This is a genomic window from Micromonospora sp. NPDC048930 (assembly GCF_043197935.1).
Taxonomy (GTDB): Bacteria; Actinomycetota; Actinomycetes; order Mycobacteriales; family Micromonosporaceae; genus Micromonospora.
Genome location: NZ_JBICUB010000002.1, coordinates 560,652 through 675,100 on the forward strand (window position 1 = coordinate 560,652; position 114,449 = coordinate 675,100).

Sequence of the window (114,449 nt, forward strand, 5' to 3'; positions counted from 1 at the left end):
GGCGGCGGCGCGCAGCAGGGCGGCGGCCGAGGCGGCGGCACGGCGCAGCGTCGCCACGGCCTCGTCCTGCCCGACCAGGTCGGCGAAGACGTCCGCCATCAGGTGGGGCGCTCCATGGTCACCAGCTCCGCGTCGGATAACTCCGGCTGGACCGTGGTGTCCGGGCCCTGGGCCGGGCGGGGGTGCACGATGGCGGCCGGGTCGACCAGGAACTCGTCCACCCGGCGGGCCACCGCCTCGGCGATCTCCTCGACCGGACGGGAGGCGTCGAGCACCAGGTAGCGCTTGGGGTCGGCGGCGGCCAGGTCGAGGAAGGCGTACCGGACCCGCTCGTGGAAGGCGAGCGACTCGGCTTCGAGGCGGTCGGCGCCCTCGTTGCGGGACTCGACCCGGGACAGCCCGGTGCGCGGGTCGACGTCGAGGAGCACCACCAGGTCGGGCTTGAGCCCGCCGGTGGCCCACGAGGAGAGCCAGGAGACCTCCTGCACCGGCAGCGTACGACCGGCCCCCTGGTACGCCAGGGACGAGTCGACGTACCGGTCGCTGACCACCACCGCGCCCCGGACCAGCGCCGGCCGGACCACGGTGGCGACGTGGTGCGCCCGGTCGGCGGCGTAGAGCAGCGCCTCGGCGCGCGCCGAGGGGGCCTCGTCACCGGCGTTCTCCAGCACCAGCGAGCGGATCCGCTCGCCGACCGGCGTGGCGCCCGGCTCCCGGGTGACCACCACGTCCCGGCCCTGCTCGCGCAGCCGCTCGGCGAGCGCGGAGAGCTGGGTCGACTTGCCGGCCCCCTCGCCACCCTCGAAGACCACGAAGAGGCCGCTGGAGACGAAGTGCTCGGTTGGCATCAGCGGGCGACCGCGGATCGAGCCCCAGAGGTCGGCCAGGACCGGCACGCCCTTCTTGTCGTCCATCTGGCCGAAGGCGCTGATCCCGGCGAAGATGCCGGCCGCGCCGGCGGCGAGCAGCAGCAGGCGGGTCGAGGAGACCGAGATGCCGAGGTCGGCGATGGTCAGCTTGCGCGAGCCGCCGACGCCGACCAGGAGGCTGCTCAGCGCGATGGCGAGGATCAGCACCAGCCGGGTGCCGATCTGCACCACCGCGAAGACCCGGCCGCGTACCTCGTCGGCGACCTCGCCGCCGAGCAGGGTGGTGCCGGCCAGGAAGGCCATGCCGGCGCCCGCGCCGACCAGGATCGCGCCGACCATCGCCATGGACAGGTGGATGGCGAAGGCGAGCACCAGCACCGAGGCGCTGGCCAGCACGATGCTCATGCCGAACCAGCGGCGCCGGGACATCTCCCGGACGATCAGCGGGCCGGCCCCGATGCCGACCGCGAGGCCGATGAAGATGGCGCCGAAGAGCAGGTAGAAAGCGGCGTCACCGGCGCCGAGCGAGGCGGCGAAGAACTTGGCCGTACCGATCACGATGCCGCCGCCGGCGAACGCCCCGAAGATGCCGAGCACCAGCCCGCGGACCAGCGGCGTCTGCCGGATGAACCTCCAGCCCTCGGTGAACTGGCGCATCATGCTCTGCTCGGTGCGCTCGCGCTCGTCCGTCCGGCCCTGGCTGATCTCCTTGATGCCGAAGGCCACCACGAGTGCCGTGGCGAGCCGGGAGAACGCGTTGAACCAGAGCGCGAGCTGGGCCGGCTCGGCCCAGTTGGGCACGTCCCCGCCGGTCAGCCCCCGGACGCTGCGGTCCAGCACCGAGAGGCTGATCGCGGCGAGCACCGGGGTGAGGCCGTACGTGGTGATGAGGGTGAGCTGGTTGGCCGTCTCCAGCCGGGCGCGCGGGATCAGGTTGGGGACCGCGGCCTCCTTGGCCGGGATCCAGAGCAGCGTGATCGTCTCGATCAGGAAGGTCGCGACGGCCGCCCAGCTGACCACCACGCCGCCGCTGGCGCCGGTGAGCGCGAGCAGCGGGATGGAGGCGAAGAGCAGGAAGCGCAGGAGGTCGCAGATGACCATCGTCCAGCGCCGGTCGAACCGGTCGGCGAAGACGCCGGCCACCGGACCGAGCACCAGCGCGGGCAGCAGCCGGACCGCGATCAGGCTGCCGAAGGCGGCACCCTTGGCGGTGCTGCCGGAGACCTGGGCGGCGGCGAAGACGGAGGTGGCGAGCAGGCCGAGCCAGTCGCCGAAGGAGGCCGCGCCGAGCACGATCCAGAGCCGGCGGAACGGCCGGATGCGCAGCACCGAGCGGATGGCGGCGGCTCCGGACCGGTCGGCCTGTGCCCCGGACGGCGACACGCCGGGCGACTCGCCGTTCTTCTGGCTTTCGATGGCGGTACCTCCACGTGCCGACCCAGCGCTGGGCCTCTCCGGTGGAACACTCTAGTCCCGGCGAGAAGCGTCCCCCTCCGCGACATTCGCCTGCTCGCTGAGCCTAGGCCGACGGCGCCACCGCCCGCAGCCCGGACAGACGCGAGGGTATTTCGCATTGACGCCCAGACAGTTAGCGTGCAAACGTGGCCACCGACAGTGACAAACTTCGCGATCGCCTCGAACGGGCGACCGCCCACCTCGACCCGCCGTACGCCGTGGTCGATCTCTCCGCCTTCGACGCGAACGCGGACGCGCTGGTCAAGCGGGCCGCCGGCAAGCCGGTCCGGGTCGCCAGCAAGTCGGTCCGGGTACGCGACCTGCTGACCCGGGTGCTGGACCGCCCCGGCTGGCGGGGCGTGATGGCGTTCACCCTGCCCGAGGCGATCTGGCTGGCGCGCGCCGGTCTCAGCGACGACGTGCTGGTGGCATACCCGACCGCCGACCGGAACGCGCTCGCCGAACTGGCCGCCGACCCGGCGCTCGCCGACGCGGTGACGATGATGGTCGACGACAGCGCTCAGCTCGACCTCGTCGACGACGTGTGCCCGCCCGGACGGCGGCCACCCCTGCGGCTCTGCCTCGACCTGGACGCCTCCTGGCGACCGCTGGGCGGCCGGGTGCACGTGGGCGTCCGCCGCTCCCCGGTGCACAGCGCCCGGGCGGCCGGCGCGTTCGCCGCCGCGGTCGCCGGCCGGCCGGGCTTCCGGCTGGTCGGGCTGATGTCGTACGAGGCGCAGATCGCCGGGCTCGGCGACGCCCCGCCCGGGCAGGCGGTGCTCGGCACCGCGATCCGGGTCGCCCAGCGCGGGTCGTACCGGGAACTGCTGGCCCGGCGCGCGGCGGCGGTCGCCGCGGTACGCGAACACGCCGACCTGGAGTTCGTCAACGGCGGCGGCACCGGCAGCGTGGCCGCCACCAGCGCCGACCCCGCGGTCACCGAGGTCACCGCCGGGTCGGGCCTGTACGGGCCGACGCTCTTCGACGCGTACCGTGCCTGGCGCCCGACCCCGGCGGCGTTCTTCGCCTGCGCGGTGGTCCGCCGGCCGGGGCCCGGGCTGGCCACCGTGCTCGGTGGCGGCTGGATCGCCTCGGGCCCGGCCGCCGACAGCCGGCTCCCCCGGCCGTGGCTGCCGCCGGGCCTGAAGCTGCTCGGGGCCGAGGGCGCGGGTGAGGTGCAGACCCCGCTCGCGGGCGCGGCGGCGACGACGCTGCGGGTGGGCGACCGGGTCTGGTTCCGGCACGCCAAGGCCGGCGAGCTGTGCGAGCACGTCAACGAACTGCACCTGGTCGACGGGGACGCGGTGGTCGCGACCGTGCCCACCTACCGCGGTGAGGGCCACGCGTTCCTGTAGGGCCACATGGTGACGGCGGGCCCCGGCGCACCTCGGGAACCCGCCGCTCGTCGTCCTGCCCGGTCGCACCCCGGGCGTCGCACCTTGTTTCTTGTCGCCGCCGGCACCGGGGGCGGCGACGCGCCGCTCAGCTCTGCTGGGCGGTCTCGGTCCGGGCGTCGACCTGCCGGTGCAGGTACTCCCGGATCAGCGCCTTGGCCTCGATCAGCACCCGGTCGTCGCCCTCCGGCTTGCGGCGGAAGGCCAGCTTGATCAGCGCGTCCGCCGCCTCGACCGCGATCTCCAGATGGAATCGCAGGTCCGGGACGGCGGCCAGGCCGAAGCGCTCGGTGAGCACCCGGGCGAGCTGGTCCGCGATCACCCCGTTGTTGTCCCGCTGCTCATCGAGCAGATGCAGGTCGACCACGTCGCCGAAGTGCAAGGTACGGAAGCCCGGGACCGTGCGGTGCATCGAGATGTACTCGTCGATCGCCGCGTCGACACCGTCCCACCAGTGGGTCAGGTCGTCGGAGGCGAACCGCTCGTCGAGCCGCTGGAGGTAGGACTCCATCGTGCGCAGGGTCAACGCCTGCACGATCGCCCGCTTGTCCGGAAAGAACTGGTAGACCGACCCGATCGCCACCTCGGCGCGCTCGGCGAGCAGAGTCGTGGTCAGCCCCTCGTACCCCACCTCGTCGACGAGCTCGGCACAGGCATCCAGCATCCGCTGGACCCGCGCGACACTTCGACCCTGCACCGGTACCCGGCGCAGCGGCCCGGTCGTGGCGGCTGGTGTGGACACTCGCCACCCCCCTTCGACGGATGAACATATCTGCACGTCACGAGTCTGTGACTACCGGTACAACGAGCGGGCCACGATTGCGGTATTTACCAGGCACAACGTTCCTGATATGAAGTCAGTTCATATTCATGTCGAGGAGCGTGCATGTCCGGTACGCCAGCAGTCTGGTCCAACTGGGCCGGCAATCAGCGCAGCACCGCCCTCGTGGTCCGCCCGCAAACGGTCGAGGAGGTGGCCGCGGCGGTCCGCGCCGCCGCCGACGCCGGCCGGACCATCCGGGCGGCGGGCAGCGGGCACTCGTTCACCGGCGCCGCCGTGACCGACGGGCACCGGCTCGACCTGGCCGACCTGGCGACCGGTGTCCACGTCGACACCGCCCGCCGCCTCGTCACCGTACCGGCCGGGATGACCCTGCACGCCCTCAACGAACTGCTCGCCACGCACGGCCTGGCGCTGCCCAACCTCGGCGACATCGACGCGCAGACGGTGGCCGGGGCGCTCTCCACCGGCACCCACGGCACCGGCGGGAAGCTCGGCTGCCTCTCCACCTTCGTGGTGGGGCTGACCCTGGTGACCGGGACCGGCGAGGTGCTGCGCTGCTCCGCCGACGAGCACCGGGACGTCTTCGCCGCCGCCCGGGTCGGGCTCGGCGCCGTCGGGGTGCTGGTGGAGCTGACCCTGCGCTGCGTCGACGCCTTCGTGCTCCGCGCGCACGAACGCCCGGCGGCCCTCTCCTCCGTGCTGGCCGACCTGCCCGCGCTGGTCGAGCAGCACGACCACGTCGAGTTCTACTGGTTCCCGTACACCGCCCGGGTGCAGGTCAAGACCAACGACCGGGTACCCGCCGACGATCGGCCGCTGGCCCGCTGGCGTGGCTGGCTGGACGACGAGTTCCTGGCCAACACCGTCTTCGCGGGCGCCTGCCGGCTCGGCCGGGCCGTACCGGCCCTCGTCCCCGGGATCAGCGCCGTCTCCGCCCGCGCGCTCACCGAACGCACCTACACCGGCCGCTCCGACCGGGTGTTCTGCACCCCGCGCCGGGTGCGGTTCGTGGAGATGGAGTACGGCCTTCCCCGCGCCGCCCTGCCCACCGCCCTGGCGGAGCTGCGCCGGATCGTGGACGGCCTGCCGTTCAAGGTGCAGTTCCCGGTCGAGGTGCGGTTCACCGCCGCCGACGACATCTGGCTCTCCCACGGGTACGGGCGGGACTCCGCGTACCTCGCCATCCACCAGTACGTCGGCGCGCCCTACGAGCCGTACTTCCGGGCCTTCGAGGAGGTGGCAGCGGACCTGGGCGGCCGGCCGCACTGGGGCAAGCTGCACTACCGCGACGCCGCGTCACTCGCCCCCGCGTACCCGAAGTTCGGCGACTTCCTGGCCGTCCGCGACCGCCTGGACCCCGGACGGCTCTTCACCAATCCCTACCTCGACCGCATCCTCGGCCCCTGACCCCTCAAAGATCTTGGTACGAACCGGCCCACCCAGGGGCGGATTCGTACCAAGATCGCCCGTTGTCCACAGGGGTGGCGGCCGGGGATGGGTGGCGGGGAGGGTGGGAGGGTGTGTGGGGAGGTCGGGAGTCAGCGGGTGAGCTGGCGCGGGCGCTGCCAGGAGATGATGCGGACGAGCTGACCTGGCTGCTGTTCCACCAGGAGTACGTCCTCAGCCTCGGGCAGGCGCGGCGCTTCCTCTCCGAGAAGGCGATCCGGCACCGGGCGAGCACCGGGCGCTGGCGCCAGGTGCATCGGGGCATCTACGTCACCCACAACGGACCCGTCAACCACGCGCAGCTCCGCTGGATCGCGGTGCTCGCGGCCGGCTCCGCAGCGGTGCTCGCGGGCCTCAGCGCGGCCCAGGCCTGGGGACTACGCGGGTACGGAACCCGCCTCATCCACCTGCTGCTGCCTGCCCGGCACCAGGCAAGATCGCTGCCGCAGGGAGTACGCGTCCACCGGACGAGCGTGCTGCCGGACAAGGACGTGCTGACCGTCGGCCAGCCGCCGCGGACCATGCCCGCGCGGTCCCTGGTCGACGCGGCCCAGTGGGCCCCGACCGACGAGGAAGCTCGCGCCGTCATCGCTGCCGGCTTCCAACAACGACTCGTCCGCGGCGATGACCTGCACCGGGTGCTCGACCGGTTGCCGCGGGCACGCCGCCGCGACCTGATCCGGGTGACCGCGTCGGATGCCGCGGGCGGTGCGCACTCCCTCGCCGAACTGGACTTCCTCAGCCTGGTCCGTCGGGCGGGGCTGCCCGAGCCGTCTCGGCAGGTGGTCCGTCGTGATGCCACAGGGCGCCGGCGCTACCTGGACGTGTGGTTCGAGCAGTGGCGCGTGCATGTCGAGATCGACGGCGGGCAGCATCTCGATCCCCGAACAGCCTGGGCGGACATGCAGCGGCAGAACGAACTGTGGGCCAACGGCGACCCCGTACTCCGCTTCCCCGCCTGGGCCGTCCGCCACGACGCGGAGCGCGTGCTCGCCCAGCTCCGCGCCACCCTCCGCTCGGCCGGCTGGCCCGGCTGACCGGCCAAACGAATCTTGGTACGTATCCGCCCCCTGGAGGGCCGACACGTACCAAGATCTTCTTGGTTGACCATTACTCCTTGGAAGAAGTCGCCTTTTTGGGGGTGGCCTTCTTCGCCGGGGTGGCCTTGGCGGTGGTGGTCTTCTTCGCGGCCGTCGACTTGGTGGCGGCGGCGGTCTTCTTCGCCGCCGTCTTCTTGGCCGGGGCCGCCTTCTTCGCCGCCGCCTTCTTCTTCGGAGCCGGACCCTTCGCCCGCTTCTCGGCGAGCATCTCGGAGGCCTCCTCCAGGGTCAGCGCCTCCGGGGTCTGCCCGCGCCGCAGCGACGCGTTCGTCTCGCCGTCGGTGACGTACGGACCGAATCGGCCGTCCTTGATCACCAGCGGCTTCTCCGTCAGCGGGTCGGCGCCCATCTCCCGCAGCGGCGGCGCGGCGGCCCGGCGCTGGCGGGTCTTCGGGGCGGCCAGCAGCGCCAGCGCCTCGTCCAGCGTGACGGTGAACATCTTGTCTTCCGAGTCCAGCGAGCGGAACTCGTCACCGCGCTTGACGTACGGGCCGTAGCGGCCGTTGTTGGCGACGACCTCGTTGCCCTCCGGATCGGTGCCGATCACCCGGGGCAGGCTGAGCAGCTTCAGCGCCTCGTCGAAGGTGAGCGTCTCCGGCGACTGCGACCGCAGCAGCGACGACTTCCGCTCGCCGCTGGCCACGTACGGGCCGAACCGGCCGGACTTGAGCAGGATCGGCTCGCCGGTGGCCGGGTCGTCGCCGAGCTTGCGCTCGCCCCCGCCGCCGAGGAACAGCTCGTGGACCTTCTCCGGGGTCAGCTCGTCGGGGGCCAGCCCCTCGGGGATCGGCGCCCGGTCGCCCTGGGCACCGCCCTCCTCGCCCTCGGCCTTCGGGGCGGGCTGCTCGCCGGGGAGCGCCCGCTGCAGGTACGGCCCGAACCGGCCGACCCGGACGACGACCTCACGCCCCTCGTCGTCGGTGAAGAGCGGGATCGAGTTGACGCTCCGGGCGTCGATGTCGCTGAGGTTCTCCGTCACCAGCTTCTTGAGCCCGCCGGCGTGGGCGATGTCGCGGTCGCCGACGCCGTTGGCGCTGCCGAAGTAGAAGGAGGTGAGGAAGTCGACCGCGGCGTGGTCCCCGCCGGCGATCTCGTCCAGCTCGTTCTCCATGCTGGCGGTGAAGTCGTAGTCGATCAGGCGCGGGTAGTGCCGCTCCATCAGCCCGATCACGGCGAACGCCAGGAACGACGGGATCATCGCCTGGCCGCGCTTGAACACGTAGCCGCGGTCCTGGATCGTCTGCATGATCGACGCGTACGTCGACGGGCGGCCGATGCCCAGCTCTTCGAGGGCCTTGACCAGCGACGCCTCGGTGTAGCGGGCGGGCGGCTGGGTGTGGTGGCCCTGCGCGGCCAGCTCGTCGGCGGTCAGCGGCTGGTCCTTGACCAGGGTGGGCAGCCGCCGTTCGGCGTCCTCCGCCTCGGCGTTCTCGTCGTCGCTCGACTCGACGTACGCCCGCAGGAAGCCGGGGTCGGTGATGGTCTTGCCGGTCGCGCCGAAGTCGGCCTCCTCCTGGCTGGCGGAGACCGCCCGGATCCGCACCGAGACGCTGGAGCCGACCGCGTCGGTCATCTGCGAGGCGATGGTGCGCCGCCAGATCAGCTCGTAGAGCTTGAACTCCTCGGCGGAGAGCTCCTTGGCCACCTCGCCCGGGGTGCGGAAGTTGTCCCCCGCCGGGCGGATCGCCTCGTGCGCCTCCTGCGCGTTCTTCACCTTGCCGGTGTAGCGGCGCGGCTCCGGCGGCACGCTGCGCTCGCCGTACAGCTCGACGATCTGCCGGCGGGCCGCCGCGATGGCGGTCTCCGACAGGTTCACCGAGTCGGTACGCATGTAGGTGATGTAGCCGTTCTCGTACAGCCGCTGCGCGGTGCGCATCGTCTGCTGGGACGAGAAGCGCAGCTTGCGGGCCGCCTCCTGCTGGAGGGTGGAGGTGATGAAAGGCGCGTACGGGCGGCGGCGGTAGGGCTTCTCCTCGACCCGGGTGACCGTGAAGGGACGCCCTTCCAGCCGGGCCGCCAGGCCCCGGGCACCTCCCTCGTCGAGGTGCACGACCCCGGCACCGGCCTTCACCCGGCCGGTGGTGGGCTCGAAGTCCTTGCCGGTGGCGATCCGGTCGCCGTTCAGCGCGATCAGGGTGGCGTTGAAGTTGCGTGGCCCCTCGCCCGGGTTCGTCACGGCGAGGGTGGCCAGGATGTCCCAGTACTCGGCGGTGCGGAAGGCCATCCGCTGCCGCTCCCGCTCGACCACGATCCGGGTCGCCACGGACTGCACCCGGCCCGCCGAGAGCTTCGGCATGACCTTCTTCCACAGCACCGGGGAGACCTCGTAGCCGTACAGCCGGTCGAGGATGCGCCGGGCCTCCTGCGCGTCGACCAGGTCCCGGTCGATCTCGCGCGGGTTGGCCACCGCGGCCTGGATGGCCGGCTTGGTGATCTCGTGGAAGACCATCCGCTTGACCGGCACCTTGGGCTTGAGCGTCTCCACCAGGTGCCAGGCGATCGCCTCGCCCTCGCGGTCCTCGTCCGTCGCCAGGAAGATCTCGTCGACCTCCTTGGCCAGCTTGGTCAGCTTGCTGATCTGCTGCTTGCGGTCGGGCGAGACCACGTAGAGGGCGTGGAAGCCGTTGTCGACGTCCACCCCGAGCCGCGCCCACGGCTCACCCTTGTACTTGGCGGGCACGTCGGCCGCGTTACGGGGCAGGTCCCGGACGTGGCCGAAGCTGGCCTCCACGACGTACCCCGGGCCGAGGTAGCCCGAGATCGTCTTGGCCTTCGCCGGTGACTCGACGATGACCAGACGGGTGGTTCCAGCATTGCTCGGCACGTCTCTCTCCGACCTCACTCCTACACCAATGCCCGTTTCGGGCCGCGTTGCACCTACCGGACCCACGGCGGTCCGGATGTCCAACGTAACGCGCCGTCCACGTTCCGGGTTTCGTGGGCGGCAAGACGATCAGTTTTGGCGACCACGGCCCGGAGCGCGCGGCGACACCCGCCGGACGGCGCCACCGTACACCGTGGGTAGGGCGCCGAGCGGGTCACTGTGACGATCACACACCCACGGCCGAGCGGCGCCGGTCCGTTTTCCTGGGCAAACCACCGGCCGGTGGTGTCCGGGATCGGACAGGCGGCTTGCGCCGCGGGGTCATCCCCCGGCGCCCGGCCAGTCGGCGGCCGGTGCGGCGGGTGGGCGGTCGCCCACCAGCTCGGCCAGCCGGGCCAGGCGCCGCCGGCCCCCGATCCGGTACGCCGGTCCGCCCTCGGCCGGCTCCACGAACGCCCCCGGCAGCCCCACCGCGGCCAGCGCCGCCCGCACCGGGGGCCAGCAGTCCTCGTCCGCGACGCCGAGCCGGAGCAGGAAGCCGGCCGGGTCGGCCGCCCCGGCCGCGGCGAGCCAGAGCCGCAGCCGCCGCCCGTTCAGGTGGAACCCGGCCGGCGGCCGCTTCACCATGCCGCGCAGCCAGGCCCGGGCCAGCGGGGCCAGCGTGGTGGCGTACGCGGTGCGGACCAGGTGCCGCCCGTCCTCGGTCGGCTCCCAGCTCGCCGGGACCCCCCGGGCGGCCAGCTCGGCCACCAGCACGTGCACCCGCCAGGCGGCGTCCACCACCATCGAGAGCCGGGCCGTGCCGCCCATCCGCACCACCTCCCCCGGCCCGGCGAGCAGGCCGGCCAGGTCCGCCAATACCGGATCCGCCGCCTCGGTGGAGAACAGCGAGGGCTGGCGGACCGGGTGCGGGGAAGGGGGCGTCAGCGACACTCCGGGACCTCGTCGAAGGCCTCTTTGAGCTCGGGTGAGTTGAGCCGGCTGGTGTCCAGCGCGCTCGCGTCGTACTCCTTGTCGAGGGTGTCCACCGCGGCCCGCACCCCGTCGTAGAAGGGGCCGGCCTGGGCGGTGTCCAGCCCGTCGATGGTGTCCCGGGCCCGACCGTACGCGTCCCGCATCTTGCCCAGCGAGGCACGGAAGCCGGCGGAGATCTCCTCGCCGTGGTCGGTCTCCGGCACGCCCGCCTCCTCGATCCTGCGCCGGGCGGTCTCACTGGCCTGTTCGGCGCCGGCGAAGAGGCGGACCAGGTTCTCCTTCGCCTGGGCCGGGGTGGTCCGCGCGGTCATCTGCTGCTGGGTGCTGCTGGTCAGCTTGTTGATCTCGGCGCGCCACGGGGTGAGCGCCTCGCAGACCGACGTGGCCCAGGCCCGGGGGCTGGGGCCGCCGCACCCCGCGACGACGAGAACGAGCGTGGCCAGGACCACCGTGAGCTTGCCGGCGGTTGCCGCCCCGCGCGTACGCATGCGAAGCAGCGTACGGCCTCGCGGTGGAAGTGCCAGCGGTCAGGTTTCGTGCACGGGACCTCGACGGCACGGTTCCCGGCCGGCGGGGTGCCGACCGGGAACCGTGCGCCGCACAGGTCAGGCGTTGACCGGCTCGGCCTGCTTGTCGGGCGTGCCGGCGTCGCTGCCGGAGTCGTCCATCGCGACGCCCTTGCGCTTGCTGAACACCACGGCCGCCACGATGACCAGCGCGGCCACCACGGCGATCGCGATACGCAGGGCGGGGTTCTTGTCGTCGCCCACGCTCCAGGCCACCACGGCCGGCGCGATCAGCAGCGAGACCAGGTTCATCACCTTGATCAGCGGGTTGATCGCCGGGCCGGCGGTGTCCTTGAACGGGTCGCCGACGGTGTCGCCGATGACGGTCGCGGCGTGCGACTCGGAACCCTTGCCGCCGAACGCGCCGTCCTCGACCAGCTTCTTGCCGTTGTCCCAGGCGCCACCGGAGTTGGCCAGGAAGACCGCCATCAGGGTGCCCGCCCCGATCGCACCGGCCAGGTACGACGCCAGGGCGCCCGGGCCGAGGCCGAAGCCGACCGCGATCGGCGCCATGATGGCCAGCAGGCCGGGGGTCATCAGCTCGCGCTGCGCGTCCCGGGTGCAGATGTCGACCACCTTGCCGTACTCGGGGCGCTGGGTGCGGTCCATGATCCCGGGCAGCTCGCGGAACTGCCGGCGTACCTCCATCACGACGGCGCCGGCCGAGCGGGAGACCGCGTTGATGGCCAGGCCGGAGAAGAGGAAGACCACCGCCGCGCCGACGATCAGGCCGACCAGGTTGCGCGGGTTGGCCACGTTGAGCGCGTTGAGGATCTCGGTGCCGACGTCGCCCACGCCCGCGTCCGCGTACGAGGAGCGCAGCGTGTCGGTGTAGGAGCCGAACAGCGCGGTCGCGGCCAGCACCGCGGTGGCGATCGCGATGCCCTTGGTGATCGCCTTGGTGGTGTTGCCGACCGCGTCCAGCTCGGTCAGGGTCCGCGCGCCGTGCTCGTCGATGTCGCCGGACATCTCCGCGACGCCCTGGGCGTTGTCGGAGATCGGGCCGAAGGTGTCCATCGCGACGATGACGCCGACGGTGGTGAGCAGGCCGGTGCCGGCCAGCGCGACGGCGAACAGCGACAGCGTGATGGAGCTGCCGCCGAGCAGGAACGCGCCGAACACGCCGGCGCCGATCAGCAGCGCTGAGTAGACCGCCGACTCCAGGCCGACGCTGATGCCGGCGAGGATGACGGTGGCCGCTCCGGTCTGCGAGCTCTTGCCGATGTCCTGCACCGGGCGCCGGTTCGTCTCGGTGAAGTACCCGGTCAGCGCCTGGATCGCGGCGGCCAGCACGATGCCGATGACCACCGCGCCGATGGCCACCAGCCGCGGGTTGCGGTCGACGTCGGTGAGCCCGCCCTCCAGCTCGCCGAAGCTCGCCGGCAGGTACGCGAACGCGGCGATCGCGACCAGCACCGCGGCGATCAGCGCGGAGAGGTAGAAGGCCCGGTTGATCGCGGTCAGGCCGTTGCGGTCGGAGGCGCGCAGCCGGGTGATGAAGACGCCGACGATCGCGACGAGCACCCCGATGGTGGAGATGATCAGCGGGAAGACCAGGCCGGTCTCGCCGAACGCGGCGCGGCCCAGGATCAGCGCGGCGACCAGGGTGACCGCGTACGACTCGAAGAGGTCGGCGGCCATGCCGGCGCAGTCACCGACGTTGTCGCCCACGTTGTCGGCGATGGTGGCGGCGTTGCGCGGGTCGTCCTCGGGGATGCCCTGCTCGACCTTGCCGACCAGGTCGGCGCCGACGTCGGCGGCCTTGGTGAAGATGCCGCCGCCTACCCGCATGAACATGGCGAGCAGCGCGGCGCCGAAGCCGAAGCCCTCCAGCACGGTCGGGGCGTCGCCCTTGAAGATCAGCACGACCAGCGCCGCGCCGAACAGGCCGAGGCCGACGGTGAGGAAGCCGACCACGCCGCCGGTCCGGAAGGCGATCTTCATGGCGCCCTCGCGCCCGCCTTCGCGTTCCCGGGCGGCCGCGGCGACCCGCAGGTTGGCGCGGGTGGCCAGCCACATGCCGGCGCCGCCGATGAACGCGCTGAACCCGGCGCCCACCACGAAGAAGAGCGACCGGCCGATCTTCACCCAGGTCTCACTGCCGTCGGTGTCGTGCACCGGCAGCAGGAAGAGCAGCACGACGGCGATGACCACGAAGATCGCCAGGGTGCGGAACTGCCGCAGCAGGTACGCGGACGCGCCCTCCTGCACCGCCCCGGAGATCTCCTGCATGTTGGTGGTGCCCTTACCGGCTGCCAGCACCGCCCTGGTCAAGGCGGCGGCGAAGACGAGCGCCACCAGCGCGATGACCGCGGCGATGACGACGTACGTCACGTTGGCTCCGGTAAGGGACAGTGCGCCGCCGTCGGCGGCCAAGGTCCCGGACATCTATGTCCTCCTGTACCGAACAACTCGCGCCGGTCCGTGGAGACGCACGGGCCGACGCCTGGATGCGGACTCGCAAGCGCGCGCCAACCCACCCCGGCGGACCAGCGATGAACACCCATTCCCGCTGGCTGCGGGAAGGGTCACTTGCTGACAACTCGCGTACTGTAGCCCTCTGACGTGTTGAGGGTCACACCGAGGGGGCACCCGGCCTCGATGATCTTCGTCGCTGTGCTATGCGAAGAAATCTGATATATGGGGCGACCAACACGACCAGGCCGCGTCCCCGTGGGGAACGCGGCCTGCCTCGGCGCTTCGGTCAGGTCAGCGGCGGACCGGCCACACCATCCGGACCTCGGTGCCGACGCCCTCCTCGACCGGGCGCACCTGGAGGTCCTCGACGAAGCCGGCGAGCAGGGCGAAGCCGACGCCGGTGGTCAGCGCGTCCTCGCTGAGCGACTCCTTGGCCAGCTCGTCGGGGGGCAGCGCGGCGAGACCGATGCTCGCCTCGATCGGGGCCCGGTCCACCACCCGCACCGTGTACGCCCCGCTGTCGGACATCTCCACGTACACCGGATCGGCCAGCCCGTACTGCCGGTGCAGGGCCACCGCCCGGGTGCACGCCTCACCGATCGCCAGGCGCACCTCGTCGAGCAGGTCCTCGCGCACCCCGGCCCGGCGGGCCACCGCCACGCCGACCAGGCGCGCGGTGCGGACGTGCACCGGCGCCGGGGAGAAGGAGAGCTTGACGGTCGCCATCACGCGCCGCTGCCGGTCGGGTCGGCGCTGACCGCCGCATCGACCGTGGGGTGCAGCGGGAAGACCTGGTCCAGCGCGGTGATCCGGAAGATCTTGAGCAACGGCTCCTTGTCGCAGACCAGGGCGAACGAACCCCCGGCCGAGCGCAGCCGCTTCAGCGCGCCGACCAGCACACCGAGGCCGGTCGAGTCGAGGAAGTCCACCCGGCCCAGGTCGACCACGACCCGGCGGGCCCCACCGTCGATCAGTTCGAGGAGCCGTTCCCGCAGGCGAGGCGCGGTGTAGACGTCCACCTCGCCGCCGACCTCGAGCACCGTGTGCTCCCCCACGGTGCGGGTCGCCAACGACAGCTCCATCGGTCCCCTCCTCGGTAAGCTCCCCTGGGCATCTAACCATCTCCACGCGGGACCCCCTGGGGTCACCGGTTGGGGCTACCCATACCCAGGCCCCCGGGTTCCCAAATTCCGAACACCAGTGCGAGAGTGCAGGACGTGACCTCCGACTCCGGCCCGGCACCGCTGCCGCCGCGCCGCGGCCAGAAGCTGCCGTCGGGCCGCGGTCCCGGGCGCCCGCCGGCCGAGCTGCTGCGCCGGCTGCGCGCCCGGCACGCCACCGACCCGGTCACCCACGTCGAGCGGGTGCCGGCCCGGGCCGGGGAGCCGGCGGCGTGGCCCGCCTGGGCGCCGGAGGAACTGCGGGCGGCGTTCGCGCGACGCGGGGTGGTCGCCCCGTGGCGGCACCAGGCCGAGGCCGCCGAGCTGGCGTACGCCGGGCGGCACGTGGTGGTGGCCACCGGGACGGCGTCCGGCAAGTCGCTGGCGTACCAGCTGCCGGCCCTGGCCACGCTGCTCACCGACCCGCGCGCCACGGTGCTCTACCTGGCCCCGACCAAGGCCCTCGCCGCCGACCAGCTGCGCGCCGTCGCCGGACTGGAGCTGGAGGGGGTACGCCCCGCCTGCTACGACGGCGACACCCCGCGCACCGAGCGGGAGTGGATCCGCCGGCACTCCCGGTTCGTGCTGACCAACCCGGACATGCTGCACCACGGCATCCTGCCCGGGCACGCGCACTGGTCCGGCTTCCTGCGCCGACTCGCGTACGTGGTGATCGACGAGTGCCACACCTACCGGGGCGTGTTCGGCTCGCACGTGGCGCACGTGCTGCGCCGGTTGCGCCGGCAGTGCGCGCGCTACGGGCGTACCCCGGTCTTCGTGCTGGCCTCGGCGACGTCCGGCGACCCGGCGACGGCGGCCGGGCGGCTCACCGGGCTGCCCGTCGCGGCCGTCACCGAGGACACCTCCCCGCGCGGCGGGGTGACCTTCGCGCTCTGGGAACCGCCGCTGCTGCCCCCTCCTTCCGTCGGCGAGGAGGTCGCCGACCTGGTGTCGGTCCGCCGGTCGGCGCTGCGGGAGACCGCCGACCTGCTCGCCGACAGCGTGGTCGAGGGGGTACGCACCCTCGCCTTCGTCCGGTCCCGGCGGGGAGCCGAGGTGGTCGCCGCGAACGCCCGGCGGGCGCTCGACGAGGCGGTGCCCGGGCTGGGCGACCGGGTGGCCGCCTACCGGGCCGGCTACCTGCGCGAGGAGCGGCGCGAGCTGGAACGGGCGCTGCTCCACGGCGACCTGCTCGGGCTCGCCTCGACCAACGCCCTGGAACTCGGGGTCGACCTGGTCGGGCTCGACTCCGTGCTGATCTGCGGCTGGCCCGGCACCCGGGCGTCGCTCTGGCAGCAGGCCGGCCGGGCCGGTCGCTCCGGCGACGAGGCCCTGGCCGTGCTGGTGGCCCGGGACGACCCGCTGGACACCTACCTGGTGCACCACCCGGAGGCGCTGTTCGGGCGGCCCGTCGAGGCGACCGTGCTCGACCCGGCCAACCCGTACGTGCTCGCCCCGCAGCTCGCCTGCGCCGCGCACGAGGCCCCGCTCACCGCGGCCGACCTGGAACTCTTCGGCGAGGGCGCGAAGGAGGCGGTCGACTCGCTGGTCGAGGCCGGGGCGCTGCGGCAGCGGCCGACCGGCTGGTACTGGCGGCACCGGGAACGCCCCGAGGTCGACCTGCGCGGCGAGGACGGTGCCCCGGTCTGCGTGGTGGAGGAGTCCACCGGCCGGCTGCTCGGCACCGTCGACGGCGGCTCGTCGCACTTCCTCGTCCACCCCGGCGCGGTCTACCTGCACCAGGGCGTCTCGTACGTGGTCGACTCGCTGGACCTGGCGGACGGGTGCGCGCTGGTGCACGCCGAGGAGCCGGACTGGTCCACCCACGCCCGGGACGTCACCTCGCTGTCCGTGGTGTCGGTCCGCTCGTACGTGGACGCCGGTCCGGTCGGGCTCTTCCTCGGCGAGGTCGACGTGACCAGCCAGGTGGTGTCGTACCAGCGGCGGCGGATCGCCACCGGCGAGGTGATCGACACCCGGCCGCTGGACCTGCCGGCCCGGGAGCTGCGCACCGTCGCGGTCTGGTTCACCGTCTCGCCCGGGTCGCTGGCGACGGCCGGGGTCGAGGCGGCGGACATCCCGGGGGCGCTGCACGCCGCCGAGCACGCCGGGATCGGCCTGCTGCCGCTGATGGCCACCTGCGACCGCTGGGACATCGGCGGACTCTCCACGGCGCTGCACCCGGACACCGAGGCGCCCACCGTCTTCGTCTACGACGGCCACCCCGGCGGGGCCGGGTTCGCCGAGCGGGCGTACCGGACGGCGGCGGCCTGGCTGCGGGCGACCCGCGACGCGATCGCCGAGTGCGGCTGCGAGACCGGATGCCCGTCCTGCGTCCAGTCCCCGAAGTGCGGCAACGGCAACAACCCGCTCTCCAAACCGGACGCGGTGAAGGTCCTCGACGTGGTGCTCGCCAACCTGGCCAGGGGAAACGCTGCGCAAGCCTCCCCTGCCGGCGCGGCCGGCGCGACGGGCTCGGACGAGGCGACGGACGGCGGTCCGGCGGGCTCGGGCGAGGCGACGGACGGCGGTCTGCGCGACGCCGCACCGGGCGGCGCGGCCGGAGGCTCAGGTGCCGCGGCGGGCGGCGGTTCGCGTGAGGCGGCGCTGCCCCGGCAGGACGGGCGGGCCTCGGAACGGACCGTCACCGGGGGCAGCAGCACGCCCGACTGACTGCTCTCTCAGCGCCGGTCTGACCCGCTCACGCCAGCCGGCTCCGCTGTGGGTGCGTTTCTTGTCGCCGGAGCGACAAGAAACGCTCCCGGATCCGGCCCACTCGGCGTCACGGAGGCGGCGCCCCGGTCGGCGTGTCTGGATGGTGGGACGGGTGCATGAATGGCGGGCGGGTGGGCATTGACGCATGGGAGCGCTTCCATGGCCGTCCCCGCCGTGGCGGACGCTCCCGAGAGAGACCCTGAGATTCTTCCCGCCGAGGAGAAGTCGTGGCCGACACCATCGCCGAGACCGTCGACCTGCTCTACACGATCGACCAGGAGAACCTCACGCCCGACCAGCAGATCGCCCTGGGCAGCGCGCTGGCCAACCTGGCCCAGGCCGAACGGCTGGCACAGATCAACGAGCGGCTGCGCGGCATCCACCAGGTCCTCAACGCGTGGGCGATGAAGGCAACCGTCGACGGCGGCCGCTAACGGCATCGAAGTAGATCGGTCGACGGCGCGGCCCACGGGGGCGGACGCCGAGGGCCGAGCTGTGCGAAACTCCGGCGTTCACCCTCGAAGGAGATTCCATGCAGCTCGACAGCCTGCAGACCCAGCACCAGTTCTTCGTCCGGCAGCGGATCCGGATGATGGTCAACCAGTACGAGGTCCGCGCCGTCGCACCGGACGGCACCGAGGGCCCCATGCTCGCGTTCGCGCAGCAGAAGCGCCTCGCGTTCAAGGAGCAGGTGACCATCTACACCGACGACTCCAAGCAACATCCGCTGCTCGGCTTCAAGGCCCGCCAGCGGCTCGACCTCGGCGCCACGTACGACGTGACCGACCACGCCGGCAACCCGATCGGCCTGTTCCGCAAGGACTTCGCGCAGTCGCTGCTGCGGTCGACGTGGCACGTCGAGCAGGCCGGCCTGCCCCAGATCACCGGGCAGGAGCGCAGCCTGCCGGTGGCCCTGCTGCGCCGCTTCGTCGACTCGCTCTCCTGGCTGCCGTACCACTTCGACTTCGTCGCCGGCGGCCAGCCGGTGTTCTCGGTCGTCAAGAAGTGGGGCCTGCGCGACCGGTACGTCGTCGAGATCCAGAACCCGCAGATCGACCGCCGACTGGTCATCGCCATGGCGGTCGGCCTGGACGCCCTGCAGAGCCGCTGACCCTGGAGCGGCTCGGTCGACAGAGGAAGGACCGATCCGCGCGGACAGGTACGCCGGCCGGGGCCGGACGGTCCGATCGGTTCGGATCGTCCGGCCCCGCCTCGTCACCGCCCCGCCTCGTGACAGCCTCGCCCCGTGACCGGCCCCCCGTGACCGGCCCCGCCCCGGGTGGGCCTTGAGAGCCACGGGCGTGACCGGCCCCGGGTGCGGGGGCTGCCCGGGGTCAGCCGCGGACCGGGCCGGCCCGGGAGGTTGCCGTGGCGGTACGGGTCAGCCACGGCATGGGCGACACCGTGACCTCCGCCGTGACCAGCACGTCGAGGCCGTCGAGCCGGCAGGCCACCAGCCGGCCGCCATTGGCCCCGGCGAACTCGCCGGCCCGCCGGCACGCCGCCGCGTCACCGTCGAGCGCCCCACCCGCTCCCGCCAGCGCACCGAAGTCGGCTGCGGCGTGGGCCTGCTGCCGGGCGACCCGGGCGGCGCCGAGCGCCGCGCCGAAGAGCCCCACCACCACGTAGACCAGGCCGACGGCGAGCAGACAGACGGTCGCCCCGCCCCGGTCGGCCGCCCTCGGCCCCGGCGCTCCGGCAGGTGGACTCATGGGCGCGGTCCGGGCGTACCCGGCTCGACGGCCGCCACCGCGGTGGCGGACACGGTGATCCGGGGCAGCCGCGCACCGAGCGTGCGGACCGGCGCCCGGACCGTCGCGGTGACCCGGTCGCCGGACACGGTGACCGAGATGTCGGCGCCGGCCGGCGCGTACCGGGCGCCGGCAGCCGATCCCGACTCTCCCCGGGAGGCGGCGAGCGCCGCCTCCCGGGCCGCGTCCAGGCAGCCGGCCCGGGTGGTCACCGCCCCGACCGCGGTGAGACCGGCGATCAGCAGCAGGACGAGCGCCGGCAGGCCGGCCGCCAACTCGGCGGTGAAGGAACCACGTTCCCGGTCACCCCACCGCGTTCCACGCCCGGTGACGGAAGGTCGCCCCGCCGCCGGAGCCTCCGGACGGCGACCGGCCCACCGGCGCCCGGTCACTTCAGCGCCCGGTCGATGACGGCGGTGAGGGCGGACTGCACGTTGCCGGAGGTGAGCACCTTCAGCAGGATGCCGGCGAAGGCCACCGCGGCGAGGGTGCCGACGGCGTACTCGGCGGTGTTCATCCCGGCGTCGCCCCGCAGGCGGGCGAGGAGTTTGCGCATGTCGTACTCCTGTCTCGAGGGATCACAGCACGTCGCCGAGGACGGCGACGATCACCGGCACCAGACCGGCGAGAATGAAGGCGGGCAGGAAACAGAGCCCGAGCGGCAGCACGATCAGGACACCCGCCCGCCTGGCCGTCGCCTCGGCGGCGGCCGCCCGGTCGGATCGCAGGTCGTCGGCGAGGCGGGTGAGCGCGCCGGCCAGCGCCGCCCCGCTGTCCGAGGAACGGATCGCGGCCGCCGCCAGGCGCTCCGCACCGGACACCGGATGCAGGTGCGCCCAGGATTCCGCCGCCGTACCGCCGAGCTCCAGCGTCCGCCCCACCCGACCGAGTCGGTCGGCGAGCGGCCCACCGAGCGCCTCGGCGACCGCCAGCACCGAGCGGTCCACCGGCGCTCCCGCCCGCAGCGCGGCCGCCAGCAGGTCGGCCGCGAGGGGCAGGTCGGCGGCCTCACGGAGCCGCCGCTCGCGGGCGGTACGTGGTTCGATCCGCCGCAACAGGCGGTCCGCGGCCACACCGGTCAGCACCCCGGCGATCAGGCCGGCCCAGCCGCCGACCAGCACGAGGGCGGCCACACTGGCCAGACCCGACCCGAGCCGGATCCGGTCCGGCCACCAGGCCGGCCTGGCCCGATCGTCCGCTGTCGACCGTCGCGTCAGCAGGCGTAGCCGCCGGACCGGCCGGCCCGCGGAGCCGCCGGTCACCATGAGGAGCAGGGCCGCCGCGGCCAGGCAGGCCGCCACCACCAGGTGGCGGGGCATCAGTCGGCCCGCCCCGGGGCCGCGCCCAGCCGTTCCGCCCAGAGCAGCCCGCTGATCTGCAATGCGACGGCCCCGATCGCGCTGCCACCGCCGACCGGCGTGTGCAGCAGGACGGCGACCGGGTCGACCCCGATGGCATAGCCCAGCCCGATGCCACCGAGCGGTAGCGCGGCGAGCAGCCAGGCGGTGGCCCGGGCACCGGCCGCCTGAGCGTCGGCCGCGGCGAGGCCACGGTCGTTGGCCCGGGCGTCCGCCTCGACGCGTTCGAGCAGGTCGGCCAGGGGTGCTCCGGTGCGATCGGCCAGCCGCACGGCGGCCCGGGCCAGCCGGGCCACCCGGTCCGGTCCGTCGACCGGCGCGAGGGTGACCGGCAGCCCGGCCCGCAGGTCGGCGGCGAGCGTGCAGAGCTGGTCGAGCTCCCGGCGGCGGGCCTGCTCGGCCGACCGGCGGGCGTGCCGGCGGCGGACCGCCCGAGCGCCGAGCGCGCCGTAGGCGGCGAGCACCACCCCGCCCACCGGGCCGCCCAGCACGGCCCCCGTCCCACCGCCCAGCACGATCGCCGCCAGCAGGAGGCGCCGAGGCGGGAGCCCCGCCACCCCGGTCGAGGCCGGGGCGTCCAGGGACGAGCGGAGTGACCGAGCGGCCGCAGGCGAGCCCGACGCCACGTCGAGGCGGAGCGCGGCGGAGGGATGGGCGGCGTCGCGCCGGTTGGGCGGCCGCGTCGGCGACGGGCGCTCCAGCGTGGACTGCCCGTCGTGGCGGCCGCGCGTCGGGGCCGCCCGGCATCCCGGTGGCGCATCGGCCGGCGTCCGGAGCGCCACCGGAGCCGCCCCGGGACCGGGTGCCGCATCGAGCACGGCACGCCGCCTGGTCCGTACGGCACGTGCGGGCCAGGCCACCGCGGTCGCGGCCCCGAGCAGGAGCGCGGTCACCAGCCAGGCCGGCCCGGTCACGCCGGACCCGCCGGACCCGCCGAGCCCGGCCAGGCCGCGCAGAGGATCGGCGGCACCGGCGCGCCACGCTCGCTCAGCAGCGCGCCCAGTCGCCGGGCGGCGAGGCCGAGCCCGCGCCCGCGTACCCAGGCGGGGACCACGGTGGCCAGCCGCTCGGGGCCTTCGGGGAGGAGCAGGCTGATGGATTCCAGCACCCGCCCCTCGGTGGTCCGGCGTACCTGGAGGAGCACCTGGAGCGCTGCGGTGACCTGCGCGTGCAGGGCCGCCCGGGGCAGTCCGCCGAGCAGCCCGAGCGCCTCCAGCCGGGCCGGTACGTCCGTCGGGGCGTTGGCGTGCAGGGTCCCGGCGCCGCCGTCGTGGCCGGTGTTCAGCGCGGCGAGCAGGTCGACCACCTCCGCGCCCCGGCACTCGCCCACCACCAGCCGGTCGGGTCGCATCCGCAGTGCCTGCCGGACCAGGTCGCTCAGCCCGACCGCCCCGACGCCCTCCACGTTGGAGGTGCGGGCCTGGAGCCCGATCACGTGCGGGTGGACCGGACGCACCTCGACGAGGACGATCCGCTCCGTGCCGGGAACCAGCCCGAGCAGGGTGTTGAGCAGGGTGGTCTTGCCGGAGCCCGTGCCGCCGGTGACCAGGTACGCCAGTCGGGCCGCCACGACGGCGGCGAGCACCGGGGCGACCGGCCGTGGCACGGTGCCCTGACGGACCAGCTCGTCGAGGCTGAACGGGCGCTGCCGGAAGGTGCGCAGCGAGAGGTACGGCCCCTCGGTCGCCACGGGTGGCAGCACCGCGTGCAGCCGGGTGCCGTCGGGCAGGCGGGCGTCGGCGTACGGGGAGCCGTCGTCGAGCCGCCGCCCGGCGGAGGCGATGAGACGCTGTGCCAGCCGGCGTACGTCGTCGACGGTGCCGAGCGGCACGGCCACTTGGTGCAGCCCCCGCCCCCGGTCGACCCACACCCGGGTGCCGTTCACCAGGACGTCGGTGACCTGCGGGTCGGCCAGCAGTGGCGCGAGTGGCCCGGCGCCGACGAGGTCGTCGTGCACCCGGTCGGCGATCCGCAGCAGGGCGGTGTCACCGAGCACGCCGGCAGCGGGCTCGGCGCGTACGGCGGAGACGATGGCGGCGGGCGTGACCGGGGTGGCCTCGGCGGCGAACCGGTGACGGACCCGGACCGCCAACTCCTCGGAGTCGGCCGGCCCGGTCATGCCGCGCCCGTGGTCGACTCGCCGGTCAGCTCGTCGAGGATCCGCTGGCAGAGGGCCGCGAGGGGGCCCTTGCCGCCGGCGGCGGGCGCCTCCCCGCGTTCCAGCCCCCGGCAGAGTCCCGGCTCGGGACGGAGCGTTCCGGCGAGCGGCAGGCCCAGCGCCCGGGCCACCTCGGTGGCCTTGAGCCGGCCCGGGGCGGGGCCGCGTACGACGACGGCCAGGTCGGCGCAGTGCGGAGCGGCCTCGGCGACCACCCGGGCCGCCGCTGCGGTGGCCCGCAGCTCGGCCGGTACGACCACCAGGGCCCGGTCCGCCGACTGCAACGCGACGACGGCCGCGTCGTCGAGGTGCCGGGGCAGGTCGAGCACCACCATGTCGCGGCCGCGACGGCCGGCGTCGATGGTGGCGGCCATCGCCTCGGCCGGCAGGGGCAGCAGGTCGCCCCGGTCCCAGGAAAGCACCACGAGGTCACCGCGGCTGGGCAGGGCACGGACCAGCGAGGGCGGGTCGACGCGCCCGTCGGTGCCGGTCAGCCCGGGCCAGCGCAGTCCTTCCAGCTGTTCCCAGCCGAGCACGAGGTCGAGCCCGCCGCCGAGGGGGTCGGCGTCCACCAGGAGGGTGCGCCGGCGGGCCCGGGCCGCGGTGACGGCGAGGCCGCCGGCGAGCACGCTGGCGCCCGCGCCGCCGCGCCCACCGAGCACCGCCACGACGCGGGCCGCCCCGGGGCCCGACGGGTCGGCCGTGCACTCGGCGAACCGGTCGACCAGCCACGGCTCGGCGGCGGGCAGGGTCGCCACGTGCTCGGCGCCGATCAGTTCGGCGATCTCCGTACCGGGGTCGAGGTGCCCGGAGCGGCCGACCAGCACCGTGCGGGGCCGCCGCGGCAGCCGGGCCCGCAGGCACGCCTGTGCCTGGTCGGCGCCGACGAGCACCAGCGGAGCCGGGGTCCAGCGGGCTCGGGCGGCCGCCGGATCGGCGGCCAGCTCGACCTCGGTGCCACCCGCGGCGGCGAGGCGGAGCAGCTCGTCGAGGAGGTCGCCGTCGGCGGTCACGAGCAGGGGCAGCCGACGGCGCGGCGGGAGCGGGGTACGGGGCGGCATGGCGGCCTCCAGCGGTCAGGCTCGGGTGCTGCGGAAAGCCTGGCTGGACGGAACGCCCCGTGCCGCCGGACGACGCCGCCCTGTGGACAGGGCGGCCGGCTGTGGACGGGCCCCGGGAGACGAGTGGATCTGCTACGGGAAGGAAGACTTCGACCGGTACGGCTGTGCGCTGTGCTCAGGTGGGCGGCGGAGCGTGACAGGAGCGCTCGCCGCAACGGGACGACCCCACCCGGGGGGATGGGGACCCAAGCTATGGGCTGCTGCATGCTTGGCTTCGGCGGTCGCCGCCAGACGACCGCCGCGTGCTGCTGCCCGGGAGCCCCTGATCCAGCGCGCTTCTGTGCCGAAGGGGTAGGGGTTACGGAAGTCCGACAGGCGCGCCGCCGAACCGCCAGATAATGCGGGAGTTGCCTGCGGTTCATCCCCAGGGTCGGCGGGCCGATCGAAATGCGGTCGGGAGGGAGCAGCAGTCGGATGAGCACGATGCACGCCGTGAGAGCTCACACCAGAGGCGGGCCGGAGCAGCTCGTGTACGAGGAGGCGCCGCGGCCTGAGCCGGGGCCTGGTGAGGTGTTGGTGGCTGTGAAGGCTGCTTCCATGACACCCACTGAGCTCACCTGGCCGCAGACTTGGACGTACAGCTCGGACGGGTCAGGACCTGAGCGCACTCCGGTCATCCCGTCGCATGAGTTCTCCGGAGTCGTCGCGGCGTCCGGGACGGGGGTGGAGAGCCCCGCCGAGGGGGAGGCCGTCTACGGCTTGATCCCTTTCACCCGCGATGGCGCGGCCGCCGAGTACGTCGCCGTGCCCGCGGCCGTCCTGGCGGCCAAACCCGCCACCGTTGACCACGACCACGCCGCAGCGCTCCCACTGGCCGCGTTGAGTGCCTGGCAGGCACTGGTGGATCACGCAGACCTGCAGGCCGGCCAGCACGTGCTGGTGCAGGGCGGCGCCGGCGGCGTGGGGATCTTCGTGGTGCAGCTCGCGGCCGGTCTCGGTGCTCGCGTGAGCGCCACGGCGGCGGCGGGAGACCTGGAATTCGTCAAGGATCTGGGTGCCGAGCAGGTCATCGATTATGCGCACGACCGCTTCGAGGACCACGTCCGCGACGTGGACGTGGTCGTAGATCTTGTCGGAGGAGCCACGCAGTCGCGGTCCTGGTCAGTCCTGAAACCGGGCGGTGTCCTGGTCACCCTCGTCACCCCACCCGACCAGCAGGAAGCAGCCCGGCATGGCGTTCGTGGGGTGTACTTCATCGTCGAGCCCAACCAGAACGCGTTGCGTTCCATCGCCGAGCTCGTCGATAACGGCCGGTTGAGGCCGGTGCTGGACCGAGTGCTACCCCTCACTGAGACCCGCTCAGGTTACGAGGCGCTCGAGACGGCCAAACGCCGCGGCAAGATCGTCATCCACGTCGCTGACTAGTCACCGTCCGGCGGCGGGGCTCAGACCGATCGGGCGACCCAATAGGTCTGCTTGTGGCCTCGTGCCTCCATCCTGGCGGCCATTGAGTCCGCCTCCGCCCGGCTGGCGTGTCGGGAAACCTCGTACCGATTGCCGTTGTCGTCCTGCCGCCACACCGACCAACCCCTCGGACCGTCCTCGGCCAGGTGCGCAGGCATCGGCCAGATCGTGGTGAACGCATCCTCCGGTCAGCCCGGCAGCGACTTACGGCTGACCGACATGAACACCGGACCATGCGAGGTGTCGATACGCCAGTTCTCCCACTGGTCCAGATCGTGCGACGCGAACCGTGCCAGCAACCGCGTCAACTCCCGGACCTCAGGGTCACTCAGCGGCCCGCCCGGATCCACGCTCTCCATGCGGCCCAGGGTCCCAGACATGTCCCGCCCGATCATCGCCGATACGATCGCCCTAAATGTCCCTAGGCCACATTCAAGAATCAGGTGGGACTCGACAGCCGACAGCCGGCTGTCCGGTCCCAGGACCTACGTCGTGACGGATCGGTATCCGGACCTGGCTGACACCCCCCTGTAGAACGCCGCCACTCGACCCGGGTCATGGCAGCACATCCGCATCCACCAGGGCCGGCAGCGTGGTACTGCTTCAAAGCGACAATGACGGCAGAAGCGGGCGAGCCTATGGCGACGAGTAGGGCCGGCGGGCTGCTGCGGAGACCCGGGCAGCCGCAGCAGGCAACGTACCTGGAACTGTTCTTCGACCTGGTGTTCGTCCTCGCGCTCTTCCGGCTCACGCAGGGGCTGCTCCAGAATCTGACGTGGATCGGCACCTTCCAGACGCTGGTGTTGCTGCTGGCCCTGTGGTGGGTCTGGTCCCGCGTTGCGGGGGTAACCGACAGGTTCGATCCGCAACGACCGCCGATACAGCTGCTGGCCATCGCGTCCATGCTTGGCATCCTGGTGATGGCCGCCGCGACGCCGGAGGCGTTCGGCAAGCGAGGCCTGTTCTTCGCGGGCGCGTACGTCGCCATTCGGATTGTCGCCAGCGTCGTCCTCGTGTTCCTGCTGCGCGGCCACCAGGCGCAGCGCGCCTTCCTGCGGCAATTCTTCTGGTACGGCGTGTCCGCCGTGCCATGGATCGCGGGAGCCGTCGCGCACGAGACGGCGCGTCTGGCGCTGTGGACGCTCGCGGTGGCCGTCGACTACACGGCGACCGCACTCCGCTTGCCCACCCCGGGGTTGGGTCGCCTTGCGCGATCGGAGCTCGCGATCCTGGGCGCGCACTTGGCCGAGCGCTTCCGGCAGTTCTTCATCATTGCGCTCGGCGAGTTGATCCTGGTCACGGGTCTCGCGTTCGGCGCCAGTGGCTTCGGGGCCGAGCAAATCTTTGCAGCCTTGGTGTATTTCACGACCACCGTGCTGTTGTGGCGAATCTATTTCTACCGCGCTGGGCAGCTGCTGGCGGAAGCCATCGCGGCCGCCCCCGATCCGCTCCGCCTCAGCATCTCGGCAACCTACTCCCACCCGATCATGGTGGCCGGCATCGTCATCACCGCCAACTGCGTCGATCACGTCCTCGCCGACCCGTTCGGACCCGCAGAGCCGATCTGGATCGCCATGATCCTCGGCGGGCCCGCGCTGTTCCTGGCCGGGCGCGGCATCTTCGAGTACGCGGTCTTCGCCCGCGTGTCCCACAACCGGCTGATCGGTGTCCTCGTGCTCGGCGCCATCTCACCGGCGATGCTCCGGGCGCCGCGGCTGGTGATCGCCATCGCCGCTGCTCTCGTCCTGGCCGCGATCGCCCTCTCCGATACAGCCCGCGCCCGAGGACGCCCACCCGAACCGCCGTCACCGCCCCGCTAGCCGGACGTGTCACCCACGTTCCGAGACTCCTCTGCCACGAACGTCCTGAGACCTGGCATCGCCGACAGCCGATCGATTCGTACGTGTGTTCGGCGAGGCTGCATCGCTACCAGAAAGGGACGACCCCCGCCGGGGGGAGGCGGGGGTCGCCGGAGGTTCGGCTCCGGGGGGGTCGAGCCGAACCCACTCAGCGGTCACGGGGGGTGCAACCGCCGAGGGCCTCGCGGTCGACGAGAGGTGAACTCTCGTCGCGCACAAGCATGCCGCAGCGGACCCGTATACGTCGAGTGGTCCTCACTCCACCCATTGCTAAATTCTCTTCGCACAGTGTGACTGCCATCACGCTGCGCAGAGAGTGACGATCACTCGCGCGCCGGGGTGGCCCCCCGGGCACCCGCCGGAAGCCGCCCGTGCGGCTAGACTTTCGCGCCGTGGGCCGAAGTGCCGCTTTCTTCGATCTCGACAAGACCGTCATCGCCAAGTCGAGCGCTCTGGCGTTTGGTCGGCCGTTCTACCGGGACGGCCTGATCAACCGGCGTGACGTGGTCAAGTCGGCGTACGCGCAGCTGATGTTCCGGCTGGGCGGCACCGACGAGCAGACCATGGCCCGGACCCGGGACTACCTGGCCACGCTCTGCAAGGGCTGGCAGGTGGAGCAGGTCCGCCAGATCGTCGCGGAGACGCTGCACGAGCTGATCAACCCCTACGTGTACGCCGAGGCCGCCGCCCTCATCGAGGAGCACCAGGCCGCCGGCCGGGACGTCGTGCTCGTCTCCGCCTCCGGCGAGGAGATGGTCCGGCCGATCGGCGAGCTGCTCGGGGTGACCGACGTGATCGCCACCCGGATGGCGGTCGAGGACGGCCGTTACAGCGGCGAGGTGGAGTTCTACGCGGCCGGCCCGAGCAAGGTCGACGCCGTCGGCGAGCTGGCCACCGCACGCGGGTACGACCTCGCCGACTCGTACGCCTACTCCGACTCGTACAGCGACCGCCCGCTGCTGGAGTGCGTGGGCCACCCGACCGCGGTCAACCCGGACCGGGCGCTGCGCAAGCTGGCCGTGGAGAACTCGTGGCCGGTGCTGGAGTTCCGGCACCCGGTCCCGCTGGGCCGGCGGCTGCGGGAGCGTCCGGCCGTGCCGGTCGCCGCGGCGGCCCTCGGCGTCGGCGTCGGCGTGGCCATCGGCATCGCCTGGTACGGACGGCACCGCCGCACCCGCGCCGCCACCACACCGACCGCCTGACCGCCGGGCCCCCGATCGCCCCTCCACCGCACCCGCCTCTGGCACGGGCACTCATACAGGGAAAGAGTGGCCATTCGCCATGGAATAGCCACTCTTTCCGTGAATCAGCGCGGATCTTGAGCCCGGGAGGGCGGCGCGGGTCAGGAGGCGGCGAGGACCTCGTCGCCGATCAGGGTGATCTGGTCCGCACCGACCTCGACCGCTGACATGTAGTGGCGCAGCCAGGAGCGCAGCCCGTCCGGCGTGCCGGTGGCGAAGGCGCCGGCCGCGCCGACGTACTCCGGCTCCCGTTCCCGGTGACCCACGTCCACGGCGACCAGCCCACGCGGGTCGAATCCGGTCGAGATCAGCACCAGCCGGGCGGCGGCCCGGGCCACCACCCCGGACGGGCCGGCGAACGGACGCAGGTTCAGCAGCTCGCCGTGCACCACGGCGGCCAGCACCAGCGGGGGCACCTTCGTCCCCCCGGCGACCAGGCCGGCCAGCCCGTCGAGGCGCGCCGCGACCACCGGATCGGTCACCGGCCGGCCCAGCTCCGTCTCGGCGACGACGTCCCGGGCGGCGAGCACGTGCAGCCGGGCGAGGACCTGCCGGGGGGCCTTCGGCCAGAGTTCGCTCAGCCCGGGCAGCGCCCCGGCCACCCGCAGCGCGCCCTGGAGCACCGGGTCGGTGACCGTGCCGGCGCGTACCTCCTCGCGGTCGTGCGGGCGGCCCTCCAGTGCGGTGCTGGCCACGGCCGAGCGGAGGCTGACCTCGGCGGCCACCTGCCCGCCCTGGCGGCGCAGCGCACGATGCCGGTGGGCCTGGTCGACCCGCTCGCGGGCCCGCTCGACGGCGGGCGCGATATCGGCGAGCGCGAGCAGCGGGGCGAGCGGATCCGTGGTCACCCCGCCACGCTATCCACCCCGCCGCGCCCGCCGGGCGCCACCCGGCGGCAAGGCGACCCCGGCCACGGTGAGTTGCGGCAGCCGCGCCCTCCGCGACCCGGGAACCACCGACCTGCCGCATCCCGCTCCACGCCGAGCCGGACGGGACGGCGGCGGGGAGCGAGCGCCACCGGGCGCGTACCGGGGGCCGCTGGGCGCGCGGCCCGTCCCCGGGCGGTCGCGGGCAGGGGTGTGGCCCGACTAACCTCTCCCGGGTAGGAGACGCAGGTCACGCAGAAGGAGTCACCGCATGAGCGAGGCATTGGCCAACTTGCTGAACGAGACGCGCCAGTTCCCGCCGCCGGCCGAGCTCGCCGCGAACGCCAACGTGACCGCGGACGCGTACGCCGAGGCGGCCGAGGACCGGCTGGCCTTCTGGGAGCGCCAGGCCGAGCGGCTGACCTGGGCGAAGAAGTGGGACCAGGTGCTCGACTGGTCGAACGCGCCGTTCGCGAAGTGGTTCGTCGGCGGGCAGCTCAACGTGGCGTACAACTGCCTGGACCGGCACGTGGCGGCCGGCCGGGGCGACAAGGTGGCGATCCACTGGGAGGGCGAGCCGGGTGACACCCGCACCCTCACCTACGCCGACCTGCACAAGCTCACCTGCCAGGCGGCGAACGCGCTGACCGATCTGGGCGTGACCGCCGGCGACCGGGTGGCGATCTACCTGCCGATGATCCCCGAGGCGGCGGTGGCCATGCTGGCCTGCGCCCGGATCGGCGCCACGCACAGCGTGGTCTTCGGCGGCTTCTCCGCCGACGCGCTGACCAACCGGATCCAGGACGCCACCGCCAAGGTGGTGATCACCGCGGACGGCGGCTTCCGCCGGGGCAAGCCGTCGGCGCTCAAGCCGACCGTCGACGAGGCGGTGGCGAAGTGCCCGTCGGTGGAGCACGTGCTGGTGGTGCGCCGGACCGGTGAGGAGGTCGCCTGGTCGGCGAAGGACCACTGGTGGCACGAGACGGTGGAGACCGCCTCGCCGGAGCACACCGCGCAGCCGTTCGACGCCGAGCACCCGCTCTTCATCCTCTACACCAGCGGCACCACGGCCCGGCCGAAGGGCATCCTGCACACCACCGGCGGCTACCTGACCCAGACGTCGTACACCACGCACGCGGTCTTCGACCTCAAGCCGGACACCGACGTCTACTGGTGCACCGCCGACATCGGCTGGGTCACCGGGCACTCCTACATCGTCTACGGCCCGCTCTCGAACGGCGCCACCCAGGTCATGTACGAGGGCACCCCGGACACCCCGCACAAGGGCCGGTTCTGGGAGGTGGTGGACAAGTACAAGGTCACCATCCTGTACACCGCGCCCACCTTGATCCGCACCATGATGAAGTGGGGCGAGGACATCCCCGCCGGGTACGACCTCTCCTCGCTGCGCCTGCTGGGCAGCGTCGGCGAGCCGATCAACCCGGAGGCGTGGATCTGGTACCGCCAGCACGTCGGCCGGGGTCAGCTGCCGGTCGTGGACACCTGGTGGCAGACCGAGACCGGCGCCATCATGATCTCCCCGCTGCCGGGTGTCACCGAGGCCAAGCCGGGCTCGGCGATGACCTCGCTGCCGGGCATCGTCGCCGACGTGGTGGACGACCAGGGCCAGTCGGTGCCCAACGGTGGCGGCGGCTACCTGGTGCTCAAGGAGCCGTGGCCGTCGATGCTGCGGACCATCTGGGGCGACGACAACCGGTTCATCGAGACCTACTGGTCGCGGTTCGGCGCCGGCGCCAACAGCGGGGAGGACTGGGTCTACTTCGCCGGCGACGGGGCGAAGAAGGACGACGACGGACACATCTGGCTGCTCGGCCGGGTCGACGACGTGATGCTGGTGTCCGGGCACAACATCTCCACGACCGAGGTGGAGTCGGCGCTGGTCAGCCACCCGTCGGTGGCCGAGGCGGCGGTGGTGGGCGCGACCGACCCGACCACCGGCCAGGCGATCGTCGCGTTCGCCATCCCGCGCGGCAACGCGGAGACCTCCGGCGAGGCGGGCGAGCAGCTCATCGCCGAGCTGCGCAACCACGTGGCGAAGACGTTGGGCCCGATCGCCAAGCCGCGGCAGATCATGCTGGTGCCCGAGCTGCCGAAGACCCGCTCCGGCAAGATCATGCGCCGGCTGCTGCGGGACGTCGCGGAGCACCGTTCGCTCGGCGACGTGACCACGCTCCAGGACTCCTCGGTGATGGACCTGATCTCCTCCGGAATGGGCGGTGGAAAGTCCGACGAGGACTGACGGCGCGGAGATTTCCCAGGTGGGTGACGGCCCGGACGGGTCGTCACCCACCGTCGTTCTCGGGCGTACGCATCGGAAGTTCGGTGGAGGCACGGCAGGCTGAACGGGCAGAGGGACGCTGTCACCCCTCTCAGTGGCAGCGCCGGGTCCTCTAGGTTCAAGCCGCACCGGGCCAGGTCGACGGGCATCACTTCGAGCCAGGACCGGCCGGTTCTCTCCTCCCATGCCCCACGAACGGAGCGGCATGAACACATTTCCGCAATCTGGGTCACGCCGACGCCTACTCGTCGCGCTGCCCGCCATCGCCCTCGCCGCGACGTCACTGACCGTGACGAGCAGCGCGGCCGCCCAGGAAGCCGGCCCTGCCCGGACCATCGGGGCGGACGAGTTCTACATCAACTACGCCGAGCCGGAGGTCCAGCCGGACACCGCCGGCAAGGAGGTCAAGGGGAAGGACGGGGTCTACACCAGCCCCGTGGACGCGGCCCGGGCCTACGACCGCAAGTTCGCCGGCGGCAACCCGGTGGCCGCGCGGGAGCTGGCCAAGCTGGAGGCCAAGGCGATCAAGACGGGGCAGAGCCCGCGGCAGATCAAGCAGGCCAAGGGCACCCAGACCGCCAAGCTGCTGACCCTGCTGGTGGAGTTCAACGACCAGGCGAACGACGACTTCACCAACGTGTACGTGCCGAAGACGGTCTTCGAGGACCGGAGCTGTGTCCTCGGCACCGTGCAGAACGGCCCGAAGCACAACACCATCCCCGACCCGGCCACCCTGCCGCACCAGGACAACAACTCGATGTGGGTGCCGGACTTCTCGCCCGAGCACTACGACAAGATGCTCTACACCAAGGAGGGCATCACCGAGCGGGTCCGCAAGGACCTGACCGGGCCGGACGGGAAGCCGGGCGTCGACATCTCCGGGCGCACGATGCACAACATGTACCTGGAGATGTCCAAGGGCGCGTACACCGTGGACGGTGAGGCGAGCCCGTGGATCACCGTGCCGCACTCCGAGGGCTGGTACGCGGCCTCCCGCTGTTTCCAGGACGAGAACGGCAACTGGGTCGCCGGCCGGGAGCAGTCGATGAACGGCCACCCGGACAACCCGCAGGGCGCCGGCCGGCTGGCCACCGACGCCATCGACGCGCTGGCGAAGATGCGGCCCGACTTCCCGTGGGCCGACTACGACATCGAGGACCAGGGCGACGCCGACGGTGACGGCAACTTCAACGAGCCGGACGGCGTGATCGACCACCTGGTGCTGGTGCACGCCAACCAGGGCAAGTCGCGCGGCGGCGGCGACGTGGGCGTCTACTCGGTCTGGGCGCACTCCTCGACGGTGGCCGGCGGCTACACCATCCCCGGCACCAACCTGAAGGTGTCGAACTACATCGTGCAGCCGGAGGACGCCGGCGTCGGCGTCTTCGCCCACGAGTTCGGCCACGACCTCGGCCTCCCGGACCTCTACGACACCTCCGGCAACAACTCCGACTCGGACGTCGACTTCTGGGACCTGATGGCCTCGGGCTCGCACTCCGGTGAGATCTTCCAGGCGATGCCGACCCACATGGGCCTCTGGGACAAGTGGGTGCTGGGCTGGGCCGACCCGCTGACCCTCGCGCCGGGCGCCGACCCGCGTGACGTGCAGTTGGGACAGACCTCGAACACCCCGGCGGGCACCAGGGACGGCATCAAGATCAACCTGCCGGACAAGGTGATCACGCTGGCGCAGCCGCACAGCGGCGCCAACATGTGGTACTCCGGCTCCGACCAGAACTGGGCCGACGTCAAGCTGAGCCGGACGGTGACCGTCCCGAACGCGGCTGACGCCAAGTTCTGGATGTGGAACAACTACGTCATCGAGGCGGACTGGGACTACGGCTTCGTCGAGGTCTCCACCGACGGCGGCGCCACCTGGTCGGAGCAGAAGGTCTACGACGCCACCGGCAAGCTGGTCTCGACCAACGACGGCTACGCCGACCCGAACGGCCGCATGGTCGACTACGGCGGCAAGAAGTACGGCCTGACCGGCAACACCAACGGCTGGCGGCACGACTACGTCGACCTGTCGGGGTACGCCGGGCAGACTGTCCAGCTGCGGCTCCGCTACGCCACCGACGAGGCGTTCCTGGAGCGGGGCTGGTTCGTCGACGACCTCTCGGTCACGGGCGGCGGCGCCACCACCTTCAGCGACGACGTCGAGGGCGGCGCCAACGGCTGGAGCCAGGTCCTCGGCACCTTCACCGACACCACCGGCGCGGGCTGGCACGCCGACTCGGGCACCCAGGTCAAGGCGCACTACTACCTGGCCGAGTGGCGCAACTTCGACGGCTTCGACAAGGGCCTGAAGTACGCCTACGACACCGTGTACTCGCACGAGGCGTGGAAGGTCGACCGGATCGCGTACAACGCGCCGGGCATGCTGGTCTGGTACCGGGACACCGCGCTGGGCAACGTCAACCACGTCACCGCGCAGCTGACCTCCCTGCCGAGCTACGGCGCCAAGGGCGGCCTGCTGATCGTCGACTCGCACAACCAGCCACTGCGCCGGCAGGGCGTGGCGGCAGAGAAGGACCCGGAGATTCGGGACAACCTGCCCAGCCGCCCGCAGTCGTCCAACGCGGCCTTCTCGCTGAACCCGACGTACCCCTTCACGGAGTGCCTGGAGGCGGCGGGCGAGCCGTACAGCGAGTACTGCACGAACTTCGGCGCTCAGGCCCCGGTTCCGGCGTTCACCGACGCCAAGGGCTGGTACCCGGGCCTCGAGGTCCGCGTGGTCGACGGCGCGCAGCGGCTCTACGCGCGGGACAGCGACGCCTCGGTCGTCATCCCGTCGCGCAGCAATGTGCCCTACACGACCCGGATCACCAACGCCGACGGCACCCCGGCGACCGGCCTCTACGGCACGGACCTCGGGTTCACGGTGCTCGGCTCGGGCAACCCGGGTGACGCCGGCGTCGCGTACGGCGTCACGATCACCATCCTGAAGAGCGCGAAGGACAACTCGTACGCCACGGTGCACGTCACCCCGGCGACAAACTGATCCCCGCGCCCGGAGGAGGGGCCCGTCGCAGCTTCGGCTGCCGGCGGGCCCCTCGCCCGTCCCCGGCAACCGCCACCCTCACCCACCGGCACCGGCCCGCTACATATTGACATCGGCCGACGTCCGCTGTGACCATCTGATTGCTGTCGCCACGGTGGCGTTTCCCCAGGCGGACGGGCGTTCCGCCGGCGGGCACGACACCGGCCGGCCGCGTACGGCCGCGACCCGGCGGCCACGGGGGACGGGGGATGAGGGTGTTCGCTGGGCTGCTGTCCGACGACGCAGGACGACTGTACGAGGCACTGGTGGCCGATGTCGGGGCACCGGCCGTCCCACCCGAGGCGGTGGAGACGCCCGCCCTGGCCGAGCTGCTGCGGCGCGCGCTGGTGTTCCGCACGCCGGCGGGCCGCCTGCGGGCCGTCCCGCCGGCTGCCGCGCTGCGCCGCCTGCTGGTCGCGCGACAGCAGGAACTGGCGGAGGCGAATCGGGAACTCGCCGACCGGTACGCCGAGCTGGAACGGCTGGAACGCGAACTACCCCGGGCCGGTCACGCACCGGACACCACCGAACTGGAACTGTTGACCGGCGAGGACATCGCCGCCCGGCTGCACGAGCTGGTGACCGCGGCCCGGCGCGACTGCCGCCACCTGCGGACCCGACAGCTCGGCGACGATCCGCACAGCTGGCCGGCCGAGGCACCGGACGGCGGCGTCCGGCACCGGACGATCTGCACACCCGAGGCGCTGGCGCCGGCCGGCACGGCGACCGGACCGGACCGGCGGCCGCCGCCTCCTGCCACGGCTGCCCGTGCAACTGACCGTGGCGGACGGAGCCGCGCTGGTCGGTCTGGCATCGACGCGCGGGGAGGCGGTGCTGGTCCGGTCCCCGGCACTGGTCGACGCGCTGGTGGACTACTTCGAGCTGCTGTGGCGTCGTGCGGTGCCGGTGGAGCCGCTGGCCGGCGGCGGACCGAGCAACGTCCAGCTCCAGGTGCTCCGGCTCGCCGCCGCCGGCCTGAAGGACGAGGCGATCGGCCGGAGCCTCGGCCGTAGTACCCGCTGGGTCCGTCGGCACATGGAGTCGCTGGAGGATCTGCTGGGCGCCACCAACCGGCTCACCCTCGGCATCGCCGCCGCCCGCCAGGGCCTGGTCTGACCCTCGGCGCATGTTGCTCCGTGCAGCTTGCGGTCAGGCTGGCCGCTTCGCCCTCCCCGGATCGTTCCCCAACCGCCACAGTGGACCCACTCCGGCGGGCCATGCCGGGATCGCCGGAGCGGGAACCGACCGTGGGAGGCCGGGTTGACGACACTGTCCAGCATTCGGAAATGGGGGGTCGCCGCGTTCACCGCGCTCGCGGTGGCCGTCCCGGTGGCTGCCGCACCGACGCCGGCGACCGCCGCCGCCACCAGCTTCGACCACATCCTTTACTGGAACGACGTGCTGCTGAAGGCGTACCGGCAGACCGGCGGCCCACCGACCGTGCTGTCCCGGGCCGGCGCGATGCTGCACATCGCCCTCTTCGACACCCACACCGCGATCAGCAACATCGGCACGCCATACCTCACTAGCGGGGTGAACCGGGATCCGTCGGCCACCTACGACCTCAAGGCGAACCTCGACGTGGCCGCGTACAACCTGCTGCAGTTGGAGCTCTTTCCCGGCATCGACTTCTCCAGCGACTTTCAGAAGGCACGGCTGGACGCGCCCAACTACGAGCCCGGACCGGGTGGCTTCAGCACCAGCATCGCCGAGTCGGTGGTCGACAACATTCGGCTGAACCGGGCGAACGACGGGTCGACCGACAACACCCCCTACACCCCGAGCACCGAGCCCGGCCAGTGGCGGCCCACCGACGGCGCCGCAGCGGCCTCGCCGAACTGGGGCCGGGTACGGCCGTTCGCGCTCACCTCCGGCTCCCAGTTCCGTCCCGCCCCGCCCGGCGGTTACAGCACGGCCCAGACCCTGCTGGCGAGCCACGACTACGCCGTCCAGGTCAACGAGGTGAGGGCACTGGGGGCGGCGAACTCGACAACCCGGACCGCGACGCAGACCCAGATCGCGTACTTCTGGGCCAACGATGTTGACGGCACCTACAAGCCCCCGGGCCAGCTGTTCAAGCTGACGCAGACGGTGGCCAAGCAGCGCGGCCTCAGCCAGGCCGCGAACGCGAAGCTCTTCGCCCTGGTCGGCATGGCGATGGGTGACGCGGCGATCACCGCCTGGGACGCCAAGTACCAGACCGACATCGACCTGTGGCGGCCGGTGACCGCGATCCGGGAGGCCGGCACGGATGGCAACGGCGAGACCGAGGCGGACACCGCCTGGCAGCCCCTCTCCAACAACGCGGGGGTGCCCTTCTCGCCGAACTTCCCGGCGTACGTCTCCGGCCACGCCACCTTCGGTGGGGCCTGGGCGGGCATCATGCGGCGTTACTTCGGCACCGACAGCATCACCTTCACCGCGACCACCGAGGATCCGCACGCGGTCGGCGTGACCCGCACCTTCACCAGCTTCACCGCGGCGTCGGTGGAGAACGCGCGCAGCCGGGTGTACCTCGGTGTGCACTACCAGTGGGACGGCGACAACGGCGTGGCGGCCGGTGACGCGGTCGCCGGCCACGTGTTCGCCAACTACCTGCGCTGATCGGGACACACGGCGGGGCCCGTCTGGAGCACACTGCTCCGGACGGGCCCCGTCCTCTTACGCGCCCATGGATTCTTCGAAAATCCGTGTGACATTTTCCCGGGCTCCAGCGCTCCCCTTTGGGGGCCTCATAATCACCATCACGCTCAGTGATCGTGGCCAAAACGTAATGTGATTCGGCGTCGAATTACTGAGCCTTTTGGTCCCGGTTCGCCCAGAAAAGAAGGGGCGCCACTCAGGTGATTGACCGGTGACAACGATGCAAACACCTGTCATTGTGAGTGACGCATGACATGACAGCGATGGCTGTAGCTGTCCCTGTCATGTAACAAATCCACAAAGGAGGAGGACCTTTGAGGAGACGAGTCACAGCGGGCCTGGCCTCGGCCGCGGCCGCGCTGCTGGCAGCCGGTGTCGTCACGGCGCCGGCGTCCGCCGCTCCGGCGGCGGAGCCCACCCCCGGTGCCGACAAGGCGAAGCACGGCAAGGACAACCTGCCCGATCCCAAGGCGGATCAGCAGCGGGAGCTCAAGAAGCAGGCGATCGCCGACCTGCTCACGGGCAAGGCCAAGCTTCAGACGCGCAACGGCTCGAAGGTCATCCAGGTAAAGGACGACCTGTTCGTCGAGTACCAGCAGGCCCCGAAGGTCGACCCGATCTTCACCATGCTGGTCAACTTCGGCGACAAGACCGACCCGCGCGCCGGCGGCGCGCCGGGCCCGGTCGTCAACCAGATCCCGGAGCCGGACCGCAACTGGGACGGCAGCTCCACCGACGACAACAGCACCCTGTGGCGCTCCGACTTCCACCGCGAGCACTACATGGACATGTTCTACGGTGAGGGCGAGTCGTTCCGGGACTTCTACCTGAAGCAGTCCGGTGGTCGTTACACGGTCAACGGTGACGTCAGCGACTGGATCACGGTGCCTTACAACGAGGCCCGTTACGGTCACAACGACGACCCGAACAACCCGAACGACAACATCTCCGAGGCCGAGGGGTACTGGAACTTCATCCGGGACAGCGCCACGTCCTGGTACCAGGCCCAGGTCGCGGCCGGCAAGTCGTCCCAGGAGATCAAGGACTACCTCAAGCAGTTCGACATCTGGGACCGGTACGACTTCGACGGCGACGGCAACTTCAACGAGCCCGACGGCTACATCGACCACTTCCAGGCGGTGCACGCCGGTGAGGGCGAGGAGGCCGGCGGCGGCGCCCAGGGCGAGGACGCCATCTGGTCGCACCGCTGGGCGGCGTTCACCAACCTCGAGGGCAAGGCCGGTCCGGCCGGCAACCTCGCGGGCGGTGTGCAGATCGGCGACACCGGCCTGTGGATCCGTGACTACACCACGGAGCCGGAGAACGGTGGCCTCGGCGTCTTCACCCACGAGTACGGTCACGACCTCGGTCTGCCGGACCTGTACGACACCGCGGGTGGCGACAACGGCGTCGGTTTCTGGAGCCTGATGTCCTCCGGTTCGTGGCTGAGCCACGGCACCGACGACATCGGTTCGACCCCGGGTTACATGGACCCGTGGTCGAAGCTCTTCCTGGGCTGGCTGAACTACACCACGGTCGACTACGGCAAGGGCAGCACCCAGGTGACGCTCGGCCCGGCCGGTGACAGCGACGGGCCGAAGGCCCAGGCTGTCGTGGTGAACCTGCCCTCGCAGACGCAGACCACGAACTACAACACGCCGTTCGGCGGGTCGTACGAGTGGTGGGGCGGCAGCGCGGACGACCTGAACGCCTCGCTGACCCGCACCCTGGACCTGACCGGCGCGACCACCGCCTCGATCACCTCCAAGCTGCAGTTCGACATCGAAGAGGACTACGACTACCTCTACGCCGAGGTGTCCACCGACGGCGGCGCCACCTGGGCCGATCTGAAGAACAACCTGGTCGACTCCGGTGACAGCGGCATCGACGGTTCCAGCAACGGCGCGTGGGTCGACTCGACCTACGACCTGTCGGCGTACGCCGGCAAGACGGTGCTGTTCCGTTACCGCTACGCCACCGACGGCGGCGTGCACTTCGCCGGCCCGTTCCTGGACAACATCTCGCTGACCACGAACGGCGCGGTGGCCTGGACCGACGACGCGGAGACCCTCGCCGCGGAGTGGACGGCCAAGGGCTGGACCCGGATCACCGGCTCGGTGACCGACACCTACCCCCGCTTCTACATCGCCGAGAACCGGACCTACTTCGGTTACGACGACACGCTGCGGACCGGTGGGTACAACTTCGGCTGGGCCAACACCCGGCCGGACTTCGTGGAGCGGTTCTCGAACCAGCCGGGTCTGCTGGTGTGGTACGTGAACTACGCGTACGGCGACAACAACACGTCGCAGCACCCGGGCTACGGCCTCAACCTCCCGGTTGACGTCCGCCCGGACAAGATCAACGTCGGCGGCCAGGGCGTCATCAGCAACCGGCGCAACGGCTACGACGCGACGTTCAGCCTGTACGCCAAGCCGGCGCAGACCTTCCACAAGAACGGCGTGGCGGTCACCGTTCCGGCGCTCGACCCGCAGCCGATCTTCAGCGACAAGGGGATCGGCAAGTACTGGACCTCGGGCAACGCGTGGAACTCGGTGAAGGTGGCCGGCACCGGCACCACCATCGAGATCCTCCAGCAGGGCACCACCCCGACCAGCGACATGGTCGTCAAGGTCACCAACTGATCGGGTAGCACCAAGCCGGAAGGGGCCGGTGGCGGCGACGCCACCGGCCCCTTTCGCGTACCCCGAGGGTGTTCGCCCTGATCAGGGCGGGCATCGACCGATCCGGATGTGACGCTGAGGAGCGTTCCCAACAAAAAGTTGCTACAAATCGACGCACCACTCTTCCCACGCGTCACGGGAATGTCTATGTTCACCAGTGGTCCCACCCGTGGGACATCTTCACCGGCCCGTACCCCCGTTGGGCCGGTTCCTTCACACCGGAGGTATCCACGTGCGCAAAGTCGCAGTGGGTCTGCTCGGGCTTTCGCTGACGGCGACGGGACTGGTGGCGGGCACGACCGCCAGTGCCGCGCCGTTGCCGAAACTGCCGGCGTCCGCACCGTCGGCCGGCGAGCCTCAGCAGGCTGAGCACGATCTGCCCAACCCGCTCGAGGAGAAGCGGCGGGCGCTGCGCCAGGAGGGCCTGAGCGAGGTCCTCTCCGGCCGCGCCAAGGCCCAGAAGATCAACGGCAGCACGGTCGTCAAGGTCGGCGAGACCGCGGCCGAGGGCGCCGCGGCCGGCCGGTCCGCCCGCAGCACCAGGGCCGGCAAGGGCCCGGTCGAGGACCAGTACGTCGAGCTGTCCCGCGAGCGGACCGACAAGATCTTCGTGATCCTGGCCGAGTTCGGCAACGAGCGGCACCCGTCCTACCCGGACAAGGACACCGACCCGACGACGGCCGGCCCCGCCCGGTTCGACGGCCCGCTCAACAACGAGATCCCGGCGCCGAACCGGGCGGTGGACAACTCCACCGTCTGGCAGCCGAACTTCGACGCCGACCACTACCGGAAGCTCTACTTCGGCACCGCCCCCGGTGACGAGTCGCTGAAGCAGTACTACGAGGCGCAGTCCTCGGGCCGGTACAGCGTCGACGGCGAGGTCACCGACTGGGTCAAGGTCAAGTACAACGAGGCCCGGTACGGCCGCTCGGGCGACGACCCCGAGGACGCCAACGGCGACGACCCGGCCGTCTGCGCCAGCAACGTCTGCACCAACACCTGGGCGCTGGTCCGCGACGCCGCCAACCAGTGGGTCGCCGACCAGAAGGCCGCCGGCAGGACCGACGCGCAGATCGCGGCCGACGTCAAGTCGATGGACCAGTGGGACCGGTACGACCACGACGGCGACGGCAACTTCAACGAGCCGGACGGCTACATCGACCACTTCCAGATCGTCCACGCCGGCGGTGACGAGGCCGACGGTGACCCGAACCAGGGTGAGGACGCCGTCTGGAGCCACCGCTGGTACGCCTACGCGTCCGACCAGGGCAACACCGGCCCGGCCGACTTCCCGGCCGGCGGCACCCAGATCGGCAACACGGGCGTGTGGATCGGTGACTACACCATCCAGCCGGAGAACGGCGGCCGGAGCGTCTTCTACCACGAGTACGGCCACGACCTCGGCCTGCCGGACGACTACAACGTCACCAACGGCGGGGACAACAACAACGAGCACTGGACCCTGATGGCCCAGAGCCGGCTCGGCGGCAAGAACGACGGCGGCATCGGCGAGCGGGGCGGCGACCTCGGCGCCTGGAACAAGCTCCAACTCGGCTGGCTCGACTACGAGGTCATCAAGGCCGGCCAGAAGCGCACCCTGGAGCTGGGCCCGCAGGAGTACAACTCCGAGAAGGCGCAGGGCGCGGTCGTCGTGCTGCCGAAGCGGACGTACACCTTCGACAACGGCAAGCCGTTCGAGGGCGCGAAGCAGTTCTTCTCGGGCAACGAGGACGACCTGAACACCACGATGACGCGGACGATCGACCTCACCGGGAAGAGCAGCGCCGCGTTCACCATGAAGGGTCGTTACAACATCGAAGAGGGTTACGACTACCTCTTCTTCGAGGCCTCCACCGACGGTGGCCAGACCTGGTCGGCGCTGCCCGGCACGGTCGGCGGCACGCCGCTGGCGGAGATCTCCCCCGGACGCTACGCGCTGACGGGTTCCAGCGACGACCAGTGGGTCGACGTCAACATCCCGCTGGACTCGCTCGCCGGCAAGACGGTGCAGTTCCGGCTGCACTACACGACCGACGGCGGGGTCTCCGCCGGTGGCTTCTACGGTGACGCGATCGCCGTGACGGCCGACGGGGCGACCATCCTCACCGACGGTGCGGAGGCGGACGCGGCCGGCTGGACCTTCAACGGCTTCAGCATCCAGGCCGAGACCTACACCCGCGACTTCGACAACTACTACATCGCGGGCAACCGGTCGTACGTCTCGTACGACAAGTACCTGAAGACCGGCCCGTACTACTTCGGGTACGCGAACACCCGGCCGGACTACGTGGACCACTACGCGTACCAGACGGGTCTGCTGATCTCCTACTGGAACCTGCGCTGGGCGGACAATGACACGTTCGACCACCCTGGCGAGGGTCGGAACATGATCATCGACGCGCACCCGCGACCGATCTACAACCTGACCGGCAACCCCTGGCGGGCCCGGGTCCAGGTCTACGACGCGCCGTTCAGCCTGCGGAAGGCGGACTCGTTCACGCTGCACATCAACAGCCAGCCGCAGTACATCCGTGGCCAGGCCGCGCAGCCGCTGTTCGACGACACCAAGCAGTACTGGTACCCGGAGCTGCCGAACCACGGCGTCAAGCTCCCGGCCACCGGCGTCAAGATCCGCGTCCTGGAGCAGGACGGCACCTCGCTGAAGGTCCGCTTCTCCTGAGCCGCTGATCAGCACAGCAGCGCGATGCCCGGGCAGGTCACCTGCCCGGGCATCGCCCGTTTCGGGGCTCCGCGCAGCCGAGCAGAAGACACGAACCGTGTCATCATCGTTACAGCCCATTGACGGCGACGACCGGCGGACGTGACGATCACCCCATCGACGATCATGGGGGGTGATCCGATTGTCAGGCGACACGGTGACCGACGATCCGGGCAGGTCGGACGAGGTTCCACTCTGGATACGGCTCGCGGACCATGGCCCACTGACGCCCACGCTCGAACTACGGATGGTGCTCGCGGACAGCGCCCGCGTGCTGATGCGCGCACAGGACCGCCTCACCGACCACTACACCCGGCTCCAGCGGATCGCCCATCAGGACGCGGCCCGGTCCGGGGACCGCCCCGACGGGATCGAGGTCGTCGCCGAACCCGACCGATTCCGCGACCTCGCCCACCGACTCCTCGACACGGCCACCGCGGAGGCCCTGATCCTCCTCGACGAGTCGCCACCCGGCCTGTCCCCGTCCCCCACCAGGCCGCACCCGGTCCGCTTGATCTGCGCCCGGCCGCTGCTGGTCGACCCGGAGCGTCGCGAACGGATCGAGGCGGCCCTGGCCGCGGGGCACGACGTACGCGTGCTCCCGGCGCTGCCGGCGAGCCTGCTGGCGGTCGACGGCACGGCGCTGCTCGCCCTGCCCCCCACCGACCAGCACCGACAGCTGCTGCTGGTCAGCAGCCCCGCCCTGGTGTCGCTGCTGACCCAGTACGTCGAGGCGCTGTGGCGGCAGGCGGTCCCGCTGGCCAACCGGCCCGCGGTCGGCATCGACGGCGCGCCCACCCCCGTCCAACTCCAGATCCTCCGCCTGGCGGCAGCCGGCCTGAAGGACGAGTCGATCGCCCGCAGCCTCGGCCGCAGCGCCCGGTGGGTGCGCCGGCACTTCGAGGTGCTGGAGGAACGGCTCTCGGCGACCAACCGGCTCACCCTGGGCATCGCCGCGGCCCGGCGCGGCTGGATCTGATCTTGCAACTTGCGGACCGGCTGCCGCTTCGCCATACCGGCCATCCCGGTGCGCCCAGGATCATCATGGTCATCGATGGATTGAGGACCCGCAACCGCCGATCCGGTGACGGGTCCGCTACCGGAGGGACCACCTTGAGGACACTCGGACTGCGTCGGATCGCCGTCGCCGCGCTCGCCACCGTCGGGCTCGCCACGTCGATCGCCGCCACGCCGGAACCGGCGCGCGCGGTGAGCCCCGGCTTCGACCACACCATCTACTGGAACAACGTGCTGATCAAGGCCTACCGGCAGGCGGGCGGGCCGCCGACCACGCTCTCCCGCGCCGGCGCCATGATGCACCTGGCCATGTACGACACCAAGGTGTCGCTGGGCGGGCAGGGCAAGCCGTACCTGGCCACGGTGTCCCCGCAGACCAGCTACAGCTACGACCTGGACATGAACCTGGACGAAGCCGCGTACGACGTGCTGAAGGCCGTGTTCCCGACCATCGACTTCACCCAGGACTACAACAACGCGCGGTCCATCGCGCCCATCGGTGAGCCGGGGCCGAACGGCTGGAGCGTCAGCGTCGGCCAGACGGCCGCACAGAACATGCTCAACGCCCGCGCCAACGACGGGTCCACCAACAACACCCCGTACTCGATCAGCTACACGGCGGGCCAGTGGCAGCCGACCGGCTCCGGGAGCGCCGCGAGCCCCAACTGGGGCCTCGTCAAGCCCTTCGGCCTGACCGCCGGCTCGCAGTTCCGCCCGTCCCTGCCCGGCGGCTTCACCACCATCACCGACCTGCTGACCAGCAGCGCGTACGCCCAGCAGGTGAACGACGTCAAGCGGTACGGCTCCGCCACCAGCGCCGACCGCAGCGCCGACCAGACCCAGCTCGCCTGGTTCTGGGCCAACGACCTCGACGGCACCTACAAGCCGCCGGGTCAGCTCTTCACCCTGACCCAGACCATCGCCAAGGCCCGCACCGGCACCGACACCACCCGGCTCTTCGCCCTGGTGTCGCTGGCGATGGCCGACGCCGCCATCGCCGCCTGGGACGCCAAGTACCAGACCTCCATCGACCTGTGGCGCCCGGAGACGGCGATCCACGAGCCGCAGTCCGACAACAATGCGGCCACCGTCCCGGACGCCGGCTGGCAGCCGCTGTCCGCCGACCGGAACGGCATCCACTTCTCGCCGCCGTTCCCGGCGTACGTCTCGGGGCACGCCACCTTCGCCGGGGCCTGGGCCGGGATGATCAAGCGGTTCTACGGCACCGACGCCATCTCCTTCACCGCCACCACCGAGGACCCGCACGCCAGCGGGGTCACCCGCTCCTTCACCAGTGTCAGCGCCGCCGCGACGGAGGACGCGAACAGCCGGCTCTACCTCGGTGTGCACTACCAGTGGGACGCCGACCAGGGGCTGGCCACCGGTGACTCGGTCGCCAACTACCTCTTCACCAAGTACTACGTGAACTGACCCGACCGCACGCGCACCGGGGCCGGCACCGATCGCGGTGCCGGCCCCGGCCTGTCCCGGGCGGCCCCGGAGAAATCCCTGATCCTCGCCACCTGCGGGGCCGATGGCGGATAGCCGGCCCTAGGCTGTGCCCCATGACCGACCAGCGTGGCGGGCCCGTCGACGAGTCCTGCGTCCTCCCCGAGGGGCCGTGGACGCACCGGTTCGTCGGCGCCAACGGCAGCCGCTTCCACGTCGTCGAGGCCGGCACCGGCCCGATGGTGCTCTTCCTGCACGGGTTCCCGGAGTACTGGTACGCCTGGCACGAGATGCTGCCGGCGGTCGCCGACGCGGGATTCCGGGCGGTCGCGGTCGACCTGCGCGGGTACGGCGCGAGCGACAAGCCACCCCGGGGGTACGACGGCTACACCCTCGCCGCGGACGTGGCCGGGCTGATCCGCGCCCTCGGTGAACGGTCGGCGACCCTGGTGGGCAGCGGGGCCGGTGGACTCATCGCGTGGACCGCCGCCTCGTTCCACCCGACCCTGGTCCGGCGGCTGGTGGTGCTCGGGGCCCCGCACCCGCTCCGGCTCCGGGCGGCCATCTTCGCCGACCCGCGCGGCCAGTTCGCCGCCTCCACGCCGACGTTGAAGTTCCAGTTCCCCCGCTACGAGCACGTGCTGACCAGGGACGACGGGGCCGAGGTGGAGGCGATCCTGCGCCGCTGGGGCGGGCCGCGCTGGGTGCACGGCCCGGAGTTCGAGGCGTACGCCCGGTGCTGCCGGGTCGCCATGCAGATCCCGCAGGCCGCCTTCTGCGCCATGGAGGGCTACCGCTGGGCGTTCCGGTCGGTGCTGCGGCTGCACGGCTACCGCTTCGTCCGGCTGATGCAGAAGCCGCTGGTCACGCCGACCCTCCAACTGCACGGCGCACTGGACCGGGCCTCGCTGCCGCGGACCGCCCAGGGATCCGGCCGCTACGTCAGCGCGCCCTACGAGTGGCGACTGCTCGACGGGGTCGGCCACTTCCCGCACGTGGAGGCCCGGGACGTGGTGCTCGGCGAGATCCTGCGCTGGACGAAGTCCTGATCAGACCCGCTTCTCGCGCAGGTCGACGACCTCGTTCGCCGGCGCCCAGCCCTGGTAGACGCCGAAGTCGAAGGCCTCCAGCCCCATCGCCCGCGCCACCGGCCAGCGACCGCCGGTGTACTCCACCCGCAACCAGCCCTCGTGCTCGGCCAGCACGATGAACGGCTGCCCCTGCCAGGTGCAGGTGGTCCGCACGTACGCCAAGTCCTCCACCTCGGCGGCCGGCACCACCCGCACGTACCGGCCGGGGCGTACCTCCTCGAAGCCCTCGCCCGGTTCCGGCTGGTAGAGGCGGACGTCGTCGCCGTCGGGGCTGGCCTGGTACTCCCGGCCCTGCCACCGGGCCACGAAGCCGTCGCGGCTCACGACGCACCGACCCGACGCCAGAGCAGCGCGTCGGTGTCCAGGACCGCCACCATCCGCTCGGTGCGGTCCGCGCCGATCCGCCACAGCTGCGCGCCGTGCGGCAACCGGGCGCTGTCCACCTTGAACTCGGCGACCACGTCGTTGCTCTCGCCCGGCGCGAAGCCGTTGCCGCGGAACGGCGGCCGCTCGATCACCCAGCCCTCCATGGCCCGCATCGCGGCCTCGTTCTGCCCGCCGTAGGGGATGCGGTAGAGGCTGGGCCGGTACGCGGGCCAGCGCAGCAGGTAAATCTCCTCGGCGTTCCGGGAGAAGGGCGAGTCGGGGTGACCGAGGCCGAGCGCGTCGTACAGCTCGGCGGGGGTGTTGAGGTGGGCGAGCTCGTTGGCCCGGTGCACGAAGCCGGACACCCGGTCGTAGCCGCGCTCCAGGTAGTAGGCGAGCTGGCTCGGGGCGATCGCCTTCTGCATGGTCACCGGACGGGTCGGGTCCACCGGCGGTGGGGCGGGTCGGCCCTCCGCCGCCGGCGTCGCCTCCGCCGCCGGCGGCTCGGGCTCACCCTCCGGGTCGTCGCCGAGTCCCACCTCGGCGGCCCAGTTGGCCAGCGCGAGGACCTGCTCGCCGGGGTACGTCGCGCCGACCGGGGTGCCCGGGTTCACCGCGAACGACCAGCTCACGTCCGGCCACCGCCGGATGAGCTGGACGAACTTCACGCGTACCGTGTCGACCGGCCCGTCGGCGCGATCGGCCAGCCGCTCCGGCGAGGTGTAGACCACCACGTACGTCCCGCCGTCGAGCTGCTCGGTACGCCACACGAAGCCGGGGTCGCCGGGCCGGCTCCCGGCTGCGGAGTCGGCCGCGACCGGCAACAGCACCCGGGCCAGCAGCAGGGTGGAGAGGAACCCGTCCGTGCTGCCGCTGCCGGCCGCGCCCAGCAACTCCTCCTCCACGCCGTTCGCCGGCACGAAGTCGGCCGGCACCGCGGCCGCGGCGCCGTTCCCACTCGGGGTCGAACCGGCCCCCTCGCCCGGCGCCGGCGCGGCGGGTGCCGTACCGCTGGTCGGGACGGCCGTTCCGGACGGCGCCTCCGCCGGGGTGGCCGGCTCGAACAGCGACCGGTCCGCGGGTGCGGTGCCGCCGAACAGCGGCACGGTCGGCTCGGCGGGTGGCGCGGCCGGCTCGAAGATGGACCCGGCCCGCCCCTCGCGCGGGCTGTCGGCGACGTCCGGCCCGGCCGGCGCGAGGGTGCGATCAGCCGCCGGACGAGTCAGTCCCGCGTCGCCGGACGGCTCGGGGCGGCTCTCGCCCGCCGGTCGGGCCGGCCCGGCCGGGTCGATGGTGAGCGGCACGGTGGGTTCGGCGGAGCCGGCCCAGGGCGCGGCCGGCGCTTCACCCCTCGGCCGGTACGCCGGCGGCGCCGTCGCGGCGGCCATCGCCGAGGTCGCCGACGGAACGGTGGGCACCGCATACGGCTCGGGCGCCGCCGGTCCCGGACCGGAGTCCGAGGACGTCTCCTCGGGCTCGGGGAGTTCCCGGGACTCGATGATGGTGCCCTCGATGACGATCGGCGAGAAGCCCCGCCGCCCTGCCGGCGGCCCGGACACCGGCTCGCCGATCGGCGGGGGCAGCTCCTCCGCCTCGGCCGGACCGGCGAACGCGGGATCCCCGGCCGGGATCGGCTGGGTGCGCTCGGCCGCGTCGGGCAGGTCCGCGGGGCGGGGCCGGCGGCGGGGCAGCGCCTGGGTCGCCTCCTCCGCGGCGGCCGGGGGCGGGGCGGGGCGGAAGGGCCGGGGCGGCTCCTCCGGGCGGCCCGGGCCGAGCGCCTGCGTCCGCTCGGCCTCGTCCAACGAGAAGGCCCGGGTGGTGTCCTCCGGCACCGGCTCGTTGAGCGGCCGGCGGCGCGGGAACGGTTGACCGCCACCGGCGAACCGGGACGGCGGCACGGCGCGCTCAGCGCTCCGCGGTGGCGGGTCCAGCGGGGACGGACGCCGGGCGGAGCGGCCCGAGGCGGGTTCGAAGAACGACCGGGCCGGGGGCGGCGCGGGCGCCGCGGAGCGGCCGTTGGCCGTACCGGGGCGGCGGCTGCCGTCGGACGGGTCCGGCTCGTCCGGGTGCCGCCGTAGGTCGTTGACCCAGCCGGCGAGGCTGTCGGGGGCGGGCTCCGGCTTCCGGAGGCTGCGATCGGGGGCGGCGCGATCGGCCGGCGCGACCTCGCCGGTGCGGCGGGTGGGATCGCCGGGCGTGGTCCGGCCGGGCCAGCCGTCACGGGGCGGCCCCTCGTCCGCCGAGCCTGGGCCGAGCCGCCCGAGGCGGTCCGCGGTGAGGTGCCCGTTCGCCGGTTCCGGGCGGCGGGGGATCGGCGGCACCGGGGACTCGGCCACGCTCGGAACCGTGGGCCGGGTCGGGGGGAACGGCACGGTCGCCGGCTCCTCCGGGGGGTCCGGGACCCGGGCGACGGGGGCGGCCGGCGGCCGGCCGGCGGACGCGGCGGCGGCCGGCGGGGTGTCCCGGCCGGGCGCGTCGACGCCGGCGCGGGCGGCGTTCTCCACCCGCTCCAGCCGGGCACGGGCCCCCATGGTCCGGCCCGGCAACCGGACGTCGCCCCGGGAGAGTTGCGCCACGAACCAGGCGGGCAGGTAGCCCTCGATCGGCAGGCCGGGATTGACCGCGAGCCACCACTCGTGGTCGGGCCAGCCGGCGGCCAGGTCGGCGTACGGGACGCGGCGGGTGCCACCCGCTTTTTCCCCGAGGCAGGCCCGCATCGCGGTGACGGACGTGAATGCCAGGACGTGCGTCCGGCCCCCGGTCGTCCAGGTCCCCCAGCCTCCTGGAGCCTGCCCGGCAGGTGTCGGCCCGGCGACCGGCAGCAGCAGATCGACCCTGGCCAGGATGCGGAAGTAGAGCTGCTGATCCTGGGCGCGCAGGGCGTCCCGCATCGCCACCTCGGCCTCGGTGGCCGGCTCCCATCCGGTCACGGCCACCTCCCCTTCCACGCACGGGCCGCAGGCATCGCCTACAACCTACAAGGTGGTAACAAGATCACAATGGCTGGCCATCGGCGGTCCGCCGGCCGGCCGGCGAGGCGCTAACATCCCGTTCCGGAGCCGACACGTTACGGAGGCGGTCGATGTCCCGGCCCACCGCGCGCCCGGTCCTGGCCGCCCTGGTCACCGTCCTCACCGTCGCGTTGCCGGCCGCGCCGGCGGCCGCCCGCGCACCGTCGGCGTGCGCTTCGCCACCCGCCCCGGACCGCCCCGTGGCCGCCACCCCGTGGCCGCAGCAGCGGTACGCGCCGGAACGCCTCACCCCGCTCGCCGACGGCGCCGGGGTGGTGGTCGCGGTGATCGACTCGGGTGTGGACCGTACCCACCCGCAGCTGGCCGGGCGGGTGCTCGACGGCGCGGACTTCCTCGACCCGGGCGGCGACGGCACCCGGGACTGCGCCGGGCACGGCACCGGGGTGGCGAGCATCATCGCGGCGGGCACCCGCCCGGGTGTGGCGTTTCGCGGGCTGGCCCCGGGCGCCCGCATCCTGCCCGTACGGGTCAGCGAGCAGCAGGTCGTCGAGGGGCGGGAGTCGGGGCGTACGGTCGACGCGGCCGGCTTCGCCCGAGCCGTCCGCTGGGCGGTGGACCACGACGCCGACGTACTCAACCTCTCCGTCGTGCTGTACGCGGACCACCCGGCGGTCCGGGCCGCGATCGCCGACGCGGTACGCCGGGACGTGGTCGTGGTGGCCGCCGCCGGCAACCTGCACGACAGCGGCGACCCCCGGCCGTACCCGGCGGCGTACGACGGGGTGCTCGGGGTGGGCGCGATCGGGGCGGACGGTGTCCGCGCCCCCTTCTCCCAGACCGGCCCGTACGTCGACCTGGTCGCCCCCGGCAGCGACGTGCTGATGGCCGCGCCCGGACAGGGGCACCAGCGGGCGGAGGGGACGAGCTACGCGACGCCCTTCGTGGCCGCCACGGCGGCGCTGCTCCGGCAGTACCGCCCCGAACTGAGCGCCGCCGAGGTGGCCCGGCGGATCGTGGCCGGCGCCGACCCGGCACCGGGACGCGGCGACGGATACGGCGCGGGCGTGCTGAACCCGTACCGGGCGGTCACCGAGTCGACCGGGCCGGTGACGGCGCGGCCGGAACGGGCGACGGCGCTGGCGGTCGACCGGCCGGATCCGGCCGTGGCGGCGCAGCGGGCACGCCGGGCGGCGGCCCGGGACCGGGCGCTGCTGGTGGCGGGCGCGGCCGGGCTGGTCGCCACCGTCGTGGTGCTGCTGGCGGCCGTGCTGCCCCGCGGCGCCCGCCGCCGCTGGCGCCCCGCCGACCCCGCCTGACCGCCACCTGCGGACCCGAGCGTTCCGGGTGGGCGGAGGCGCCCAGCGGCGGCGATCCGGACGGGTGCCCGGGCCGCCGCCGCTGCGGTGCTCACTGGAAGAGGTTGGCGTTCCGCTTCTCGGTGTCGAGGTAGTCGGCGGCGGAGTCCTCCACCGCCAGCTTGATGTCACGCAGCATGGCCTGAAGGTCCTGCGAGGCCGACCGCCACCGGGCCTGCCGCTGCTCGTACGCCTCGCGCGCCTCGCCGGACCAGCTCGCCACGAGCGGCGCGGCGTCCCGCTCGAGCTGCCCGAGCTGGCTGTCGAGGGTGTTCAGCGCCTTCTGGATGTCCGCGCCGGCCTGTTGCAGCGCGGCGAAGTTGACGACCAGCACACCGTGGTCCATCGGATCCGTCCTTCCTGAGTCAGAGCGGCAGCTGGATGCCGCGGTGGGTGCCACCCACCCGGGTGGCGGCCTCGGTGTCCGAGACGTCGTACTGCTGGCCGGCGGTGCGGATCGCGGTCGCGGTCTCCCGCAGGGCCCGCTGCAACGCCGCCTGGTCCTGCGCCCACTGCTGCTTGACCTGCTCGAACGACCGCCCGCCGGCGCCGCGCCAAGCCTGCTGCAACACCTCCAGCTCGGCCATCAGGCCGGTGAGCATCGTCTGCAACGACTGGTCCACCTGCTCGAACTTCGCGGCGGTCTGCTGCATCACCGCGGCTTCTGCCTGGGTCTGGGACACCCCGGACGTCACCTCGTCTCCTCGGTCGTGGCTGGTCGCCGGAACGACCACCGTGGACATCGCCGGAGCGCGGGACCGGAAAGGGGGGAAGGGGACGGGCGCGCTCGGCGGAACTCGTCGCTGACGGTAGCGGCCCCACTCCCTTTCTGCTACCCCCTGAGCCTCCCCTGTGGACAGGGAACCCTTACGATGAGCCACGAAAACGTCACCCGATCGGCGTGGGAGGAGGCGCGGTGACGGCGACCACGACCGGACGGCCGGCACCGGCGGCTCCCCACCCGCCACCGTGGACGCTCCGCCCCGCGCCCGGCGTACGGGCCGGTCAGGTGGTGGCGGCGCAGGTCGCGGTCGCCGGGCTGGTGGCGGCCGTGGGCCGGGGCGTGGTGGTGACCGGCGCGGCCCTGCTGCTGGCGGCGCTGCTGCTGCCCGGGGCCTGGGTGCGCTGGCGCGGCCGGTGGCTCTACGAGTGGCTGCTGGTCGGCCTCGGGCACCTGACCCGGCGCCGGGCCCTGCCGGCGACCTCGGGCCCGGCCGCGCTGCTGGAACTGGTGGCCCCCGGGGCGTCGGTGCACTCGGCCGAGCTGGCCGGCAGTCCCGCCGCCCTGCTGGACGACCCCGCCGGGATCACCGCGCTGCTGGAGATCGGTGACCCGGGGGACCTGCTCGGCGACGGACCGCGCACCCTGCCCGCGCCGCACGCGCTGCTGCCCCCGCCCGGTCCGGAGAGCCCGCCGGTGCGGATCCAGCTCCTGCTCGCCGCCTCGCCCGCGCCCGCGCCGGCCGCCGGGGCCGGCACGGCGGGCGCCTCGTACCGGCAGCTCACCGACGGCCGGCTGGCGGGGCGGAGCCGGGCGGTGCTCGCCGTCCGGGCGATGCGGGCCGACGGCTGGTCGGACGAGGAGCTGCGGCGGGCGCTCGCCGGCGTGGTCCGACGGATCGTCCGCCGGCTCGGCCCACTGACCGGTCGCCCGCTGGGCGGGGCCGCCGCGCTGCGGGTGGTCGCCGAACTGGCCCACCACGACGTCGGGGCGCCGGTCCGCGAGTCGTGGCGGGCCCTGACGGCGGGCGGGCTGACCCAGGCCGGCTACCGGCTGCGGCGGTGGCCGGACCCGCGTACCGGCGCGGGCCGGCGGCTGGTGCCCCGGTTGCTCGCGCTGCCGGCCACCGCCACCACCGTCTCGCTCACGGTCGGTCCGCGGGCGGGCGCCGACACCGCGCCGGTCCCCGCGGAACTGACCGTACGCCTGGCGGCCTGGACCGGGGCGGAGCTGGCCGGCGCCGAACGGGCGCTGCGCCGGCTCGTCGGCGATCTGGGCGCGGAGGTCCGCCGGCTCGACGGCGAGCACCTGGCCGGCCTCGCCGCCACCCTCCCGCTGGCGGTGGTCCGGGGCGGCCCGGCGGTCGCCGGGGCGGAACTGGCCGCGCTGGAGCTGTCCGTCAACGAGTCCGGCCTGATGGTCGGCGCCAACCGGCACGGCGGGGCGGTGACCGTACGCCTCTTCGGCCCCGGCACGACCCGGCTGCTGCTGGTCGGCGGGGTGAGCGCCGCGCAGCTCATGGCGCTGCGCGCGCTGGCCCTCGGCGCCCGGGTCGTGGTGCAGACCGCCCGGCCGCGGGCGTGGGAGCCGTTCGTCCGGGGCGTGGGCGCGCCCGGCGGCGCGGTGCCGCTGATCCCGCCCGGGCGTCCGGTGGGCGGCGCACCCGGTTCGCCGCTGCGCCCGTTGCTGCTGGTGGTCGACGCCGGGCCGGTGCCGCCGGAGGTCGGGCCGGCGGCGGGCTGGCAGTCCGTCCTGGTGGTCCGCGACGAGCTGACCCCGGCGGACTCGGCGGCGTTGGCCCGCGCCGACCTGGCGATCCTGCAACCGCTGGATCCGGGTGAGGCGGCGCTGGCCGGCACGGCCCTCGGCCTCGGCGGCTCGGCGGAGTGGCTGACCCGGATCCGGGACGACATGGTGGCGGTGGTCAACCGGCGGGCGCTGCGCTGGGCGTTGCTCTCGCCGACGCCGATCGAATCGCAACTGGTCGGTCGCCCGAGCCGCCGCTGAGTCGACCCGCACGGGTTCCGCGAGTCGACGCGGCATGGCACGATCCCCGCCATGGGTTTTCTGAAGGGTGTTCTGATCCGGCTGGCCTCGACGGCGGTGGCCTTCTGGCTCGCCACGTTGCTCATCCCGGGCATCACGCTGAACACCGAGTCGGTCACCGACAAGGTGATCGCGCTGGTGCTGGTCGCGGCAATCTTCGGCGTGGTCAACGCCGTGCTCCAGCCGATCATCAAGACCGTCGGCTGCGGTTTCTACCTGCTGACCCTCGGTCTGATCGCGCTGGTGGTGAACGGCCTGCTCTTCCTGCTCACCAGCTGGATCGCCGGTGAGGCCGGGCTGCCGTTCCACGTGGACGGCTTCTGGCCGGCCGCGGTGCTGGGCGCGCTCTTCGTCGGCATCGTGACCTGGATCCTCGGCGCCGTCCTCGACCGCGACTGATCCGTCCCGTCGATTCCCGCCCACCGGCCAGGCCAGTGGGCGGGAATTGGCTGGTGAGGGGTGGGGTCCGGAGTACTAGCGTCGGTCGGGTGTTCACTCTGACCCGGCCTGACGGCTACCAGCTCAGCACCGACCCGGACCGGCTCGACCTGGACCGGGTGCACCGGTGGCTCTCCACCGACGCGTACTGGGCGATCGGGCGGGAGCGGGACACGGTCGAGCGCGCCTTCGCCGGCTCGATCGGTTTCGGGGTCTACCGGCCCGGGGACGGGCAGCAGGTGGCGGTGGCCCGGGTGGTCACCGACCGGGCCACCTTCGCCTGGCTCTGCGACGTGTACGTGGACCGGGCCGAGCGGGGACGCGGGCTGGGCACCTGGCTGGCCGCCGGCGTCCGCGACCACCTGGCCGAGCTGGGCGTACGCCGGATCGTGCTGGCCACCAACGACGCCCACGGGGTGTACGCCAAGGTGGGCTTCACCCCGGTCGCGCCGGACCGCTGGATGGAGCTGGACCGGCGGGTGACCCAGGTCACTGGAAAGGAGCAACACGCCGCTTCGCCACTTACGGTGGAGGCGTGAACCAGACCCGCCTCGGTTACCTCTACGGCTTCGGCGCGTACCTGATCTGGGGTTTCTTCCCGATCTACCTGAAGTTGCTCCGCCCGGCCGGACCGGTGGAGATCCTCGCCCACCGGATCGTCTGGTCGGTGGTCTTCGTCGCCCTGCTGCTCGCCGCGATGCGCAACATCGGCTTCCTGCGCGCGCTGGCCCGCCGGCCCCGCGCGCTGCCCGGCATCGGTGCGGCCGCCGCGCTGATCGCGGTCAACTGGGGCACCTACATCTACGGGGTGAACTCAGACCGGGTGGTGGAGACCGCCCTCGGCTACTTCATCAACCCGCTGGTCATCGTGCTGATCGGGGTCTTCCTGCTGCGCGAGCGGCTGCGCCCGGCGCAGTGGGCGGCGCTCGGCGTCGGCGGCCTCGCGGTGGCGGTGCTGACCGTCGACTACGGCCGCCCGCCCTACCTGGCGCTCGTCCTGGCCTTCAGCTTCGCCGGCTACGGGCTGGTCAAGAAGCGGCTCGGGCTGCCCGCCGCGGAGGGGCTCTTCGTCGAGTCGGCGGTGCTGGCGCTGCCCGCGCTGGCCTACCTGGCCTGGCTCACGCGGCAGGGCACGGCGACCTTCGGCCACGTCTCGACCGGACACACCGTGCTGCTGGTGCTGGCCGGCGCGGCCACGGCGATCCCGCTGCTGCTGTTCGCCGGCGCGGCGAACCGGCTGCCGCTCTCCACCATCGGCATGCTCCAGTACGTCGGCCCGATCCTCCAGCTCGGCTGCGGGGTGCTGATCTACCACGAGCCGATGCCACCGGCCCGGCTGGCCGGCTTCGCCCTGGTCTGGCTCGCCCTGGTCGTCTTCACCACGGACGCCGTCCACCACACCCGCCGTACCCGCGCCGCGGCCCGGGCCGCCGCGACCCCGGTCCCCGTCGCCACCCGCTGACCGCGGTCAGCGGAAGTCGTAGGCGAGGACGGGGGTGTTGTCGGCGCGCAGCAGTTCGAGGCGGACCAGCTCGCCGTGGGTGAAGTGGGTCGCGCCGGTCATCCGCAGGTTGTCCCCGGGAGCGGCCAGCCAGGTGGCGACCTGCTCCGTCGCGCCGTCCGGGCCGTGCGCCACCAGCCGGAAGGTGTACGCCTCCCGGTGCCCCGTCCGCTGGTCGTAGCCGCAGCGCAGGGTGACCTCGGTGCCCCACTTCTTGTCGGTCAGCCCGACCTCGGCGTGCAGCGGGACCGGGCCGTCGACCGGCCGCATCGCGGTCAGGGTCACCGGCGGCGCCGGCGGTGCGGCCGGGCGGACCAGGGTCACCCCCACGCCGGCCAGCACGGCGAGGACGGCCGCGGCGAGCGCGGTGAGCGCGTACCGTCGGCGCGACCGGAACCGCTCGCGGCGCCGCTGGTCCCGGGCGGCGTCGAGCAGCGCGGGCAGCCGGGAGGTCTCCGACGCCGCCGGCAGGAACTGCTCCAGCCCGGCCGGGTCGAGCCGGCCCAGCAGGCCGGGCAGCACGGCGATCTCGGCCACCGCCTCCCGGCAGGCCGCGCAGCCGGCGAGGTGTCGTTCGTAGGCGGCCCGCTCGGCGGGGGCGAGAGCACCCAGGACGTACGCGCCGTCGTCGTGCGCGAACTCGCAGCGGGTCATCCGGTCACCCCCATCTCGGCCAGCACCAACCGTAGTGAGCGCAGCGCGTAGTGGGTACGCGACTTCACCGTGCCCGGCGGCACGCCGAGCCGGGTGGCGGCCTCGGCCACCGACCGGCCCTGGTAGAAGCACTCCACCAGAACTTCACGATGGGTCGGGCTGAGTCGGTTCAACGCCTCGGCCACCGTCCACGCCTCCACCGCACGCTCCGTTTCGTCCACCGTCTCGGGCGGTTCGGGCAGCTCGTCGGTGTAGACCTCGCCGACCCGGGTGGACCGGCGCCGCCAGGCGTCGATGGCCAGGTTCCGGGCGGTGGTGAAGAGCCAGGCGCGGACCGAGCCGCGCGTGGGGTCCAGCGCCTCCGGGTGCCGCCAGGCCCGGAGCAGCGTCTCCTGCACCAGGTCCTCGGCGCGCGACCGGTCGCCGTTGACCAGCCGGAGGGCGTGCGCGAAGAGCGCGTCGGCGTGCTCGTCGTGCAACGCGCGCAGCAGTTGGGCGTCGTGGTCGCTGATGGCGGGTACCTCGCTTCCGGCGGCGAGACCAGCGATGCGTTCGTCCATCCTTACGCGCCCTGACGCCGAATGGTTCAGCCGCAGGTCACGCCGCAGCTGTTCACGCCCGGTTCACGTCCGTGCCGGCACCCGCTCACCGGGCCCTGGCAGCGTCCGGCCCGTACGCGCGTGCGGGTCCCCCGGCGTGCCACCGACGTCCTACCAGGAGGCTCCACCCCATGAGCGACCGTCCCCGGCTGCTCCCGCTGCTGGGCGCCACCCGTCACGGTGCCCGCGATGCGATGACCTGTCTCTACCGCTGCGGCAACGCCTGCGACCACCCGGTGCCGAACTCCTCCGACAACCCGTACTTCGGGGACCTGATCGAGGCCGAGGTGTCGCGGCGCGGGGTGGTCCGCGCGGGCGCCGTCGGCGCCCTGGTGCTCGGCTTCGGCGGCACCGTCGCCGGCGCGCTGGCCGGCGCTGCCCCGGCCGCCGCCGCCCCCGCCGCGCCGACCGCCCCGGCGGCGGCGCCGCGGGGCGGGGTGGGCAGCGGCGCGCTGACCTTCGACCCGGTCGCGCCGAACAAGCTCGATGCCCTGGTCGTCCCCGACGGGTACGACCACGCCGTGGTGATCAAGTGGGGCGACCCGGTGGTCCCCGGCGCGCCGGAGTTCGACGTGCGCGCGCAGACCGCCGCCGCCCAGGCCAAGCAGTTCGGCTACAACAACGACTTCGTCGGCGTGCTGCCGATCGACCGCCGGCGGGCGCTGCTCGTGGTCAACCACGAGTACACCAACGAGGACCTGATGTTCCCCGGCTTCACCAGCCAGGACGCGCTCTCGGTCGAGCAGCTGCGGGTGGCGATGGCCGCGCACGGCATGTCCGTGGTGGAGATCGAGCGGGTCGACGGCACCGGGCAGTGGCGGCCGGTGCGCGGCGGCCGGCGCCGGTACAACCGGCGGGTCACCGCGTTGGCCACCAAGTTCGAGCTGACCGGCCCGGCGGCCGGCTCGGCCTGGCTGCGCACCGCCGCCGACCCCCAGGGCCGGACGGTCGTCGGCACGCTGAACAACTGCGCCGGCGGGGTCACCCCGTGGGGCACGGTGCTCTCCGGTGAGGAGAACTTCAACCAGTACTTCGTCGGCGGCGACGGCGCGCCGGAGGAGCTGAAGCCGAAGCTGGCCCGGTACGGCATCCCGACCGACGTGCGCTACCCGAGCGGCAGCCGCAAGTGGGAGCGCGCCGACGAGCGCTTCGACCTGGCGAAGCACCCCAACGAGGCGCACCGGTACGGGTGGGTCGTGGAGATCGACCCGTTCGACCCGGACAGCCGGCCCCGCAAGCACACCGCGCTGGGCCGGTTCAAGCACGAGGGCGCCAACGTCATCGTGGCGAAGGACGGCCACGTGGTGGCCTACATGGGCGACGACGAGCGGTTCGACTACCTCTACAAGTTCGTCTCGGACAAGAAGTTCATGCCCGGCGACAGCTGGGTGGCCCGCAAGCACAACCTGACCCTGCTGGAGTCCGGCACGCTCTACGTGGCCGCCCTGGAAGGGAACAGCGCAGCCGAGATCGACGGCACCGGCAAGCTCCCCTCCGACGGGGCGTTCGACGGCCGCGGCCGGTGGATCAAGCTGGTCCGGGGCAACCGCTCGTACGTGGCCGGGATGACCGCGGCCGACGTCCTCACCTTCACCCGTCTGGCCGCCGACAAGGTCGGCGCGACCAAGATGGACCGGCCGGAGGACGTCGAGCCCAGCCAGCTCACCGGCAAGGTGTACGTGGCGCTGACCAACAACACCGACCGGGGCAAGGCCGGCAAGGCCCCCGCCGACGAGGCGAACCCGCGCAACGTCAACAAGCACGGGCAGATCCTGGAGCTGATCGAGGACCGCGGCGACAACACCGCCGAGACCTTCGCCTGGTCGCTGCCGATCGTGGCCGGCGACCCGGCCGACCCGTCGACCTACTTCGCCGGGTACGACAAGACCAAGGTCTCGCCGATCTCCTGCCCGGACAACGTGGCCTTCGACGCCACCGGCAACCTCTGGATCTCCACCGACGGCAACGCGCTGGGCAGCAACGACGGCCTCTTCGCCACGGCGGTCGAGGGCCCGGAGCGGGGTCACCTGAAGCAGTTCCTCACCGTGCCGCTCGGCGCGGAGACCTGCGGCCCGTTCATCAAGAAGGACAACCGCTCGGTCTTCGTGGCCGTGCAGCACCCGGGCGAGATCACCGGCGCGTCGGTGGAGCACCCGGCCTCCACCTGGCCGGACGGCGACTTCGCCAAGCCCGGCGTCGTGGTCACCTGGCGCCACGACGGCGGCCCGGTCGGCAGCTGACGTTCCCCTGGCGGTTCCGCGCTGGACCGCCCCGAAGGGCCCCTTCCCCCGCCCGGGAGGGGCCCTTCGCCGTCAGCCTTCGGCGGCGATGCCGTCGGCGATCGCGCGGGCGACGGTGAGCAGCTTGGCCCGAACCACCCGGGCGGAGGTCATCATCTCGCTGGCCGGCAGCGCGCAGGCCAGCACCACCCGGCGCTCGATGTCCTTGTCCGGGGTGACCAGCACCGCGGCGCAGGCCACGCCCTGCCGGAACTGCCCCAGCTCCAACTGCATCCCGCGCCGGTCACCGGCGGCCAGGTCCGCCTCGAACGCCTCCGGCGTGGTCAGCGTGGCACTGGTGAACGGGCGCATGCCGTACTCGCGCAGGTAGCGGAAGCGCTGCTCGGCGGTGAGGGTGGCGAGCAGGCTCTTGCCCAGGGCGGTCGCGTGCGCCCCCTCGTCGAAGCCCGGCACCAGGTCCTCCAGGTACGGCGAGCGCGGCCCCTCGGCGACCGCGGTGACCGCCACCTGCCCGCCGACGAAGCGCCCCAGGTAGTGGCTCCAGCCGGTGTCCGCCGCCGCCCGGCGTAGCGACTCGCCGACCGCCGGCGGCCCCCGGAACGCGGTAACCAGCTCGCGGTACCGGTCGGCCACCTCCAGCCCGACGATGTACGTGCCGTCCTCCCGCCGGATCACGTACCCTTCGTACGCCAGGGTGCGCACCAGGTGGTACGTGGTGGCCACGGTCAGCTCGCAGCGGCGGGCGATCTGCTTGACGGTGAGTCCCCTCGGCGCACGGCCGACCGACTCGAGCACTCGAAGCGCGCGGGAGACACTTCGGATCAGGTCCGAAGGTTCCGCCAAGGGGTCGCGCACAACCACCTCCGCCGCCGGGGACTTACACCATATGAAAAACAGGCCGAGTGCGAAATGCCTGTTCGGATCGAGGATGCCAGATCACCGGGCACCGACCGGGTACCGACAGACGGCGATCAGCTGCCAAAACGCGACGGCGTAGGTTGGCTGCACGATGACCGACAGCGCGTTGCACACCTCGCCTGCCGCCGCCCGGCGTACCGTCCGGGCCAGTGCGGGCGCCATCGTCACCACGATCGCCTGCGTCCTGCCCGTCTTCCTGCTCGGCGGGCTCGCCGTGCAGATGGGCCACGACCTGCACTTCTCCCCCGCCGGCCTGGGCCTGGCCGTCTCGGTCTACTTCGGGATCAGCACGCTCGCCTCGGTGCCGTCCGGCGCGCTCGTCGAGCGCTACGGCAGTGCGGTGGTGGGCCGCGCCGGCATCCTGCTCTCCGCCGCCTCGCTGCTGGCCATCGCGGCGCTGGCCCGGTCGTACCCGGTGCTGGTCGGGCTGCTCGGCCTCAGCGCCGCCGCGAACGCGCTCGGCCAGCTCGCCAGCAACGAGGCCCTGGCCCGGCACGTGCCCGCCCACCGGCAGGGGCTCTCCTTCGGGGTGAAACAGGCCGCCATCCCGGTCTCCACTCTGCTGGCCGGCGCGGCGGTCCCCACCATCGCGCTGACCGCCGGCTGGCGCTGGGCGTTCGTGGCCGCCGCCGGGGCGGCGCTGGCCGCGCTGCCGGCCGTACCCGCGCAGGAGCGTGACCGGGCGCGGCGGCCGGCCACCGGGCGGGCCGGACAGGCGACGACGGCGCTGGTGGTGGTCGGCCTGGCCGCCACGCTGGCGGCGGCCGCCGCGAACGCGCTGGGCGCCTTCCTGGTGGACTCGGCGGCCGGCCGCGGGCTGTCCCCCGGCCTGGCCGGCCTCACCCTCACGCTGGGCAGCGCCGTCTGCGTGGTGGCCCGGGTGGGCGCCGGCTGGCTCGCCGACCGCCGCGAGAGCGGGCACGTGGCGCTGATCGCCGGCATGCTCGTGGTCGGCGCCGTCGGGCTGCTGCTGCTCGCGGTGGCCGGACCCGGGCCGCTGGTGGCCGGCGTGGTGCTCGGCTTCGGCCTCGGCTGGGCCTGGCCCGGGCTGATGAACTTCGCGGTGGTCCGGCTCCACCCGCAGGCCCCGGCCGCCGCCACCTCGATCACCCAGACCGGGGTGTACGCGGGCGGCTGCGTGGGCCCGCTGGTGCTCGGCGCCACCGCCCACGCCCTCGGCTACCCGACCATGTGGTCGACGGCGGCCGCCGCCATGCTGGCCGCCGCCCTGCTGATGCTCCTGGGCGCCCGCCTCCTCGCCCGCCCCGACCCGCGCTCGCCTCGCTGATCATGATGTTGTTGCCTCTCGCCACGGCGTGCCGTGGCAACAACTTCATGATCACCGCGCCGGGCCGCGGCAGGGGCGGGGACCGGCAGGGGGTGCGGGGTCAGCTGGTGCGGTCGGCGATGTAGTCGCAGAGGGATTCGAGGGCGCGGCGGGACGGGCCCGCCGGCAGCGGGGCGAGCTGGGTGCGGGCGTCCTCGGCGTAGCTGCGGACGGTCTCCCGTGCGCGCTTGAGCGCCGGGGACTCGCGGAGCAGGCCGAGCGCCTCGGCGTGCAGCGCGTCGTCGACCAGCGGGCCGGTGGCCAGGATCTCCCGCAGCCGCGCGCTGGCGGCGTCCGAGTCGTCCGAGGCCAGCGCGTAGAGCACCGGCAGGGTCGGGACGCCCTCGCGCAGGTCGGTGCCGGGGGTCTTGCCGGACTGCACCGACTCGCTGGCGATGTCGAGCAGGTCGTCGGAGAGCTGGAAGGCCAGCCCGATGGCCTCGCCGTACCCGGCCAGTGCCTCGGTGTGCTCGGCGGACGCGCCGCCGAACATGCCGCCGAAGCGGGCCGAGGTGGCGATCAGCGAGCCCGTCTTCTCGGCGATGACGTGCAGGTAGTGCGCGACCGGGTCGGTGCTGCGCGGGCCGACCGTCTCGGCGATCTGCCCGTGCACCAGCCGGGCGAAGGTGCGCGCCTGGAGGCGTACCGCCTCGGGGCCCAGGTCCGCCGCGATGTCCGCGGCCCGGGCGAAGAGGTAGTCGCCGACCAGGATGGCGACCGAGTTGGTCCAGCGGGAGTTGGCGCTCGGCGCGCCCCGGCGCACTGCGGCTTCGTCCATCACGTCGTCGTGGTAGAGCGTCGCCAGGTGGGTGAGCTCCATCACCACGGCGGCCGGTACGACCTGCGCACGGGCCGGATCGCCGAACTGCGCACCCAGCGCCACCAGGAGCGGACGGAACCGCTTGCCGCCGGCGTCGACCAGGTGCCGGGCCGCCTCGGTGACGAGCGGATCGGCGCTGGCCACGCTGGCCCGCAGGTCGGTCTCGACCTGCTCGAGGATGCCCAGCACGGACGCCTCGACGCGCGGATCGGCGAGGTACAGGCCGAGCGCGCCGAACTGACCCCTGCCCTCGGGGCCCGGGCGACCGCCGGGGCCGGGGGCACCTGAACGCTCGCCAGCCGGAATCACGCCTTCAACCATGCCACACCCGTTCGACCTGCCCGATGAGGGGGATACGGACCGGGGGCCGGTACGCCTCGGCGTACCGGCCCCCGGTGGGAGAACCTCGGTCATCTGACGAATTCGGCGGCACCGTTGGCGAGGTCGAGCAGGGGCGCCGGGGCGACACCGAGGACCAGCGTGGCCAGCACGCCGATGACCAGGGCGGCCGAGGTGAGCGCGCCCGGCACGGTCACCGTCGGGGTGGCGTCGCCCGGCTCGGAGAGCCACATCATCACCACGACCCGCAGGTACGGGAAGGCCAGCACCATGCTGGTCAGCACGCCGGCGATCACCAGCCAGGCCTGGTTCGCGTCCAGCGCCGGGGCGAAGATCGCGAACTTGCTGGTGAACCCGCTGGTCAGCGGGATACCGGCGAAGGCCAGCAGGATGAAGGTGAAGATCGCGGCGAAGAACGGCGAACGCCGCCCCAGCCCGGCCCAGCGGGACAGGTGGGTGGCCTCGCCGTCGGCGTCCCGGACCAGGGTCACCACGGCGAACGCGGCGATCACCGAGAAGCCGTACGCGACCAGGTAGAACATCGTGCCGGAGAGCCCGTCCTTGCTCGGCGCCAGCACGCCGACCAGCAGGTAGCCGGCGTTCGCGATGGACGAGTACGCCAGCAGCCGCTTGATGTCCGTCTGGGTCACCGCCAGCACCGCGCCGACCAGCATGGTCAGGACCGCGACCGTGCCGAGGACCGGGGTGAAGTCCCAGGCGGCCCCGGCGAAGGCGACGTGGAAGACCCGCAGCAGGGCACCGAAGGCGGCGACCTTGGTGCAGGCGGCCATGAAGCCGGTCACCGGGGTCGGGGCACCCTGGTAGACGTCCGGCGTCCAGACGTGGAACGGCGCGGCGGCGGCCTTGAAGAGCAGGCCGATGGCGAGCAGCGCCATGCCGGCGTAGAGCAGCGTCGGGCTGGCCGAGGAGTCGGCGACCGCCGCGTGCACGGTGGCGAAGTCGACGCCGGCCGTACGGCCCGGGATGCCGGAGGTGAAGCCGTACACCAGCGCCACGCCGAACAGGAAGAACGCCGAGGCGTACGCGCCGAGCATGAAGTACTTCAGCGCGGCCTCCTGGCTCAGCAGCCGCCGGCGACGGGCCAGCGCGCAGAGCAGGTAGAGCGGCAGCGAGAAGACCTCGAGCGCGATGAACATGGTGAGCAGGTCGTTCGCCGCCACGAAGATCAGCATGCCGCCGATCGCGAAGGTGGCGAGCGGGTACACCTCGGTGGTGCCGCCGGCGCCCGCGGCCTGCCGCCGGTCGTCGGGCGACTCGGCGGTGACCGCGGCGTGGGCCACGAAGGCCCCGCCCCGCTCCACCGAGCGCTCGCCGATGAGCAGCAGCGCCATGGTGGCCAGGATCAGGATGGCGCCCTGGAGGAAGAGCGTCGGCCCGTCCACCGCGATGGCCTGTCCGGCCGTGAGCAGCCGGTCGTCGGCGTTGAGGATCACCATGGTGAGCGCGGCGAGCACCGCCAGCAGGGCCAGCGCGAGCTGCACCCCGTTGCGCAGGCGACGCGGCACGAACGCCTCGACCAGGACGCCGACCAGGGCGGCGCCCAGCATGATCAGGATGGGAGCGAGCGCCGCGTAGTCGAGCGACGGCAACTTCAGCTCGGTCATTTCGCGGCCTCCTGGACGCTGCCGACCGTCGGAGCAGGGTCGGTCCGACCCACGTCCTGCATGGTCGCCTTGACGGCGGGGTTGATGACATCGGTGACCGGCTTGGGGTAGAAGCCGAGCAGCACGATGAGCGCGATCAGCGGGGCGACCACGATCTTCTCGCGCAGGGTCAGGTCCCGGCGCATGCCGTCGACCTCGGTCAGGGCCGGGTTGAGGGTGCCCTGGGTGGTGCGCTGCACCATCCACAGCACGTACGCCGCGGCCAGGATGATGCCGACCGTGGCGATCACCGCGACCGGCTTGTTGGTGGTGAACGTGCCGATCAGCACCAGGAACTCGGAGACGAACGGCGCGGTGCCGGGCAGCGCCAGCGAGGCGAGACCGGCGAAGAAGAGCACCCCGGCCAGCAGCGGGACCAGCTTGCCGGCACCGCCGAAGTCGCTGATCAGCGCCGAGCCGCGGCGGGCGATGAGCATGCCCACCACCAGGAAGAGCAGGCCGGTGGCCAGCCCGTGGTTGAGCATGTAGAGCACCGCGCCGGTGCCGGCCTGGGTGGTGAAGGCGAAGATGCCGACCCCGATGAAGCCGAAGTGTGCGATCGAGGTGTACGACACCAGCCGCTTGAGGTCGTTCTGCCCGACCGCCAGCAGCGCGGCGTAGATGATGCCGATCACGCCGAGCGCCAGCGCCCACGGGGCGAACCACTTCGACGCCTCGGGGAAGAGCGGCAGGCAGTACCGCAGGATCCCGAAGGTGCCGACCTTGTCCAGCACGCCGACCAGCAGCGCCGCCGCGCCGGCCGGGGCCGCGCCACCGGCGTCCGGCAGCCAGGTGTGGAACGGGAAGAACGGCGCCTTGATCGCGAACGCGAGGAAGAAGCCGAGGAAGAGCCAGCGGGCGGTGTTGACGTCGAGGTCCGCCTGGCTCAGCGCCTGCCAGTCGAAGGTCTTCCCGCCGACCACCCAGAGGCCGATCACCGCGGCGAGCATGAACAGACCGCCGACCAGCGAGTAGAGGAAGAACTTGACCGCCGCGTACTGCCGCTGGTGGCCGCCGTAGCTGCCGATGAGGAAGTACATCGGCACCAGCATGACCTCGAAGAACACGTAGAACAGGAAGACGTCGGCGGCCGCGAAGACGCCGATCATCGTGCACTCGAGGACGAGCAGCAGCGCGAAGTAGACCGGCACCGAGCGCTTGGACGACTCGGCGTCGTGCCACGAGGCCAGGATCACCAGCGGCACCAGGATCGCGATCAGCATCAGCATGACCAGCGCGATGCCGTCCACCTCGAAGGTGAAGTTGACGCCCCAGTTCGGGATCCACGCGTACGACTCGCGGAACTGGAACCGGTCACCGTCGGCCTGGAAGGCGATCCACATGACCACCGACAGCACCAGGACCAGCAGCGACCAGCCGAACGCCACCAGTTTGGCCAGGTCCGGCCGGCGGCGCGGCAACAGGGCCACGACCAGGGCGCCGACCAGCGGTGCCACGGTCAGCACCGAGAGGAACGGGAAGTTGGACATTATTCGGCCTTACCTCCGTCGTGACTGCGTGGCCCGCCGGCGGGGGCGGCCGCGTTCAGGTCGATCACGCCAGCCACCCCGCCTGCACCGCCAGGAACGCCGCCACCACGAGCAGCGCCCCGGTGAGGATCGAGGTCGCGTACGACCGCACGAAACCGGTCTGCAGCCGCCGGAGCCGGCCGGAGCCCCCGCCCACCGCGGCGGCGAGGCCGTTGACCAGCCCGTCGACGCCCCGGTTGTCGAGGAAGACCAGCGCCCGGGTGAGGAAGATGCCCGGCTTCTCGAAGACCGCCTCGTTGAAGGCGTCCGTGTAGAGGTTCCGGCGGGCGGCGGTGACCAGCACGCCGGCCGGCTGCGGCTCGGTCGCCGTGCCGGTGCGGAACAGGAACCAGGCCAGGCCGGCGCCGAGCACGGTGACCAGGATCGACAGGATGGTGATCACGAGGTGCGGCAGCACGGCGTGCGCCTCAGCACCGGCCTCCTCGCCGAGCACCGGGGTGAGCCAGGAGACCACCCCGTCGTTCCACGTCATCAGGGCACCGGCGAGCACGGAGCCGGCCGCGAGCAGGATCAGCGGAATGGTCATCAGCTTCGGCGACTCGTGCGGGTGCTCGATGTCCTCGGTCCAGCGGGCCGGGCCGTGGAAGGTGAGCACGAAGAGCCGGGTCATGTAGAAGGCGGTCAGCCCGGCGCCGAGCAGCGCGGCTCCGCCGAAGAGCCAGGCGGTCCAGCCCTCCCGCTCGAAGGCGGCCGCGATGATCGGCTCCTTCGAGAAGTAGCCGGAGAGCGGCGGGATGCCGATGATGGCCAGCCAGCCCGTCATGAAGGTCAGCCAGGTGACCTTCATGTACTTGGACAGGTTGCCGAAGCGGCGGATGTCCACCTGGTCGTGCATGCCGTGCATGACCGAGCCGGCGCCGAGGAACATGTTGGCCTTGAAGAAGCCGTGCGCCAGCAGGTGGATGATCGCCAGTGCGTACGCCCCGCCGCCGAGGCCGACGCCGAGGAACATGTAGCCGATCTGGCTGACCGTGGACCAGGCCAGCACCCGCTTGATGTCGTCCTTGGCCGCGCCGATGATGCAGCCCATCAGCAGGGTGATCGCGCCGACGCTGACCACCACCAGTTGGAGGGTGGTGTTGGCCGAGAAGACCGGGTTGGAGCGGGCGATCAGGTAGACGCCCGCGGTGACCATGGTGGCCGCGTGGATGAGCGCGGAGACCGGGGTCGGGCCCTCCATCGCGTCCGGCAGCCACGCCTGGAGCGGGAACTGGCCGGACTTGCCGGCCGCGCCGAGCAGGAGCAGCAGGCCGAGCACCAGCACCGTGGTCTGGGTCAGCGAGCCGACCCCGTTGAAGACCTGGTCGTACTGGGTGGTGCCCAGGGTGGCGAACATGATGAAGATGCCGATCGCCAGGCCGGCGTCACCGACCCGGTTCATCAGGAACGCCTTCTTGCCGGCGGTGGCCGCGCTCGGCCGGCCGTACCAGAAGGAGATCAGCAGGTACGACGCCAGGCCGACGCCCTCCCAGCCGAAGTAGAGCATCACGTAGTTGTTGCCGAGCACCAGCAGCAGCATCGCGGCGACGAAGAGGTTGAAGTACCCGAAGAACCGCCGCCGGCCCTCGTCGTGCGCCATGTACTCGACCGCGTACAGGTGGATCAGGAAACCCACCCCGGTGATCAGCAGGACGAAGACCGCGGCCAGCGGGTCGAAGAGCAGACCGAAGTCCACCTTCAGGTCACCGGCCGTGATGAAGTCCCAGAGGCTCAGCTGGACCTGCTTGTTCTCCAGGCCACGGAGCTGGAAGAAGTAGGTCAGGCCGAGCACGAAGGCGGCACCGATGGCCGCCACGCCCAGCCAGTGGCCCCAGCGGTCGGCCCGGCGGCCGAGCAGCAGCAGGATCGCCGCGCTGACCAGCGGGATGGCCACCAGCAGCCAGACGCTGCCGAGGAATCCCGAGGCTTCCGCGAATCGCACAGTCTCTTCCACCGCAGGCCCCTCAGTACTTCAGCAGGTTGGCGTCGTCGACGCTCGCCGAGCGTCGGGTCCGGAAGATCGACATGATGATCGCGAGCCCGACCACGACCTCGGCCGCGGCCACCACCATCACGAAGAACGCCATGATCTGGCCGTTCAGATCGCCGTTGATCCGGCTGAAGGTGACCAGCGTCAGGTTCGCCGCGTTGAGCATCAGCTCGACGCACATGAACAGGACGATCGCGTTCCGCCGGACCAGCACCCCGACCGCGCCGATGGTGAAGAGCACCGCGGCGAGGACCAGGTAGTAGTTCGGCTCGACCGAGAAGAAGCTGTTCATTTCTTTTCCGTCCCCTTCAGGGAGGTTTCCTCGGCGGTCAGCTCCCGCGCCGGCAGGATCTCCGGGATGCTCCGCTCGGTCAGCCGGCCGTCCGGCAGGCGGGCCGGCGTGGCCACCGAACTCGACGTGGCGAAGACACCCGGGCCGGGCTTCGGGCCGGGGTAGTTGCCGGGGCGGAACCGGGCCTTCATGGTGGCGACCTGGTCCATCCGGTCCTCCTTGCGCCGCTCGACGTGCGCCAGCACCATCGCGCCGACGGCCGCCGTGATCAGCAGCGCCGAGGTCAGCTCGAAGGCGAAGACGTACTTGGTGAAGAGCAGCCGGGCGATGCCCTGCACGTTGCCCTCGGCGTTCGGCTGGTCCAGGCCGACGGCCCGGATCCCGTCGAGCGCCCGGTACAGGCCGGTGCCGACCAGGCCGGCGAAGCCGAGGGCCAGCACGATCGCCGCCGTACGCTGCCCGCGCAGCGTCTCGATCAGCGAGTCGGAGGCGTCCCGGCCGACCAGCATCAGCACGAACAGGAAGAGCATCATGATCGCGCCGGTGTAGACGATGATCTGCACCATGCCGATGAACGGCCCGGCCTGGAGGACGTAGAACACGCCCAGGCAGAGCATGGTCAGCACCAGCCAGAGCGCCGAGTGCACCGCGTTGCGTGCCCACACCATGCCGATCGCGCCGATCAGGGCCAGCGGGGCGAGGATCCAGAAGGTCACCGCCTCGCCGCCGCCGACCGAGGCCGCCTCGGCGAGCACCGTCTGCGTGGTCATGCCGTGTCTCCCTTGCCTGCCGCCACCCGCTGGGCCGCCTGCTCGGCGCCCGGGAACGTCACGCCGGGGTGCTCGTCCACCTGGTACCGGCCGGGCCCCATCGGCGAACGCTCGGCGCCGGCCGAGGTGCCCGGGTTGGTCAGGCTGCCGACGTAGTAGTCCTTCTCGCTGTCACCCAGCCGCATCGGGTGCGGCGGCTGCTCCATCCCCGGCAGCAGCGGCGCGAGCAGCTGCTCCTTGGTGAAGATCAGGTCCTGCCGGTTGTCCCGGGCCAGCTCGTACTCGTTGCTCATGGTGAGCGAACGGGTCGGGCAGGCCTCGATGCAGAGCCCGCAGAAGATGCAGCGGGCGTAGTTGATCTGGTAGACGCTGGCGTACCGCTCACCGGGGGAGAAGCGCTGCTCCTCGGTGTTGTCGCCACCCTCGACGTAGATCGCGTCGGCCGGGCAGGCCCAGGCGCACAGCTCGCAGCCGATGCACTTCTCCAGCCCGTCCGGGTGCCGGTTGAGGATGTGCCGCCCGTGGTAGCGCGGCGCCGAGACCGGCGGCTTGAACGGGTAGTCGGTGGTGACGACCTTCCTGAACATGTGCGAGAAGGTGACCCCGAAGCCCTTGAACGTTCCGGTGATCGCGCCCACGTCACACCTCCCTGGAGTCCGGGCCGGCGGCGACGTTGGCCGGCTCCCGCTCGGCGACCACGCGCTTGGTGCGCGGGCTCGGTGGTACCTGCAGGTCCATCGGCGGCAGCGGGAAGCTGCCGTGCGGCCGGCTGTTGACCTGCTCCTGCAGCGGCGGCCTCGGCTCCTTGCGCTTGCTCGGCCAGAAGAGCGTGGCCAGCAGCAGGACGCCCGCGCCGATGCCGGTGGCGAGGAGCCGCTGCGGCCGCTCCCAGTCCTCGATCGAGCGGAGCCCGGCCAGCACCAGGATCCAGACCAGGTTGATCGGGAGCAGGACCTTCCAGCCGAAGCGCATGAACTGGTCGTACCGGAGCCGGGGCAGCGTGCCCCGCAGCCAGACGAAGACGAAGACCAGGATCAGCACCTTGCCGAAGAACCAGAGCATCGGCCACCAGCCGGAGTTGGCGCCGGCCCAGAAGGTGGTGATCGGGGCCGGGGCCCGCCAGCCACCGAGGAACAGCGTGGTGGTGACCGCGGACATGGTCACCATCGAGACGTACTCGGAGAGCATGAAGAGCGCGAACTTCAGCGAGCTGTACTCGGTCATGAAGCCCGCGACCAGCTCCGACTCCGCCTCGGGCAGGTCGAACGGCGCCCGGTTGGTCTCACCGACCGTGGCGATGAAGAAGATGATGAAGCTCGGCAGCAGCAGGATCGCGTACCAGCCGGGCGCGGTGACGCTCCAGCCGAGGATGTCCAGCTGGCTGCCGTGCGCCTGCTTGGCGACGATCCCGCTGGTGGACATCGTGCCGGCGGTCATGAACACCGCCACGATGCTCAGCCCCATGGCGACCTCGTACGAGATCATCTGGGCGCTGGACCGGAGACCACCCAGCAGCGGGTAGGTCGAGCCGGAGGCCCAGCCGCCGAGCACGATGCCGTAGATGCCCATCGAGGAGCAGGCCAGCAGCACCAGCACCGCCACCGACACGTCGGTGACCTGCAGCGGCGTCCAGTGCCCGAAGATGCTGACCTTCGGCCCGAACGGCACCACCGACAGCGCGGTGACCGCGCAGATCACCGAGATGGTCGGCGCGAAGAAGTAGACGACCTTGTCGGCGGCCCGGGGGAGGATGTCCTCCTTGAAGGCCATCTTCAGACCGTCGGCGAGCGTCTGCAGCAGGCCGAACGGGCCGACCTGGTTGGGGCCGGGCCGCACCTGCATGTAGCCGACCACCCGGCGCTCGAACCAGACGCCGAGCAGCGTGGCCAGCAGGCCGAAGACGAAGGCGAACAGGATCTTGATGAGGACCAGCCACCACGGATCCTTGCCGAAGTCGGCCAGCGTCGGATCCTGCGCGGCCGCGAGGACCGGGCTCATTGAACACCCCCAGCGTTGAGGAGCGGACCCGGGCGACCGGCCGCGTCCGCGGCGATCGCGGCGGCGGTGACCTTCACGACCGCACCGGACGTCGCGCCGAGGCTGCGCCGGACGGTCGAGCCGGGTGAGTTGGTCGGCAGCCAGACGACGCCGTCCGGCATCTCGGTGATGGCCGCCGGCAGGGTGACCGCGCCGCGGTCGGTGCCCACGGTCACCGGGTCACCGTCGGCCACACCGATCGCCTCGGCGGTGCCCTTGCCCAGCCGGACCACCGGCGGGCGGGCGGTGCCGGCGAGGTGCTCGTCGCCGTCGGTGAGGCTGCCCAGGTCGATCAGCTGGTGCCAGGTGGCCAGCACGGCCTCGCCGGGCCCGGGCTGGGGGACGGCGGCCGGCTCCACGGTGGGGACGGCCGGGGAGTCCACCCGGGTCGGCGGCAGCGCGCCCAGCTCACGGCGGACGCTCATCACGTCGCCGGTGCCGAGCCGGACGTCGAGCTGCGCGGCGAGCGCGTCGAGCACCCGGCCGTCGTTCATCGCGTCGGTCTCCAGCACCGCCCCGAAGGTGCGCAGCCGGCCCTCCCAGTCCAGGAAGCTGCCGGCCTTCTCGACCACCGGGGCGACCGGGAAGACCACGTCCGCCCGCCGGGCCACCGGGCTCATCCGCAGCTCCAGGCTGACCAGGAACGGCACCGCGTCGAGGGCCTGCTCGGCCAGGCGCGGGTCGGCCAGGTCGGCCGGGTCGACGCCGGCCACCACCAGGGCGCCGAGCTGCCCGTTGGCCGCCGCGGTGAGGATGCCGTCGGTGTCCCGGCCGGCCTGGCTCGGGATCACCCCGGCCGCGATGTCCCACGCCTCGCCCAGCTCGGCGCGGGCCGCCGGCTCGGTGACCACGCGACCGCCGGGGAGCAGGTTGGGCAGGCAGCCCGCGTCGACCGCACCACGGTCGCCCGCGCGTCGCGGCACCCAGGCCAGCTTGGCACCGGTACGCCGGGCGACGTCCGCCGCGGCGGAGAGCCCGCCCGGCACCGCGCCCAGCCGCTCGCCGACGATCAGGATCGCCCCCGGCTGGCTCAGCGCCTCGGCCACCGTGGCGTGCTCGGCCAGCACGCTGGCCTCCTCGCCGGGCACCACCCGGGCCAGCTTGGCCCCGAGCTTCTCCAGGCCGCGGGTCGCGAACGGCGCGATCGCGTACACGGTGAGCTTCTTCTTCAGGTACGCCTTGCGCAGCCGCAGGAAGAGGATCGGGCACTCCTCCTCCGGCTCCAGGCCGACCAGCACCACCGCGGGCGCGTTCTCCACGTCCGTGTAGGTCACGTCGGTGACCCCGGCGACGCTGCTGGCCAGGAAGTCGGCCTCCTCGCGGGAGACCGGGCGGGCCCGGAAGTCGATGTCGTTGGTGTGCAGCGCGACCCGGGCGAACTTGGCGTACGCGTAGGCGTCCTCGACGGTCAGCCGGCCGCCGGTCAGCACCGCCGAGCCCTGCCCGCCGTCCCGGGCGGCGCGCAGCCCCTCGGCGGCCCGGGTCAGCGCCTCGCTCCAGGAGGCCTCGCGCAGCTCACCGGTCCGCTCGTCGCGGACCAGCGGGGTGGTGAGCCGGTCGAACGCGCGGGCGTACTGGAAGCCCCAGCGGCCCTTGTCGCAGTTCCACTCCTCGTTCACCGCCGGGTCGTCGCCGGCCAGCCGGCGCAGCACCTTGCCGCGCCGCCAGTCGGTGCGCTGGGCGCAACCGGCCGAGCAGTGCTCGCACACGCTCGGGGTGGAGACCAGGTCGAACGGGCGGGCCCGGAACCGGTACTGCGCGCCGGTCAGCGCGCCCACCGGGCAGATCTGCACGGTGTTCCCGGAGAAGTACGAGTTGAACGGGACGTCCCCGCTGTCCTCGCCGGACTCCACGCCGTACGCGTCGTCCCGGTAGATGTTGATCTCCTCGGCGGACGACCGGCCCATCAGGTCGATGAACTTGTCGCCGGCGATCTCCTCGGAGAACCGGGTGCAGCGCTGGCAGAGCACGCAGCGCTCGCGGTCGAGCAGCACCTGGGTGCTGATCGGCAGCGGCTTGGGGTACTCCCGCTTGTGCTCGTGGAACCGCGAGTCGGTCCGGCCGGTCGACATCGCCTGGTTCTGCAGCGGGCACTCGCCGCCCTTGTCACACATCGGGCAGTCCAGGGGGTGGTTGAGGAGCAGCAGCTCCATCACCCCCTCCTGCGCCTTCTTGGCGACCGGCGAGGTGAGCTGGGTTCGCACCACCATGCCGTCGGCGACGGTCTGGGTGCAGGAGGCGACCGGCTTGCGCTGGCCCTCCACCTCCACCAGGCACTGCCGGCAGGCGCCGGCCGGGGCCAGCAGCGGGTGGTCGCAGAACCGCGGGATCTCGGTGCCCAGCTGTTCGGCGACCCGGATCAGCAGCGCCCCCTTGGGCGCGGTGACCTGGACGCCGTCGATGGTGAGCGTGACGGTCTCGGTCTGCTTGGCTACGTCGGTCATCAGTGCGCTCCCACCAGCTGCTTGTCCGACAGCTTCGGTGCGGTACGTCCCTCGATGTAGTCGAGGTAGTCCTGCTTGAAGTACTTCAGCGACGAGGTCACCGAGCTGGTCGCACCGTCACCCAGACCGCAGAACGAGCGGCCGAGGATGTTGTCGCAGGTGTCGAGCAGGGTGTCCAGGTCCTCGTGGGTGCCCTGGCCGGCGAGGATGCGCCGGTAGACCCGCACCATCCAGTAGTTGCCCTCGCGGCACGGGGTGCACTTGCCGCACGACTCGTGGTGGTAGAACTCCAGCCACCGGTAGGTCGCGTACACCGGGCAGTCCTGGTCGGAGAAGATCTGGGTGGCCGTGGTGCCCAGGATCGAGCCGGCCGCCGCCACCCCCTCGAAGTCCAGCGGGACGTCCAGGTGCTCGGCGGTGAGCAGCGGGGTCGACGACCCGCCCGGGGTCCAGAACTTCAGGTTGTGCCCGGGCTGCATGCCGCCGGCCAGCTCGATCAGCTCGCGCAGGGTGATCCCCATCGAGCACTCGTACTGGCCGGGGTTGGCGATCCGGCCGGAGAGCGAGTAGATCATCGGGCCGGAGGACTTCTCCGTGCCCATGGTCTTCCACCAGTCGGCGCCGCCCAGCACGATGTACGGCACGCTGGCGATGGTGCCGACGTTGTTGACCACGGTCGGGCTGGCGTACAGGCCGTGGGTCGCCGGGAACGGCGGGCGCAGCCGGGGCTGGCCCCGGAAGCCCTCCAGCGAGTCCAGCAGCGCGGTCTCCTCGCCGCAGATGTACGCCCCCGCGCCCGAGTGCACCACCAGCTCCAGGTCGAACCCGGAGCCGAGGACGTTCTTCCCGAGGTAGCCCTTGGCGTACGCCTCCTGGACCGCGTTGCGCAGCCGGCGGGCGGCGTGCACCGCCTCACCGCGGATGTAGATGTAGGCGCGGTTGGCCCGGATCGCGTACGACGCGATGATCACGCCCTCGACCAGCGAGTGCGGGTCGTGCGTCATCAGCGGCAGGTCCTTGCAGGTGCCCGGCTCGCCCTCGTCGGCGTTCACCACCAGGTAGTGCGGCTTGCCGTCGCCCTGCGGGATGAAGCCCCACTTGAGCCCGGTCGGGAAGCCCGCACCGCCCCGGCCGCGCAGCCCGGAGTCCTTGATCAGCTGGATCAGGTCGTCCGGGTGGGCCCTGAGCGCCTTGCGCAGGGCGGCGTAGCCGTCCAGCTTCTCGTAGGTGCCGATCCGCCAGGCGTCCGGCGACAGCCAGCGCTTGGTCAGCACCGGCGTCAGCTTGGCCAGCGTCTCCGGCCGAGGCGTCGTCACTTCTGAGCCTCCGCTTCCTTGAGGTTGCGCTGCTGCGCCCCGGCGTTGTCACCGGCCGGCTTGCGGTCGGCGGCCGGCGGGTTGGCGGCCGCGCCGGCGGCCTCCGCCTGCGGCGCGCCGGTCTGGGCCGGGGCCGGCTTCGCGGCCTCGGCCTTTGCCTTGGCCTCGGCGGCGGCCTTGTCGGCCTCGGCCTTGCTGCGGATCGGGGTGTTCGGGTCGAAGCCCGGCACCGCGATGCCGTGCTGCTCGGCCAGGCGCAGGCCGCGCAGGCTCGGCTCGCCCGGCCCGCCGTCGGCCACCGCGCCCTCCCGCTCGTCGGCGAAGCCGGCGAGCTGGACGGCCATCTCCTTCAGGGTGCAGAGCCGGGCGCCCCGGGTCGGCATCGGCCGACCGCCGGCCCGCAGCTCCTTCACCACGCCGAGCGCGGTGTCCGCGTCGACGTTGTCGAAGAAGTCGTAGTTGACCGTCATCACCGGGCCGTAGTCGCACGCCGCCAGGCACTCGGCGTGCTCCAGGGTGATCTTGCCGTCCTCGGTGGTCTCGTCGTGCCCGACGCCGAGGTGCTCGGCGAGGGTGTCGTAGACCTCCTGGCCGCCCAGCACGTTGCACATCGTGTTGGTGCAGACGCTGACCAGGTAGTCACCGGTGGGCTTGCGCTTGTACATGGTGTAGAAGGTGGCCACCGCGCCGACCTGGGCCTTGTTCAGGCCGAGCACCTCGGCGCAGAACTCGACGCCGGCCGGGGAGACGTACCCCTCCTCGGACTGCACCAGGTGCAGCAGCGGCAGCAGGGCCGAGCGGGACCGGTCCGCCGGGTAGCGGGCGATGATCTCCCGCGCCCGGGCCCGGGTCTCTTCACTGAAAACGCTCATCGGTCACATCCACCCATCACGGGGTCCAGCGAGGCGCCACCGGCGATCACGTCGGCGATCAGGCCACCCTCGGCCATCGCCGGGAGCGCCTGGAGGTTGACGAAGCTCGGTTCCCGGTAGTGCACCCGGTACGGCCGGGTGCCGCCGTCGGAGACCGCGTGCACGCCCAGCTCGCCGCGGGGCGACTCGATGCCGACGTACACCTGGCCCGGCGGGACCCGGAAGCCCTCGGTGACGAGCTTGAAGTGGTGGATCAGCGACTCCATCGACTGACCCATGATCTTGGCGACGTGCTCCAGCGAGTTGCCCATGCCGTCGACGCCGATGGCCAGCTGCGCCGGCCAGGCGATCTTCTTGTCGGACACCATCACCGGGCCCGGCTTGGCCAGCCGGTCCACCGCCTGCTCCACCAGCTTCAGCGACTCGCGGATCTCGGCGAGCCGGACCTGATAGCGGCCCCAGACGTCGCCGTCGGGGTGGGTCGGGACGTCGAACTCGTACGTCTCGTAGCCGCAGTACGGCATGGTCTTGCGCAGGTCCCAGGCGAGACCGGCGGAGCGGAGCACCGGGCCGGTGACGCCGAGCGCGAGGCAGGCGGTCACGTCGAGCACCGCCACGTTCTTGGTGCGCTCGGTCCAGATCGGCTGCCCGGAGAGGAGGTCCTCGTACTCCTTGAGCTTCTTCGGCATCATCTTCAGGAAGTTGCGGATCTTGACGATCGCGTCGTCCGGCACGTCCTGCGCCACCCCGCCCGGCCGCACGTACGCGTGGTTCATGCGCAGGCCGGTGATGGTCTCGAAGATGTCGAGGATGTACTCCCGCTCGCGGAAGCCGTACAGCATGATCGAGATCGCGCCCAGCTCCATGCCGGTGGTGGCCAGCCAGACCAGGTGCGAGGAGATCCGGTTGAGCTCCATCATCAGCACCCGGATGGTGGTCGCCCGCTCGGTGATGTCGTCGGTGATGCCGAGCAGCTTCTCCACCGCCAGCGCGTACGCCGTCTCGTTGAACAGCGGGGCGAGGTAGTCCATCCGGGTCACGAAGGTCGAGCCCTGGACCCAGTTGCGGTATTCGAGGTTCTTCTCGATGCCGGTGTGCAGGTAGCCGATGACGGAGCGGGCCTCGCGGACCGTCTCGCCCTCCAGCTCCAGGATCAGCCGGAGCACGCCGTGCGTGGACGGGTGCTGCGGACCCATGTTGACGACGATCCGCTCGTCGTTGATCGGATCGGTGCCGGAGACGACCTGGTCCCAGTCCCCGCCGGTGACGGTGAAGACCTTGCCCTCGGTGGTCTCGCGCTCGGTCGCGTAGTTCGACGTCGTCACTGGTACGACCTCCGCTTGTCCGGCGGCGGGATCTCCGCGCCCTTGTACTCGACGGGCACGCCGCCGAGGGGGTAGTCCTTGCGCTGCGGGTGCCCCTCCCAGTCGTCCGGCATGAGGATCCGGGTCAGGTTGGGGTGGCCGTCGAAGACGATGCCGAACATGTCGTACGTCTCCCGCTCCTGCCAGTCGGCGGTCGGGTAGACGCCGGTGACGCTCGGCAGGTGCGGGTCCTCGACGGAGACCGCGGCCTCCAGCCGGACCCGGCGCCGGTAGGTCATCGAGGTGAGCTGGTAGACCACGTGCAGCCGGCGCTCGTCCGCGCCCAGGTAGTCCACGCCGGACACCGAGGAGCAGAGCTCGAAGCGGAGCGCCAGGTCGTCGCGCATCACCTGGCAGACCTCGGCGATCCGCTCCGGGCGGACGTGCAGGGTCAGCTCGCCCCGGTCGACCACGACCTTCTCGATCGCGTCGCCGAACTCGGGGTACGCCTCCTCCAGCGCGTCCCGGACCTCGTCGAAGTAGCCGCCGTACGGCCGGGGGCTCTCCTCGATCGGCTTGCGCGGGCGGACCAGGCCGCCGTAGCCGGAGACGTCGCCGCTGCCGTGCACGCCGAACATGCCGCGGCCGGCCGGGCTGGCCGGCGGGTACTCGGCCGGCGCGCCGCTGGTGGCCCCGGCCGGCGTCACCGGTACCGGTACGCCCCCGGTGCTGTTGCTGTCGTTGCTCACTTCGGTCCCCCGTGCGAGTGGAGGTGGTTCTGCGCCTTCATCCAGTTCTCGATCCGCAACTGCTCCTCACGACCCTCGCGGACCGCCTTGGTCCACTCGGCGCGCCGGGCCTTGTCGTTGCGGTACGACGACGGCATCGAGCCGTACGGCACCACGGGCACGTCACCGCGCTCCTTGCGGGCCTCCAGCATCTTGCGGCCGTTCGGGCCCAGCGGCTCGTACATGATCTTCTCGCGGAGCTTGAGGATCGCGTCGATGAGCATCTCGGGGCGGGGCGGGCAGCCCGGGAGGTACATGTCGACCGGGACGACGTGGTCGACGCCCTGCACGATGGCGTAGTTGTTGAACATGCCGCCGCTGCTGGCGCAGACCCCCATGGAGAGCACCCAGCGGGGCTCCGCCATCTGGTCGTAGATCTGGCGCAGCACCGGGGCCATCTTCTGGCTGACCCGGCCGGCCACGATCATCAGGTCCGCCTGCCGGGGCGAGGCCCGGAAGACCTCCATGCCCCAGCGGCCCATGTCGTAGTGCGGGCCACCGGCCGCCATCATCTCGATGGCGCAGCAGGCCAGGCCGAAGGTGGCGCCCCAGACGGACGACTTCCGCGACCAGTTGACCAGCTTCTCGACGGTGGTGAGCAGGACGCCGGAGGGAAGCTTCTCCTCGATGCCCATCTGCCGTACCTCCCTCAGTCCCAGTCCAGGCCGCCGCGCCGCCAGACGTAGGCGTAAGCGACGAAGACCGCGACGATGAACAGGACCATCTCCACGAAGCCGAAGATCGGCAGGGCGTCGAAGGACACCGCCCAGGGGTAGAGGAAGATGATCTCGATGTCGAAGACGATGAAGAGCATCGCCGTCAGGTAGAACTTGACCGGGAACCGGCCGCCGCCGACCGGCTGCGGGCTCGGCTCGATGCCGCACTCGTACGCCTCGAGCTTGGCCTTGTTCAGACGCCGGGGACCGGCGAATCGGGCGGCGGCCACGGAGAACAGCGCGAACCCCGCGGCGAGGGCGAAGAGCCCGATGATCGGTGCGTAAGGAGAGAGCGTCATCGTTGTCTCCTGCTCGTCCTTCCCTGACCTCGGTGGTTAGCGAAAATCACACTATTCACGTCCCTCGTGACCTCGGTCGGCGGGGTCGATCTTTGTCCTGCCCGGGGCCGTCGCCGGCCCCGGACCGGTGGTCCTACACGGCCGGCGCCACCCGCGTCATCGCGTTGATGATCCGGTCCATCGCGTCCCCGCCCCGGGGGTCGGTCAGGTTGGCCAGCAGCTTGAGCACGAAGCGCATCAGCATCGGGTGCGGCATGCCGTGCTTGGTGGCCAGCCGCATGACCTCCGGCCGGCCGATCAGCTTCACGAAGACCCCGCCGAGCCGGTAGTAGCCGCCGAAGCGCGCCTTCAGCTCCTGCGGGTACGCCAGCAGCGCCCGCTCCCGCTCGGCGCCGGCCGGCCGGGCGAGCGCCTGCACGGCCACCTCGGCGGCCAGTTCGCCGGACTCCATCGCGTACGCGATGCCCTCGCCGTTGAACGGGTTGACCATGCCGCCGGAGTCGCCGACCAGCAGGACGCCGCGGGTGTAGTGCGGCACCCGGTTGAAGCCCATCGGCAGCGCGGCGCCGAGGATCGGCCCCTCCGCGTTGGCCTCGTCGGTCATCCCCCAGTCCTCCGGGGTGTTGGCCAGCCAGTCGGTGAGCAGCCGCCGGTAGTTGGTCTTGCCGAAGGCGGCGGAGGAGTTGAGCACGCCCAGGCCGACGTTGACCCGGCCGTCGCCGAGGCCGAAGATCCAGCCGTACCCGGGCAGCAGCGCGTCGCTGCCCTTGGCCCGCAGCTCCAGCCACGACTCCAGGTAGTCGTCGTCGTGCTTGGCCGGTGACCGGTAGTAGCGGCGCACCGCGACGCCGATCGGCCGGTCCTCCCGCTTGGCCAGCCCGAGGGAGAGCGGGAAGCGGCCGGACACGCCGTCCGCGGCGACCACCAGCGGGGCATGGAAGGTGGCCGGCTCCTTCTCCGGGCCCACCTCGGCCTGCACGCCGATCACCCGGTCGTCGGCGTCCAGCACCGGACCGATCACGTTCACGCTGGTCCGCAGCTTCGCCCCGGCCGCGACGGCCCGCTGGGCGAGCAGGTCGTCGAAGTCGAGCCGGGTCCGGACCAGGCCGTAGTTGGGGAAGCTGGCCAGATCGGGCCAGTCCAGTTCCAGGCGTACCCCGCCGCCGATCACCCGGAGGCCCTTGTTGTGCAGCCAGCCGGCCTCGGGCGAGGTGTCCACGCCCATCCGGATGAGCTGCCGCACGGCGCGCGGGGTCAACCCGTCGCCGCAGACCTTCTCCCGGGGAAACTCGGTCTTCTCCAGCAGCAGCACGCGTACGCCGTGCCGCGCCAGGTGGTACGCGGTCGCCGATCCTCCGGGACCGGCGCCCACGACGATCACGTCGGCGTCGTGCTCCACCGCGGTCATCTGCGCCTCCTCCCGCATGCTCGTGAAATGCTTCACAAGCCGATCGGGTTGGAGTCTATGACCGGAGTCATACGTGTGGCTGGTGAGGGGTACCTAACTTCCCGGAAACGCGCCGGTCGGAGTCCACTTCGGCGTCACGGACGGGCGGCGTTCGCAGGTCCCAGGCCGGCGTCGACCCGGATCGTCTCGGGCAGGTGCTCACGCAGCGCGCCCCCGGCGGCCCGGTCGAGCGCGGCCAGCACCTCGGCCACCACCTGACGGACGTCGGCGGGATCCGCGCCGGCCAGCTCCTTCAGCTGGGCGATGAGTTCCGCGGCGTCGTCGTCCGTGGCCGCGTGCTCTGGTCCCGTCATGCGGGCGAGCTTACGGGGCAAAGTAGACTAAAGGTGCGGATATTTACGAAATAGGCGATTTTGCCTGCGGGATGCGGGCGGTCAGTCCCGGATCGCCCGGTGCAGCGCCGCCAGGCCGCCGGTCAGGTTGCGCCAGGCGACCCGCCCCCAGCCGGCCTCCTCGATCCGCGCCGCCAGGGCGGCCTGGTCCGGCCAGGCCCGGATCGACTCGATCAGATAGACGTACGCGTCCGGGTTGCTGGAGACCACCCGGGCCGCGGTCGGCAACCACCGCATCAGGTACGACAGGTACGCGGTGCGGAACAGCGGGTTGGTCGGATGGCTCAACTCGCAGATCACCAGCCGGCCACCCGGGCGGGTCACCCGGGCGAACTCGCGCAGCGCCGCCTGGGTGTCGACCACGTTACGCAGCGCGAAGGAGATGGTCACCGCGTCGAAGGTGGCGTCCGGGAAGGGCAGCCGCAGCGCGTCGCCGGCCAGCAGCGGCACGTGCGGGCGGGCCTGGCGACCGGCCCGGAGCATGCCGAGGGAGAGGTCGGCACCGACCGCGTAGGCGCCGGAGCGGCTCAACTCCTCGGTGGAGACGCCCGTCCCGGCACCCACGTCCAGCACCCGCTCCCCCGGACGCAAGCCGAGCGCCTCCCGGGTGGCCCGGCGCCAGGCCCGGTCCCGACCGGCGGTCATCACCGTGTTCGTCAGGTCGTAGCGGGCCGCCACGCCGTCGAACATCGCGGCGACCTCGTGCGGCTGCTTGTCCAGACTGGCGCGCTGGCCCTGGGGGGTACGGCTCACCCCTCCACTCTGCCAGCCGACCCGCGACCGGTGCCTCCCGGGTACGCCGAGGGGCGGGATGGTCGCCCACCCCGCCCCTCGGCGGTCCTGCGGTCAGTCGTCGGACTTCTCGTCGCTCGGGGCCACCACGACCACCTTGCGTCGGCGCGACAGGATCATCAGCACCGCACCGGCCAGCAGGACGGCCGCGCCGATCCCGCCGATCAGCCCGGCCTGCACGCCGGTGACCGGCAGCCCGCCCCCGGTGCCGCCACCCGGGGTGGGGGTCACGCTGGGCTGCCCGCTCGGGCTCGGCGCCGCGGTCGGGGTCCCCGTCGGGGTGGGGCTCGGCGTGCCGCTCGGGCTCGGGCTGGGCTCGGCCGACAGGTCGACGAACGCCTCGAAGATGGTGTGGTTGTCCAAGTCGTCGACCTCGGTGAACGCCTTGCGCTGCGCCGGGCCGGCCACCTGCGGCGTCTCCTCCGGCGCCCCCTCGGCCTGCTCCAGCCCGTACGCGAAGAGATCGCCCTCGTGCAGCACCGGCTCGGTGACGTCCGCGTTCACCCGGACCTTCACGTCGGCGGTGTAGTACTCGCCCGGCCGCACGACCACGCCCGAGTCCTCGCAGAGCAACTGGGCCTTGCCGAGGATCTCCTGCTGGACGCAGCCTGCCGGGGTCTGCACGAAGCTCACCCCGGCCGGCAGGGTCAGGCCGTAGAACACCCCGGTGGCGCGGCGGCTGCCGTCGTTGTAGATCGCCCAGTCCACCGGCACGGTGACCTCCCGCCGGACGGGCTTGAGGTCGGGCTCGTTCTGTCCGGCGCCGTCGACCACGACGTTGTCCTGGATGTCCTGCACCCAGGCGGTGAGGTCGTAGCCGGGGCGGGTCACCTGGATCGGCACGTCGACGATCTCGTCGGCGGTGTTCGGCTGCGGCGAGGTGGTGCCCACCCCGACGGTGAGCACCCCGCCATCACCCTTGCCTCCGGTGCTGAACAGCGGGATGCCGAAGTCCTCGCTGGTGCCGGCGGGCAGGTCGCCCAGGCGGCAGTCGTACATCGGGGCGTGGTTGACGGGCGTGCAGCCGTCCGGCATCAGGTAGCCGACGCGCTTCGGCTTGAGTTGGTCGACCTTGACGCGGACGCTGACGTCCTTCGCCGTGGCCGTGCCGACGTTGGTGACGGTGAACTTGAACGGCTTGGCCTGGGCCGCGTCGACGCCCTTGGCCAGACTGGTGCTGATCGGGGTGAGGACGAGATCGGGCAGGTCGGCGGCCTGAGCAGGGCTGCCGACGGCGGTCAGCCCCGCGGCGAGCAGGGTTGCGGCACCTGCCCGCGCCAGGGCGCGCTGGAAGAAGGTCATGAATCCCCCGGGGTCAGGGACGGACGTTGTGGACCGAGCGGACGGTACCGAGGCGACGTCACGCCACGCCAGAGCCACGTCGGTGAATGTCCTCTGTCTCCTCCGGACGGTGGACACAGCAGGGGCGGGATGGTGGACCATCCCGCCCCTGCTGCCGTGCGTTATGTGAACGGCCCTCATGGGCCGATGGAGGACACGCCTCAGTCGGTCGACTTCTCGTCGCCCGGGGTCACCAGGACCACCCGGCGCCGACGGGCGACCAGGAACATCACCCCACCCGCGATGAGCACCGCCGCGCCGATGCCGCCGATCAGGCCGGCCTGCGGACCGGTCACCGGCAGACCGCCGTCGCCGCCGCCGGCGCCACCGCCGGAGCCGCCCTTCGCGGCGACCAGGACAGCGTACGCGTCGGTGTTGTCGGTGGCGTCCACTTCGGTCGCGGCGACAGCCTCGGCGTTGTCCGGAAGCGCGCTCTCGCCCGTGGTGCGGGCGGTGGTCGCCTCGGCACCGAGCGCCTCGACGGTGACCTGGCCACCGGTCAGGGCACCGGCCTTGACGTCCGCGCCGACGGTGAGCAGGTGGTAGAACCGGGCACCCGCGATCAGGTCATCGCCGACCTTGTCCTGCGACACCGGGATCAGGTCGAGGTCGTCATAGGTGCAGACCCGCGAGGTCTTGGCGGCGTTGTCCACACACTCCTTCTCGGCCTCGGCGAAGGTCACGCCCTTCGGCAGCTTGACGCTGATCTTCAGGCCGGCCGCGGTCGCGTCGCCCTGGTTGAAGGCGGTGTAGATGAGCTGGCCGGTGTCGCCGGCGTGCAGGTCGCCAGTGATCTTGATCTTGCTGCCCTCGACCGTGACGGCCTTGTTCACGTCGTTGGCGATGACGGTCAGGTCCGGGCCGGTGCCCTCGACCTTGACCTTGACGGTCACCTCGTTGTTGGACTCGTCGGGGTCGGTGCCGTCGTGCAGGATGATGGCGCTGATTTCACCGGCGTCACCGGTGGCGGTGCCCTTGCGCTTCAGCGGGAAGCCCCAGTCGACGTCCTCGCCGGCGCCCAGGGTGTCGCCCTCGATGCCGCAGAGGATCACGCCGTCCTCGCGCGGGCTGCAGCCGCTCTCGTCGATGTCGACCTTGGTGGTGTCCAGCTTGCTGATGTCCAGCCCGACCAGGATGCCCTTGGCGTCGACCTGGCTCTTGTTGATCAGAGAGACGGTCGTGGTCTTGCCGGGCGCGCCCACCGCGATGGTGGTGCCGCTCGCCTCGATGGCCAGGTCGGCCGAGGTCTCGGCCAGGGCCGGCGCGGCGAAGAGGCCGGCGACCAGGATTCCGGCGGCGCCGGTGCCGGCGTAGGCCAGGGCGCGGTTGCGGAAGATCATGAACGAAATCCCCCCGTGGGATGGGATGGGAAAGGTGACGAGCGGGCACGTTAGCGGTCCGCGATCACCAGTGCCAGCCCACGCGCCGAACATTCACGACCTGCGAAGTTAAGGATCCCGTAAGGATTGCCCGAATTGATGGACTTGCCAGCCCGAGCCAGTGGCTTTCCTCGGGTGGACGGGCAGCCAAGAGGGACCTCCAGGCGATCAACCAATGACCGTTCGGCTGATCGGCCGGGCAGCCGAGCTGGTCACCGAGCGTTCACCGGACCGTCGCGAGGGGTCAGTTGACCTCGACGAGCGGCAGCGACTTCCCCACCCCGCCGCCCGGCAGGGCGATCGAGGAGAAGTGCGAGACCACCCGGTCGTCGCTCGGGTCGTCGGCCGGCGTCCAGTGCACCGCGAGCCGGTGGTAGAGGGTGTCCCGCTGCGCCGGGATCCGGTCCGCGGTACGGATCATGCCGATCAGGTCGTGCAGGTTGGAGCGGTGCCGGGCGCCGGCCGAGGAGATGACGTTCTCCTCCAGCATGATCGAGCCCAGGTCGTCCACGCCCATGTGCAGGGCGAGCTGGCCGACGTCCTTGCCGGTGGTCAGCCAGGACGCCTGCAGGTGCGGCACCGTCTCGAAGAAGAGCCGGGCCACCGCGATCAGCCGCAGGTATTCCATGGTGGTGGCCTGCGTACGGCCCTTGAGGTGGTTGTTCTCCGGCTGGTACGTCCACGGGATGAAGGCGCGGAAGCCACCCGTCCGGTCCTGCACGTCCCGGATCATCCGCAGGTGCTCGATCCGCTCGGCGTTGGTCTCGCCGGTGCCCATCATCATGGTCGCGGTCGACTCGAGGCCCTGCCGGTGCGCCAGCTCCATGACCTCCAGCCAGCGCGCGCCGGACTCCTTCAGCGGCGCGATCGCCTTGCGCGGCCGGTCCGGCAGCATCTCGGCCCCGGCGCCGGCGATCGAGTCGAGGCCGGCCGCCTTGATCCGGGCGATGGCCTCGTCCAGGCTCACCCCGGAGACCTTGGCCATGTGCAGGATCTCGCTCGGGCCGATCGAGTGGATGGCCAGTTGCGGGTACGCCTGCTTGACCGCGGAGAAGAGCTCCTCGTAGTACTCCACGCCGTAGTCCGGGTGGTGGCCACCCTGGAGCATGACCTGGGTGGCGCCCAGCTCGACCGCCTCGCCGCAGCGGCGCAGGATCTCCTCGGTGGGGTGGGTCCACCCCTCCTTGTGCTTGGGCGCGCGGTAGAAGGCGCAGAACTTGCACGCCGTCACGCAGACGTTCGTGTAGTTGATGTTGCGGTCGATCAGGTAGGTGACGATGTTGTCCGGGTAGCGCCGGCGGCGCACCGCGTCCGCCGCCTCGCCCAGCGCGTGGAAGGGCGCCTCGGTGTAGAGCAGCAGCGCCTCCTCGGGCGTGATCCGCCCGCCGTCCGCGCCGCGCTGCAGGATGTCGTCGATCTCCCGGCTCACCGTCACGACCCCGAGCCTACGTCGCCCGCCCGGACGCCGGCACGGCACTCCACCCCCGGTGACGGACGCCCCACCGATGGGCTCAGGCCATCCCGGGGCTGGCCACCGGCAGACCGACCCCCTTGGCCGCGTCCAGCAGTTGCCGGTCGTAGGTGACGAAGGCGACGAAGTCGGTGCCGGCCTGCCCGGCCAGGATCTCCGCGGTGGCGAGGTGGATGGCGTCCAGGCTGCGCAGCAGCGGTTCGGCGTACGCACCGGCGGCCGCCCGGACCGCGCCGTCGATCTCGACGCGGTAGAGCCGCCCCAGCACCGACGGAACGCCGACCAGCGCCTGCGGCGCGGCACGGCGGAGGGCCCGGGGCACCTCCACCTCGACCAGGGCCGACGAGACCAGCGCCATGCCGGCTCGGTCGTTGAGCCAGCCGATGAGGTCCGGTGTCTCTTCCTCGCGCCGGAGCATCTTGATGACCGCCGCGGAGTCGAGGTAGATCACCAGCGCTCCTCGTCCCGGGACTCGGCGAGGGCGGCCGCCACGTCCACCGTGGGATCGCCGAGCACCGGCGGCATCGGTACCGGTCCGGCCGACGTCGGCGCGGTCGCGCGGCCCTCCGCGACCAGGCGGCCGAGGAGCGCGTCGCCCGCCAGGATCGGGACCAGGCGGGCGATCGGCTCACCCCGGTCCGTCACCTCGACCGTCTCGCCGGCACGCACTCGCGCCAGCACCCTGCTCGTGTGCTGGTTCAGCTCCCGTACCGCGATCTGCTCCATGGCCCGAGTGTAGAACGAAATGTTCTACGCGTCGCGTGTCATCCCGTTGGATCAACGGGACAGCGCAGACGGTGATCTTCACCTATCGTGCGGTGTCCTCCTCAGGCTTCTCACAGGGAAGAGTCGTGACCGCACCCTTCACCAACCCACCACCCGTTCCGCAGGCGCCCCCGGCACCGGCCGGACCCGCTGCCACCACCCTCACCTGCCGCTTCTGCGGATCCGTCCCCGCCATCAAGGCGTCGCTGCACGGGCACCAGGGCTTCATCATCTTCATGCGCGTCCTCACCCAGCACGGTCCGTTCTGCCGGTCGTGCGGCATCGCGGTCTGCCGGGACATGAGCGCCAAGACGCTCTGGCAGGGCTGGTGGGGCTTCCTCTCCATGATCATCACCCCGCTGGTCCTGCTCGGGAACCTCATCACCCGGGTCCGGCTCGGCCGCCTCGGCGAGCCGGTGCCGGGCGCCCCGGGCACCCCCGCGGTGCCCGGCAAGCCCGTCTTCAAGCGGGCCGCGGCGCTCGGTCTCCTCGCGCCCGTGGTGATCGCCTCCGCGATCGCCTGGGGCATCTCCAGTGACCCGGCCTATGCCGAGGTCGGCGACTGCGTCAGCGCCACCGGCACCAGCACGGACCCGGATGTCAGCGTCGTCGACTGCGGCGACGCGTCGGCCGGCTACGTCGTCATCGGCAAGGTCGAGGACACCACCGACGACGGGCAGTGCGAGCGGTTCGCCGGCGCGGTCGCGAGCTACACCGAGCAGCGGGAGTCGCGGAAGCTCCTGCTCTGCCTCGGCGAGAACGGCTGACGGCTCGTTCCTCCGCCCGGTGCGTGCCGGCCCGCCTATCGGGGCGGCCCGGCACGCGGCCCGGCCTCAGGCGTCGTAGTCGACGGTGAGCTTGTCGGTGACCGGGCTGGACTGGCAGGTGAGCACGTACCCGGCGGCCACCTCGTCCGGCTCCAGCGCGTAGTTGCGCGCCATGGTCACCTCGCCCTCGACCACCTTCGCCTTGCAGGTCGAGCAGACCCCGCCCTTGCAGGCGTACGGCAGCTCGCCGCGCACCTTCAGGGCCGCGTCCAGCACCCGCTCGTCCCGCCCCATGGTGAAGCTCGACGAACGCCCGTCCAGCACGATGGTCACCTCGGCGCCGGCACCGGGCTCGTCGGCCGGGCGGCGGACCGGCTCCGGCGGGGCGTCGACGTGGAACAGCTCGGTGTGCACCGACGACTCCGGCACGCCCCGGCCGGTGAGCACCGCCTTGGCGTCCACCACCATCCCGTACGGGCCGCAGAGGAACCACTCCTCGACGCCCTCGCCGACGATGGTGTCCAGCAGCCGGGTCAGCCGGTCCGCGTCGATCCGGCCGGAGAGCAGCGGCGACTCGCCCTGCTCCCGGGAGAGCACGTGCACCAGGTGCAGCCGCGTCGGGTAGCGGTCCTTCAGGTCGGCCAGCTCCTCGGCGAACATCACCGAGTTCGCCGTCCGGTTGCCGTACACCAGGGTGAAGGTGCTGGCCGGCTCGACGGCCAGCGCGGTCGCGACCAGCGACAGCACCGGGGTGATGCCGGAGCCGGCGACGACCGCGCCGTAGCGGCGGACCCGGTCCGGCGCGAAGGCCGAGGTGAAGTGCCCCAGCGGGGGCAGCACCTCGACGGTGTCGCCGTTGCGCAGCGCGCCGCAGGCGTACGCGGAGAAGGCCCCGCCGGGGATCTCCCGCACCCCGATCCGCAGCCGACCGTGCCGGGCCAGCTCCGCCGGCGTCGAGCAGATCGAGTAAGACCGGCGGACGTCCTCCCCGGCGTCCCCGGTACGACGCACGGTGAGGTGCTGGCCGGCGGAGAACGCGAAGGTCGCCCGCAGCTCCTCGGGCACGGCGAAGGTGATCGCCACGGCGTCGTCGGTGAGCCGGTCGACGGCGGCGACGGGGAGCGGGTGGAAGACGGGCCGGCGACGGACCGGCCGCGTGATCGTGACAGTCACAGCGCCTTCAGGTGGTCGAAGGGTTCGGAGCAGGCGCGGCAGCGCCAGAGGGCCTTGCACGCGGTGGAGCCGAAGCGGCTGACCTGCTCGGTCTCCGGCGAGCCGCAGCGCGGGCAGCGGACCGCGAGGGTCAGCGGCACGACGTTGCCGCCGCGCGTGACGGGCGCGGGTGGGGCGATGCCGGCGGCGGCCAGCTTGGCCCGGCCGCTCGCCGAGATCCAGTCGGTGCTCCACGCGGGGGCGTGGACCGTGCGGACCTCGGCGTCGGGGTGGCCGGCGGCGGCGAGCGCCCGGCGGATGTCGGCCCGGATCACGTCCATCGCCGGGCAGCCGGTGTAGGTGGGGGTGATGGTGACGACGACCCGGCCGGTGGCCGGATCCTCCTCGACCGACCGCAGGATGCCCAGCTCGTCGATGGTGATGACCCGGATCTCGGGATCCACCACCGCCGCCACGGCCGCCCTGGGGTCAGTCACCACTTCGCCCCCGGGTGGGCGCGGTGCAGCACCTGCATCTCGGCCAGCAGGTAGGAGAGGTGTTCGGTGTGCACGCCGGCGCGACCGCCGCCCGGGGTCCAGCCGGTCTGCGGGCGGGTCAGCGTCGCCTCGTCCAGCACCGCGGTCACGGTGGCGTCGAAGTCGGCCCGCAGGGTGGCCGGGTCCACCGGCGCCGCCGGGTCCGCCGTGAACAGCTCGTGGGTGTACGGCCAGATCTGGTCCACCGCCGCCTGCATGCGCCGGTGCGACTCCTCGGTGCCGTCGCCGAGCCGCTTCACCCAGAGCGCCGCGTGGTCCAGGTGGTACGCCGACTCCTTGCGGGCCTTCGCGCCGATCGCGGCGAGCCGCTCGTCGGCGCACCCGGCCAGCGCGGTGTAGAGCGGGAGCTGGTAGGCGGCCAGGAAGAACAGCTTCGCCATGGTGACCGCGAAGTCGCCGTTGGGCAGCTCGACCAGGAGGCAGTTGCGGAACTCCCGGTCGTCGCGGAGGTACGCCAGCGCGTCCTCGTCCCGGCCGGCGCCCTCGAGCTCGCCCGCGTACGTGAGCAGGAGGCGGGCGGCGCCGAGCTGGTCGAGGGCGATGTTGGCCAGCGCGATGTCCTCCTCCATCTCCGGCGCTCGGGAGGTCCACTCGCCGAGCCGCTGCGCGGCGATCAGCGCGTCGTCGCCGAGGGCGAGGGTGAAGTCGTACGTGCCGTTCACAGGTGGGCCACCCCGTCCGGCACCTCGTAGAAGGTGGGGTGGCGGTAGACCTTGTCGGCCGCCGGGTCGAAGAAGGCGTCCTTCTCGTCCGGGCTGGACGCGGTGATCGCGCTCGCCGGCACCACCCAGATGGAGACGCCCTCCTGGCGGCGGGTGTAGAGGTCCCGGGCGTTGCGCAGGGCCAGCTCGGCGTCGGGGGCGTGCAGGCTGCCGACGTGGGTGTGCGACAGCCCGCGCCGGGCCCGCACGAAGACCTCCCACAGAGGCGACGGTTCCTTGCTCACGCGGCCACCTTCTCCTTGTTCCTCTGCTTCGCCGCGTACGCCGCGGCGGCCTCGCGCACCCAGGCGCCCTCGGAATGGGCGCGGCGCCGGTGCGCCATCCGCTGCCGGTTGCACGGCCCGTCGCCCTTGATCACCCGCATCAGCTCGTCGTAGTCGGGCTGGGTGTAGTCGTACGCCTGGCGCTCGTCGTTCCAGCGCAGGTCGGGGTCGGGGATGGTCAGGCCGAGCACCTCCGCCTGGCCGACGCACATGTCCACGAAGCGCTGCCGCAGCTCGTCGTTGGAGAAGCGCTTGATCTTCCAGGCCATCGACTGGGCGCTGTGCGTCGAGTCTCCGTCCGGCGGGCCGAACATCGCCAGTGAGGGGTACCACCAGCGGTCGACGGCGTCCTGGGCCATCGCCTTCTGCGCCGGGGTGCCGTGCGCCAGGGTGTGCAGGATCTCGTACCCCTGCCGCTGGTGGAACGACTCCTCCTTGCAGACCCGGATCATCGCCCGGGCGTACGGGCCGTAGGAGCAGCGGCAGAGCGGGACCTGGTTGACGATCGCGGCGCCGTCGACCAGCCAGCCGATCGCGCCCACGTCGGCCCAGTTGAGGGTCGGGTAGTTGAAGATCGAGCTGTACTTCTGCCGGCCGTCGAGCAGCAGCTCCACCAGCTCGTCCCGGCTGACGCCCAGGGTCTCCGCGGCGGCGTAGAGATAGAGGCCGTGGCCGGCCTCGTCCTGGACCTTGGCCAGCAGGATCGCCTTGCGCTTGAGCGAGGGGGCCCGGCTGATCCAGTTCCCCTCCGGCTGCATGCCGATGATCTCGGAGTGCGCGTGCTGGGCGATCTGCCGGATCAGCGTCTTGCGGTACGCCTCCGGCATCCAGTCCCGCGGCTCGATCTTCTGGTCGGCGTCGATCACGTCCGCGAAGTACGCCTCGAGGTCCTCGTCGGGGTCCGGACCGCCGCGCCGGGCCCGCGCCGCCGCCTCCCGCAGCGCCGCCTCCGCCGCCTCCACCTCGCCGAGCAGGCCGCCGCCCGGACCGTCCTCGGGCGGGGCGAAGTCGTTGCCATACATGAGGCCAGTGTTACAGCTCGCGACCGATGACACCAGAGGGTGTAACAGGTTTCCGGACGCACGGTCCGTCACCGGAGGACCGCCTGCGGTGAGACCCGTTGACCTGCGCGAACCGGTGTGACTTCGGCCACGCGCAGAAGATGAATCCTCTCAAGCACGGCAAAGTGGTCTATTCTGCCGCCTTCGTGGCGAGTCGCCGGCCGTCAGGTTCTGGCGTCCAGCCTGTCCGGAAGTAGACTTCCCCCGGCACACCGATCGGCTGCTGACGATCGCCATCACGCTCCAGGCCACTGTCCCCCGGCCTCGGCGATCAGAGCCGTACCCATTCGGAACAGCCGGTCCCCCCGGCCAAGACATCTGGAGTTCGCCCACTCATGCGACCTCGCGTGACCCTGGTGCTCGCCATCGTGGCGGTCCTCCTCGGCGGCGTCATGCTGGTGCCCGCCGCGTACGGGAAGCTCTCCGGCGGCGGCGCCCTGCCCAGCCTCGGCAGCATCGGCGGCATCGGTGGCGGTACGGAGCACGTGCCCGCGCCGACGCCCACCCCGCCGCCCCCGCCGACCCTGGCCGACGCCCCGGTCTCGGTGAACTTCCAGGGCAAGTTCTTCTCCTGGGCGCTGATGGACCGGAAGACCGGCAAGATCAGCGGTGCCCCGAACATGACGTCGACCAACTCGACCGAGTCGATGATCAAGGCGTGGATCGTCTCCGACTACCTGCGGGAGCTCGGCAGCAAGCCGCTCAGCGCAGCTCGGAAGAAGCAGGCCGTCACCGCCATCCGGGACAGCAACGACATCTCAGCCGAGGCGCTCTACAACGCCGGCGGGCGCCGGCCGGTGCTGGAGCGGCTGATCAAGATGTGCAAGCTGACCGACACGAAGATTGAACCCACCCGGGCCAAGTGGGCGTACACCCAGATGTCGCCGCGCGACGCGGTGCGGATGGGCGACTGCATCGGTGACGGCACGGCCGCCGGGCCGAAGTGGACGAAGTGGGTGCTCAACGAGATGGCCAACGTGCGCGGCAGCGTCAAGGACCAGAAGTCCGACGCCGTCCAGGGCGGCCACTGGGGCATCATCGACGGCCTGCCCGACTCGATCACGTCGCAGGGTCCGGTCAGCATCAAGAACGGCTTCACGATGCTCTGGGCCGACGTCCAGTGGCACGTCAACTGCCTCGCCGTCACCGACGACTGGACCCTCGCGGTGATGATGCGCTACCCGCAGAGCAAGGGCCTGTCGTACGGCGCGAAGGTCTGCGCCAGCGTCGCCACCCAGCTGGTGACCCCGCAGCCCGGCGCCGCCCTGAAGGTGCCGCAGCAGCCGGTCGGGAAGCTCTGATGGCCGGCACCCGCCGGCGGCCGGGCAGCGATCACCGGGCGCTGACGTACAGTGCGGTCGCGGTGATCCTGCTCGGGCTGGTGCTGGTCTCGCTCCGGTTCGTGCCCGGCTCGCCCTTCCGCCCCACCGCCACCTCGCACACCGGCACGGCGAGCGGCCGGGCCACCGGGGCGCCCACCGACCGGAGCACCCGTGCTCAGCCGTCGCCGTCCCCGTCGCTGGAGCCGCTGCCGTTCCAGGCCCAGGACCTCGACGACCTCGACATCAAGGGCTGGTACTCCTGGGCCGTCCTGGACAAGCGGACCGGGAAGATCATCGGCTCGGCGAACATGGACGAGACCAGCACCACCGCGTCGATGATCAAGGCCTGGGTGGTCGCGGACTACCTGCGCAAGAGCGCCGAGGCGGGAAAGACCCCGAGCGACGCGAAGCTGGACGACGCCACGCGGATCATCCGGGACAGCGACAACACCCGGGCCCAGCAGTTCTACGAGAGCGTGGGTGGGTCGGCCTCGATCAAGCGGCTGATCTCGATCTGCAGGCTCACCGACAGCAAGGTCGCCAGCGACGGCGGCTGGAGCCGGACCATGCTGTCGCCCCGGGACACCGCGCGGCTCGGGCTCTGCATCGACGACGGCCGGGCGGCCGGACCGAAGTGGACCAAGTGGCTGCTCAACGAGATGCGGCTGGTGCGCGGCGTCGGCGACTTCGGCATCCGCAAGGCGTTCCCGGCTGCCGAACAGAAGCAGATCGCGATCAAGAACGGGTGGATCGACCGGCAGAGGGAGCAGGAGTACCACGTCAACTGCCTGGCCATCGGCGACACCTGGACGATGGGCGTGATGGTCCGTACCCCCTTCAGCGCCGGCGGCGGGTGGGAGTACGGCATGGAGGCCTGCGAACGGATCACCGAGGCGCTGCTCCGCCCGGCGACCTGACCCGCACTGGCGCCGATGTGGCGGTATCCCGAGGCCCGGGCTGCCGCCACAGCTGCTTCCGGCGCGGCCCCGTTCAGCCCTCGAAGAACTCCGGTCCGTTGGCCGGCAGCGCGGGCGCCTCGCCGATCTCGGCGGCCCGGCGGGCGAACTCCCGCAGGCCGGCCACCTGCCGCTCGCCCAGGGAGAAGTCGAGGGTGCGGAAGTAGGTGGCCAGGGTGGCCGCGTCGAACGTCTCCCAGCGGGCCGCCGCGTCGGCCACCTGGTCCAGCTCGGCCAGGCACAGGTCACGCGAGCGCAGGAACGCCTCGTGCACCTCCTTGACCAGCCCGGGGTGGGCGGCGGCGAAGTCCCGGCGGACCGCCCAGACGGCGAAGACCATCGGCAGGCCGGTCCACTCCCGCCAGGCCTGGCCGAGGTCGGTGACCTCGAGGCCCTTGCGCGGCGCCTCGTAGAGGGCGCGCAGCGCCACGTCGCCGATCAGCACACCCGCGTCGGCCTCCAGCAGCATCTGCGTCAGGTCCGGCGGGCAGCGGAAGTACTCGGGGCGGACGCCGTACCGCTCGCCGAGCAGCAGCCGGGCCAGCAGCACCCCGGTCCGCGAGGTGGAGCCGAGCGCGACCCGCGACCCGTCCAGCTCGGCGAGGGGCTTCGTGGAGACCACGTTGACCGAGAGCACCGGGCCGTCGCTGCCGACCGCCAGATCCGACAGGAGCAGCAGTTCGTCGGCGTGCCGCAGGTACTCCACCTGCGAGATCGGCCCGATGTCCAGGTCACCGGCGACCAGCGCGGCGCTCAGCCGGTCCGGCGAGTCCTTGTGCAGGTCGACGTCGAGCAGGGCGCCGGACCGCATCAGCCCCCAGTAGATCGGCAGGCAGTTGAGGAACTGGATGTGTCCGACCCGGGGACGGGCGATGCGGTCAGCCATGCCCCTGACCGTATCGCCGCCCACCGCGGCCGGCTCAGCGGGAGGGGGAAGGAGTGGCCAACTCCGCACCGGTCGCCGCCGCGTCGGCGGCCGGTTCCGGGGGTACGCCGACCGGCGCCCGCTCGGCCCGGACGGCCCGGACGACCGGCGGCACGACCAGCGCGATCACCAGCAGCCCGGCGACCCCGCAGCCGGCGACCAGGACCCGGGGCGTGGCCACCTCGAGCAGGAGACCGCCGAGCAGGAAGCCGACCATCGAGGCGCCCTGGACGGACCCGCTGAGCGCGGCGTACGCCCGGCCGCGCGCCGCCTCGGGCACCCGCCGGGCCAGCAGCACGTTGTCGAACACGTTCGCGCCGCCGTTGCCCACGCCACCGAGCAGCCAGACCGGCACCAGCAGCAGCGCGGAGGGCACCGCGGCGGAGAGCAGGATCATCAGGCAGCATCCGGCGAGCAGGGCGAGGTAGCCGACGAGCAGCCGCCCGTCGTCGACCAGCCGCCGGGCGAGCCGGGCGAAGAGCCACGCCCCGATCAGGATGCCGAGCGTCCACGCTCCGGTGACCAGGCCGTACATGGTGGTGGAGCTGTGCAGGGTCTCGCGGATGAAGAAGACCTCGACCACGTTGATCGCCCCGACGGCGGCGATCACCCCGGCGATGGTGGCGATCATCGCGACCAGCAGCGGGTCCCGGCGCAGCCGCCAGGTGACCGTGGACGGGCCGGTGCCCGTGCCGGGCGTCGTCGCCGGGGTCACTCGCCGGCTGCCACCCCGGCGGGTCCGGATCAGCAGCCCGGCCGCGACCAGCGCCAGGTAGCTGGCGGCGTCGAGGAGCAGCGGCAGCCGGGCGCCGAAGCCGCCGACCAGCACCCCGGCCAGCGCCGGGCCGGCCAGCGCGCCGAGCGTCCCGGCGGTCTGGTTCAGCGCGGCGGCCCGGGGCAGGTCCTCGGCCCGGACCATGGTCGGCACCAGCGCGGAGAGCACGGGTTGGGTGACCGCCAGGCCGGACGCGAGCAGTGCGACCAGCGCGATGACCAGGGCGGGGTGACCGGCGTAGGCGAGGACGAGGCAGACGGCGGCCTGGCCGAGCCCGGCGACCACCAGCAGGAGGCGGCTGTCCACCCGGTCCGCGAGGCGACCGGCCAGCGGGGCGAGGGCGACCAGCGGCAGGGTGGCGGCCAGCATCAACCCGGACACGGCGAGGCCGCCCGCGCCGGCGGACTGGAGGGCCAGCGTGAGGGCGCTCGCGGCCAGGAAGTCACCGCAGGTGGAGACGCCCCGGGCAGCGGTGACGAGCCCGACGTCGGCCCAGCGCGACGGGCCAGATGTGAAGGACATATTTCGAAAATAATCCTTCACACCTGCTCGGCGCAAGCCCCGTCAATCGATGGGCAGCGCCCGGTACTGCACGGCCACGCTTCGGGCCCCTTCGGGCGGGTTGGTTCGCAACCGCCGCCGGTACGGGTCGATCAGCTCCTGGATCGCGTTGTTCAGCTCGAGCAGTTCCTCGGCGGTGAGCAGCAGCAGGCTGTCGCTGAACCAGGCGGCCGCGTACCACTCGGGCGGTTCGTCCGGGGCGCGCCGGATCCAGTCCCGGACCCGCTGGCTGTCCCGGGCCATGTGGGCCTCGACCAGCGCCGCCTCGGCGGCCCGGGCCTCGGCGTCGGCGTCCGGACCGGACTCCACGTAGTAGGACGGGCTGAACGCCTGCCAGACCCGCTCCCGGGCGTCGCCCCGGCTGGGCGCCTCCCGGATCAGCCCGAACTTCGCCAGCTCCCGGAGGTGGTAGCTGGTCGCGCTCGGGGAGAGACCGGCGATCTCGGCGCACTCGGTGGCGGTCGCGCCGCCCTCCACCGTGCTGAGGTGCTCCATGATCGCCATACGGGCCGGGTGGGCCAGGGCCCGCATCACCTGCGGGTCGCTGATCGTCATCCGGCGCTGTTCGGGATGCGCCTCGGTCATGCCCCCATGATCCCGCCCCGCCCGCGACCCGGCGAAATTCGGTTGCCCGGCCCGCCGCGCGGAGTAAGCTGCTCTGTCCCGCCTGACGGCCGTGGTGAGTAGCACCGCACAGGACGTCCCGCGCCGACCCGAGGTCGGAAACGCGAGCGGCAGCGTTGTTCCCCGTGACGAGGAGTACGTGGATGACCCTGCACGCCCAAGAACAGACCCTCGACGCCGAGCTCGTCGCCGAACGCGACCACCTGGCGGCGTCCCGCGCCGCGCTGGGCCGGATGCGCGAGCGGGCCGAGGCCCTCTTCGCCACCGGCGACAAGGTCGCCGGGGACGCGTACACCGCCGAGCAGCTGGGCCGGCACATGGCCCGCCGGGTCAAGGAACTGGCCGACGACCCCACCACCCCGCTCTTCTTCGGCCGCCTGGACTTCGGGGACGTGGACCCTGACCATGCCGGACGGCAGTACCACGTCGGGCGGCGGCACGTCACCGACGACCTGGGCGAGCCGCTGGTGCTGGACTGGCGGGCCCCGATCTCCCGGTCGTTCTACCGGGCCAGCGCCCGCGACCCGCAGGGCGTCGCCGTCCGGCGCCGGTTCGGGTTCAGCGCCGGCCTGCTGACCAGCTTCGAGGACGAACACCTCGACCGGGGCGAGGAGCTGGGCACGGCCAGCCGGATCCTCACCGCCGAGATCGAGCGGCCCCGCGTCGGCCCGATGCGGGACATCGTCGCCACCATCCAGCCCGAGCAGGACGAGCTGGTCCGGGCCGACCTGGCCGACTCGATCTGCGTCCAGGGCGCGCCGGGCACCGGGAAGACGGCGGTCGGGCTGCACCGCGCCGCGTACCTGCTCTACCTGCACCGGGAGCGGCTGCGCCGGTCCGGAGTGCTGATCGTCGGGCCGAACCGGGCCTTCCTGTCGTACATCGCGGCGGTGCTGCCCGCCCTCGGCGAGGTCGAGGTGGAGCAGGCCACGGTGGAGGACCTGGTCGCCCGGGTGCCCGTACGCGCGGTGGACGACCCCGCCGTCGCCACCCTCAAGCACGACGTCCGGATGGCCGAGGTGCTGCGCCGCGCGGTCGACGCGCACATCGGTACGCCCGCCGAGCCGATCATGGTGTCGGACGGCTCGTTCCGCTGGCGGATCGGCCTCGACCCGCTGCACCGGGTGGTCGAGGAGACCCGCCGGGAGGGGCTGCCGTACGCGACCGGCCGGGAGCGCGTCCGGGCCCGGGTGGTAGGGCTGCTGCAGCGGCAGTCCGAGGCCCGCCGGGCCGAGTCGCCCAGCGACGCCTGGCTGCGCCGGATGGGCAAGGCCAAGCCGGTCACCGCCTTCCTCGACGCGGTCTGGCCGGCGCTCACGCCGGAGGGGCTGCTGCACACCCTGCTCACCGACCCCGAGGCGCTCGCCACCGCCGCCAACGGCCTGCTCAGCGCCGAGGAGCAGGAGTTGCTCCGGTCGGGCCGGCCGGGCCGCACCCCGAAGGCGACGAAGTGGACCGCCGCGGACGCGGTGCTGATCGACGAGGCGGCCGGGCTGATCGAGCGGCCCGCCGGCTTCGGGCACGTGGTGGTCGACGAGGCGCAGGACCTCTCCCCCATGCAGTGCCGGGCCATCGCCCGGCGCAGCGAGCACGGCTCGATCACCCTCCTCGGCGACCTCGCCCAGGGCACCGCGCCCTGGGCGGCGACCGACTGGCGGGAGTCGCTGGCGCACCTGGGCAAGCCGGACGCGGCCGTGGTGCCGCTGAGCGTCGGCTTCCGGGTGCCGGCGGCGGTGGTCGCGTTCGCCAACCGGCTGCTGCCGGCGCTGGCGGTCGACGTACCCCCGGCACAGTCGCTGCGCCGCGACGGGACGCTGGCCGTGCGTACCGTGGAGGACCTGGTCGGGGCGACGGTGGCCGAGGTGCGGACGGCGCTGGCGCACGACGGCTCGGTCGGCGTCATCGCCGCCGACGACGCGGTGGACCGGCTCCGCGCGGCGCTGGCCGCGGCGGGCGTGGAGACCGCGACCGCCGACGACGTGGAGGCCACGGCGCGGGTCACCGTGGTCCCGGCGACCCTGGTCAAGGGCCTGGAGTACGACCACGTGGTGGTCGTCGAACCGGCCGCGATCGTGGCCGCCGAACCGCGCGGCCTGCACCGCCTCTACGTGGTGCTGACCCGGGCCGTCTCCCGCCTCGCGGTGCTGCACCGCGACCCGCTGCCCGACCCGCTGGCCGGCTGAGCGGCGCTGTTTCCAGGACGTAGTGGCCGCACACCGTCCCGGATGCCCCTACATCCTTCTTCGAGCGCGATCATGCGGTGGATCGGCGGGCGACGCGGTCGGGCGGCGGGTCAGCCGGAGAGGGCGGCGGCGAGGGCGCGGAGCGGGGCGCCCGACTCGGCGATCGGCACGGTGAAGGCCAGCCAGGAGCCGTCGGTGAAGTCGATGCGCAGCCGCTTCGGGTTGAGCCGGTGCCAGCCCACCCGGGCCGAGGCCACCTCGGCCCGGGGCGCCGCCCAGGCGACCCGGGTCTCGGCCAGCGACCGCTCGTCGTCCTCCCGCTTGGACAGCAGCTTCACCTCACCGGTGACGCAGGCCAGCAGCCGCCGGTCGGTGACGGCGAGCAGAGTGTGCCGCAGCTTCCCGTCCGGGCGGGGCGGGTGGAGTGCCCGGTGCAGCCGGGAGGCGGCCGAGCCGGGGGCGCCCCGGCCGGCGATCCCCCAGCCGATCAGGTCCACCAGCCGGTCGCCGCGGTCCCAGGTCGCCAGCGGGACGAGCAGGTTGAGCAGCACCGAGGTGACGGTCGCCCGGCCGGGCGCGTCCGGGGCCACCTCGTCCGGCGGCGGCGGGGGCGTGACTCCGCCGCCCACCTCCGCCTGCGCGTACGCCAGCACCCGCTCGCCCGGCTCGACGAGCTGGCCGATCCGGTCCAGGTAACTCGTGCCGTCCATCGGCTCAGTATCGGTCGTAGCCGTAGTCGTCGTCGGTGCGGCGCTCCGCGGCCGGCGCGTTGCCCATGACCTCGCCGACGATCTCGCGGACCCGGGCGGCGGCGGCCTCCTGGGCGCGGTTGGCCGCGGCGGTGAACTCCTCGGCCAGGGTGTACGAGTCGAACCGCATGGCCCGGGCGTTGATCTCAGCGGAGAGGATCTTGCCGTCGGCGGCGGCCGTCACGGTGACCAGGCCGGAGTCGCTCACCCCCTCGGCGCTGCTCTGCTCCAGCTCAGCCATCCGCGCGCCGAGCTCGCGCTGCCACCCGTCCAGGTTGCGGGCCAGCGCCTCGATCCGGTCCAGGGCGGGGAAGGACGTCATGGCTGCCTCTCAGTTCACGATCGAGTCGAAGACGTTCTGCACGCCCCGGGTGTACGGACCCAGGTCCTCCTTGTACGTGCCGTCCACCAGGTAGTTGCGGTCCTTGTGGCCGTCGGAGACGTCGTACATGCCGACGCCGGTGTCCAGCAGGGCGCCGCCGATGCCGGGCACGTTCACCGGCGACACCTTGTTGATCGCGTACTTGCCGGGGAACAGGATCGCGGTGCGCTTCAGCTTGAACTGCAACGCCTCCTTGGTGTAGCCGGACTTGTTCCAGGCCCGGTACGCCTTCTTGGCCTTGCGCAGCTCCATCACGGTCTTGCGGTACTTGGTGAGCAGCTGGGCGACCTTCTCCAGCTTGGTGACCAGCTTGGTGAGGATCTCGGCGAACCGGGCCACGATCTTCACCATCCGGCCGACCGTGGTGGCCAGCCGGGCCAGCACCCGGACCACCGTGGCGGCCAGCGAGATACCCGCGCTGAGGAAGGCGGCCACGGCCGCGATGATCACCTCGGTCAGGAACCAGAGCAGGAACTCCAGGATCAGCTCGACCAGGAGGTTGAACGCGTCGACCGCCGCGTTCGCCGCGTCGACCAGCACCTCCTTCGTGCCGTCCAGCCCCTTGGCCAGCTCCTCGATGGCCTCCTCGACCTGCTCCATCGAGGCGTGGAACTTCTCCGCCGCGTCGCCGTCCCAGGCGCCGCGCAGCCGGGCCCGGTCGGCGACCTGCTCCCCGGCGATCTGCCGGACCGCCTCACCCGTGGTCAGCGCGAGCTGGGCCGCCTGCATCAGGTCGTCCGGCTCGCCGGCGACCAGTTCCAGCAGCTCGTTGAACGGCCAGAGCACGGCCTGCGAGAGCGGCTTGAACGGGTCGGGGGTGCCCGACACGATCTGCTCGAAGTAGGTCTTGTTGCGCTGCAGTGCCTCGGTGCTCATCGATCCCCCTCAGGCGCCCGGCGCGAACAGGTCGGTGGTCCCCACGTCGGTGCCGGTGTACGCGTCGGCGGTGTCGCTGATCCCCTCGGCGATGTCGGCCATCACCTCGGCCCCCTCCGCCAGCCCCGTCAGGCACGCCTCGAACTGCTCCGCGTACGCGGCCGCGAGGCTGAACGACGCCGGCATGATGCCGAAGGCGTGCCGGGGCACGTGCCCGTCGTTGAAGACCCGGTTCAGCGCCCGGAACCGGCCCGCCCGGTCCCGCGAGGCGGCGGCGAAGGCGTGCAGCGCCTCCGGTTGGACGTCCAGGTTCTTGCTCGGACTCGTCACAGGACCCTCCCCAGTGTCCAGTCGACAGCCGCTCGCCCCCGGTGTGACGCGGGCGACGGAGATACACAGTAGGCGATCGTCGCCGCTCCGCGGGGCAACGGGGCTGGCGCGGACGCGATAGACAGGAACCGGGGACCGCAACCCCCACGAAGGAGCCCCTCATGATCCTGGCCCGCGCCGACCAGGTCAGCCGCCGGTACGGCGATGTGCTCGCCCTGGACCGGGTCGACCTGACCGTCCGCGCCGGAGAGCTGGTCGGCCTGCTCGGGCCGAACGGCGCCGGCAAGAGCACCCTGATCAACCTGCTGGTCGGGCTGCGCCGACCCACCGCCGGCCGGGTGGAACTCTTCGGCGGCGACCCGCGCGACGCGGCCAGCCGGCGGCAGCTCGGGGTCACCCCGCAGGAGACCGGGCTCCCCGGCACGCTCCGGGTCGGCGAGGTGGTCGACTTCGTCTCCGCCCACTTCCCCGACCCGGTGCCCCGGGCCGAGCTGCTCGACCGGTTCGACCTCGCCGACCAGGTACGCCGGCAGACCGGCGGCCTCTCCGGCGGGCAACGGCGACGGCTCGCGGTGGCCCTCGCCTTCGTCGGCCGACCCCGGCTGGTGGTCCTCGACGAGCCCACCACCGGCCTGGACGTGGCGGCCCGGCACGCCCTCTGGGAGGGGATCCGGGCCTTCCACGCCGAGGGCGGCACGGTCCTGCTGAGCAGCCACTACCTGGAGGAGGTGGAGGCGCTCGCGCAGCGGGTGGTGGTGATCGGGCACGGGCGGGTGCTCGCCGACGACACCGTGGACGCGGTCCGGGGCATCGTCGGCGTACGCCGGGTCAGCCTGGTCGCAGACGACCTGCCGCCGCTGCCCGGGGTGCTCTCCACCGAGCACACCGAGGGGCGTACCCACCTGCTCACCACCGACGCCGACCAGCTCGTCCGCGACCTGGTGCACGCCGGGGTGGCGTTCCGGGAACTGGAGGTCCGGCCCACCTCGCTGGAGGAGGCGTTCCTCGCCATCACCGCCGACGACCGGCCGACCGCCGTCACCGCCTAGGAGCCCGTCCGATGCCGCTCGCCCTGGTCCACGCCAAGTACCAGTTGCTGGAAATCATCCGCATTCCGGTCGCGGTGTTCGGTGCCGCGTTCTTCCCGGCCGCGTCGATGATCTTCTTCGTGGTGCCGTTCACCGGCGACGACGCCCGGGGCGCCACCTACGCCACCGCGTCGATGGTCACCTTCTCGGTGCTGACCGCCAACATCTTCCAGTACGGCGCCGGGGTGGCCGAGGACCGGGTCCAGCCGTGGAGCCCCTACACCCGTACCCTTCCGGCCGGCCCGGTGCCGCGCTTCGCCGGCCGGATCCTGGCCGGCCTGGTCCTGACGTACGTGTCGATGCTGCCCGTGGTGGTGATCGCCGCGGTAGCGACCGCCGCCGCGATCACGCCGCTGGACTTCCTGGTCGCCGTCGGGACGGTGGCGGTGATCTCCGTACCGTTCACCCTGCTGGGCCTGGCCATCGGCTACTCGATGCCGAGCAAGGCGGCGATCGTGGTCGCGCAGCTCATCTTCTTCCCGCTGGCGTTCGGCGGGGGCCTGCTCTCCGGCCCGGACGACGCGCCGGGCTTCATCCGGGCGATCGCCCCCTACCTGCCCACCCGGGGCGCGGTGGAGCTGATGTGGGCGGCCGCCACCGACTGGCGACCGGACCCGCTCGCCCTGTCGATGCTGGGCGTCTGGGTGGTGCTGCTCGGGGCGGTCGCCGCCTGGGCGTACCGGCGGGACGAGGGACGGCGCTTCACCTGAGGAAGGGGCCCGCGCGCGGGTTCTTGGTCCGATTCCCGCCCGGCGGTCGGCCGGACGGTGCCACGATGCCGGCAGGGCGTGCCGACCGGGCCGCCCACCGGCGAGAGGGGTCAACGTGAACGGCGTCGAGCCCGGCACGCCCTGCTGGGCCGACCTGGCCACCCCGGGGCTGGAGGACGCGAAGCGGTTCTACCCGCAGCTGTTCGGCTGGACCGGGCGGGTCTCCCCGGAACCGGCGGCCGGCGGCTACACCGTGTTCCTCAAGGCGGGCCGGGCCGTCGCCGGGGCCGGCCCGCCGGCCAGCCCGGACCAGGTGCCGATCTGGTCGACGTACGTGGCGACCGATGACGCGGACCTGGTGGCCACCCGGGTCGAGGCGGCCGGCGGTCAGGTGGTGGTCCCCCCGTTCGACGTCTTCGACCAGGGCCGGATGGCGGTCCTCTCCGACCCGGCGGGCGCGGTGTTCAGCGTCTGGCAGCCGATGGCGATGCGCGGGGCGGAGCTGTTCAACGAGCCCGGGTCGTTGTGCTGGAACGAGCTGGTCACCCCGGACCCGGAGGGCGCGAAGGACTTCTACGCGCTGGTCTTCGGCTGGCACCCGGAGGAGCGGCCGGTCGGCCCGGTCACGTACACCGGCTGGCGCTGCGGCGCGCGGATCGTCGCCGGCATGACGCCGCAGTTGGAGCGGCTGCCCGAGGATTTGCCGGCGTACTGGTCGGTCTTCTTCGCGGTCGAGGACGTGGACGCCACCGCCGCCCGCGCCGCCGAACTGGGCGGCACCATCCTCGTCCCGCCCCGGGACAACCCCGCCGGTCGCACGGCCGCCCTCCGCGACCCCCAGGGCGCCCTCTTCTCCATCACCACCCTCCGCTGACCGTCATCCCGGCCGAGCGCGCGCCGATCTTGCAGTTGTGGTTGGCGATACGCACCATCTCGCCCTTTTTGCCGCAGCCAGAAGTGCAAGATCGCCGAGGCGGGGGGTGGGGGGTGGGGGTTAGCGGGGGCGGATGGGGACGACGAGGGGGCCGTGGTCGCCCTGGACGACGCGGACGTGGGCGCGGTAGTGCCGGGCGAGGAGGGGCTCGGTGAGGACCTCCCCGGGCGGGCCCACGGCGGCGACGCGGCCGTCGGCGAGCAGCACCATCCGGTCGGCGTACTCGCCGGCGACGGAGAGGTCGTGCATGGTGGCCAGGACGGTCAGCTCGTGCTCGCGGCGGAGCTGGTCGACCAGCTCCAGCACCTCCTGCTGGTGGCCGATGTCCAGCGCGCTGGTCGGCTCGTCGAGCAGCAGCAGGGTGGCGCCCTGGGCCAGCGCCCGGGCCAGGAACACCCGCTGCCGTTCGCCGCCCGACAGGGTGGCCAGCTCCCGGCGACCGAACGCGGCCAGGTCCAGCCGGTCCAGCACCTCGTGCACCGCGGCCAGGTCCGCCGCCGACTCCCGGCCCAGCGGCGGGATGTACGGGGTGCGCCCGAGCAGCACGTAGTCGAGCACCGACATCCCGGCCGGCACCACCGGGGACTGGGCCACCGTGGCGACAACTCGGGCCCGGTCCCGGCGGCGCAGCGACTGGATGGGCGTACCGAAGAGGGAGACCGCGCCGGGCGCGGGCAGCAGGCCGCCGACGGCGCGCAGCAGGGTCGACTTGCCGGCGCCGTTCGGACCGATCACGGTGACCCACTCGCCCACGGCGACGGTCAGGTCCACGCCGGCCAGGATCGGCGTGCCGCCCAGCTCGACCCGCAGGTCCCGCACCTCGACGGCGGTCATGTGAACACCCGCCGGGAGGTACGCAGCACCAGGACGAAGAACGGGCCGCCGAGCAGCGCGGTGACCACACCGATCGGGATCTCGGCCGGGGCGGCGGCGGTCCGGGCGACCACGTCGGTCAGCGCCAGGAACGCCCCGCCGAAGAGCATCGACAGCGGCAGGATCACCCGGTAGCTGGAGCCGGCGAGCAGCCGGACGGTGTGCGGCACGATGATGCCGACGAAGCCGATCAGGCCGGAGGCGGAGACCGCGGCGGCGGTGCCCAGCGAGGCGGCGGCGATCAGCAGGTAGCGGGAGCGCTGCGGGTGCAGGCCGAGGCTGGTCGCCTCGTCGTCGCCGACCGAGAGCACGTCCAGTTCGCGCCGGTGCAGCAGCACCACCACCGCGGTGAGCACGAAGTACGGCAGGACCAGCCGGACGTCGTGCCAGCCGGCGGTGGCCAGCCGGCCGAGCAGCCAGGAGTAGACCTGCTGGATGCTCTCGGAGTGCCGTTGCAGCAGATACGTCTGCCCGGCGGCGAGGAACGCCGAGACCGCCACCCCGGCCAGGATCAGCGTGGCCGGTGACCGGTCCCGCCCGCCGGCCGCGCCGAGCCCGTACGTCATGGCGACCGCGCCGAGCGACCCGACGAACGCGGCGAGCGGGATGGTGACCGGCATCCCGGTGATCGCCCCGCCGGCTCCGGCGCCCAGCGCGATCACCGCGGTGACCGCGAGCCCGGCGCCGGCCGCCACGCCGAGCAGGTACGGGTCGGCCAGCGGGTTGCGGAAGACGCCCTGGTAGCAGCCGCCGGCCAGGGCGAGCAGCCCGCCGACGAGCAGGCCGAGCACGACCCGGGGCAGCCGCAGCTCGGTGACGATGGCGATCTCCCGCTCGGTGAGCCCGCTGTCCAGGTGCACCCCGGGCAGCAGGTTGAGCAGTTCGGCGGCCACGCTGCCGGGCGGCAGGCTGACCGGGCCGAGCGACACCCCGGCGACCAGCGCGACCAGCACCGCGGCGAGGCCGGCGAGCAGCCAGCGGGTACGCAGCCCGGCCGGCCGGACCGTCGCACCCGATCCGGCCGGGGGCAGGCCGGCCGGCCGGGACGCCTCGCGCGCCCCGGCCGGTCGGTCGGTCGGTTCCGCTGGCCGCACGGTCAGGCTCAGGCCGGCACCTTGGCCGTGGCGTCGACGATCGCCTTGAGCAGGTCGACCACGCGCGGGCCCCAGCGGGAGGCGATGTCGTCGTCGAGGGCGACGATCTGGTTGTTCTTCACCGCGGTGACGCCGGCCCAGCCGGCGCGCGCCTTGACGGTGTCCGGGGTCTGCTTGCAGCACTTGGTGTCGGCCAGGAAGACGAAGTCCGGGTTGGCCTTGACGATGACCTCCTGGGACAGCTGCGGGTAGCCGCCGTTCTTCCCGTCGGCGTCCGCCGGGTCGGCGATGTTCTCCAGCCCGGCGAGGGCGTAGATCGAGCCGATGAAGGTCTTGCTGGTCGCGCTGTACAGCTCCGGGCCCAGCTCGTGGTAGTAGGTGAGCTTCTTCGCCCGCTGCGGCAGGTCCTTGGTGAGCGCCGCGATGTCGTCCCTCATCTTCTTGGTGACCGCGTCCGCCTCAGCCGGGTGGCCGGTGAGCTTCCCCAGGTCGGTGATCTGCTGGTACGTGTCGTCCAGCGTGGTCGCCGCCGGGGTGAGCAGCACCGGGATCTTCAGCGTGGTGAGCTGGTCGACGATCTTGTTGGTGTCGTTCGAGAGCACCACCAGGTCGGGGCTCTTGCCGGCGATCGCCTCGGCGTTCGGCTGGAAACCGGACAGGTCGCTCTTCGGCGCGTCCGGCGGGTAGTTCGACTGGTCGTCGACGGCGGTGACCTGCTTGCCGGCGCCGATGGCGAAGAGCATCTCGGTCGCGCTGGGCGAGAGCGAGACGATCTTCTCCGGGCGCTTCTCCAGGGTCAGCTTGCCGACCGTGACCGGGAAGCTGGCGGCCGCCGAGCTGCTGCCGGCGGCGGGGGTGTCGGTGGCGGTCTTCTCGGCGCAGCCGCCGAGGAGCAGCGCGCCGACCGCGAGGGCGGCGGCGAAGAGCCGGGGGGTACGTCTGGACATCGGTCCTCCTGTCGGTCGAGGAGTGTGGTGCTTCGCCGACAGGGAGCGCCGGGGCGGCCCGTCCGCGAGGCGCCCTTCCTCGAGAGCGCGTGTCGCGACCGACCGCAGGCGACCTGGCTCGTCCCCGCTCCCGGTGGCGGCCGGAGGCCGACGCCGTGCGGGGCATCACAGTTGCGGGACAGCACCGGTTTCGCACCGGCTTCGCTGCGGGTTGGTCGGTAGCACGGTAGCGCACGACCAGCGGAGATCGTCCGGACGGGAGGGGTGGGTGGGGCCCCTGCGGGGCCCCACCCACGGATTCACGGCGGCGGGATCAGCAGTAGGTGCTCTGCTTGCCGATCGCCCGGTACGGGCAGTCGGCGTACTCGGAGAGCAGCAGGACCGCCTCCTTGTTGCGCGAGGTCTGCGCGGGGATCACCTCGTCGGGCGGGTAGAAGCCGCCGCCGGAGGCCGAGCCCGGGTACATCTCGAAGGTGTACGCCCAGATCCGGTGGACGCCCCACATCCAGTCGATGCTGGTGCCGTCGGCGATGTAGAGGTCGCTGGACTGCTCCGGGGTGTAGCCGTTCGTCGCCGCCATCTGCCGGCCGATGGTGGCGAAGGTGTTGTACTGGTCGGCGTTCATGCCGGTGGCGGTGTTGCTGTACGTGTACCCGTACGGCCAGAGCACCAGCTGCGAGTAGGTGTGGAAGTCGATGTTCGCTTTGATCTGCTGCACGCCGCCGACCACCCGGCTGTTGACGAAGTTGCGCAGCGCCGCGGTCTCCGGGGCGGAGAACGCGGAGGGGCCCCGGTAGGTCTCCGACGACGTCGAGCCGGACGAGCCGCCGCAGCAGCCCCACTGGTAGGACCAGTTCCGGTTCAGGTCGGTGCCGACGTACGAGGAGCCGCTGTTGGGCTGCCGGTTCTTCCGCCAGGACCGGTAGGAGCCGGTGGCGATGTCGTACTCGCTGCCGTCCGGGTTGACCGTGGGGACGATCCAGATCTCCCGGGAGTTGACGATGCCGGTGATCCGGGAGTCGGTGCCGTAGCTGTCGGTGAAGAGGTTGAGCAGGTAGATCGCCATCTCGACGGTCAGGTGCTCGCGGGCGTGCTGCTGGGCGTTGAAGAGGATCTCCGGCTCGCTCTCGTCGGTGCCGACGTTGTCGGAGATCTTCACCGCCATCAGGTCCCGGCCCTGGTACGAGGTGCCGATGCTGAGTTTCCGGGCGATGGCCGGATGGTCGGCGACCACCTGGTTCACCACCGCGGTCAACTCCGCGTAGTCGTGGTAGTTCGAGTCGGCGGGCGGGAAGGCGTAGGCGCCGGCCTCGCCCGACGGGGCGGGGGTGGTCTCGCGTTCCAGCCGGAAGCCGAGGCGGGTGATGGCGGCCGCCTCGCTGCGGGTGGCCGAGACGTACAGCCGGCCGTCCTCGACGTGGTCGATGGCGGCGCCGGTGCGTGCGACGGCGGTCCGGTCGGCGAGGGTACGCGGCCCGACCACCCGGTACGCGGTGGCGGCCGGTTCGGGTTCGGGGGCCGGCCGTGCGGAGGCCGGTCCGGTGACGGCGGTGACGAGGGTCAGGCCGACGGCGGCGGCGAGCGCCAGCCGGCGGCGGAGCTGGGACGTGCGGAAGGCCATGGACAACCTCCTCGGGGTACGGGAGATCCCGCTGTCCGCACACTTCACCAGGAGTCACATGGTCATATCAATATTCATCACTGCCTAGGTCCATCCCGACCGGATCCTCACCTCGGCAATGATTTTCCATGCGTTGACCTCTGGCGAAACTTCCTTCCAGGCGCGACAGTGAACGGCAACGATGTCGCTCACCTGTGGAGTTGCCATGGCACTGACCTCCCTGCGCGCCGTCGCCGCCGCCGGCGTCACCGCGCTCGCCCTCCTCGGCACCACGAGTCCCGCCGTCGCCGGGAAGCCGGCCGGCGGCGGCACCGCCGTCACCCACGACGAACAGATCACCTGGCAGGGCTGGTCCGGTGCCGGCTGGTCGACAGGGACCGCCGCGGGCACCACCGCCACCACCGCCGGCCTCACCCTCGGCACCCCGATCGGCACCACCCTTTACCGGGACCCGCACACTGGCACCCGGCGCACCTGGACGTATGGGACGTGGACCTCGCCGCTCACCGAGGTCGGCTTCGGCGCCACCGAACTGATCGCCTCGTGGAACGCCGACACCCCGGCCGGCACCTGGCTCCAGGTCGAGCTCCAGGGCACCTACACCACCGGCACGCAAACCCCCTGGTACGTCATGGGCCGCTGGGCGTCCGGCGACGGCGACATCAAGCGGACCAGCGTCGACAAGCAGGGGGACAAGACCTCCAGCGTCTGGACCGACACCTTCGCCGTCAACAACCCGAGTGCCGGCGTGCTGCTGCGGGCGTACCAGCTCCGGGTCACCCTCTACCGCGACCCGGCGCTGACCGTCTCGCCGGTGCTCCGCTCGGTCGGCGCGATGAGTTCGAACGTCCCGGACCGGTTCACCGTCGCGCCGAGCGCGGGCGGGATCGCCTGGGGCACCGAGCTGGCCGTGCCGCGCTACTCGCAGGAGATCCACGCCGGGCAGTACCCCGAGTACGACGGCGGCGGCGAGGCGTGGTGCTCGCCGACCTCCACGGAGATGGTGGTCGAGTACTGGGGCCGGAAGCCGTCCCCGGCCGACACGTCCTGGGTGGACCCCAGCTACGCCGACCCGACCGTCGACCACGCCGCCCGGATGACCTACGACTACCAGTACCAGGGCGCCGGCAACTGGCCCTTCAACACCGCGTACGCGGCCAGCTTCCCGGGCCTCGAGGCGAAGGTGACCCGGCTGCACTCGCTGGACGAGCTGGAGCACTTCATCGCCGCCGGCATCCCCGTGGTGACCAGCCAGTCCTTCCTCGCCAGCGAGCTGGACGGGGCCGGCTACGGCACCGCCGGCCACCTGATGGTGGTGATCGGCTTCACCGCCACCGGCGACGTGATCGCGAACGACCCGGCCTCCCCCAGCGACGCCGCCGTGCGGCACGTCTACCGGCGCGACCAGTTCGAGCAGATCTGGCTGCGGACCAGGCGGACCACCGCCAGCGGCGGCACCGGCAGCGGTTCCGGCGGGATCGTCTACCTGATCAAGCCGACCGACGTGGCCTGGCCGTCCGTGGCCGGGTCCAGCAACTGGTGATCCATCCCCTCACATCCTCCGGAGTTCCCATGGTCAGACCAGCCCTGCGCGCGGTCGCCCTCGTCGGCGTCGCCGCGCTCACCCTGCTCGGCGCGGCGGCCCCCGCCCACGCCGACAACAACCTGCCCGTCGTGGCGCACGACGAGCAGATCACCTTCCACGAGTTCTCGAAGTATCCCGACTGGCGTGACGGCACCCACCAGGGCACGTACGCCATCCCGGGGTACCGCACCGGCGTCACCATCGCCCAGCCGGCCGGCACCACCGAGTTCACCGACGAGCACACCGGCGCCACCCGCACCTGGGAGTACGCCACCTGGACCTCGCCGGAGCAGCAGATCGGCTTCGACGCCACCGAGCTGGTGGCCTCGTGGAACGCCGAGACCCCGCCCGGCACCTGGCTCCAGGTCGAGCTGCACGGCACCTACAACACCGGCGCGCAGACCCCCTGGTACGTGATGGGCCGCTGGGCCTCCGGCGACCAGGACATCAAGCGGGCCACCCTGGACGGTCAGGGCGACCCCTGGTCGACCATCTGGACCGACACCTTCTCCATCGACGACGCCACGAAGGGCGTGCTGCTGCGGTCGTACCAGCTCCGGCTGACCCTCTACCGGGCACCGGGGCAGGCCGCCTCGCCCCGGGTCTGGATGCTCGGCGCGATGAGCTCGAACGTGCCGGACCGGTTCACCGTCACGCCGAGCAAGGGCGGGATCGCCTGGGGCACCGAGCTGCCCGTGCCGCGCTACTCGCAGAACATCCACATCGGCGAGTACCCCGAGTTCGACAACGGCGGCGAGGCCTGGTGCTCCCCCACCTCGACCGAGATGGTGGTCGAGTACTGGGGCCGGAAGCCCTCGGCCGAGGACACCGCCTGGGTCGACCCGAGCTACGCCGACCCGACGGTCGACCACGCCGCCCGGATGACCTACGACTACGAGTACGAGGGCGCCGGCAACTGGCCGTTCAACACCGCGTACGCGGCCAGCTTCCCGGGCCTGGACGCGCGGGTCACCCGGCTGCACTCGCTGGACGAGGTGGAGCGCTTCATCAAGGCCGGCATCCCGGTCGTGACCAGCCAGTCCTTCCTCGCCAGCGAGCTGGACGGGGCGAACTACGGCACCTCCGGGCACCTCTTCGTGATCGTCGGCTTCACCGCCGACGGTGACGTGATCGTCAACGACCCCGCGTCGTCCTCGAACGACGCGGTGCGCAACGTCTACAAGCGCGCGCAGTTCGAGCAGATCTGGCTGCGTACCAAGCGGCACCGGGCGAACGGCACCGTGGCCTCCGGCTCGGGCGGCATCGCGTACCTGATCAAGCCGGCGGACCGGGCCTGGCCGGTGGTGCCGGGCTCGACCAACTGGTGACCGGACGGGCCCGGCGCCGCTCCCTCGGGGGGCGACGCCGGGCCCGTCGGCCTCAGGGCCGGTGGCAGAGCCCTTGGCCGGCTGCGGCGGAGGACTCCGGCACCGGTCTCAGCTCTGGACCGGCTTGCGCGCGAGCCGGTCGATGATGGCCTCGTCCTCGTCCGGACGCCGGCGGCCGAGAACCGTCCGGACGATCAGGACCACCCAGCCGATCGCGGCGAGCGCCCCGCCCGCGGCGAAGCCGGTGACCAGCAGCCAGGTGCTGCCGCCGGCGGTGGAGAAGACCCCCTTGCCGGCCCCGGTGTCGCGGGCCGCCGTGGTGCCGCCCGTCGTCAGGCCCGCCGGCTCGTCGTAGAGGATGACGTCCTTGCGGGCGGCGCCGCCGCCGCTCGGGACGAAGTCGCCGTGCCACGTGCAGCTCCGCCTGCCGCACTCCTCCCGCACGGCGGTGAAGGTGCCGGGCGTGCCGGCCCCGGACTTCGCCCGCCACGCCGGACCCACGTCAGGTGCGGCGAAGGCCAGCCCCATCACGGCGATGACCGGCAGGCCCACCCAGAGGAAGAACTTCATCCGCCAACTGCTGATCTTCTCGAACACGGGAAGCGACCCTAGCCGGGATCGGCCAGCGTCGCTGCCCCGTTCCCCGGCCGGGGGGTGGATCAGCTCCGGCGGTCGCCGCTCTCGTCCTCGGTGGACTGGTCGTCCCCGGCGAGCGCGGACCGCAGCCGCTCCTTCTCCGCCCGGCGCCGCTCCGACGCCTCGGCCATCTCCCCGGCCATCTCGTCCCGCCAGCCCTTGAGCAGGAAGAACGAGAGCGCGGCGGAGAAGACCAGCGCCAGCATCAGCCGCAGGAACATGTTCATCTCGACGAACCAGAGGGCCGCCAGCACGCCGACGAACAGCCCGATCCGGCCCAGCGTGTACTTGACCGCCGCACTCACGCTCGTACTACTCCGTTCTCCGTCACGGCTCAGCCCGTACGCCGGGCCAGCCAGTGGACGCCAGGAAACCAGACCACCGCGTAGACCACGGTGAAGACCGCCGCGGCCAGCGCGCCGGAGGCCAGCGGCGGCAGCCCGGTGGCGAGACCGGCCGCGACCAGCCCCGCGAACACCCCGAGCGCGAGCCCGGCCAGCGCCGCCACCACCCGGGCCGCACCGAACTCCCAGGCCCGGAAGTCGTCCCAGAAGAGCCAGACCGGCAGGATGACGGCCAGCCAGCCGTTGGTACGCCCGAACCCGCCCCCGCCCAGGGTGGCGAACGCCCACTCGAAGAGCACCAGCGCCAACACCCCGATCACGAGGCCGGCGAGGCTCACCCCGAGCAGGTCGCCCAGGGTGAGGATGCGTCCCTCGGCGTCCCGTCGGGGGAAGCTGCGCTGCGGCTCCTCGGTGCTCATCGGCGCGGTCAGGCCCAGACCTGCTGCGGCTCGGCGCGGCGCTCGGCCAGCGACGGGGCCGCGTCGTACTCGCGGACGGTCTCGTAGCGGGTGTTCCGCTCGACCGGGCGGAAGCCGGCGTCCCAGATCAGGTGCAGCAGGTCGTCCCGGTGCATGGTGTTCGGCGTGCCGTACGAGTCGGCGTCGTGGGTGATCTTGTATTCCACGACCGAGCCGTCGAGGTCGTCCACACCGAAGTTCAACGACAGCTGGGCCACGGAGAGACCGTGCATCACCCAGAAGCACTTGACGTGCGGCACGTTGTCGAAGAGCAGCCGGGAGACGGCGAAGGTCTTCAGCGACTCGGCCGGCGAGGCCATCGTGGTGCGGGCCTGGATCCGGTTACGGATCTTGCCGTCCGCCGAGTCGACGAAGTCGTGCTGGTAGCGCAGCGGGATGAAGACCTGGAAGCCGCCCGTCTCGTCCTGCAGCTCGCGCAGCCGCAGCACGTGGTCGACCCGGTGCCGGGGCTCCTCGATGTGGCCGTAGAGCATGGTCGACGGGGTCTTCATGCCCTTCGAGTGGGCCAGCCGGTGGATCCGCGACCAGTCCTCCCAGTGGCAGGCGTGGTCGACGATGTGCTGCCGGACCTCCCAGTCGAAGATCTCCGCGCCGCCGCCGGTCAGCGACTCCAGGCCGGCGTCCATCAGCTCGTCGAGGATCTCGTCGGCGCTCAGCCCGCTGATCTTCTCGAACCACTGCACCTCGGTCGCGGTGAACGCCTTGAGGTTGACGTTCGGCAGCGCGGCCTTCAGCTCGCGCAGCACCTTCGGGTAGTAGCGCCAGGGCAGCGTCGGGTGCAGGCCGTTGACGATGTGCAGCTCGGTGAGCTGCTCGTCCTCCATCTCCTTGGCCTTACGGACCGCCTCGTCGATGCGCATCGTGTAGGCGTCCTTCTCACCCGGCTTGCGCTGGAACGAGCAGTACGCGCACGAGGCGGAGCAGACGTTGGTGAGGTTCAGGTGCCGGTTGACGTTGAACATCACCCGGTCGCCGTTCAGCTCGGTGCGCTTGTGGTGGGCCAGCCGCCCGAGCCAGGCCAGGTCGTCGCTCTCGTAGAGGGCGATCCCGTCCTCGCGGGTCAGCCGCTCCCCTGCGTAGACCTTCGCCTCGAGCTCGCGCTTGAGTCCGGCGTCCATCGAAAGCCACGTCCCTTCCACCTGCGGTCCCGGTCGAGCGTACGTCGCTCCACCGACCGGCCGGCGGCCCGGTCAACCCCAGCGGCGTACTTCACCGGACGGCCGGGCGATCGTCACCCTCCGCGCATCGACATCCCTGCGTCCGTGAGGTAAGACAGGATGGGGCGGAACACACACTGGTACCGTCCCGGCTCACCGCGCGCACCGAGCGCGGAAGCCACCAGACCGGACGGGGAGCGGAATGGTCGACAGCAGGCGGGGCCGACGGCAGCGACGCAAGGGGCCGGTGGTCTCACCGGTGCTGCGCCCGAAGCTCTGGTCCGCGCTGCTCGGAATGGTCGCGGCCGCCGCGATCGCCACCCCGTCCTGGGCCGACCCGCTGCCCGACGCGGTCCCCGACGCCGGCCTCCGGCCGCCCCAGGTCAGCCTCCAGATCCCCGGCCTGCCGGGATATACCGCGGGCGGACTCGGCAGCACGCCCGGCGTCACCAACCCGGCCGACGGCCCGCTGATCGCCCAGATCAACCAGGCCGACACGCTGGTCGCCCAGCTCGGCGAGACGCTGGAGAAGGTCCAGAGCGAGCGCGACGCCGCGCAGGCCCAGCTCGCCCTCGACGCCGCCGCGCTCCAGCAGGCCCGGGACGCGCTCGCCCAGGCCCAGGAGAAGGCGAGCAACGCCGCCGCCGACGCGGTCAAGGCCGACGCCGCGCTCCCGCCCGGCGAGTGGGGCGACGACCTGCGCGACCTCGCCGCCCTCCAGCGGATCACCCGGGGCGACAAGGCGGAAGGGGCGACCACCGCGGTCGACGGCGAGGTGGCCCGGGCCACCGCCGCGGAGCAGATGGCCCGCGAGGCGTACACCGCGACCGAGCGACGCGTGGCCGAGAAGGTCGCCGAGTACACCAAGGCCGAGGCGGACCTGCACCGGCAGGAAGCCGCCCTGCTCAAGCTGCGCAAGGACAACGCCGCGCGGCTGCTCGAGATCGAGCGGCGCCAGGACGCCGCCGAGCAGGAGCTCGGCAACTCGTACGTGATCAACCAGAGCGTCAGCGGGATGGTCGCCCACCCGACGGCGCTGGCCGCCGTGCGCTACGCCCTCGCCCAGCTCGGCGACCCGTACCTCTGGGCGGCCGAGGGGCCGGACCGCTTCGACTGCTCCGGCCTGGTGCTCGCCTCCTACCAGGCGGCCGGCTACCACGGCCTGCCCCGGGTC

Annotated in this window: 102 protein-coding genes and 1 pseudogene (2 of these 103 cut by a window edge); 35 read left to right on the forward strand and 68 right to left on the reverse strand. The window is 72.3% G+C overall.

Annotated elements, in window-relative coordinates; genetic code table 11:
* Positions 1-99: the beginning of a DNA polymerase III subunit delta' gene (locus ACGFI9_RS08090; RefSeq protein ID WP_393176247.1), read on the reverse strand. Its footprint begins 1,200 nt before the window's first position; the window shows 99 of its 1,299 coding nt (coding positions 1-99); its start codon is at positions 97-99; its stop codon lies off the left edge, out of view.
* On the reverse strand, positions 99-2,198 hold the full coding sequence (gene tmk, locus ACGFI9_RS08095) for a dTMP kinase (protein WP_393176664.1): 2,100 nt from the start codon (positions 2,196-2,198) through the stop codon (positions 99-101). The genes ACGFI9_RS08090 and tmk overlap by 1 nt, the downstream gene beginning before the upstream one ends.
* Before the next feature lie 272 nt (positions 2,199-2,470).
* Here tmk and ACGFI9_RS08100 point away from each other — a divergent pair, with 272 nt between their 5' ends.
* Positions 2,471-3,679 carry an amino acid deaminase/aldolase gene (locus tag ACGFI9_RS08100; RefSeq protein WP_393176249.1) on the forward strand — a complete coding sequence of 403 codons (1,209 nt, stop codon included), beginning with the start codon at positions 2,471-2,473 and terminating at the stop codon, positions 3,677-3,679.
* A gap of 127 nt (positions 3,680-3,806) precedes the next feature.
* Here ACGFI9_RS08100 and ACGFI9_RS08105 read toward each other — a convergent pair whose 3' ends face one another.
* A complete protein-coding gene (locus ACGFI9_RS08105; RefSeq protein WP_393176666.1) occupies positions 3,807-4,382 on the reverse strand; it encodes a TetR family transcriptional regulator in 576 nt (191 codons plus the stop codon).
* A 222-nt stretch (positions 4,383-4,604) separates the two neighbouring features.
* On the opposite strand from ACGFI9_RS08105, the gene ACGFI9_RS08110 reads away from it, so the two are divergent.
* Positions 4,605-5,909, forward strand: coding sequence for a D-arabinono-1,4-lactone oxidase (locus tag ACGFI9_RS08110; protein ID WP_393176251.1), 1,305 nt, complete (start codon positions 4,605-4,607; stop codon positions 5,907-5,909).
* Between the two features lie 113 nt (positions 5,910-6,022).
* Complete coding sequence (locus ACGFI9_RS08115) at positions 6,023-6,985, forward strand: DUF559 domain-containing protein (RefSeq protein ID WP_393176253.1); 963 nt, start codon at positions 6,023-6,025, stop codon at positions 6,983-6,985.
* A 73-nt stretch (positions 6,986-7,058) separates the two neighbouring features.
* On the opposite strand, the gene topA is transcribed toward ACGFI9_RS08115, so the two are convergent.
* The 6 genes from topA to ACGFI9_RS08145 all read right to left on the reverse strand — a co-directional run bounded on the left by topA (position 7,059) and on the right by ACGFI9_RS08145 (position 14,913).
* Positions 7,059-9,872: a type I DNA topoisomerase gene (topA, locus tag ACGFI9_RS08120; RefSeq protein WP_393176668.1), complete on the reverse strand. Its 2,814-nt coding sequence runs from the start codon at positions 9,870-9,872 to the stop codon at positions 7,059-7,061.
* Between the two features lie 321 nt (positions 9,873-10,193).
* The gene (locus tag ACGFI9_RS08125; RefSeq protein WP_393176255.1) at positions 10,194-10,805 is read right to left on the reverse strand and encodes a hypothetical protein; all 612 of its coding nucleotides are present in this window, start codon (positions 10,803-10,805) and stop codon (positions 10,194-10,196) included.
* A complete protein-coding gene (locus tag ACGFI9_RS08130; RefSeq protein ID WP_393176257.1) occupies positions 10,796-11,335 on the reverse strand; it encodes a hypothetical protein in 540 nt (179 codons plus the stop codon). Before ACGFI9_RS08130 ends, ACGFI9_RS08125 begins: the two co-directional genes overlap by 10 nt.
* 117 nt (positions 11,336-11,452) lie before the next feature.
* A complete protein-coding gene (locus tag ACGFI9_RS08135; RefSeq protein ID WP_393176259.1) occupies positions 11,453-13,801 on the reverse strand; it encodes a sodium-translocating pyrophosphatase in 2,349 nt (782 codons plus the stop codon).
* A gap of 321 nt (positions 13,802-14,122) precedes the next feature.
* On the reverse strand, positions 14,123-14,557 hold the full coding sequence (locus tag ACGFI9_RS08140; protein ID WP_123238815.1) for an ATP-binding protein: 435 nt from the start codon (positions 14,555-14,557) through the stop codon (positions 14,123-14,125).
* The gene (locus ACGFI9_RS08145) at positions 14,557-14,913 is read right to left on the reverse strand and encodes an STAS domain-containing protein (RefSeq protein WP_393176262.1); all 357 of its coding nucleotides are present in this window, start codon (positions 14,911-14,913) and stop codon (positions 14,557-14,559) included. Before ACGFI9_RS08145 ends, ACGFI9_RS08140 begins: the two co-directional genes overlap by 1 nt.
* 135 nt (positions 14,914-15,048) lie before the next feature.
* Between ACGFI9_RS08145 and ACGFI9_RS08150 the strand changes: the two genes are divergently transcribed.
* From ACGFI9_RS08150 to ACGFI9_RS08160, 3 genes are all read left to right on the forward strand, one after another.
* Positions 15,049-17,664, forward strand: a complete 2,616-nt coding sequence (locus ACGFI9_RS08150) for a DEAD/DEAH box helicase (RefSeq protein ID WP_393176264.1) — start codon at positions 15,049-15,051, stop codon at positions 17,662-17,664.
* 269 nt (positions 17,665-17,933) lie between these two features.
* The gene (locus tag ACGFI9_RS08155; protein WP_393176266.1) at positions 17,934-18,140 is read left to right on the forward strand and encodes a hypothetical protein; all 207 of its coding nucleotides are present in this window, start codon (positions 17,934-17,936) and stop codon (positions 18,138-18,140) included.
* 98 nt (positions 18,141-18,238) lie between these two features.
* A complete protein-coding gene (locus ACGFI9_RS08160; RefSeq protein ID WP_393176268.1) occupies positions 18,239-18,817 on the forward strand; it encodes a hypothetical protein in 579 nt (192 codons plus the stop codon).
* Between the two features lie 223 nt (positions 18,818-19,040).
* Here ACGFI9_RS08160 and ACGFI9_RS08165 read toward each other — a convergent pair whose 3' ends face one another.
* From ACGFI9_RS08165 to ssd, 7 genes are all read right to left on the reverse strand, one after another.
* On the reverse strand, positions 19,041-19,418 hold the full coding sequence (locus ACGFI9_RS08165; RefSeq protein WP_393176270.1) for an Rv3654c family TadE-like protein: 378 nt from the start codon (positions 19,416-19,418) through the stop codon (positions 19,041-19,043).
* Positions 19,415-19,732 (reverse strand): TadE family type IV pilus minor pilin, encoded by a 318-nt coding sequence (locus tag ACGFI9_RS08170; RefSeq protein WP_393176272.1) that lies wholly within the window; start codon positions 19,730-19,732, stop codon positions 19,415-19,417. Before ACGFI9_RS08170 ends, ACGFI9_RS08165 begins: the two co-directional genes overlap by 4 nt.
* Before the next feature lie 113 nt (positions 19,733-19,845).
* Positions 19,846-20,013: a DUF4244 domain-containing protein gene (locus ACGFI9_RS08175; protein ID WP_076470820.1), complete on the reverse strand. Its 168-nt coding sequence runs from the start codon at positions 20,011-20,013 to the stop codon at positions 19,846-19,848.
* Positions 20,014-20,035: 22 nt separating this feature from the next.
* The gene (locus ACGFI9_RS08180) at positions 20,036-20,776 is read right to left on the reverse strand and encodes a type II secretion system F family protein (RefSeq protein WP_393176275.1); all 741 of its coding nucleotides are present in this window, start codon (positions 20,774-20,776) and stop codon (positions 20,036-20,038) included.
* Positions 20,776-21,729: a type II secretion system F family protein gene (locus ACGFI9_RS08185; RefSeq protein ID WP_393176277.1), complete on the reverse strand. Its 954-nt coding sequence runs from the start codon at positions 21,727-21,729 to the stop codon at positions 20,776-20,778. Before ACGFI9_RS08185 ends, ACGFI9_RS08180 begins: the two co-directional genes overlap by 1 nt.
* Entirely contained in the window at positions 21,726-22,934 is a 1,209-nt protein-coding gene (locus ACGFI9_RS08190) for a TadA family conjugal transfer-associated ATPase (protein ID WP_393176279.1), read from the reverse strand. The genes ACGFI9_RS08185 and ACGFI9_RS08190 overlap by 4 nt, the downstream gene beginning before the upstream one ends.
* Complete coding sequence (gene ssd, locus ACGFI9_RS08195; protein WP_393176281.1) at positions 22,931-24,034, reverse strand: septum site-determining protein Ssd; 1,104 nt, start codon at positions 24,032-24,034, stop codon at positions 22,931-22,933. The genes ACGFI9_RS08190 and ssd overlap by 4 nt, the downstream gene beginning before the upstream one ends.
* Before the next feature lie 483 nt (positions 24,035-24,517).
* Here ssd and ACGFI9_RS08200 point away from each other — a divergent pair, with 483 nt between their 5' ends.
* Entirely contained in the window at positions 24,518-25,459 is a 942-nt protein-coding gene (locus ACGFI9_RS08200; protein WP_393176670.1) for an NADP-dependent oxidoreductase, read from the forward strand.
* A gap of 227 nt (positions 25,460-25,686) precedes the next feature.
* Here ACGFI9_RS08200 and ACGFI9_RS08205 read toward each other — a convergent pair whose 3' ends face one another.
* Positions 25,687-25,857 carry a hypothetical protein gene (locus tag ACGFI9_RS08205; RefSeq protein ID WP_393176283.1) on the reverse strand — a complete coding sequence of 57 codons (171 nt, stop codon included), beginning with the start codon at positions 25,855-25,857 and terminating at the stop codon, positions 25,687-25,689.
* Positions 25,858-26,112: 255 nt separating this feature from the next.
* Between ACGFI9_RS08205 and ACGFI9_RS08210 the strand changes: the two genes are divergently transcribed.
* Together ACGFI9_RS08210 and ACGFI9_RS08215 are read left to right on the forward strand one after the other, a co-directional pair.
* Positions 26,113-27,318: a low temperature requirement protein A gene (locus ACGFI9_RS08210; protein WP_393176285.1), complete on the forward strand. Its 1,206-nt coding sequence runs from the start codon at positions 26,113-26,115 to the stop codon at positions 27,316-27,318.
* A gap of 431 nt (positions 27,319-27,749) precedes the next feature.
* Positions 27,750-28,559, forward strand: a complete 810-nt coding sequence (locus tag ACGFI9_RS08215) for an HAD family hydrolase (protein WP_393176287.1) — start codon at positions 27,750-27,752, stop codon at positions 28,557-28,559.
* A 140-nt stretch (positions 28,560-28,699) separates the two neighbouring features.
* Here ACGFI9_RS08215 and ACGFI9_RS08220 read toward each other — a convergent pair whose 3' ends face one another.
* Positions 28,700-29,446, reverse strand: coding sequence for an oxidoreductase (locus tag ACGFI9_RS08220; protein ID WP_393176289.1), 747 nt, complete (start codon positions 29,444-29,446; stop codon positions 28,700-28,702).
* A 289-nt stretch (positions 29,447-29,735) separates the two neighbouring features.
* Between ACGFI9_RS08220 and acs the strand changes: the two genes are divergently transcribed.
* The 9 genes from acs to ACGFI9_RS08265 all read left to right on the forward strand — a co-directional run bounded on the left by acs (position 29,736) and on the right by ACGFI9_RS08265 (position 46,367).
* Positions 29,736-31,724 (forward strand): acetate--CoA ligase, encoded by a 1,989-nt coding sequence (gene acs, locus ACGFI9_RS08225; RefSeq protein WP_393176291.1) that lies wholly within the window; start codon positions 29,736-29,738, stop codon positions 31,722-31,724.
* Between the two features lie 244 nt (positions 31,725-31,968).
* The gene (locus tag ACGFI9_RS08230; RefSeq protein WP_393176293.1) at positions 31,969-34,767 is read left to right on the forward strand and encodes an immune inhibitor A domain-containing protein; all 2,799 of its coding nucleotides are present in this window, start codon (positions 31,969-31,971) and stop codon (positions 34,765-34,767) included.
* A gap of 807 nt (positions 34,768-35,574) precedes the next feature.
* Positions 35,575-35,922, forward strand: a complete 348-nt coding sequence (locus ACGFI9_RS08235; RefSeq protein WP_393176295.1) for a hypothetical protein — start codon at positions 35,575-35,577, stop codon at positions 35,920-35,922.
* A 144-nt stretch (positions 35,923-36,066) separates the two neighbouring features.
* Positions 36,067-37,410 (forward strand): phosphatase PAP2 family protein, encoded by a 1,344-nt coding sequence (locus tag ACGFI9_RS08240; protein WP_393176297.1) that lies wholly within the window; start codon positions 36,067-36,069, stop codon positions 37,408-37,410.
* A gap of 353 nt (positions 37,411-37,763) precedes the next feature.
* On the forward strand, positions 37,764-40,094 hold the full coding sequence (locus ACGFI9_RS08245) for an immune inhibitor A domain-containing protein (RefSeq protein WP_393176299.1): 2,331 nt from the start codon (positions 37,764-37,766) through the stop codon (positions 40,092-40,094).
* Between the two features lie 286 nt (positions 40,095-40,380).
* Positions 40,381-42,813: an immune inhibitor A domain-containing protein gene (locus tag ACGFI9_RS08250; RefSeq protein ID WP_393176672.1), complete on the forward strand. Its 2,433-nt coding sequence runs from the start codon at positions 40,381-40,383 to the stop codon at positions 42,811-42,813.
* A 286-nt stretch (positions 42,814-43,099) separates the two neighbouring features.
* Entirely contained in the window at positions 43,100-43,831 is a 732-nt protein-coding gene (locus ACGFI9_RS08255) for a hypothetical protein (RefSeq protein WP_393176301.1), read from the forward strand.
* A gap of 134 nt (positions 43,832-43,965) precedes the next feature.
* Entirely contained in the window at positions 43,966-45,300 is a 1,335-nt protein-coding gene (locus ACGFI9_RS08260; RefSeq protein ID WP_393176303.1) for a vanadium-dependent haloperoxidase, read from the forward strand.
* 134 nt (positions 45,301-45,434) lie between these two features.
* Positions 45,435-46,367 carry an alpha/beta fold hydrolase gene (locus ACGFI9_RS08265; RefSeq protein ID WP_393176305.1) on the forward strand — a complete coding sequence of 311 codons (933 nt, stop codon included), beginning with the start codon at positions 45,435-45,437 and terminating at the stop codon, positions 46,365-46,367.
* Here ACGFI9_RS08265 and ACGFI9_RS08270 read toward each other — a convergent pair whose 3' ends face one another.
* Both ACGFI9_RS08270 and ACGFI9_RS08275 read right to left on the reverse strand, forming a co-directional pair.
* Positions 46,368-46,733: a hypothetical protein gene (locus tag ACGFI9_RS08270; protein ID WP_393176307.1), complete on the reverse strand. Its 366-nt coding sequence runs from the start codon at positions 46,731-46,733 to the stop codon at positions 46,368-46,370.
* A complete protein-coding gene (locus tag ACGFI9_RS08275) occupies positions 46,730-49,705 on the reverse strand; it encodes an SseB family protein (RefSeq protein ID WP_393176309.1) in 2,976 nt (991 codons plus the stop codon). Before ACGFI9_RS08275 ends, ACGFI9_RS08270 begins: the two co-directional genes overlap by 4 nt.
* Positions 49,706-49,857: 152 nt before the next feature.
* Between ACGFI9_RS08275 and mycP the strand changes: the two genes are divergently transcribed.
* The gene (gene mycP / locus ACGFI9_RS08280; protein ID WP_393176311.1) at positions 49,858-51,063 is read left to right on the forward strand and encodes a type VII secretion-associated serine protease mycosin; all 1,206 of its coding nucleotides are present in this window, start codon (positions 49,858-49,860) and stop codon (positions 51,061-51,063) included.
* A 91-nt stretch (positions 51,064-51,154) separates the two neighbouring features.
* Here mycP and ACGFI9_RS08285 read toward each other — a convergent pair whose 3' ends face one another.
* Together ACGFI9_RS08285 and ACGFI9_RS08290 are read right to left on the reverse strand one after the other, a co-directional pair.
* On the reverse strand, positions 51,155-51,448 hold the full coding sequence (locus tag ACGFI9_RS08285) for a WXG100 family type VII secretion target (RefSeq protein WP_357849945.1): 294 nt from the start codon (positions 51,446-51,448) through the stop codon (positions 51,155-51,157).
* A 19-nt stretch (positions 51,449-51,467) separates the two neighbouring features.
* Positions 51,468-51,785, reverse strand: a complete 318-nt coding sequence (locus tag ACGFI9_RS08290) for a WXG100 family type VII secretion target (protein ID WP_393176674.1) — start codon at positions 51,783-51,785, stop codon at positions 51,468-51,470.
* A 233-nt stretch (positions 51,786-52,018) separates the two neighbouring features.
* On the opposite strand from ACGFI9_RS08290, the gene eccE reads away from it, so the two are divergent.
* From eccE to rarD, 4 genes are all read left to right on the forward strand, one after another.
* Positions 52,019-53,830, forward strand: a complete 1,812-nt coding sequence (gene eccE, locus ACGFI9_RS08295; protein ID WP_393176314.1) for a type VII secretion protein EccE — start codon at positions 52,019-52,021, stop codon at positions 53,828-53,830.
* A 51-nt stretch (positions 53,831-53,881) separates the two neighbouring features.
* Positions 53,882-54,268 (forward strand): phage holin family protein, encoded by a 387-nt coding sequence (locus ACGFI9_RS08300; protein ID WP_393176316.1) that lies wholly within the window; start codon positions 53,882-53,884, stop codon positions 54,266-54,268.
* 89 nt (positions 54,269-54,357) lie between these two features.
* Positions 54,358-54,846 (forward strand): GNAT family N-acetyltransferase, encoded by a 489-nt coding sequence (locus ACGFI9_RS08305; RefSeq protein ID WP_393176318.1) that lies wholly within the window; start codon positions 54,358-54,360, stop codon positions 54,844-54,846.
* Positions 54,843-55,769, forward strand: coding sequence for an EamA family transporter RarD (gene rarD, locus ACGFI9_RS08310; RefSeq protein ID WP_393176320.1), 927 nt, complete (start codon positions 54,843-54,845; stop codon positions 55,767-55,769). Before ACGFI9_RS08305 ends, rarD begins: the two co-directional genes overlap by 4 nt.
* 6 nt (positions 55,770-55,775) lie before the next feature.
* Here rarD and ACGFI9_RS08315 read toward each other — a convergent pair whose 3' ends face one another.
* Both ACGFI9_RS08315 and ACGFI9_RS08320 read right to left on the reverse strand, forming a co-directional pair.
* Complete coding sequence (locus ACGFI9_RS08315; RefSeq protein ID WP_393176322.1) at positions 55,776-56,462, reverse strand: anti-sigma factor family protein; 687 nt, start codon at positions 56,460-56,462, stop codon at positions 55,776-55,778.
* Positions 56,459-56,953, reverse strand: coding sequence for a sigma-70 family RNA polymerase sigma factor (locus ACGFI9_RS08320; protein ID WP_302772375.1), 495 nt, complete (start codon positions 56,951-56,953; stop codon positions 56,459-56,461). The genes ACGFI9_RS08315 and ACGFI9_RS08320 overlap by 4 nt, the downstream gene beginning before the upstream one ends.
* A 239-nt stretch (positions 56,954-57,192) precedes the next feature.
* Here ACGFI9_RS08320 and ACGFI9_RS08325 point away from each other — a divergent pair, with 239 nt between their 5' ends.
* A complete protein-coding gene (locus ACGFI9_RS08325) occupies positions 57,193-59,301 on the forward strand; it encodes a PhoX family protein (RefSeq protein ID WP_393176324.1) in 2,109 nt (702 codons plus the stop codon).
* Between the two features lie 72 nt (positions 59,302-59,373).
* Here the strand turns inward: ACGFI9_RS08325 and ACGFI9_RS08330 are convergent, their stop codons facing one another.
* Positions 59,374-60,156: an IclR family transcriptional regulator gene (locus tag ACGFI9_RS08330; RefSeq protein WP_393176326.1), complete on the reverse strand. Its 783-nt coding sequence runs from the start codon at positions 60,154-60,156 to the stop codon at positions 59,374-59,376.
* Positions 60,157-60,310: 154 nt separating this feature from the next.
* Between ACGFI9_RS08330 and ACGFI9_RS08335 the strand changes: the two genes are divergently transcribed.
* Entirely contained in the window at positions 60,311-61,507 is a 1,197-nt protein-coding gene (locus tag ACGFI9_RS08335) for an MFS transporter (protein ID WP_393176328.1), read from the forward strand.
* A 100-nt stretch (positions 61,508-61,607) separates the two neighbouring features.
* Here the strand turns inward: ACGFI9_RS08335 and ACGFI9_RS08340 are convergent, their stop codons facing one another.
* The 23 genes from ACGFI9_RS08340 to ACGFI9_RS08450 form a co-directional block, all read right to left on the reverse strand.
* Positions 61,608-62,687: a polyprenyl synthetase family protein gene (locus ACGFI9_RS08340; RefSeq protein ID WP_393176330.1), complete on the reverse strand. Its 1,080-nt coding sequence runs from the start codon at positions 62,685-62,687 to the stop codon at positions 61,608-61,610.
* Positions 62,688-62,776: 89 nt separating this feature from the next.
* Positions 62,777-64,330, reverse strand: coding sequence for an NADH-quinone oxidoreductase subunit NuoN (nuoN, locus tag ACGFI9_RS08345; RefSeq protein WP_393176332.1), 1,554 nt, complete (start codon positions 64,328-64,330; stop codon positions 62,777-62,779).
* Positions 64,327-65,859, reverse strand: coding sequence for an NADH-quinone oxidoreductase subunit M (locus ACGFI9_RS08350; protein WP_393176334.1), 1,533 nt, complete (start codon positions 65,857-65,859; stop codon positions 64,327-64,329). Before ACGFI9_RS08350 ends, nuoN begins: the two co-directional genes overlap by 4 nt.
* Before the next feature lie 64 nt (positions 65,860-65,923).
* Positions 65,924-67,852 carry an NADH-quinone oxidoreductase subunit L gene (nuoL, locus tag ACGFI9_RS08355; protein ID WP_393176336.1) on the reverse strand — a complete coding sequence of 643 codons (1,929 nt, stop codon included), beginning with the start codon at positions 67,850-67,852 and terminating at the stop codon, positions 65,924-65,926.
* Between the two features lie 10 nt (positions 67,853-67,862).
* Positions 67,863-68,180, reverse strand: coding sequence for an NADH-quinone oxidoreductase subunit NuoK (gene nuoK / locus ACGFI9_RS08360; protein WP_393176338.1), 318 nt, complete (start codon positions 68,178-68,180; stop codon positions 67,863-67,865).
* Positions 68,177-68,950 carry an NADH-quinone oxidoreductase subunit J gene (locus tag ACGFI9_RS08365; protein WP_393176340.1) on the reverse strand — a complete coding sequence of 258 codons (774 nt, stop codon included), beginning with the start codon at positions 68,948-68,950 and terminating at the stop codon, positions 68,177-68,179. The genes nuoK and ACGFI9_RS08365 overlap by 4 nt, the downstream gene beginning before the upstream one ends.
* A complete protein-coding gene (nuoI, locus tag ACGFI9_RS08370) occupies positions 68,947-69,588 on the reverse strand; it encodes an NADH-quinone oxidoreductase subunit NuoI (protein ID WP_393176342.1) in 642 nt (213 codons plus the stop codon). Before nuoI ends, ACGFI9_RS08365 begins: the two co-directional genes overlap by 4 nt.
* A 1-nt stretch (position 69,589) precedes the next feature.
* A complete protein-coding gene (nuoH, locus tag ACGFI9_RS08375) occupies positions 69,590-70,948 on the reverse strand; it encodes an NADH-quinone oxidoreductase subunit NuoH (RefSeq protein WP_393176344.1) in 1,359 nt (452 codons plus the stop codon).
* Positions 70,945-73,431 carry an NADH-quinone oxidoreductase subunit G gene (locus ACGFI9_RS08380; RefSeq protein WP_393176346.1) on the reverse strand — a complete coding sequence of 829 codons (2,487 nt, stop codon included), beginning with the start codon at positions 73,429-73,431 and terminating at the stop codon, positions 70,945-70,947. The genes nuoH and ACGFI9_RS08380 overlap by 4 nt, the downstream gene beginning before the upstream one ends.
* Positions 73,431-74,747: an NADH-quinone oxidoreductase subunit NuoF gene (gene nuoF / locus ACGFI9_RS08385; RefSeq protein WP_393176348.1), complete on the reverse strand. Its 1,317-nt coding sequence runs from the start codon at positions 74,745-74,747 to the stop codon at positions 73,431-73,433. The genes ACGFI9_RS08380 and nuoF overlap by 1 nt, the downstream gene beginning before the upstream one ends.
* Complete coding sequence (gene nuoE, locus ACGFI9_RS08390) at positions 74,744-75,619, reverse strand: NADH-quinone oxidoreductase subunit NuoE (protein WP_393176350.1); 876 nt, start codon at positions 75,617-75,619, stop codon at positions 74,744-74,746. The genes nuoF and nuoE overlap by 4 nt, the downstream gene beginning before the upstream one ends.
* A complete protein-coding gene (locus tag ACGFI9_RS08395) occupies positions 75,616-76,944 on the reverse strand; it encodes an NADH-quinone oxidoreductase subunit D (RefSeq protein WP_393176352.1) in 1,329 nt (442 codons plus the stop codon). The genes nuoE and ACGFI9_RS08395 overlap by 4 nt, the downstream gene beginning before the upstream one ends.
* On the reverse strand, positions 76,941-77,672 hold the full coding sequence (locus ACGFI9_RS08400) for an NADH-quinone oxidoreductase subunit C (RefSeq protein WP_393176354.1): 732 nt from the start codon (positions 77,670-77,672) through the stop codon (positions 76,941-76,943). Before ACGFI9_RS08400 ends, ACGFI9_RS08395 begins: the two co-directional genes overlap by 4 nt.
* On the reverse strand, positions 77,669-78,346 hold the full coding sequence (locus tag ACGFI9_RS08405; RefSeq protein WP_393176356.1) for a NuoB/complex I 20 kDa subunit family protein: 678 nt from the start codon (positions 78,344-78,346) through the stop codon (positions 77,669-77,671). Before ACGFI9_RS08405 ends, ACGFI9_RS08400 begins: the two co-directional genes overlap by 4 nt.
* Before the next feature lie 14 nt (positions 78,347-78,360).
* On the reverse strand, positions 78,361-78,726 hold the full coding sequence (locus tag ACGFI9_RS08410) for an NADH-quinone oxidoreductase subunit A (RefSeq protein ID WP_355638086.1): 366 nt from the start codon (positions 78,724-78,726) through the stop codon (positions 78,361-78,363).
* Between the two features lie 133 nt (positions 78,727-78,859).
* Complete coding sequence (locus tag ACGFI9_RS08415; RefSeq protein WP_393176359.1) at positions 78,860-80,134, reverse strand: geranylgeranyl reductase family protein; 1,275 nt, start codon at positions 80,132-80,134, stop codon at positions 78,860-78,862.
* A gap of 134 nt (positions 80,135-80,268) precedes the next feature.
* Positions 80,269-80,487 carry a hypothetical protein gene (locus tag ACGFI9_RS08420; RefSeq protein WP_393176361.1) on the reverse strand — a complete coding sequence of 73 codons (219 nt, stop codon included), beginning with the start codon at positions 80,485-80,487 and terminating at the stop codon, positions 80,269-80,271.
* 81 nt (positions 80,488-80,568) lie between these two features.
* Positions 80,569-81,279: a demethylmenaquinone methyltransferase gene (locus tag ACGFI9_RS08425; protein WP_393176363.1), complete on the reverse strand. Its 711-nt coding sequence runs from the start codon at positions 81,277-81,279 to the stop codon at positions 80,569-80,571.
* A gap of 93 nt (positions 81,280-81,372) precedes the next feature.
* The gene (locus ACGFI9_RS08430; protein ID WP_393176365.1) at positions 81,373-82,620 is read right to left on the reverse strand and encodes a cell wall anchor protein; all 1,248 of its coding nucleotides are present in this window, start codon (positions 82,618-82,620) and stop codon (positions 81,373-81,375) included.
* Positions 82,621-82,820: 200 nt separating this feature from the next.
* Positions 82,821-83,999 carry a cell wall anchor protein gene (locus tag ACGFI9_RS08435; protein WP_393176367.1) on the reverse strand — a complete coding sequence of 393 codons (1,179 nt, stop codon included), beginning with the start codon at positions 83,997-83,999 and terminating at the stop codon, positions 82,821-82,823.
* A 283-nt stretch (positions 84,000-84,282) separates the two neighbouring features.
* A complete protein-coding gene (gene mqnC, locus ACGFI9_RS08440) occupies positions 84,283-85,473 on the reverse strand; it encodes a cyclic dehypoxanthinyl futalosine synthase (protein WP_393176369.1) in 1,191 nt (396 codons plus the stop codon).
* A 76-nt stretch (positions 85,474-85,549) separates the two neighbouring features.
* The gene (locus ACGFI9_RS08445; protein WP_393176371.1) at positions 85,550-85,960 is read right to left on the reverse strand and encodes a type II toxin-antitoxin system VapC family toxin; all 411 of its coding nucleotides are present in this window, start codon (positions 85,958-85,960) and stop codon (positions 85,550-85,552) included.
* Positions 85,957-86,235 carry a type II toxin-antitoxin system Phd/YefM family antitoxin gene (locus ACGFI9_RS08450; RefSeq protein ID WP_393176373.1) on the reverse strand — a complete coding sequence of 93 codons (279 nt, stop codon included), beginning with the start codon at positions 86,233-86,235 and terminating at the stop codon, positions 85,957-85,959. Before ACGFI9_RS08450 ends, ACGFI9_RS08445 begins: the two co-directional genes overlap by 4 nt.
* Positions 86,236-86,360: 125 nt before the next feature.
* On the opposite strand from ACGFI9_RS08450, the gene ACGFI9_RS08455 reads away from it, so the two are divergent.
* Positions 86,361-87,041 (forward strand): hypothetical protein, encoded by a 681-nt coding sequence (locus ACGFI9_RS08455; RefSeq protein ID WP_393176375.1) that lies wholly within the window; start codon positions 86,361-86,363, stop codon positions 87,039-87,041.
* Positions 87,042-87,107: 66 nt separating this feature from the next.
* Here ACGFI9_RS08455 and paaE read toward each other — a convergent pair whose 3' ends face one another.
* The 5 genes from paaE to paaA are packed head-to-tail and all read right to left on the reverse strand — an operon-like array spanning position 87,108 to position 90,757.
* A complete protein-coding gene (gene paaE / locus ACGFI9_RS08460; RefSeq protein WP_393176377.1) occupies positions 87,108-88,214 on the reverse strand; it encodes a 1,2-phenylacetyl-CoA epoxidase subunit PaaE in 1,107 nt (368 codons plus the stop codon).
* The gene (paaD, locus tag ACGFI9_RS08465) at positions 88,211-88,690 is read right to left on the reverse strand and encodes a 1,2-phenylacetyl-CoA epoxidase subunit PaaD (RefSeq protein ID WP_393176379.1); all 480 of its coding nucleotides are present in this window, start codon (positions 88,688-88,690) and stop codon (positions 88,211-88,213) included. Before paaD ends, paaE begins: the two co-directional genes overlap by 4 nt.
* The gene (gene paaC, locus ACGFI9_RS08470) at positions 88,687-89,412 is read right to left on the reverse strand and encodes a 1,2-phenylacetyl-CoA epoxidase subunit PaaC (protein ID WP_393176381.1); all 726 of its coding nucleotides are present in this window, start codon (positions 89,410-89,412) and stop codon (positions 88,687-88,689) included. The genes paaD and paaC overlap by 4 nt, the downstream gene beginning before the upstream one ends.
* Complete coding sequence (gene paaB, locus ACGFI9_RS08475; protein ID WP_393176383.1) at positions 89,409-89,696, reverse strand: 1,2-phenylacetyl-CoA epoxidase subunit PaaB; 288 nt, start codon at positions 89,694-89,696, stop codon at positions 89,409-89,411. The genes paaC and paaB overlap by 4 nt, the downstream gene beginning before the upstream one ends.
* Positions 89,693-90,757 (reverse strand): 1,2-phenylacetyl-CoA epoxidase subunit PaaA, encoded by a 1,065-nt coding sequence (gene paaA / locus ACGFI9_RS08480; protein ID WP_393176385.1) that lies wholly within the window; start codon positions 90,755-90,757, stop codon positions 89,693-89,695. Before paaA ends, paaB begins: the two co-directional genes overlap by 4 nt.
* A gap of 374 nt (positions 90,758-91,131) precedes the next feature.
* Between paaA and ACGFI9_RS08485 the strand changes: the two genes are divergently transcribed.
* Together ACGFI9_RS08485 and ACGFI9_RS08490 are read left to right on the forward strand one after the other, a co-directional pair.
* The gene (locus tag ACGFI9_RS08485; protein WP_393176387.1) at positions 91,132-92,097 is read left to right on the forward strand and encodes a hypothetical protein; all 966 of its coding nucleotides are present in this window, start codon (positions 91,132-91,134) and stop codon (positions 92,095-92,097) included.
* Complete coding sequence (locus ACGFI9_RS08490; protein WP_393176389.1) at positions 92,097-93,035, forward strand: hypothetical protein; 939 nt, start codon at positions 92,097-92,099, stop codon at positions 93,033-93,035. The genes ACGFI9_RS08485 and ACGFI9_RS08490 overlap by 1 nt, the downstream gene beginning before the upstream one ends.
* A gap of 73 nt (positions 93,036-93,108) precedes the next feature.
* Here the strand turns inward: ACGFI9_RS08490 and ACGFI9_RS08495 are convergent, their stop codons facing one another.
* From ACGFI9_RS08495 to ACGFI9_RS08505, 3 genes are read right to left on the reverse strand one after another with little or no spacing between them, the layout of a single operon-like run.
* Positions 93,109-93,960, reverse strand: coding sequence for a menaquinone biosynthetic enzyme MqnA/MqnD family protein (locus tag ACGFI9_RS08495; protein WP_393176391.1), 852 nt, complete (start codon positions 93,958-93,960; stop codon positions 93,109-93,111).
* A 34-nt stretch (positions 93,961-93,994) separates the two neighbouring features.
* The gene (locus ACGFI9_RS08500) at positions 93,995-95,296 is read right to left on the reverse strand and encodes an MFS transporter (protein ID WP_393176393.1); all 1,302 of its coding nucleotides are present in this window, start codon (positions 95,294-95,296) and stop codon (positions 93,995-93,997) included.
* 42 nt (positions 95,297-95,338) lie between these two features.
* Positions 95,339-95,920 carry an ArsR/SmtB family transcription factor gene (locus ACGFI9_RS08505; protein ID WP_393176395.1) on the reverse strand — a complete coding sequence of 194 codons (582 nt, stop codon included), beginning with the start codon at positions 95,918-95,920 and terminating at the stop codon, positions 95,339-95,341.
* Positions 95,921-96,102: 182 nt separating this feature from the next.
* Here ACGFI9_RS08505 and ACGFI9_RS08510 point away from each other — a divergent pair, with 182 nt between their 5' ends.
* Positions 96,103-98,142: a HelD family protein gene (locus tag ACGFI9_RS08510; protein ID WP_393176397.1), complete on the forward strand. Its 2,040-nt coding sequence runs from the start codon at positions 96,103-96,105 to the stop codon at positions 98,140-98,142.
* A gap of 110 nt (positions 98,143-98,252) precedes the next feature.
* Here ACGFI9_RS08510 and ACGFI9_RS08515 read toward each other — a convergent pair whose 3' ends face one another.
* The 4 genes from ACGFI9_RS08515 to ACGFI9_RS08530 are packed head-to-tail and all read right to left on the reverse strand — an operon-like array spanning position 98,253 to position 100,479.
* A complete protein-coding gene (locus ACGFI9_RS08515) occupies positions 98,253-98,852 on the reverse strand; it encodes a hypothetical protein (RefSeq protein WP_393176399.1) in 600 nt (199 codons plus the stop codon).
* A gap of 4 nt (positions 98,853-98,856) precedes the next feature.
* Complete coding sequence (locus ACGFI9_RS08520; RefSeq protein ID WP_393176401.1) at positions 98,857-99,213, reverse strand: YbaB/EbfC family nucleoid-associated protein; 357 nt, start codon at positions 99,211-99,213, stop codon at positions 98,857-98,859.
* Between the two features lie 9 nt (positions 99,214-99,222).
* Complete coding sequence (locus ACGFI9_RS08525; RefSeq protein WP_393176403.1) at positions 99,223-100,149, reverse strand: WXG100 family type VII secretion target; 927 nt, start codon at positions 100,147-100,149, stop codon at positions 99,223-99,225.
* A gap of 9 nt (positions 100,150-100,158) precedes the next feature.
* Positions 100,159-100,479, reverse strand: a complete 321-nt coding sequence (locus tag ACGFI9_RS08530) for a hypothetical protein (RefSeq protein WP_393176405.1) — start codon at positions 100,477-100,479, stop codon at positions 100,159-100,161.
* Between the two features lie 161 nt (positions 100,480-100,640).
* Between ACGFI9_RS08530 and ACGFI9_RS08535 the strand changes: the two genes are divergently transcribed.
* The 3 genes from ACGFI9_RS08535 (at position 100,641) to ACGFI9_RS08545 (ending at position 103,151) form a co-directional block, all read left to right on the forward strand.
* A complete protein-coding gene (locus tag ACGFI9_RS08535) occupies positions 100,641-101,528 on the forward strand; it encodes an ABC transporter ATP-binding protein (protein ID WP_393176407.1) in 888 nt (295 codons plus the stop codon).
* An 11-nt stretch (positions 101,529-101,539) separates the two neighbouring features.
* Positions 101,540-102,277 carry an ABC transporter permease gene (locus tag ACGFI9_RS08540; protein ID WP_393176409.1) on the forward strand — a complete coding sequence of 246 codons (738 nt, stop codon included), beginning with the start codon at positions 101,540-101,542 and terminating at the stop codon, positions 102,275-102,277.
* A gap of 115 nt (positions 102,278-102,392) precedes the next feature.
* The gene (locus ACGFI9_RS08545; RefSeq protein WP_393176411.1) at positions 102,393-103,151 is read left to right on the forward strand and encodes a VOC family protein; all 759 of its coding nucleotides are present in this window, start codon (positions 102,393-102,395) and stop codon (positions 103,149-103,151) included.
* A gap of 120 nt (positions 103,152-103,271) precedes the next feature.
* On the opposite strand, the gene ACGFI9_RS08550 is transcribed toward ACGFI9_RS08545, so the two are convergent.
* The 4 genes and pseudogenes from ACGFI9_RS08550 to ACGFI9_RS08565 all read right to left on the reverse strand — a co-directional run.
* Entirely contained in the window at positions 103,272-104,045 is a 774-nt protein-coding gene (locus ACGFI9_RS08550; protein ID WP_393176413.1) for an ABC transporter ATP-binding protein, read from the reverse strand.
* Complete coding sequence (locus ACGFI9_RS08555; protein ID WP_393176677.1) at positions 104,042-105,115, reverse strand: FecCD family ABC transporter permease; 1,074 nt, start codon at positions 105,113-105,115, stop codon at positions 104,042-104,044. Before ACGFI9_RS08555 ends, ACGFI9_RS08550 begins: the two co-directional genes overlap by 4 nt.
* A gap of 71 nt (positions 105,116-105,186) precedes the next feature.
* A complete protein-coding gene (locus tag ACGFI9_RS08560) occupies positions 105,187-106,125 on the reverse strand; it encodes an ABC transporter substrate-binding protein (RefSeq protein ID WP_393176415.1) in 939 nt (312 codons plus the stop codon).
* Positions 106,126-106,441: 316 nt separating this feature from the next.
* Positions 106,442-107,746 (reverse strand): annotated as a pseudogene (locus tag ACGFI9_RS08565) (M14 family metallopeptidase); the annotation flags it as partial.
* A 205-nt stretch (positions 107,747-107,951) separates the two neighbouring features.
* Here ACGFI9_RS08565 and ACGFI9_RS08570 point away from each other — a divergent pair.
* Positions 107,952-109,289 (forward strand): C39 family peptidase, encoded by a 1,338-nt coding sequence (locus tag ACGFI9_RS08570; protein ID WP_393176417.1) that lies wholly within the window; start codon positions 107,952-107,954, stop codon positions 109,287-109,289.
* Between the two features lie 29 nt (positions 109,290-109,318).
* Positions 109,319-110,659, forward strand: a complete 1,341-nt coding sequence (locus tag ACGFI9_RS08575) for a C39 family peptidase (protein WP_393176419.1) — start codon at positions 109,319-109,321, stop codon at positions 110,657-110,659.
* Between the two features lie 108 nt (positions 110,660-110,767).
* On the opposite strand, the gene ACGFI9_RS08580 is transcribed toward ACGFI9_RS08575, so the two are convergent.
* From ACGFI9_RS08580 to mqnE, 4 genes are all read right to left on the reverse strand, one after another.
* The gene (locus ACGFI9_RS08580; protein ID WP_393176421.1) at positions 110,768-111,256 is read right to left on the reverse strand and encodes a hypothetical protein; all 489 of its coding nucleotides are present in this window, start codon (positions 111,254-111,256) and stop codon (positions 110,768-110,770) included.
* A 62-nt stretch (positions 111,257-111,318) separates the two neighbouring features.
* Positions 111,319-111,600, reverse strand: a complete 282-nt coding sequence (locus tag ACGFI9_RS08585; protein WP_393176423.1) for a DUF4229 domain-containing protein — start codon at positions 111,598-111,600, stop codon at positions 111,319-111,321.
* Positions 111,601-111,629: 29 nt separating this feature from the next.
* The gene (locus ACGFI9_RS08590) at positions 111,630-112,058 is read right to left on the reverse strand and encodes a hypothetical protein (RefSeq protein ID WP_393176425.1); all 429 of its coding nucleotides are present in this window, start codon (positions 112,056-112,058) and stop codon (positions 111,630-111,632) included.
* An 8-nt stretch (positions 112,059-112,066) separates the two neighbouring features.
* Positions 112,067-113,236, reverse strand: coding sequence for an aminofutalosine synthase MqnE (gene mqnE / locus ACGFI9_RS08595; protein ID WP_393176427.1), 1,170 nt, complete (start codon positions 113,234-113,236; stop codon positions 112,067-112,069).
* Between the two features lie 241 nt (positions 113,237-113,477).
* On the opposite strand from mqnE, the gene ACGFI9_RS08600 reads away from it, so the two are divergent.
* Positions 113,478-114,449: the 5' portion of a C40 family peptidase gene (locus ACGFI9_RS08600; protein WP_393176429.1), read on the forward strand. 537 nt of this gene lie beyond the right edge of the window; only the first 972 of its 1,509 coding nucleotides appear in the window; its start codon is at positions 113,478-113,480; the stop codon falls past the right edge of the window.

What these genes read in the sequence shown, in the direction of transcription:
- ACGFI9_RS08105 (WP_393176666.1), bottom strand. Translation starts at nt 4,382, where the DNA reads ATGCTGGATGCCTGTGCCGAGCTCGTCGACGAGGTGGGGTACGAGGGG.
- ACGFI9_RS08110 (WP_393176251.1), top strand. Translation starts at nt 4,605, where the DNA reads ATGTCCGGTACGCCAGCAGTCTGGTCCAACTGGGCCGGCAATCAGCGC.
- ACGFI9_RS08130 (WP_393176257.1), bottom strand. Translation starts at nt 11,335, where the DNA reads ATGCGTACGCGCGGGGCGGCAACCGCCGGCAAGCTCACGGTGGTCCTG.
- ACGFI9_RS08135 (WP_393176259.1), bottom strand. Translation starts at nt 13,801, where the DNA reads ATGTCCGGGACCTTGGCCGCCGACGGCGGCGCACTGTCCCTTACCGGA.
- ACGFI9_RS08140 (WP_123238815.1), bottom strand. Translation starts at nt 14,557, where the DNA reads ATGGCGACCGTCAAGCTCTCCTTCTCCCCGGCGCCGGTGCACGTCCGC.
- ACGFI9_RS08145 (WP_393176262.1), bottom strand. Translation starts at nt 14,913, where the DNA reads ATGGAGCTGTCGTTGGCGACCCGCACCGTGGGGGAGCACACGGTGCTC.
- ACGFI9_RS08160 (WP_393176268.1), top strand. Translation starts at nt 18,239, where the DNA reads ATGCAGCTCGACAGCCTGCAGACCCAGCACCAGTTCTTCGTCCGGCAG.
- ACGFI9_RS08165 (WP_393176270.1), bottom strand. Translation starts at nt 19,418, where the DNA reads ATGAGTCCACCTGCCGGAGCGCCGGGGCCGAGGGCGGCCGACCGGGGC.
- ACGFI9_RS08175 (WP_076470820.1), bottom strand. Translation starts at nt 20,013, where the DNA reads ATGCGCAAACTCCTCGCCCGCCTGCGGGGCGACGCCGGGATGAACACC.
- ACGFI9_RS08180 (WP_393176275.1), bottom strand. Translation starts at nt 20,776, where the DNA reads ATGCCCCGCCACCTGGTGGTGGCGGCCTGCCTGGCCGCGGCGGCCCTG.
- ACGFI9_RS08190 (WP_393176279.1), bottom strand. Translation starts at nt 22,934, where the DNA reads ATGACCGGGCCGGCCGACTCCGAGGAGTTGGCGGTCCGGGTCCGTCAC.
- ssd (WP_393176281.1), bottom strand. Translation starts at nt 24,034, where the DNA reads ATGCCGCCCCGTACCCCGCTCCCGCCGCGCCGTCGGCTGCCCCTGCTC.
- ACGFI9_RS08200 (WP_393176670.1), top strand. Translation starts at nt 24,518, where the DNA reads ATGCACGCCGTGAGAGCTCACACCAGAGGCGGGCCGGAGCAGCTCGTG.
- ACGFI9_RS08205 (WP_393176283.1), bottom strand. Translation starts at nt 25,857, where the DNA reads ATGGAGAGCGTGGATCCGGGCGGGCCGCTGAGTGACCCTGAGGTCCGG.
- ACGFI9_RS08210 (WP_393176285.1), top strand. Translation starts at nt 26,113, where the DNA reads ATGACGGCAGAAGCGGGCGAGCCTATGGCGACGAGTAGGGCCGGCGGG.
- acs (WP_393176291.1), top strand. Translation starts at nt 29,736, where the DNA reads ATGAGCGAGGCATTGGCCAACTTGCTGAACGAGACGCGCCAGTTCCCG.
- ACGFI9_RS08230 (WP_393176293.1), top strand. Translation starts at nt 31,969, where the DNA reads ATGAACACATTTCCGCAATCTGGGTCACGCCGACGCCTACTCGTCGCG.
- ACGFI9_RS08255 (WP_393176301.1), top strand. Translation starts at nt 43,100, where the DNA reads ATGGTGCTCGCGGACAGCGCCCGCGTGCTGATGCGCGCACAGGACCGC.
- ACGFI9_RS08265 (WP_393176305.1), top strand. Translation starts at nt 45,435, where the DNA reads ATGACCGACCAGCGTGGCGGGCCCGTCGACGAGTCCTGCGTCCTCCCC.
- mycP (WP_393176311.1), top strand. Translation starts at nt 49,858, where the DNA reads ATGTCCCGGCCCACCGCGCGCCCGGTCCTGGCCGCCCTGGTCACCGTC.
- ACGFI9_RS08285 (WP_357849945.1), bottom strand. Translation starts at nt 51,448, where the DNA reads ATGGACCACGGTGTGCTGGTCGTCAACTTCGCCGCGCTGCAACAGGCC.
- ACGFI9_RS08300 (WP_393176316.1), top strand. Translation starts at nt 53,882, where the DNA reads ATGGGTTTTCTGAAGGGTGTTCTGATCCGGCTGGCCTCGACGGCGGTG.
- ACGFI9_RS08315 (WP_393176322.1), bottom strand. Translation starts at nt 56,462, where the DNA reads ATGACCCGCTGCGAGTTCGCGCACGACGACGGCGCGTACGTCCTGGGT.
- ACGFI9_RS08325 (WP_393176324.1), top strand. Translation starts at nt 57,193, where the DNA reads ATGAGCGACCGTCCCCGGCTGCTCCCGCTGCTGGGCGCCACCCGTCAC.
- ACGFI9_RS08335 (WP_393176328.1), top strand. Translation starts at nt 60,311, where the DNA reads ATGACCGACAGCGCGTTGCACACCTCGCCTGCCGCCGCCCGGCGTACC.
- ACGFI9_RS08340 (WP_393176330.1), bottom strand. Translation starts at nt 62,687, where the DNA reads ATGGTTGAAGGCGTGATTCCGGCTGGCGAGCGTTCAGGTGCCCCCGGC.
- nuoN (WP_393176332.1), bottom strand. Translation starts at nt 64,330, where the DNA reads ATGACCGAGCTGAAGTTGCCGTCGCTCGACTACGCGGCGCTCGCTCCC.
- ACGFI9_RS08350 (WP_393176334.1), bottom strand. Translation starts at nt 65,859, where the DNA reads ATGTCCAACTTCCCGTTCCTCTCGGTGCTGACCGTGGCACCGCTGGTC.
- nuoK (WP_393176338.1), bottom strand. Translation starts at nt 68,180, where the DNA reads ATGAACAGCTTCTTCTCGGTCGAGCCGAACTACTACCTGGTCCTCGCC.
- ACGFI9_RS08365 (WP_393176340.1), bottom strand. Translation starts at nt 68,950, where the DNA reads ATGACCACGCAGACGGTGCTCGCCGAGGCGGCCTCGGTCGGCGGCGGC.
- nuoH (WP_393176344.1), bottom strand. Translation starts at nt 70,948, where the DNA reads ATGAGCCCGGTCCTCGCGGCCGCGCAGGATCCGACGCTGGCCGACTTC.
- ACGFI9_RS08380 (WP_393176346.1), bottom strand. Translation starts at nt 73,431, where the DNA reads ATGACCGACGTAGCCAAGCAGACCGAGACCGTCACGCTCACCATCGAC.
- nuoE (WP_393176350.1), bottom strand. Translation starts at nt 75,619, where the DNA reads ATGAGCGTTTTCAGTGAAGAGACCCGGGCCCGGGCGCGGGAGATCATC.
- ACGFI9_RS08405 (WP_393176356.1), bottom strand. Translation starts at nt 78,346, where the DNA reads ATGGGCATCGAGGAGAAGCTTCCCTCCGGCGTCCTGCTCACCACCGTC.
- ACGFI9_RS08410 (WP_355638086.1), bottom strand. Translation starts at nt 78,726, where the DNA reads ATGACGCTCTCTCCTTACGCACCGATCATCGGGCTCTTCGCCCTCGCC.
- ACGFI9_RS08415 (WP_393176359.1), bottom strand. Translation starts at nt 80,134, where the DNA reads ATGACCGCGGTGGAGCACGACGCCGACGTGATCGTCGTGGGCGCCGGT.
- ACGFI9_RS08420 (WP_393176361.1), bottom strand. Translation starts at nt 80,487, where the DNA reads ATGACGGGACCAGAGCACGCGGCCACGGACGACGACGCCGCGGAACTC.
- ACGFI9_RS08430 (WP_393176365.1), bottom strand. Translation starts at nt 82,620, where the DNA reads ATGACCTTCTTCCAGCGCGCCCTGGCGCGGGCAGGTGCCGCAACCCTG.
- ACGFI9_RS08435 (WP_393176367.1), bottom strand. Translation starts at nt 83,999, where the DNA reads ATGATCTTCCGCAACCGCGCCCTGGCCTACGCCGGCACCGGCGCCGCC.
- ACGFI9_RS08450 (WP_393176373.1), bottom strand. Translation starts at nt 86,235, where the DNA reads ATGGAGCAGATCGCGGTACGGGAGCTGAACCAGCACACGAGCAGGGTG.
- paaA (WP_393176385.1), bottom strand. Translation starts at nt 90,757, where the DNA reads ATGTATGGCAACGACTTCGCCCCGCCCGAGGACGGTCCGGGCGGCGGC.
- ACGFI9_RS08485 (WP_393176387.1), top strand. Translation starts at nt 91,132, where the DNA reads ATGCGACCTCGCGTGACCCTGGTGCTCGCCATCGTGGCGGTCCTCCTC.
- ACGFI9_RS08490 (WP_393176389.1), top strand. Translation starts at nt 92,097, where the DNA reads ATGGCCGGCACCCGCCGGCGGCCGGGCAGCGATCACCGGGCGCTGACG.
- ACGFI9_RS08495 (WP_393176391.1), bottom strand. Translation starts at nt 93,960, where the DNA reads ATGGCTGACCGCATCGCCCGTCCCCGGGTCGGACACATCCAGTTCCTC.
- ACGFI9_RS08500 (WP_393176393.1), bottom strand. Translation starts at nt 95,296, where the DNA reads ATGTCCTTCACATCTGGCCCGTCGCGCTGGGCCGACGTCGGGCTCGTC.
- ACGFI9_RS08505 (WP_393176395.1), bottom strand. Translation starts at nt 95,920, where the DNA reads ATGACCGAGGCGCATCCCGAACAGCGCCGGATGACGATCAGCGACCCG.
- ACGFI9_RS08510 (WP_393176397.1), top strand. Translation starts at nt 96,103, where the DNA reads ATGACCCTGCACGCCCAAGAACAGACCCTCGACGCCGAGCTCGTCGCC.
- ACGFI9_RS08515 (WP_393176399.1), bottom strand. Translation starts at nt 98,852, where the DNA reads ATGGACGGCACGAGTTACCTGGACCGGATCGGCCAGCTCGTCGAGCCG.
- ACGFI9_RS08520 (WP_393176401.1), bottom strand. Translation starts at nt 99,213, where the DNA reads ATGACGTCCTTCCCCGCCCTGGACCGGATCGAGGCGCTGGCCCGCAAC.
- ACGFI9_RS08525 (WP_393176403.1), bottom strand. Translation starts at nt 100,149, where the DNA reads ATGAGCACCGAGGCACTGCAGCGCAACAAGACCTACTTCGAGCAGATC.
- ACGFI9_RS08535 (WP_393176407.1), top strand. Translation starts at nt 100,641, where the DNA reads ATGATCCTGGCCCGCGCCGACCAGGTCAGCCGCCGGTACGGCGATGTG.
- ACGFI9_RS08540 (WP_393176409.1), top strand. Translation starts at nt 101,540, where the DNA reads ATGCCGCTCGCCCTGGTCCACGCCAAGTACCAGTTGCTGGAAATCATC.
- ACGFI9_RS08550 (WP_393176413.1), bottom strand. Translation starts at nt 104,045, where the DNA reads ATGACCGCCGTCGAGGTGCGGGACCTGCGGGTCGAGCTGGGCGGCACG.
- ACGFI9_RS08560 (WP_393176415.1), bottom strand. Translation starts at nt 106,125, where the DNA reads ATGTCCAGACGTACCCCCCGGCTCTTCGCCGCCGCCCTCGCGGTCGGC.
- ACGFI9_RS08570 (WP_393176417.1), top strand. Translation starts at nt 107,952, where the DNA reads ATGGCACTGACCTCCCTGCGCGCCGTCGCCGCCGCCGGCGTCACCGCG.
- ACGFI9_RS08575 (WP_393176419.1), top strand. Translation starts at nt 109,319, where the DNA reads ATGGTCAGACCAGCCCTGCGCGCGGTCGCCCTCGTCGGCGTCGCCGCG.
- ACGFI9_RS08590 (WP_393176425.1), bottom strand. Translation starts at nt 112,058, where the DNA reads ATGAGCACCGAGGAGCCGCAGCGCAGCTTCCCCCGACGGGACGCCGAG.
- mqnE (WP_393176427.1), bottom strand. Translation starts at nt 113,236, where the DNA reads ATGGACGCCGGACTCAAGCGCGAGCTCGAGGCGAAGGTCTACGCAGGG.